The organism is Pseudaquabacterium pictum (assembly GCF_005403045.1).
In the GTDB taxonomy this organism is placed as follows: Bacteria; Pseudomonadota; Gammaproteobacteria; order Burkholderiales; family Burkholderiaceae_C; genus Pseudaquabacterium; species Pseudaquabacterium pictum.
In genome coordinates this window covers 789576-893577 of sequence record NZ_BJCL01000001.1, presented here as the reverse complement: position 1 = coordinate 893577, position 104002 = coordinate 789576, and the positions used below count along the sequence as shown (strand labels likewise).

Annotated in this window: 92 protein-coding genes and 1 tRNA gene (1 of these 93 running past the window's edge); 53 read left to right on the top strand and 40 right to left on the bottom strand. The window is 70.3% G+C overall.

Going from position 1 to position 104002, the window contains the following annotated elements; all coding sequences use genetic code 11:
- The first annotated feature begins 200 nt into the window (after positions 1 to 200).
- The 9 genes from FFT10_RS04015 to FFT10_RS03975 all read left to right on the top strand — a co-directional run bounded on the left by FFT10_RS04015 (position 201) and on the right by FFT10_RS03975 (position 6190).
- Positions 201 to 662 (top strand): DUF1579 domain-containing protein, encoded by a 462-nt coding sequence (locus FFT10_RS04015; RefSeq protein ID WP_228026935.1) that lies wholly within the window; start codon positions 201 to 203, stop codon positions 660 to 662.
- 146 nt (positions 663 to 808) lie between these two features.
- On the top strand, positions 809 to 1303 hold the full coding sequence (locus FFT10_RS04010; RefSeq protein WP_137731447.1) for a TlpA family protein disulfide reductase: 495 nt from the start codon (positions 809 to 811) through the stop codon (positions 1301 to 1303).
- Between the two features lie 5 nt (positions 1304 to 1308).
- Complete coding sequence (locus tag FFT10_RS04005) at positions 1309 to 1599, top strand: GNAT family N-acetyltransferase (protein WP_137731446.1); 291 nt, start codon at positions 1309 to 1311, stop codon at positions 1597 to 1599.
- A gap of 236 nt (positions 1600 to 1835) precedes the next feature.
- Positions 1836 to 2357 (top strand): GFA family protein, encoded by a 522-nt coding sequence (locus FFT10_RS04000; protein WP_137731445.1) that lies wholly within the window; start codon positions 1836 to 1838, stop codon positions 2355 to 2357.
- A gap of 62 nt (positions 2358 to 2419) precedes the next feature.
- Positions 2420 to 2827, top strand: coding sequence for a hypothetical protein (locus FFT10_RS03995; protein WP_137731444.1), 408 nt, complete (start codon positions 2420 to 2422; stop codon positions 2825 to 2827).
- A gap of 91 nt (positions 2828 to 2918) precedes the next feature.
- Positions 2919 to 3326, top strand: a complete 408-nt coding sequence (locus FFT10_RS03990; protein ID WP_137731443.1) for a hypothetical protein — start codon at positions 2919 to 2921, stop codon at positions 3324 to 3326.
- A gap of 88 nt (positions 3327 to 3414) precedes the next feature.
- Positions 3415 to 3852 (top strand): GFA family protein, encoded by a 438-nt coding sequence (locus FFT10_RS03985; RefSeq protein ID WP_137731442.1) that lies wholly within the window; start codon positions 3415 to 3417, stop codon positions 3850 to 3852.
- A gap of 40 nt (positions 3853 to 3892) precedes the next feature.
- The gene (locus FFT10_RS03980; RefSeq protein ID WP_137731441.1) at positions 3893 to 4279 is read left to right on the top strand and encodes a VOC family protein; all 387 of its coding nucleotides are present in this window, start codon (positions 3893 to 3895) and stop codon (positions 4277 to 4279) included.
- A gap of 201 nt (positions 4280 to 4480) precedes the next feature.
- Complete coding sequence (locus FFT10_RS03975) at positions 4481 to 6190, top strand: long-chain fatty acid--CoA ligase (RefSeq protein WP_373282459.1); 1710 nt, start codon at positions 4481 to 4483, stop codon at positions 6188 to 6190.
- 24 nt (positions 6191 to 6214) lie between these two features.
- Here FFT10_RS03975 and FFT10_RS03970 read toward each other — a convergent pair whose 3' ends face one another.
- From FFT10_RS03970 to FFT10_RS03955, 4 genes are all read right to left on the bottom strand, one after another.
- On the bottom strand, positions 6215 to 6580 hold the full coding sequence (locus FFT10_RS03970; RefSeq protein ID WP_137731439.1) for a DUF4148 domain-containing protein: 366 nt from the start codon (positions 6578 to 6580) through the stop codon (positions 6215 to 6217).
- A 115-nt stretch (positions 6581 to 6695) separates the two neighbouring features.
- Positions 6696 to 7139 (bottom strand): VOC family protein, encoded by a 444-nt coding sequence (locus tag FFT10_RS03965; RefSeq protein ID WP_137731438.1) that lies wholly within the window; start codon positions 7137 to 7139, stop codon positions 6696 to 6698.
- 100 nt (positions 7140 to 7239) lie between these two features.
- Positions 7240 to 8058, bottom strand: coding sequence for a helix-turn-helix domain-containing protein (locus tag FFT10_RS03960; protein WP_137731437.1), 819 nt, complete (start codon positions 8056 to 8058; stop codon positions 7240 to 7242).
- 5 nt (positions 8059 to 8063) lie between these two features.
- A complete protein-coding gene (locus FFT10_RS03955) occupies positions 8064 to 8654 on the bottom strand; it encodes a DUF924 family protein (RefSeq protein ID WP_137731436.1) in 591 nt (196 codons plus the stop codon).
- A gap of 246 nt (positions 8655 to 8900) precedes the next feature.
- Here FFT10_RS03955 and FFT10_RS03950 point away from each other — a divergent pair, with 246 nt between their 5' ends.
- Genes FFT10_RS03950 through FFT10_RS03940 form a run of 3 tightly spaced genes read left to right on the top strand, consistent with a single transcriptional unit; the run spans position 8901 to position 10537 of the window.
- The gene (locus tag FFT10_RS03950; protein WP_228026934.1) at positions 8901 to 9350 is read left to right on the top strand and encodes a hypothetical protein; all 450 of its coding nucleotides are present in this window, start codon (positions 8901 to 8903) and stop codon (positions 9348 to 9350) included.
- On the top strand, positions 9351 to 9935 hold the full coding sequence (locus FFT10_RS03945; RefSeq protein WP_228026933.1) for a hypothetical protein: 585 nt from the start codon (positions 9351 to 9353) through the stop codon (positions 9933 to 9935).
- A gap of 26 nt (positions 9936 to 9961) precedes the next feature.
- Positions 9962 to 10537, top strand: coding sequence for a hypothetical protein (locus tag FFT10_RS03940; RefSeq protein WP_137731434.1), 576 nt, complete (start codon positions 9962 to 9964; stop codon positions 10535 to 10537).
- A 37-nt stretch (positions 10538 to 10574) separates the two neighbouring features.
- On the opposite strand, the gene FFT10_RS03935 is transcribed toward FFT10_RS03940, so the two are convergent.
- Together FFT10_RS03935 and FFT10_RS03930 are read right to left on the bottom strand one after the other, a co-directional pair.
- Positions 10575 to 12659: a prolyl oligopeptidase family serine peptidase gene (locus FFT10_RS03935; RefSeq protein ID WP_137731433.1), complete on the bottom strand. Its 2085-nt coding sequence runs from the start codon at positions 12657 to 12659 to the stop codon at positions 10575 to 10577.
- Positions 12656 to 13216 (bottom strand): YaeQ family protein, encoded by a 561-nt coding sequence (locus FFT10_RS03930; RefSeq protein WP_137731432.1) that lies wholly within the window; start codon positions 13214 to 13216, stop codon positions 12656 to 12658. Before FFT10_RS03930 ends, FFT10_RS03935 begins: the two co-directional genes overlap by 4 nt.
- A 167-nt stretch (positions 13217 to 13383) precedes the next feature.
- On the opposite strand from FFT10_RS03930, the gene FFT10_RS28550 reads away from it, so the two are divergent.
- Positions 13384 to 16410 carry a PAS-domain containing protein gene (locus FFT10_RS28550; protein ID WP_137731431.1) on the top strand — a complete coding sequence of 1009 codons (3027 nt, stop codon included), beginning with the start codon at positions 13384 to 13386 and terminating at the stop codon, positions 16408 to 16410.
- On the opposite strand, the gene FFT10_RS03920 is transcribed toward FFT10_RS28550, so the two are convergent.
- Positions 16395 to 17249 (bottom strand): segregation and condensation protein A, encoded by an 855-nt coding sequence (locus tag FFT10_RS03920; RefSeq protein WP_137731502.1) that lies wholly within the window; start codon positions 17247 to 17249, stop codon positions 16395 to 16397. The genes FFT10_RS28550 and FFT10_RS03920 overlap by 16 nt on opposite strands.
- Before the next feature lie 98 nt (positions 17250 to 17347).
- Positions 17348 to 17557 (bottom strand): DUF3460 family protein, encoded by a 210-nt coding sequence (locus tag FFT10_RS03915; RefSeq protein ID WP_137731430.1) that lies wholly within the window; start codon positions 17555 to 17557, stop codon positions 17348 to 17350.
- A gap of 91 nt (positions 17558 to 17648) precedes the next feature.
- Here FFT10_RS03915 and FFT10_RS03910 point away from each other — a divergent pair, with 91 nt between their 5' ends.
- Complete coding sequence (locus FFT10_RS03910; protein ID WP_137731429.1) at positions 17649 to 19145, top strand: CYTH and CHAD domain-containing protein; 1497 nt, start codon at positions 17649 to 17651, stop codon at positions 19143 to 19145.
- Positions 19146 to 19163: 18 nt separating this feature from the next.
- Here FFT10_RS03910 and FFT10_RS03905 read toward each other — a convergent pair whose 3' ends face one another.
- The 4 genes from FFT10_RS03905 to metG form a co-directional block, all read right to left on the bottom strand.
- Positions 19164 to 20324, bottom strand: a complete 1161-nt coding sequence (locus FFT10_RS03905; protein WP_137731428.1) for an HDOD domain-containing protein — start codon at positions 20322 to 20324, stop codon at positions 19164 to 19166.
- Between the two features lie 99 nt (positions 20325 to 20423).
- Positions 20424 to 22118: a SulP family inorganic anion transporter gene (locus FFT10_RS03900; RefSeq protein WP_137731427.1), complete on the bottom strand. Its 1695-nt coding sequence runs from the start codon at positions 22116 to 22118 to the stop codon at positions 20424 to 20426.
- Positions 22119 to 22138: 20 nt separating this feature from the next.
- Positions 22139 to 23158, bottom strand: coding sequence for a hypothetical protein (locus FFT10_RS03895; RefSeq protein WP_137731426.1), 1020 nt, complete (start codon positions 23156 to 23158; stop codon positions 22139 to 22141).
- Between the two features lie 7 nt (positions 23159 to 23165).
- Positions 23166 to 25214 (bottom strand): methionine--tRNA ligase, encoded by a 2049-nt coding sequence (metG, locus tag FFT10_RS03890; RefSeq protein ID WP_137731425.1) that lies wholly within the window; start codon positions 25212 to 25214, stop codon positions 23166 to 23168.
- 101 nt (positions 25215 to 25315) lie between these two features.
- Between metG and apbC the strand changes: the two genes are divergently transcribed.
- A complete protein-coding gene (apbC, locus tag FFT10_RS03885; RefSeq protein WP_137731424.1) occupies positions 25316 to 26410 on the top strand; it encodes an iron-sulfur cluster carrier protein ApbC in 1095 nt (364 codons plus the stop codon).
- A 37-nt stretch (positions 26411 to 26447) separates the two neighbouring features.
- Positions 26448 to 27473 (top strand): SGNH/GDSL hydrolase family protein, encoded by a 1026-nt coding sequence (locus FFT10_RS03880; RefSeq protein ID WP_137731423.1) that lies wholly within the window; start codon positions 26448 to 26450, stop codon positions 27471 to 27473.
- Here the strand turns inward: FFT10_RS03880 and FFT10_RS03875 are convergent.
- The 4 genes from FFT10_RS03875 to ahpC all read right to left on the bottom strand — a co-directional run bounded on the left by FFT10_RS03875 (position 27470) and on the right by ahpC (position 31703).
- Positions 27470 to 28456 (bottom strand): recombination-associated protein RdgC, encoded by a 987-nt coding sequence (locus FFT10_RS03875; protein ID WP_137731422.1) that lies wholly within the window; start codon positions 28454 to 28456, stop codon positions 27470 to 27472. The genes FFT10_RS03880 and FFT10_RS03875 overlap by 4 nt on opposite strands.
- 83 nt (positions 28457 to 28539) lie before the next feature.
- Positions 28540 to 29295 (bottom strand): sulfite exporter TauE/SafE family protein, encoded by a 756-nt coding sequence (locus tag FFT10_RS03870; protein ID WP_137731421.1) that lies wholly within the window; start codon positions 29293 to 29295, stop codon positions 28540 to 28542.
- 87 nt (positions 29296 to 29382) lie between these two features.
- Positions 29383 to 30957, bottom strand: coding sequence for an alkyl hydroperoxide reductase subunit F (gene ahpF, locus FFT10_RS03865; RefSeq protein WP_137731420.1), 1575 nt, complete (start codon positions 30955 to 30957; stop codon positions 29383 to 29385).
- Between the two features lie 170 nt (positions 30958 to 31127).
- Positions 31128 to 31703: an alkyl hydroperoxide reductase subunit C gene (gene ahpC / locus FFT10_RS03860; protein ID WP_137731419.1), complete on the bottom strand. Its 576-nt coding sequence runs from the start codon at positions 31701 to 31703 to the stop codon at positions 31128 to 31130.
- Positions 31704 to 31905: 202 nt separating this feature from the next.
- On the opposite strand from ahpC, the gene FFT10_RS03855 reads away from it, so the two are divergent.
- Together FFT10_RS03855 and FFT10_RS03850 are read left to right on the top strand one after the other, a co-directional pair.
- Positions 31906 to 32937 (top strand): hypothetical protein, encoded by a 1032-nt coding sequence (locus FFT10_RS03855; protein WP_137731418.1) that lies wholly within the window; start codon positions 31906 to 31908, stop codon positions 32935 to 32937.
- Positions 32938 to 32939: 2 nt separating this feature from the next.
- Positions 32940 to 33428 (top strand): hypothetical protein, encoded by a 489-nt coding sequence (locus FFT10_RS03850; RefSeq protein ID WP_137731417.1) that lies wholly within the window; start codon positions 32940 to 32942, stop codon positions 33426 to 33428.
- A 6-nt stretch (positions 33429 to 33434) separates the two neighbouring features.
- Here the strand turns inward: FFT10_RS03850 and FFT10_RS03845 are convergent, their stop codons facing one another.
- On the bottom strand, positions 33435 to 34355 hold the full coding sequence (locus FFT10_RS03845) for a lactate/malate family dehydrogenase (protein WP_137731416.1): 921 nt from the start codon (positions 34353 to 34355) through the stop codon (positions 33435 to 33437).
- A gap of 159 nt (positions 34356 to 34514) precedes the next feature.
- Here FFT10_RS03845 and FFT10_RS03840 point away from each other — a divergent pair, with 159 nt between their 5' ends.
- Positions 34515 to 36026, top strand: coding sequence for a M81 family metallopeptidase (locus FFT10_RS03840; protein ID WP_137731415.1), 1512 nt, complete (start codon positions 34515 to 34517; stop codon positions 36024 to 36026).
- A 7-nt stretch (positions 36027 to 36033) separates the two neighbouring features.
- Here FFT10_RS03840 and FFT10_RS03835 read toward each other — a convergent pair whose 3' ends face one another.
- Positions 36034 to 37395 carry an MFS transporter gene (locus FFT10_RS03835; RefSeq protein WP_137731414.1) on the bottom strand — a complete coding sequence of 454 codons (1362 nt, stop codon included), beginning with the start codon at positions 37393 to 37395 and terminating at the stop codon, positions 36034 to 36036.
- 63 nt (positions 37396 to 37458) lie between these two features.
- Between FFT10_RS03835 and soxR the strand changes: the two genes are divergently transcribed.
- On the top strand, positions 37459 to 37956 hold the full coding sequence (gene soxR / locus FFT10_RS03830) for a redox-sensitive transcriptional activator SoxR (protein ID WP_137731413.1): 498 nt from the start codon (positions 37459 to 37461) through the stop codon (positions 37954 to 37956).
- A gap of 36 nt (positions 37957 to 37992) precedes the next feature.
- Here soxR and FFT10_RS03825 read toward each other — a convergent pair whose 3' ends face one another.
- From FFT10_RS03825 to FFT10_RS03815, 4 genes are all read right to left on the bottom strand, one after another.
- Complete coding sequence (locus tag FFT10_RS03825) at positions 37993 to 39681, bottom strand: cation acetate symporter (RefSeq protein WP_228026932.1); 1689 nt, start codon at positions 39679 to 39681, stop codon at positions 37993 to 37995.
- Between the two features lie 44 nt (positions 39682 to 39725).
- Positions 39726 to 40034 (bottom strand): DUF485 domain-containing protein, encoded by a 309-nt coding sequence (locus FFT10_RS03820; protein WP_137731411.1) that lies wholly within the window; start codon positions 40032 to 40034, stop codon positions 39726 to 39728.
- Between the two features lie 184 nt (positions 40035 to 40218).
- A complete protein-coding gene (locus tag FFT10_RS27940) occupies positions 40219 to 40389 on the bottom strand; it encodes a hypothetical protein (protein ID WP_162854845.1) in 171 nt (56 codons plus the stop codon).
- Between the two features lie 81 nt (positions 40390 to 40470).
- Complete coding sequence (locus FFT10_RS03815; protein ID WP_137731410.1) at positions 40471 to 42177, bottom strand: MFS transporter; 1707 nt, start codon at positions 42175 to 42177, stop codon at positions 40471 to 40473.
- A gap of 259 nt (positions 42178 to 42436) precedes the next feature.
- Here FFT10_RS03815 and FFT10_RS03810 point away from each other — a divergent pair, with 259 nt between their 5' ends.
- Genes FFT10_RS03810 through FFT10_RS03780 form a run of 7 tightly spaced genes read left to right on the top strand, consistent with a single transcriptional unit; the run spans position 42437 to position 51002 of the window.
- Positions 42437 to 42643 carry a hypothetical protein gene (locus FFT10_RS03810; RefSeq protein ID WP_137731409.1) on the top strand — a complete coding sequence of 69 codons (207 nt, stop codon included), beginning with the start codon at positions 42437 to 42439 and terminating at the stop codon, positions 42641 to 42643.
- A gap of 10 nt (positions 42644 to 42653) precedes the next feature.
- Positions 42654 to 45428: an ATP-binding protein gene (locus FFT10_RS03805; protein WP_137731408.1), complete on the top strand. Its 2775-nt coding sequence runs from the start codon at positions 42654 to 42656 to the stop codon at positions 45426 to 45428.
- On the top strand, positions 45425 to 45808 hold the full coding sequence (locus FFT10_RS03800) for a response regulator transcription factor (RefSeq protein ID WP_137731407.1): 384 nt from the start codon (positions 45425 to 45427) through the stop codon (positions 45806 to 45808). The genes FFT10_RS03805 and FFT10_RS03800 overlap by 4 nt, the downstream gene beginning before the upstream one ends.
- Positions 45805 to 48039, top strand: a complete 2235-nt coding sequence (locus FFT10_RS03795; protein WP_137731406.1) for a 3'-5' exonuclease — start codon at positions 45805 to 45807, stop codon at positions 48037 to 48039. The genes FFT10_RS03800 and FFT10_RS03795 overlap by 4 nt, the downstream gene beginning before the upstream one ends.
- A gap of 35 nt (positions 48040 to 48074) precedes the next feature.
- Complete coding sequence (locus FFT10_RS03790) at positions 48075 to 49076, top strand: ABC transporter substrate-binding protein (RefSeq protein WP_137731405.1); 1002 nt, start codon at positions 48075 to 48077, stop codon at positions 49074 to 49076.
- Complete coding sequence (locus FFT10_RS03785; protein ID WP_137731404.1) at positions 49073 to 49954, top strand: ABC transporter permease; 882 nt, start codon at positions 49073 to 49075, stop codon at positions 49952 to 49954. Before FFT10_RS03790 ends, FFT10_RS03785 begins: the two co-directional genes overlap by 4 nt.
- Positions 49947 to 51002 carry an ATP-binding cassette domain-containing protein gene (locus FFT10_RS03780; protein WP_137731403.1) on the top strand — a complete coding sequence of 352 codons (1056 nt, stop codon included), beginning with the start codon at positions 49947 to 49949 and terminating at the stop codon, positions 51000 to 51002. The genes FFT10_RS03785 and FFT10_RS03780 overlap by 8 nt, the downstream gene beginning before the upstream one ends.
- A 12-nt stretch (positions 51003 to 51014) precedes the next feature.
- Here FFT10_RS03780 and FFT10_RS03775 read toward each other — a convergent pair whose 3' ends face one another.
- Positions 51015 to 51698 (bottom strand): Crp/Fnr family transcriptional regulator, encoded by a 684-nt coding sequence (locus tag FFT10_RS03775; protein ID WP_137731402.1) that lies wholly within the window; start codon positions 51696 to 51698, stop codon positions 51015 to 51017.
- A gap of 144 nt (positions 51699 to 51842) precedes the next feature.
- On the opposite strand from FFT10_RS03775, the gene FFT10_RS03770 reads away from it, so the two are divergent.
- The 3 genes from FFT10_RS03770 to FFT10_RS03760 are packed head-to-tail and all read left to right on the top strand — an operon-like array spanning position 51843 to position 57078.
- On the top strand, positions 51843 to 54134 hold the full coding sequence (locus tag FFT10_RS03770) for an arylsulfatase (RefSeq protein WP_137731401.1): 2292 nt from the start codon (positions 51843 to 51845) through the stop codon (positions 54132 to 54134).
- 18 nt (positions 54135 to 54152) lie between these two features.
- On the top strand, positions 54153 to 56108 hold the full coding sequence (locus tag FFT10_RS03765) for an alkyl/aryl-sulfatase (protein WP_162520686.1): 1956 nt from the start codon (positions 54153 to 54155) through the stop codon (positions 56106 to 56108).
- 40 nt (positions 56109 to 56148) lie between these two features.
- On the top strand, positions 56149 to 57078 hold the full coding sequence (locus FFT10_RS03760) for a TauD/TfdA dioxygenase family protein (protein WP_137731399.1): 930 nt from the start codon (positions 56149 to 56151) through the stop codon (positions 57076 to 57078).
- Positions 57079 to 57319: 241 nt separating this feature from the next.
- On the opposite strand, the gene FFT10_RS03755 is transcribed toward FFT10_RS03760, so the two are convergent.
- The 12 genes from FFT10_RS03755 to FFT10_RS03700 form a co-directional block, all read right to left on the bottom strand.
- Entirely contained in the window at positions 57320 to 58609 is a 1290-nt protein-coding gene (locus FFT10_RS03755) for a cytochrome P450 (protein ID WP_137731398.1), read from the bottom strand.
- 41 nt (positions 58610 to 58650) lie between these two features.
- Positions 58651 to 58971: a 2Fe-2S iron-sulfur cluster-binding protein gene (locus tag FFT10_RS03750; RefSeq protein ID WP_137731397.1), complete on the bottom strand. Its 321-nt coding sequence runs from the start codon at positions 58969 to 58971 to the stop codon at positions 58651 to 58653.
- A gap of 20 nt (positions 58972 to 58991) precedes the next feature.
- Positions 58992 to 59885 carry an SDR family NAD(P)-dependent oxidoreductase gene (locus FFT10_RS03745; RefSeq protein ID WP_137731396.1) on the bottom strand — a complete coding sequence of 298 codons (894 nt, stop codon included), beginning with the start codon at positions 59883 to 59885 and terminating at the stop codon, positions 58992 to 58994.
- A gap of 7 nt (positions 59886 to 59892) precedes the next feature.
- Positions 59893 to 60978, bottom strand: coding sequence for a Zn-dependent alcohol dehydrogenase (locus FFT10_RS03740; protein WP_137731395.1), 1086 nt, complete (start codon positions 60976 to 60978; stop codon positions 59893 to 59895).
- 145 nt (positions 60979 to 61123) lie between these two features.
- The gene (locus tag FFT10_RS03735; protein WP_228026931.1) at positions 61124 to 62380 is read right to left on the bottom strand and encodes an anion transporter; all 1257 of its coding nucleotides are present in this window, start codon (positions 62378 to 62380) and stop codon (positions 61124 to 61126) included.
- Between the two features lie 2 nt (positions 62381 to 62382).
- A complete protein-coding gene (locus FFT10_RS03730; protein WP_137731394.1) occupies positions 62383 to 63138 on the bottom strand; it encodes an enoyl-CoA hydratase/isomerase family protein in 756 nt (251 codons plus the stop codon).
- A 90-nt stretch (positions 63139 to 63228) separates the two neighbouring features.
- Positions 63229 to 63714 (bottom strand): DUF3237 family protein, encoded by a 486-nt coding sequence (locus tag FFT10_RS03725; RefSeq protein WP_137731393.1) that lies wholly within the window; start codon positions 63712 to 63714, stop codon positions 63229 to 63231.
- A 7-nt stretch (positions 63715 to 63721) separates the two neighbouring features.
- Positions 63722 to 64708: a WD40/YVTN/BNR-like repeat-containing protein gene (locus FFT10_RS03720; protein ID WP_137731500.1), complete on the bottom strand. Its 987-nt coding sequence runs from the start codon at positions 64706 to 64708 to the stop codon at positions 63722 to 63724.
- A 20-nt stretch (positions 64709 to 64728) separates the two neighbouring features.
- Entirely contained in the window at positions 64729 to 67089 is a 2361-nt protein-coding gene (locus tag FFT10_RS03715) for an efflux RND transporter permease subunit (protein ID WP_137731392.1), read from the bottom strand.
- Between the two features lie 10 nt (positions 67090 to 67099).
- Entirely contained in the window at positions 67100 to 68791 is a 1692-nt protein-coding gene (locus FFT10_RS03710) for a DUF1302 domain-containing protein (protein ID WP_137731391.1), read from the bottom strand.
- A 26-nt stretch (positions 68792 to 68817) separates the two neighbouring features.
- Positions 68818 to 70221: a DUF1329 domain-containing protein gene (locus FFT10_RS03705; RefSeq protein ID WP_137731390.1), complete on the bottom strand. Its 1404-nt coding sequence runs from the start codon at positions 70219 to 70221 to the stop codon at positions 68818 to 68820.
- A 224-nt stretch (positions 70222 to 70445) separates the two neighbouring features.
- On the bottom strand, positions 70446 to 71102 hold the full coding sequence (locus FFT10_RS03700) for a TetR/AcrR family transcriptional regulator (protein ID WP_162520685.1): 657 nt from the start codon (positions 71100 to 71102) through the stop codon (positions 70446 to 70448).
- Positions 71103 to 71223: 121 nt separating this feature from the next.
- Between FFT10_RS03700 and FFT10_RS03695 the strand changes: the two genes are divergently transcribed.
- The 7 genes from FFT10_RS03695 to FFT10_RS03665 all read left to right on the top strand — a co-directional run bounded on the left by FFT10_RS03695 (position 71224) and on the right by FFT10_RS03665 (position 81232).
- A complete protein-coding gene (locus FFT10_RS03695; protein WP_137731388.1) occupies positions 71224 to 72666 on the top strand; it encodes an amidase in 1443 nt (480 codons plus the stop codon).
- Positions 72663 to 74021 (top strand): APC family permease, encoded by a 1359-nt coding sequence (locus tag FFT10_RS03690; RefSeq protein WP_137731387.1) that lies wholly within the window; start codon positions 72663 to 72665, stop codon positions 74019 to 74021. Before FFT10_RS03695 ends, FFT10_RS03690 begins: the two co-directional genes overlap by 4 nt.
- Before the next feature lie 138 nt (positions 74022 to 74159).
- A complete protein-coding gene (locus FFT10_RS03685; RefSeq protein WP_137731386.1) occupies positions 74160 to 75530 on the top strand; it encodes a glutamine synthetase family protein in 1371 nt (456 codons plus the stop codon).
- Between the two features lie 25 nt (positions 75531 to 75555).
- Positions 75556 to 76839, top strand: coding sequence for a 4-aminobutyrate--2-oxoglutarate transaminase (gene gabT / locus FFT10_RS03680; RefSeq protein ID WP_137731385.1), 1284 nt, complete (start codon positions 75556 to 75558; stop codon positions 76837 to 76839).
- Between the two features lie 18 nt (positions 76840 to 76857).
- Entirely contained in the window at positions 76858 to 78381 is a 1524-nt protein-coding gene (locus FFT10_RS03675) for an NAD-dependent succinate-semialdehyde dehydrogenase (protein WP_137731384.1), read from the top strand.
- Positions 78382 to 78398: 17 nt separating this feature from the next.
- Positions 78399 to 79685: an NAD(P)/FAD-dependent oxidoreductase gene (locus FFT10_RS03670; protein WP_137731383.1), complete on the top strand. Its 1287-nt coding sequence runs from the start codon at positions 78399 to 78401 to the stop codon at positions 79683 to 79685.
- A gap of 29 nt (positions 79686 to 79714) precedes the next feature.
- Positions 79715 to 81232 carry an aldehyde dehydrogenase gene (locus tag FFT10_RS03665; protein ID WP_137731382.1) on the top strand — a complete coding sequence of 506 codons (1518 nt, stop codon included), beginning with the start codon at positions 79715 to 79717 and terminating at the stop codon, positions 81230 to 81232.
- Between the two features lie 85 nt (positions 81233 to 81317).
- Here the strand turns inward: FFT10_RS03665 and FFT10_RS03660 are convergent, their stop codons facing one another.
- Positions 81318 to 82613, bottom strand: coding sequence for an NAD(P)/FAD-dependent oxidoreductase (locus FFT10_RS03660; protein ID WP_137731381.1), 1296 nt, complete (start codon positions 82611 to 82613; stop codon positions 81318 to 81320).
- Between the two features lie 26 nt (positions 82614 to 82639).
- On the bottom strand, positions 82640 to 84016 hold the full coding sequence (locus FFT10_RS03655; protein ID WP_162520684.1) for a type I glutamate--ammonia ligase: 1377 nt from the start codon (positions 84014 to 84016) through the stop codon (positions 82640 to 82642).
- Between the two features lie 154 nt (positions 84017 to 84170).
- Between FFT10_RS03655 and pdxR the strand changes: the two genes are divergently transcribed.
- The gene (gene pdxR / locus FFT10_RS03650; RefSeq protein ID WP_162520683.1) at positions 84171 to 85718 is read left to right on the top strand and encodes a MocR-like pyridoxine biosynthesis transcription factor PdxR; all 1548 of its coding nucleotides are present in this window, start codon (positions 84171 to 84173) and stop codon (positions 85716 to 85718) included.
- A 56-nt stretch (positions 85719 to 85774) separates the two neighbouring features.
- Here pdxR and FFT10_RS03645 read toward each other — a convergent pair.
- Together FFT10_RS03645 and FFT10_RS03640 are read right to left on the bottom strand one after the other, a co-directional pair.
- A tRNA-Ser gene (locus FFT10_RS03645) sits at positions 85775 to 85862 on the bottom strand.
- Positions 85863 to 85887: 25 nt separating this feature from the next.
- Positions 85888 to 86784: a LysR family transcriptional regulator ArgP gene (locus FFT10_RS03640; RefSeq protein ID WP_137731378.1), complete on the bottom strand. Its 897-nt coding sequence runs from the start codon at positions 86782 to 86784 to the stop codon at positions 85888 to 85890.
- A 73-nt stretch (positions 86785 to 86857) separates the two neighbouring features.
- Between FFT10_RS03640 and FFT10_RS03635 the strand changes: the two genes are divergently transcribed.
- A complete protein-coding gene (locus FFT10_RS03635) occupies positions 86858 to 87508 on the top strand; it encodes a LysE/ArgO family amino acid transporter (RefSeq protein WP_373282450.1) in 651 nt (216 codons plus the stop codon).
- Positions 87509 to 87541: 33 nt separating this feature from the next.
- Positions 87542 to 88741 carry a cation:proton antiporter gene (locus FFT10_RS03630; protein ID WP_137731376.1) on the top strand — a complete coding sequence of 400 codons (1200 nt, stop codon included), beginning with the start codon at positions 87542 to 87544 and terminating at the stop codon, positions 88739 to 88741.
- Here FFT10_RS03630 and FFT10_RS03625 read toward each other — a convergent pair whose 3' ends face one another.
- Positions 88742 to 89563, bottom strand: a complete 822-nt coding sequence (locus FFT10_RS03625; RefSeq protein WP_137731375.1) for a symmetrical bis(5'-nucleosyl)-tetraphosphatase — start codon at positions 89561 to 89563, stop codon at positions 88742 to 88744.
- A gap of 65 nt (positions 89564 to 89628) precedes the next feature.
- On the opposite strand from FFT10_RS03625, the gene FFT10_RS03620 reads away from it, so the two are divergent.
- The 13 genes from FFT10_RS03620 to FFT10_RS03560 all read left to right on the top strand — a co-directional run.
- Positions 89629 to 90945: a hemolysin family protein gene (locus tag FFT10_RS03620; RefSeq protein WP_137731374.1), complete on the top strand. Its 1317-nt coding sequence runs from the start codon at positions 89629 to 89631 to the stop codon at positions 90943 to 90945.
- A 6-nt stretch (positions 90946 to 90951) separates the two neighbouring features.
- The gene (locus tag FFT10_RS03615) at positions 90952 to 91704 is read left to right on the top strand and encodes a SapC family protein (RefSeq protein ID WP_137731373.1); all 753 of its coding nucleotides are present in this window, start codon (positions 90952 to 90954) and stop codon (positions 91702 to 91704) included.
- 11 nt (positions 91705 to 91715) lie between these two features.
- The gene (pcaCD, locus tag FFT10_RS03610; RefSeq protein WP_137731372.1) at positions 91716 to 92942 is read left to right on the top strand and encodes a bifunctional 4-carboxymuconolactone decarboxylase/3-oxoadipate enol-lactonase PcaCD; all 1227 of its coding nucleotides are present in this window, start codon (positions 91716 to 91718) and stop codon (positions 92940 to 92942) included.
- Positions 92943 to 93036: 94 nt separating this feature from the next.
- Positions 93037 to 94125, top strand: a complete 1089-nt coding sequence (locus tag FFT10_RS03605) for an aromatic ring-hydroxylating dioxygenase subunit alpha (RefSeq protein ID WP_373282449.1) — start codon at positions 93037 to 93039, stop codon at positions 94123 to 94125.
- On the top strand, positions 94122 to 94904 hold the full coding sequence (locus tag FFT10_RS03600; protein WP_137731370.1) for a GntR family transcriptional regulator: 783 nt from the start codon (positions 94122 to 94124) through the stop codon (positions 94902 to 94904). Before FFT10_RS03605 ends, FFT10_RS03600 begins: the two co-directional genes overlap by 4 nt.
- Positions 94905 to 94922: 18 nt before the next feature.
- Complete coding sequence (locus tag FFT10_RS03595; protein WP_137731369.1) at positions 94923 to 95906, top strand: PDR/VanB family oxidoreductase; 984 nt, start codon at positions 94923 to 94925, stop codon at positions 95904 to 95906.
- Between the two features lie 37 nt (positions 95907 to 95943).
- Entirely contained in the window at positions 95944 to 97062 is a 1119-nt protein-coding gene (locus tag FFT10_RS03590) for a 5-methyltetrahydropteroyltriglutamate--homocysteine S-methyltransferase (protein ID WP_137731368.1), read from the top strand.
- Positions 97063 to 97152: 90 nt separating this feature from the next.
- On the top strand, positions 97153 to 98181 hold the full coding sequence (locus FFT10_RS03585; protein WP_137731367.1) for a TRAP transporter substrate-binding protein: 1029 nt from the start codon (positions 97153 to 97155) through the stop codon (positions 98179 to 98181).
- A gap of 9 nt (positions 98182 to 98190) precedes the next feature.
- Complete coding sequence (locus FFT10_RS03580) at positions 98191 to 98700, top strand: TRAP transporter small permease (RefSeq protein WP_137731366.1); 510 nt, start codon at positions 98191 to 98193, stop codon at positions 98698 to 98700.
- Positions 98697 to 100022: a TRAP transporter large permease gene (locus FFT10_RS03575; RefSeq protein ID WP_137731365.1), complete on the top strand. Its 1326-nt coding sequence runs from the start codon at positions 98697 to 98699 to the stop codon at positions 100020 to 100022. The genes FFT10_RS03580 and FFT10_RS03575 overlap by 4 nt, the downstream gene beginning before the upstream one ends.
- A gap of 425 nt (positions 100023 to 100447) precedes the next feature.
- Positions 100448 to 101410 (top strand): hypothetical protein, encoded by a 963-nt coding sequence (locus FFT10_RS03570; protein WP_137731364.1) that lies wholly within the window; start codon positions 100448 to 100450, stop codon positions 101408 to 101410.
- Between the two features lie 413 nt (positions 101411 to 101823).
- Positions 101824 to 102234 (top strand): hypothetical protein, encoded by a 411-nt coding sequence (locus tag FFT10_RS03565; protein ID WP_137731363.1) that lies wholly within the window; start codon positions 101824 to 101826, stop codon positions 102232 to 102234.
- A gap of 424 nt (positions 102235 to 102658) precedes the next feature.
- Positions 102659 to 104002: the 5' portion of a type I restriction-modification system subunit M gene (locus tag FFT10_RS03560; protein ID WP_137731362.1), read on the top strand. It continues 492 nt past the right edge of the window; only the first 1344 of its 1836 coding nucleotides appear in the window; its start codon is at positions 102659 to 102661; its stop codon lies beyond the right edge, outside the window.

Below are 104002 nucleotides of genomic sequence, written 5' to 3'. Positions count from 1 at the left end.
CAAGCGGCACAACGCGTCGCGGGCACCTTGCGATCTCGTTGCAAGCGTCAACTCGGACCGCAATTGCCCGACCCCGATCAAATTGCAAGGCGCTGCCATATCGGTCGCCGTGTTGTGCAGAGCGTCCTTAGGCCGTCTATTCTCCGTACAGCCACGCACGTCTACAAGCAATGCAGCACCCAACTGACAAGCACACGCCGGTGGACTTTGATTTCATCATTGGAGACTGGACTGTCAACCATCGGCGGCTCAACGAACGTCTGTGTGGGTGTGATACCTGGACAGAGTTCAAAGGCAGATCCAGTACACGCAAGATTCTTGATGGCTTTGGCAACCTCGAAGACAATGTCTTGTATTTTCCCGGCGGTGAAGTGCGCGCAGCTGCAATCAGATCCTATGACTCGGCAAGCAGAACATGGGCGATCTGGTGGCTGGATGGAAGAGCCCCGCACAATCTTGATGCGCCCGTTGTCGGCAGCTTCTGCGAAGATGTTGGATCGTTCTACGCAGATGACTTTCTGGATGGCAAGCCGATCAAAGTCCGTTTCCTGTGGAAAAAGAAGTCGGTGAACGCTGCAACTTGGGAGCAAGCGTTTTCCGCTGACGGCGGCACCAGCTGGGAAACGAACTGGACCATGGAATTCACGCGCAGTGTGGCCTGATCATTCGTTCAATCGGACCCAAGGCGGCATGTGGCCACAGGTCCGCCATTTCATTCTTGGTCTTCGGCCACATACCGATCTGGTCTGGTTGGCTCCAACGCAAGGCGACACAGCCGGCGCTGTCGCGCGCAAGGGAGATTGATCACATGAGAATCCGCCCAGCACTGCTGGCTGCCGTTCTGGCGGCTGCGTCTGTCCAGTCAATTGCGCAGGTCGACATCGGAGCGCCCGCCCCAGACCTGCTGGGCAAGACCTATGAAGGGCAAGACTTCCTCGTCTCTGCACACCAAGGCAAGGTCGTCGTTGCAACGTTCTGGGCATCCTGGTGCGGCCCATGTCAGCTGGAACTGCCGCTTTTGGAGGGCATGCAGAAGGTGATTGGGCCTGACCGCGTCAAGGTGGTCGCCATCAGCATCGAGAGCAAGGATCGGTTCAAGCAGATTGGCAGTGCGGCCAAGAGCCTCGCGTTGACTTTCGTCCACGACACCACTGGCTCGATATCCCGTGCATATGGCGTGAAAGGTATTCCGCACCTGGTCGTCATCGGCAGGGATGGCAAGGTGCAGCGCAGGTTCGTGGGCTACTCCGAGAAGCAGGTCGAGAACATCATTGCGCAGGTTCATTCTGCGCTTAGCGAGTAACGCGCATGCCGAGATGTCGGGTGCTGCTACCGCCGTTGGCGCATTGCCTCGAAGGTTGGCGATCGAGGGAGAAGATGCGCATCGCCATCGCCGCAACAGGCCACACAGAGAACGGTCCGAAGCCCGAAGGGCGGAAGCCATGCGTCTTGACGGGACGCTGTGTCCGAAAGAACCACCGCGGTCGAAACACCGGAAGACACCTGATGCATTGGGTGGCCATGCACGCCCTCGAGAACGGATGCGGCAGCTTGGATTGGAGCGTCAAGGCGCCCAACATCAGGGGCATGGCCTTCTAAACCAAGCTCGGCGCACATCAGGTTGAAGCTCGCTTGAGCGACCGTTTGAATCACGCCGGCATCTAGGCACTTTCAAACAGCAGACCACAAGCCCAAATTGCCGCCTGACCATGCGCTCAAATTCACCCATCGGGGCATGCGGCCAAAGGCCCTCCATTTCCATCCTGGCCTTCAGCCACAGGCTGCAGGTCTGCAGTTGTTCTCATCGATAGACGCAGACGTCTGCGCCACCCACCATGCACAGTCCTGTTGAATACCCCTTGGAAGGCGGATGCGATTGCGGGACCATTCGTTACCGCATGGAAACGAGGCCCCTGTTCGTCCACTGCTGTCACTGCCGGTGGTGCCAGCGAGAAAGCGGCGCGGCCTTCGCGCTCAACGCCATGATCGAGAGCGACCGCGTCGTCAATCTCGGCGCGCCGCCGGAACTGGTCGACACGCCATCCGACAGTGGGCTGGGGCAGCAAATTGCGCGCTGCCCCCACTGCCGCGTCGCCGTCTGGAGCCACTATGCCGGTGCCGGGCCCGTCACCAAGTTTGTCCGTGTGGGCACGCTCGACAACCCGGATGCCTGTCCACCCGAGATCCACATCTTCACGCGGTCCAAGCAGCCTTGGGTCAACCTCCAGGGTGGCGCGCCGGCCGTGGATGAATACTATGAGCGCGACGACCACTGGCCGCCTGACAGCCTGAAACGACGCGAAGCCCTGCTGCCAGCCATTCAGGCCTACCAGGCCACACGCACAACCGGCCTCTGAACAGCACCCCTGCTGCACCATGGCGGCCCGGCTGTCATCCCCGCCCTACCCAACCCGCCGCCATGCTCCTCGACACCTACTTCTGGCTGATGCTGGTCTACGTGGTGGGCACGTTGCTCGCGTCGCTGTTCATGCGCACCAGGCGCACGCCGATGGCGCAGTTCACGCGTGGTGCCTGGGTCGAGCAGGTGGTGTCCTACCTGCTGCTCTGCGTGGGTTTGCTGGGCGTCTACGGTCACATCCACGCGGTGCCGATCCTGTTTGCGGGGTTCTGGCAACTCTTCGTCGTCGGCTTCGTCGTGTTTGCGGTCCTGCAGCACCGCATGCCCAAGACCCGCCAGCTTCGGGCATCGCATGGCGATCGGGCTGTGATCGTGGCCAGCGTGGTCGGCGTGCTGATGGTGGCGCCGATGTGGTTTGCCCTGGGGCTGTATGCCTTTGGAAGCGTTGGGCTCTGGGGTGCGGCGTGAACCCCGCGCGGGCCATCGGTCGGTGACCAGCCGACGGGCCCGGTCTGCGGGCCCCTGCGGGTGAGAATCCAGCCCTGACTCCAGCTCCGGCATGTCCATCAAACACCTTGCGATCGGTTTCCTGGTTCTGCTGGCGGCAGCCGTCGGCTGGAAGCTGCTGGCGCCCGCGCTGTCACGCGCCGGCGCCGATGCCCGGCCCGGGCCGAAGCCGATCGTCTTCGACAACGGCTCGATCCGCGACACCACCACGGTGGTGAAGGCGCCGCCCAAGGGCGCGCCCGCGCCGGTGGGGGTGCTGCGCAAGTGCACTGGCGGCGCCCAGATCACCTACACCAACACCCACTGCCCGCCCGGCACACGTGAGGCCAAGCTCGGCCAGGGCACGGTCAATGTGGTGTCTGGCACCAAGCCGACGCCGCTGCCGCCGGAGACCGGTGCCGCAGCGCCCGAGATGACGCTGCAGGACAAGATGATCGAGCGGGCCGTCACGCCCCGGTGACACTGCCGGCCTCCACCGCGGCGCTGTCTTGGTGTGGACAGGCGGGGGCCTCACAATCCCGCCGATCATCCCGATCCTGGAGAACTCCATGCACATCGACGGTTCCTGCCACTGCGGTGCGGTCCGCTTCACGGCATTGATCGATCCCGGCCGGGTGATGGTCTGCCACTGCGCCGATTGCCAGGTGCTGTCGGGCGCGCCGTTCCGCGCGGTGGCCGTCGCGCCGTACGACACCCTGCACGTCACGGGCACCACCAAAAGCTACGTGAAGCTGGCCGACAGCGGCAACCGCCGCGCCCAGGTGTTCTGCCCTGAATGCGCCACGCCGCTGTGGGCCACGGCGCCAGAGAACCCGACATCCGTCGTCATCCGGCTGGGCTGCGTCACGCAGCGGGCACAGCTCACGCCCGCCGTGCAGATCTGGCAGCACTCGGCCTTGCCGTGGGTGGCCGATCTGCTGCCGCTGCCCGGCTCGCCGGCGCAGCAGGCGTTTCTGCCGGCCGCGCCGCCCACCGGCGCGGCCTGACGGCGTTGGGCATCGGCCTTTCCTGACGACTGGAGCGAACATGAAACGTGTCACCGGCATCGGCGGCGTCTTCTTCAAGGCCAAGGATCCGGCAGCGCTGGGCGCCTGGTACCGCCAGCACCTGGGCATCGACGTCCAGCCTTGGGGTGGCGCGGCCTTCCGCTGGCAGGGCGACGACAATTCGGGCGGTGTCGGCACCACGGTGTGGAGCCCGTTCCCGGTCGACACCGGCTACTTCGCGCCCAGCACCGCGCCCTTCATGGTCAATTACCGCGTCGATGATCTGCAGGCGCTGCTGGCCACGCTGCGGGCCGAGGGCGTGCAGGTGGACGACAAGGTCGAGACATCCGAGCACGGCAGCTTCGGCTGGGTGATCGACCCGGAGGGCAACAAGCTGGAGCTGTGGCAGCCGCCGGCGGGGCAGTGACCGCGGCGGCGCCCAGGCCGTCCATGCGCGCCGAGCCGGCGTGGCTGCTGCCGCCGGCCCGGCCGTCGCCGCCGTGACAGCCCGCGGGTTCCCGCCCTTGCCGCAGTGCAGCATGCTGCGGTACACCCTCGGGTTTCCCCGCTTCCTGCGGCCAACTGCCGCCCTGTCCGCCCATCCGCCCGCGCCATGACCCAGACCGCCATCCGTCCGCCCCATCTCGCCATCTGGCCCAAGCGCCTGCCCCGCACGCTGCCGCTGCCCGACACCAGCCTGTGGTTCAACCTCGAGGTCAGCGCCCGCCGCTACCCCGACAAGCCGGCCTACATGTTCTTCGGCCAGCCGCTGCGCTTTGCCGAACTGCATGCCCAGGCCGAGGCGCTGGCCGGCTGGCTGCAGGCTCATGGCGTGAAGAAGGGCGACCGCGTCGCAGTGCTGATGCAGAACTGCCCGCAGTTCGTGGTGGCGGTGCATGCGGTGCTGCGGGCCGATGCGGTGGTGGTGCCGGTCAACCCGATGAACAAGGCCGACGAGCTGGGCCACTACATCACCGACCCCGGCACGGTGGTGTTCCTGACCACCGCCGACCTGGCCGGCGCGGTGGCCGAGGCCAATGCCCGCTTGCCGGCGGCGCAGCAGTTGCGCCACATCGTCGCCACCCGCTTCACCGACGCGATGCCGGCCACGCTGGACGCGGCCGAGACGCCGTCGCCAGCCATCCTGCAGTGGCTGCAGGCCGATCCCCTGCTGCCCGCGGCCACCGCCACCACCGGCGTCACCCGCTGGGCCGACGCGCTGGCCTTCGGGCGCCAACCGGCCCACCGCCCCGGCCCGCACACCGCCCAGCCCGATGACCTGGCCCTGCTGCCGTACACCAGCGGCACCACCGGTCTGCCCAAGGGCTGCATGCACACCCACCGCACGCTGATGCACAACGTGATGTGCGGCGGCATCTGGGGCTGCAGCACCACCGAGGCGGTGACGCTGGCCGTGGTGCCGATGTTCCACATCACCGGCTTCATCTACGGCTGCATGGGGCCGGTGGCCGGCGGCAACACCGCCGTCATCCTGCCGCGCTGGGACCGCGAGCTGGCGGGCCGGCTGATCGCCCGCCACCAGGTTACGCACTGGACCTGCATCCCCACGATGATCATCGACCTGTTCGGCAGCCCGAACTACGCCAGCTTCGACCTGCGCAGCCTGCGCTTCCTGTCGGGCGGCGGCGCGGCCATGCCGCAGGCGGTGGCGCAGCGGCTGATCGATGAATTCGGCATCACCTTCGCCGAAGGCTACGGCCTGACCGAGACCGCTGCGCCCACCCACAGCAATCCGCCGGAGCGGGCCAAGCTGCAGTGCCTGGGCATCCCGGTGATCGGCACCGACAGCCGCATCATCGACCCCGACACCCTGGCCGAGCTGCCCATCGGCGAGACCGGCGAGATCGTCAGCCACGGGCCGCAGGTGTTCATGGGCTACTGGGGCCACCCCGAGGCGACCCAAGCCGCCTTCATCGAGCTGGACGGCAAGCGCTTCTTCCGCACCGGCGACCTGGGCCGCATGGACGAGGAGGGCTACTTCTTCATCACCGACCGGCTCAAGCGCATGATCAACGCCAGCGGCTTCAAGGTGTGGCCCAGCGAGGTGGAGCTGATGCTCTTCAAGTGCCCGCTGGTGCAGGAGGCCTGCGTGATCAGCAGCCGCGATGCCTACCGCGGCGAGACGGTGAAGGCCGTGGTCGTGCTGCGGGCCGAGGCCCGCGCCACGGCGCAGCCCGAGGACATCATCGCCTGGGCCCGCGACCACATGGCGGCCTACAAGGTGCCGCGCATCGTGGAGTTTGCCGAGGCGCTGCCCAAGAGCGGCTCGGGCAAGGTGATGTGGCGGTTGCTGCAGGAGCAGCAGGCGGGCGCCTGAGGCGCACGCCGGCGGCCGCCGGCTTCACTTCTTGACGTCGGGGCCCTTGCCGATCTGGCCGCTCTTGACGGCCGAGGCGGCCTCGGCGCGCACCGCGGCGCGGCTGCCCTGGTTGGGGCGTGAGGCCGCAGCGCCGGGGCCTTCGCCCTTGACCAGGGTGCCGGCCTTCTCGGCTGCAGCCGCTTCACGCCGGACCTCGGCGCGGTTCTTCGTCGACTTCATCGGCGCCGCGGGCTTGGTGACCTCGCCGTTGTCGATGGTGCCGTCCTTCACCGCGGAGGCCGCTTCGGCCCGCACGGCGGCGCGGGTCTTGGGTGCTGCCTCTTGGGCCACGGCGGGCATGCCGCTGAACATGACCAGGGCGCCGAGTGCGAGCAGTGCTGTCTTCATGGGTTCTCCGGTGCAGTCCCGTCGGCTGCCGGCGGATGCCGGCGGCTCGGGGGACCATGGCGGAGTGTCGGCAGCTGGGTGCGGGCTTGTCCGTCCGCCAGCGCACACAGCCGGTTCAGGCCGGCGGGTCGAACAGCGCGGTGTAGCGGCGCTGCATCTCCTCGGGCGTCACCGTCTCGATGGCATGGCCCAGCAGCCACTGGTGGCCGAAGGGGTCGCGCAGCCGGCCACTGCGCTCACCATAGAACTGGTCGCTCATCGGTGACTCCAGCACCGCACCTGCGGCCACGGCGCGTGCCGCCCAGGTATCGGCATCGTCCACGTGCAGGTGGACGGACGCGCCCAGCGTGTGGTTGCCGCCGGGCGCCAACAGGCCGTACTCGGGAAACGCCTCGCTGAGCATCAGCACGACCGGACCCAGCTGCAGCTCGGCATGGCCGATGCGGCCCGAGGGCTCGACCAGGCGGAACTTCTCCACCGCGCCGAAGGCCCGGGTGTAGAAGTCGATGGCAGCGGCTGCGCCGTTCACGCGCAGGTAGGGAAAGGCTTCGTGGATCATCGCGGCAGGCTCCGTCAGGGGTCAGCGGTGGCGCCACCTTAGCGGCTGCGGCCGTGGCTGTCTGGAAGGAATTTCCAGGCTGACGTGGCGGCTGGCCTGCTCAGGTGCAGGCCAGGTGTGATGGCCAGGCCGTGCCCAGGCGGCGCACTTGGCCCGGCGTGTGGCCGGTCAGTCGACGGAACTCGCGGCCCAGATGGGCCTGGTCGGCATAGCCGCAGTCGGCCGCCACCTCCGCCCAGGCCAGGCCGGCATGGCCGGCGCACAGCGCCGCCTGCAGGCGCTGCAGGGCCCGCAATTCGGCCGGCGCCAGGCCGCAGGCCGCGCGCATGCGCCGGATGAAGGTGGTGGGCGAGAGGCCCGCCTGCCGCTGCAGCGCGCCCACCGCCGCGCCGGCCTGCAACCGCGGCAAGGCCCAGGCCACCAGCGGATCGGGCACGGCTGGCTGCAGGCAGGCGGCCAGCAGGGCCTGCTCCAGGCAGCGCAGCCGGGCCGCGGGGTCGTGCAGCGCGCCGGCCGCATCCACCCGCGTGCGCAGCGCAGCCGCCCAGCCGGGCCACAGGTCGTCCAGCGCCACCGTGCGGCCGGCCAGCGCATCGGCCGGCAAGCCCAGCAGCGCCGGCAGGCCGCCGGGTCGGAACTGCACGCCGACCACGATGGACGCGCTGGCGGTGTCGCGCAGCGTGGGCGCCAGCATCGGCCCTTGCAGCACGCCGCCGGCCAGCCAGTGGCCATGGACATCGTCGGCACCCTGGAAGCGGCGCAGGGCTGTCCGGTCCAGCGGCACCACCAGATCGGCCAGGCCGGTGGGCAGGTTCCACTCGCGGGCGTGGGGCAGGCCGGCGGGGCGGGCGCTGGTCCACAGCCGCGTCACGCAGGCATCCAGCGGCGGGGCCGGCGGGCGCTGCAGCCAGCCGGCCATCGCGGTCAGAAGCCCGACCCGGGCGTCAGCAGAAAGGCGGCTTCCTCGGCCGTGCTGGCGCGGCCCAGCGCCGCATTGCGGTGGGGAAAGCGGCCGAAGCGGGCCACGATGTCCAGGTGCTTCTGCGCCCACACCACCAGCTCGGCACGGGCAGGTTCGTCTGCGGCCAGCTGCTGGAACAGCTGCACGGCGGTGCGCTGGTGCGACAGGTCTTCCGCATGCTCGAAGGGCAAGTAGGCGAACTGGCGCTGCACGCCGGTCAGCGCCCGGTCGGCGCCGCTGGCCACCAGAGCGCGGGCCGTCTGCAGTGCCATGTCGTCGCCCGCAAAGGCCCGCGCCGTGCCGCGGAAGGTGTTGCGGGTGAACTGGTCGAGCACGATCACCCGCGCCAGCGCCGGCAGCGGGTCGACCGGGCGGGTCAGCCAGTCGTCGATGTCACCGACCAGGGCGCGCTCGATCAGCGGGCCGAAGCGCTGGCGGATCTGGTCGTCGAAGGCATCGTCCTTGGTGAACCACTGCGGCCGCGGCTGCGCATGGCCGGGGTCGTCGGGCGGGCCGAACCAGAAATCGAGCACGGCCAGGGCGTCGGTATGCATGGGTGAAATCCTCGCGCTGCGCGATCGGGGTGGACCGACGATAGCGCCAAAATCGGCTTTCCCGCGTATGGCATCAGACCGGCGCGCGCGGCGTCAGCGGGGCGGCCGGCAACGGCATGGGCGCCGACGCTTGCTGCCGAATCCGGCTGTTTCGGTTCGCTATCATCGTGGCCATAGGCGGAAGTTGACCGCCAGAAAGAGAAACAGGGGAGTGTCTTGTTGAGAGCCATCATCGCCAGCGCCACCGTGCTGGCCACCACCGGTTGCGCGACGTTCGTCAACGAGACGACTCACCCGGTCCGGTTGGAAACGCTGACCCAGCAGGGCCAGGCCATCGCTGGCGCGGAGTGCCGGCTGACCAACGACTACGGCAGCACGCTGGTGCGGTCGGGCGAGACCAGCCAGGTCCGCCGGTCCAACAAGGACCTGGACATCGTCTGCCGGCACCCGGACAACCCAGATGCCGTGGCACGGGCGATCTCGCGGGCCAATGCCGGCATGGCCGGCAACATCCTCATCGGTGGCGGCATCGGCGCCATCATCGACCACAGCAAGGGCACGGCCTACACCTATCCCACCTGGATGCAACTGGTGTTCGGCAAGACCCTGGTGATCGACCGCAACGATGAGCGACCAGGCCAACCCGTGCGCAGCACGGAGCCGTCCCCTGTCCCCACCACCACGGAGAAGAAGTAGATGAATTCCATGATCACGCGCTGGCAGCGCACCGCGACGCTGGCAGCCATGCTGGTCACTGCCGCACTCGCCAGCGGCTGTGCGATCCAGGCAGCGGTCTATCAGCCCTCGATCGCCAATGTCGAGCAGATCAAGAAGCTGAATCCGCAACCGATCAAGGTCGGCACGTTCCAGGTGAAGTCCGGCGCGGAAGGCGCCAGCAGCATCAGCCTGCGTGGCAACCCCATGCAGTCGCCGGTCGGTGGCGACTACGCCGCCTACCTGGCCGATGCCCTGCGCCAGGAACTGGTGCTGGCCGGCAAGTTCAAGCCGGATGCCGGCATCGACGTGCGCGGCGAATTGCTGAAGAACGACATCGCCGCTGGCGGCTTCTCGACCAACAGTGGCGAGATCGAAGTGCGCTTCATCGTGTTGCGCGGCAACGAGGAACGCTACAACAGCGTGCTGCGCGCCAGCGACAGCTGGGACTCTTCGTTCGTCGGTGCGGTTGCGATTCCGAAGGCGCAGCAGCAGTACCCGGTGCTGGTGCAGAAACTGCTGACCACGCTGTTTGCTGACGCCCGCTTCCAGGCAGCGATCCGTTGAGCAGGGGGCCTGACATGATCCGACAAATGCTTTGGGGTGCCGCAGTGCTGGCGGTGGCCGCACTCACCGGCTGTGCCCATCCGATCAGCCTGTCGACCGACGCCTCGCGCTTGATGGGCTCGGGCCAGGTCAAGGTCGACCGCAAGGTGGGCCTGGTGGTCACCGACGACCAGCGCAAGCAGGAAGTCGTGACGCCCGGCGGCGGCGGCGACAAGGTCAGCTACCTGCCGTACCGCGACCTGGAGGGCGGCCTGTACACGGTGCTGTCCGAAACCTTCGCCAACGTGGCACGCGTTAGCGGCCCGAGTGATCCGAAGATCGCTGCCGAAGGTGTCAACGTTCTGGTCGTCCCGGTCGTCAGCACGACATCGTTCTCCCCCAGCATCGTGACGTGGCCACCCACGGTGTTCACCGTCGAGCTGAACCTGAGCTTCAACGATCTGCAGAACAAGCCGGTGACGCAGGTGCGGGTGCAGGGCGAGGGCCGTGCCGAGTTCGACGAGTTCAAGTCGGACCACTCCCTGGCGGCCAAGCGGGCTGCCGAGGACGCGCTGAAGAAGCTGTTGAAGGCCGTGGCTGAGGCGGCCGCGCGCCTCAAATAGTCCGGGCTGACCGGGCCGCTGGCCTGGTCCCGCTGATTCAGGCGGCGTCGGCCTCGCCCAGCGCCTGCCACAGGAAGGCGAACTCCAGCGCCAGCATGTCGGCCTTCTGGGCGTTGTCGGCCGCGCCGGCATGGCCGCCTTCGGTGTTCTCGAAGTACAGCGGCTGGTAGCCCAGAGCCGCCATGCGCGCGGCCATCTTGCGGGCATGGCCGGGGTGCACGCGGTCATCACGCGTGCTGGTGGTGAACAGCAACTGGGGCAGCACCTGGCCGGGGCGCAGGTTCTGGTACGGGCTGTAGGCGCGGATCCAGGCCCATTCTTCCGGCACATCCGGGTTGCCGTACTCGGCCATCCACGAGGCGCCGGCCAGCAGCCTGTGGTAGCGGCGCATGTCCAGCAGCGGCACCTGGCACAGCACCGCGCCGAACAACTCGGGCCGCTGCAGCATCACCGCGCCCACCAGCAGGCCGCCGTTGCTGCCGCCCTGGATGGCCAGGCGCTGCGGACGGGTCACGCCACGGGCGATCAGGTCTTCAGCCACCGCGGCGAAGTCGTCGTAGCTCTTCTGCTTGTTGGCGCCGATCGCCGCCTGGTGCCAGGCGGGGCCGAACTCGCCGCCACCACGGATGTTGGCCACCGCCACCACGCCGCCATGGGCCAGCCAGGCCGTGCCCCAGCCGGCCGAATACACCGGTAGCTTGGCGATCTCGAAGCCGCCGTAGCCGTTCAACAGCGTGGGGTGGCGGCCGTCGAGCACCAGGCCCTGGCGGGCGACCAGGAAGTAGGGCACACGGGTGCCGTCCTTCGACGTGGCCCAGTGCTGCTGCACCTGCAGGCCCTTGGCATCGAAGAAGGCCGGGCGGGACTTCAGCGTCTGTAGGGGCCGGCCGTCGGTGTGGCCCAGCAGCAGGGCATCGGGCGTCAGGAAGTCGGTGTACCCCAGCAGGAACTGCTCGGCCAGCGGGTCGGCCTGCTCGTCGCTGCCCAGGCTGTCGTCGTGCAGGGTCTGCAGACCCAGGCTGCCCGGGTGGGGCGCGGCGATGGCGCGGCGCACCCAGCCGCCGGCCTGCGGCTGGCAGGCTGCCAGCACGCCGGCCACGTTGTCCAGCACCTGCAGCAGCACCTGGCTGGCGGTGGTGCCCCAACCTTGCAGCGAACGGCTGGCCGTGGGCGTGAACAGCGCCTGCAGTGGCGGCAGGTCGGCGTCGCCGCTGGCAGCCAGCACCGCGGCGGCATCCCCGGCCAGCAGGCTGCCGGCCGGCCACAGCGTGCCGTTCAGCGCCCAGTCGCTGCGCAGTTGCAGCAGGGCGCGGTCCTGCCAGAAGCCGATGTGGGCATCGCTGGGGATGGCGATGGGCTGCAGCCGGTCGCCCTCCAGCAACTGGAACTGCAGGCTGTTGTAGAAATCGGTGGCGCGGCTGACGATGGTGCGCCGACCGCCGGGCCGGTGGTCGATCCAGGCCGAGACCGACACATCCTGCGCCTGGCCTTCGAACACCAGCGTGGCTTCAGTCAGCGGCGTGCCGCGCCGCCAGCGCCGCACGGTGCGCGGGTAGCCCGAGTCGGTCAACGAGCCGGGGCCGGTGTCGGTGCCCACCAGCAGGTGGTCGGCATCTTCCCAGGTGACGTCGGTCTTGGCCTCGGGCAGCTGGAAGCCGCCGGTGACGAAGGCCTTGCCCACCAGGTCGAACTCGCGCACCACCGTGGCATCGGCGCCGCCGCGCGACAGCTGCACCAGGCAGTGGCGGTAGCTGGGGGGCAGGGCGGTGGCGCCGGCCCACACCCAGTTCTCGCCTTCGGCAGTGGCCAGGGCGTCGAGGTCCAGCACCGTCTCCCAATCCGGCGTGGCGGTCTGGAAGCTGGCCAGCGTGGTGCGCCGCCACAGGCCGCGGGGGTGCTTGGCATCGCGCCACAGGTTGTAGAACCAGTCGCCGCGGCGGCTGACCTGCGGGATCTTGTCGGCCGAATCCAGGATGGCGCGGAAGCCATCGCGCATCGCGCCGAAGCGCGGGTGCTGCTGCAGCACGGCGCGGCTCTCGGCATTGCGGGCGTGCACCCAGGCCAGGGCGCGTTCGCCCTGTACCTCTTCCAGCCACAGGAAGGGATCCTCGGCCTCGTTCATGCGCCCCCCTGCCACAGCCGCTGCGGCAGCACCTCGACCGAGGCATTGCCGTCGCTCACGTAGACATGGCCGTCCTGGATGCTGACCTGCAGCTGCATCGAGCGTTGGGCCATCGCCGCCAGGGCCTGGCTCTGGGTGTGTGGCAGCTGCCAGATGTCGAGGTTGCGCAGCCGGGTGATCTTGTTGGCGATGCCGGCGTACCAGATGGCCGCCGAGTGGCTGTAGCAGTACAGGCTGACCCGTCGCGCCTTGCCGCAGGCCTTGGCCAGGCGGCGGTCGTCGGGCTGGCCCACCTCGATCCAGTGCAGCAACTGGTCCGACAGGTCCTTGTGCCACAGGTCGGGCTCGTCCGCATCGGCCATGCCGCGGGCCAGTTGCAGCGTGCCGTGCAGATCGTCCATGGGAACGTTCAGCGCATAGGCCAGCAGCCGCACCATCAGCCGCTCTTCGGTCTCGCTGGGTTGCAGCGGCACGGTCAGGGCATGCTCACCGTAGAGGTTGCGGTCCATGTCGGCGATCTGCAGCGTCGCCTTGTAGATGGTGGCCTTGATCGCCATCAGCGGCGTCCCGGTCGGTGGGCAGGGCGGGGGCGGGTGGGGGTGTCGGGCGGCATGGTCGCGGTACTCGGGGGCAATCCGGCACTGTGCCACAGCGCACTGCCGGCGCGCACGGTCTTCGGGATGCTGCGGGGCCGGGGCGGCAGGCGCTGGCCGCAGAATGGGACATGCCATCACCGCAGCCCTCCAGCCTGCCCGCAGGCGTGGCCCTGCAGGCCGAGGTGGATGCGCTGCGCCTGCGGGCGCATGCCAGCGGCGCCCGCCTCGCCGCCGTGGCCAGCCTGGCGGTGGCGGGCCTGCTGCTGTGGACAGCCCAGGGCCAGATCCCGCTGCCACGGCTGTTGGCCTGGCTGGCCGCGCTGGCCGGCGTGCTGCTGGGGCGGGTGCTGCTGGCCGCCGCCCAGCGCCGTGCCCAGGCTCCCGCCGACGTGGCCGATGCCGCTGTGCCGCTGGCCGACCAGCCACGCTGGTTGCGGCGCTACCGGCTCAGTGCAGCGGCGCATGGCCTGGTCTGGGGGCTGGCGGCCTGGCTGCCGGTCTCGCTGGCCGATCCGACGCTGCAGTCCTCGCTGGTGTTCGTGATGGTCGGCCTGGTGATTGCCGCGCTGACCCTGACCATGTTCGACCAGCCCGCGGCGCTGCTGTTCGCCGGCCCGTCGCTGGTCCTGCTGCTGGCCCGCCTCGGCAGCAGCAGCGCTCCGCTGGCGCCCACGTCGGCCTTGGCGCTGGTCATGGGTGTGCTGCTGCTGGCGATCCTGACGCTGGCCGGCCGCCGTGCTGAACGTGAGCGCCGCCACCTGGCCCTGGCCCAGCGCGCCGGCCGCGCCAGCGCCCAGCATGTGCGCGACACCCAGGCCCTGCTGCAGCAGGTGTTCGACCATGCCGGCCTGGGCATCAGCGTGTTCGACCGCGACAAGCGCCTGCGCGCCTGGAACGACCAGGTGGCCGACCTGGCCGGGCTGCCGCCGGCCATGCTGCAGCCCGGCGTCACGCTGGACACCTGCGTGCGGCACCTGGCCGACCACGGCGCCTTCGGGCCCGACAGTGGCGCCGAAGGCATGGCCCAGCGGCTGCACGTGCTCGGCGCGGCCACGCCCGGCGTGCTGCGCCGGCGCCGGCCCGATGGCCGCCTGGTCGAGGTGCGGCGCAACCCCTTGCCCGATGGCGGCCTGGTGCTGTTCCATGTCGACATCACCGAGCGCGAGGCCACCCGGCGCGCCGCCGACGAGCAGCAGCGCATGCTGGCCCTGGTGCTGGAGCGCACCGAGCAGGGCTTCTGGTACATCGACAACGACCTGCGCACCACCGATGCCAACCCGGCGATGTGCCGCATGCTGGGGCTGGAGCGGTCGCAGTTGCTGGGGCGCAGCATCTATGAATTCGTCGACGCCGAGAACCGCGCCGTCTTCGACCGCGGGGTGGCCCTGCGCGCCGCCGGCCAGGCTGGCGGCTACGAGATCGCGCTGACCCGGGCCGACGGCCGCCTGGTGCACTGCTTCAACAATGCCACGCCAGTGTTCGATGCCGCCGGCCGCAAGACCGGCGCGCTGGGGCTGTTTTCCGACATCAGCGCACAGCGCGCCGCCGCCGAGCAGGTGCGGCAGGCCAGCGCAGCGCTGGCGCAGAAGTCGCGCGTGCTGGCGCTCACCCTCGACAGCCTGGTGCAGGGCGTGCTGAACGTCGACCCGGAAGGCCGCTGCACCGCCTGGAACCGCCGCTTCCTGGAACTGCTGCGGGTGCCTGCCGACCTGATGGACCGGCGGCCGCAGCTGGTCGAGGTGCTGGCCTGGCAGCGGTCTCAGGACGAGTTCGGCGCGCAGTTCGAGCGCATGGACGATGGTGGCCGCTTCAGCGTGACCAGCGCGCTGCGGGGCATGCCGGTCACCTCGGGCCACCGCTACCGCCGCACCCGGCCGGACGGCACGGTGCTGGACGTGGCCTCGTACTTTGCCGATGACGGCAGCCTGGTGCGCACCTTCACCGACGTGACTGCCAGCGTGGCCGCCGAACAGGCGCTGATCGCCGCCCGCGACGAGGCCGAGGCGGCCAACCGGGCCAAGTCCGAGTTCCTGTCGCGCATGTCGCACGAGCTGCGCACGCCGCTGAACGCCATCCTCGGCTTCGCCCAGCTGCTGCTGGCCGACCGCGACGAGCCGCCCGGCGCCGGCCAGCGCCAGCGGCTGGACGCGCTGGTGCGCGGTGGCCAGCATCTGCTGGCGCTGATCAACGACGTGCTGGACGTGGCCCGCATCGAGGGCGGCAACCTGCAGCTGACGCTGCAGCCGGTCAGCCTGGCCTGCCTGGTGCCCGATGCGCTGGCCCTGGTGCAGCCGATGGCCCAGGATCGTGGCGTGGTGCTGGCCGCGCCCGAGGGCCTGCAGCCCGGCGGCCCGGCGGTGGTGGCCGATGCCACCCGGTTGCGCCAGGTGCTGCTGAACCTGCTGTCCAACGCCATCAAGTTCAACCGCGAAGGCGGCGAGGTGCGGCTGCGCGTCATCGCGCTGGCCGAATCCGGCTGCGTGCGCCTGGAGGTGGCCGACCAGGGCGCCGGCATCGCGCCCGAACAGGTGCCGCGGCTGTTCCAGGCCTTCGAGCGGCTGGACATGGACGGCGCGGTCGAGGGCACCGGCATCGGCTTGGCGCTGAGCCGCAGCCTGGTGGCGCTGATGCACGGCACGATCGGCGTGGACAGCACGCCCGGCCAGGGCAGCGTGTTCTGGCTGCAGTTGCCGGCCTGTAGCCTGCTGGCCGGCGCGCCCGACAGCCCGCTGCCGGCCCTGCCGGCGCCGGCGCATGCCAGCCGCGCCCGCTCGGTGCTCTACATCGAGGACAACGACGTCAACCAGTTGCTGATGGAGGGCATGCTGGCCCACCGCCCGGGGATCAGCCTGCGCCTGGCCGATCTGCCCGAGACCGGTCTGGCCATGGCCGTGGCCGAGCCGCCCGACCTGGTGCTGCTGGACATCCAGCTGCCGGGCATCGACGGCTTCGAGGTGCTGCGCCGCCTGCGCCGGCACCCCGGGCTGGTGCAGGTGCCGGTGGTCGCGGTCAGCGCCAACGCCATGCCCGACGACCTGGCCCAGGCCCGCGACGCCGGCTTTGCCGACTACCTGACCAAGCCGGTCGACATGGCCCGGCTGCTGGCGCTGGTGGACCGGCTGCTCGCCGGTGGCGACGCTCAGGCCGGTCGGTAGGCCAGGCGCACGTAGATCGGCGCGAAGGCCTCGGCCTGGGTGATCTCGAGCAGGTGTTCGCGCGCCAGCTCCAGCATCGCGATGAAGGTCACCACCAGCACCGGCGTGCCGCGGGTGGTGTCGAACAGCTCGTGGAACTCGACGAAGCGGCGTCCGCTGAGGGTGCGCAGCACGATGGTCATGTGCTCGCGCACGCTCAGCTGCTCGCGGCTGATGCGGTGGTGCTGGTTCAGCCGGGCACGCTGCACGATGTCCATCCACGCGGCCTGCAGGTCGGCCACGTGGACATCGGGAAAGCGCGGCGCCAGCGCCTGCTCGATGTGCACCTGTGCGCGCAGGAAGTCGCGGCCCAGCACCGGCAGCTGGTCCAGCCGGGCGGCGGCCAGTTTCATCTGCTCGTACTCCAGCAGCCGGCGCACCAGCTCGGCGCGCGGGTCGGGCCCCTCGCTGCCGTCGTCGGTCTTCTTCGGCGGCAGCAGCATGCGGCTCTTGATCTCGATGAGCATCGCCGCCATCAGCAGGTACTCGCTGGCCAGCTCCAGGTTGTGGTTGCGGATCTGGTCGACATAAGCGAGGTACTGGCGCGTCACGTCGGCCAGCGGGATGTCGAGGATGTTGAAGTTCTGCTTGCGGATCAGGTACAGCAGCAGGTCCAGCGGGCCCTCGAAGGCTTCGAGAAACACCTCCAGCGCATCCGGCGGGATGTACAGGTCGGTGGGCATGCGGAACAGCGGCTCGCCATACAGGCGGGCCAGCGCCACGCGGTCGACCGGCAGGCGCTCGGCATCGGCCACGCCGGCGGCGCCCTCGTCTGCTGGCAGCGGCGCGGCCAGCGCCATCACCGGCGCTGGGGCCGGTGGCAGGGCGTGCAGGGGTTCACCTGCGGGGCCGGTGGCCGGGTCGGTCACGGCGCGGCTGGCGCTGGGTCAGCGCGCGCTCAGCGCTGCTTGGGGCGCGTGAAGTACACGTAGGGCGACTGCGGCACCTTGGCGGCGCTGTAGTCGGCCAGCGCACTGCGGTCGAGCTGCTTGTCCCACAGCAGGGCGCGGCCGGCGCGCTGCTCGGCTTCCAGCGTCGGCTTCTTGGCCTTGAGTTCACCGATGAAGTTGGTGACGTCGGAGGTGTAGGGCTTCCAGAAGAACGGCATGGCGGCGGGCCTCGGGCAGAGATCAGGGGTAACCCGGTAGTTTAAGGCGGCGCAGCAGGCAGCTGACGGCGGCCGTGGCAGCATCGGCCGCATGGCCACTGAAATCGAGCTCAAGTTCCGCATCCCCGCGCCGCGCCTGGCCGCGCTGCAGCGGGCCGTGGCCACGGCCCGCGCAGAGCAGCAGCCGCTGGCAGCCGCCTACTTCGACACCCCCGGGCAGCACCTGGCCCAGGCGCGCATGGCGCTGCGCCTGCGCCGCGAAGGCGATGCCTGGGTGCAGACGCTCAAGGCCGAGGGCAGCGGCCCGCTGCAGCGGTTGGAGCACAACGTGCCGGTGGCGGGCGCCGGGCGGCCGGCGCTCGACATAGCCCGCCACGATGGCAGTGCCGCCGGCAACGCGCTGCGCCGCCTGCTGGCCGACGCCGGCCAGCCGCCGCTGCAGGAGCGCTATGCCACCAGCGTGCTGCGCACCAGGCGTGTGCTGCGCAGCGGCGCGGCGGTGGTGGAGCTGGCGCTGGACGTGGGCGAGGTGCGCGCCGGCGACCGCCACGTGCCGCTGTGCGAGATCGAGTTCGAGCTGCTGTCCGGTCCACCGCAGGCGCTGCTGGCCCTGGCCGGCCGCTGGGTGGCGCGCCATGGCCTGCTGTTGGACATGCGCAGCAAGAGCGAGCTGGGCCACACCCTGGCCGCCGGCCTGCCCGGCAGCCCGCCGACCCTGGCGCGGCCGCTGCGGCTGGACCGCCAGGCCGACCTGGACCGTGCCCGCGCGGCGATGCTGTCCAACACCCTGCGCCAGGTGCTGGCCAATGCCAGCCAGATGGCCGCCGGCCCTTCAGAGTCCGAGCACCTGCACCAGCTGCGCGTGGGCCTGCGTCGGCTGCGCAGCGTGCTGGGCGCCGCCTGGCCCGCCGACGCCGACTGTGCAGCCGATGATCCGCTGCCGCCCATGCGCGCCGCGCTGGCCGCGCTGAGCCGGCCGCTGGGCGCCGCCCGCGATGCCGATGCCCTGGGCGAGGGGTTGTGGCCGGCCCTGCAGGCCGCCGGCGCACCGCCGCTGCCGGCCGCGCCGGTGTCGGGCAGCGCGCCACCCGACCCTGCCGCGCTGCTGCGGGCACCGGCCACGCAGCAGCTGTGGCTGGCGCTGATCGCGCTGGGACTGCCGTCCGACGGCGCCGTGCCCGCGGCCACCAGCCCGCCCGCGGCCAGTGCGCTGGCCGGTCCGCTGCAGCGGCTGTGGCGGCAGGTCCGCCGGGATGCGAGGCGTTTCGACAGCCTGGACGACGAGGCCTGCCACCGCCTGCGCCGGCGCATCAAGCGGCTGCGCTACCTCACCGAGCTGGGCAGCGGCCTGTGGCCTGACAAGCCGGCCGCCCGCCTGCTGCAGCGGCTGAAGCCGGCGCAGCAGGCGCTGGGCGAGCGCAACGACACCGCCGTGGCCCTGGCCCATGGCCGCAGCCTGGTGGCGCAGGACCCGCAGGCCTGGTTCGCGGTGGGCTGGCTCACCGCGCGGCAGGACGCTCTGCGCCCGGCTTGTGCCGCGGCACTGCGTCGGTTGGGGCGGGCAACGCCGCCCTGGAAGCGGCGCTGACCGGCGGCCGCACCGGGCTCAGCCGGGCGGCGCGCCCTCGGCCTGCAGCGCCGCCACCGCGTCCACCAGGCCGGGTGCGCGCAGCAGGCCCGGCAGCAGTGCCAGCGCCGGCAGCGCCAGGTAGCTGCCCAGGTGGGCAAAGTCGGGGTCGGCCGGATCGAGCACCGGACCACCGGACGGATCCGGCAGATCGGCCAGGCTGGCCAGGCTGCCCTGGGCCAGGCGCTCGCCCAGGCGGGTGGCCAGGTAGCACAGCGCCAGCCGCGGCGCGCGGCGCGGGTCCACCAGGTGGGCGGGTGTCAGCAGCAGGTTGTCGGTGTCGCGCACATCCTGCACGATGCTGGCCGGCAGGCCCCAGGTCTGCATCAGCAGCACGCCCAGCTCGCCGGCGCCCAGGCCCAGCGCCTGCTGCTCGGCCTGCAGCCGTGCCAGCAGGCTGGGCTGCGGGCTCCAGGCCGGGCTGTCGGTCGGCAGCAGCACGGTGCTGGCCAGCGGCCCCAGGTGGCCCAGCACCACCTGGGTGACCAGTGCGCCGGGCTCGGCCAGGCCCAGCGGCGTGGCCAGGCGCTCGCACAGTGCGCTGGACAGGGTGCTGGCGCGCAGCAGCCGGTCCAGCCGCTGCCGCTGGGCCGGGCCCGGGTGGCCCAGGCTGTGGTGCAGCAGGTGCTGCAGGCACAGCGCGCGCACGGTGTTCAGCCCAAGCAGGCTGATCGCCTGCACCACGCTGGCCACCGGCTTGCGCAGGCCGTAGCGCGGCGAATTGACGGTGGCCAGCAGCCGCGCGGCGATCTGCGCCTCCGCCATGACCAGATCGGCCAGCACGCTCGGGCGGGCTGCTTCCAGGAACTCGGGCGAGACCAACTTGTGCAGCGTCAGCGGCGGCGGCGGGATCTGCTGCAGCTGCTGCACCAGGGCGGCGGCCTGGTCGGGCGGCAGGCTGTCGTGCGCCACCAGGCGGAAGGCCCGCAGCGCGGCGGGCAGCGGCGCCGGTGGTGGCGCGGGCGCGATGGCAGGGACGGCCGGCGTCGGCGTGGCCGGTGCGGATGGCGGCGGTGCGGCCGGTCTGGATGGCGGAGGCGTCGCAACCGCCGTGCCGGCATCCGGCCCGCGCCGCAGCACGGCCACCAGACCCGCGGCCACGCCCAGCACCAGCAGCACGATGATCAGCAGGGTGGACACGGTGGGTGGCGGATGGCGGAAGAGCTGCCGATTCTGCGCAGCGCCGCCGGCCGGAAAGCCTGGAAGTGCCGGGCGAAACCGCGCCTGGCGCGCCAGCGCTCAGCCCGGTGCCGCCGGCACCCGCTGCAGTGCCGCGGCCAGGCTGGGCGCGATCGCGCCGTCGCCCAGCGCGGCGGCCAGCCCCGAGCGCTGCAGCAGCCCCAGCGGCTGCGGGTTCACCTCGGCCAGCACCAGCGCCACGCCCTGGCGCTGCAAAGTGCGGTGCAGCTGCTGCAGGGCGTCGATGCCCGAGGTGTCCATCGAGATCAGCCGGTGCATCTGCAGCACCAGGCAGCGGGTGCCGGGCGGCAGCTGTGCCGGCAGCGCCTCGATCTTGCCCACCGCGCCGAAGAACAGCGCGCCGAACAGCTCGAACACCGCCACGCCCGGCGCCAGGCCCTCGGCTGGTGGCAGCGGCCGCACCGCGAACAGCTGCCCCATGCGGTAGATGAAGAAGCCACAGGCCATCAGCAGGCCCACCTCCACCGCGACGGTGAGATCGAACACCACGGTGAGCAGGAAGGTGCCCAGCAGCGTGGCCCGGTAGGGCAGCAGGAAGTGCTTCAGCCGCGCGAACTCGCGCCACTCGCCCATGTTCCAGGCCACGAACAGCAGGATGCCGGCCAGTGCCGCCAGCGGCACATGCAGCGCCAGCGGCGCCGCCACCAGCACGATGGCCAGCAGCGTCAGCGCATGCACCACGCCGGCGATGGGCGTGGCCGCGCCGGCCCGCACATTGGTGACGGTGCGGGCAATGGTGCCGGTGGCCGGGATGCCGCCGAAGAACGGCGTCACCAGGTTGGCCACGCCCTGGGCCATCAGCTCCTGGTTGGGGTCATGCCGGGGGTGCTGCGGCGCCATGTTGTCGGCCACGCGGGCACACAGGAGGCTCTCGATGGCGCCCAGCAGCGCGATGGTGACAGTGGGAATGACCAGCAGCTTCGCCGTGGCCCAGCTGAGTTCGGGCAGCGCGAAGGCCGGCAGTGCCTGCGGAATGCCGCCGAAGCGCGAGCCGATGGTCTCGACCGGCAGGTGCAGCAGCAGCACCGCCCCCGTGGCGCCCGCCAGGGCGACGATGGTGCCCGGCAGGTGCGCCGCCCAGCGCCGCAGGTGCGGTGTGATGCCCTGCGGCGCCACCGGCATGGTGTAGCTCTTGGGCCACAGCACCACGGTGGCCAGGCAGGCCAGGCCCACCACCACGGCGGCCCAGTTGGTCTGGCCCAGGTGCTGCCACAGCACGGCGATCTGGCTGAAGAAGTCGCCGGGCATCTTGTCGATCGGCAGGCCCAGCAGGTCCTTCAGCTGGCTCAGGCCGATCAGCACCGCGATGCCGTTGGTGAAGCCGATGACGATGGACACCGGGATGTAGCGCACCAGCGCGCCCAATTTCAGCCAGCCCATCAGGAACAGCAGCACGCCAGCCATGCTGGTGGCGATCAGCAGGTTGGCTAGGCCGTAGCGCTCGACGATGCCGTAGACGATGACGATGAACGCGCCCGCCGGCCCGCCGATCTGCACCTGCGAGCCACCCAGCGCCGAGATCAGGAAGCCGGCGATGATCGCTGTGAACAGCCCCGCCTCGGGCTTGACGCCGCTGGCGATGGCAAAGGCCATGGCCAGCGGCAGGGCCACGATGCCCACGGTGATGCCGGCGCCCACATCGGCCAGCAGGCGGCCGCGGTCATAGCCTGACAGGGCCAGCAGCAGGCGCGGGCGGAACGGGTGCAGGCGAGTGGACAAGCGCAAGGGCAGCATGCGGCCTCCTGCCGTGCATGCTACGGCGCGCGGTGCACGCCCCGGCGCGGATCGGTGGACAGCGGGTTCCAGACCGGTGCGCAGGCGAAGGGCGCGCCCGCCACCGCCGGTTGCACCCGCACCCGCACTGCGTGCATCCGCGGATCACCAAACACCTGCAACCGCCACAGGTTGGCGATCCAGCGGCCCTGGGCGGTCTCGAAGGGCTGGTCGAAGGTGTAGACATGCGCATCGCCATGCACCAGCAGCACCGGGTGCGGTGCGGCAGCGGCCAGCGGCAGCAGGGTGCGGCCGATGGCGGTGAAGCCTGGCTGCAGGCTGCCGCGCCGCGGGCCGGCGGGGCGGTCATAGGCCAGCGGCTCGGCCTGGGTGGCCAGCACCAGGGCTCGGGCGCCGCTGCGCCGGGCCAGCGCGAAGCTGTCGGCCATCCAGGCGCTGTTGGCGGCTTCGCGGCGCTGCGCCTCGGCGCGCACCGCGGCACTGCTGGCGTCGAAGCCATTGGTGGGCCCCACGGTGTGGAACGTGGCGAACACCACACCCTGGTGCTGCCAGCGCTGGTTCTCGCGGTAGTCGGCATGGTCGGACATGCGCTCCGCCTGGCGCTCCAGCGCCAGCGGCCGCTGGCCCAGCGACTGCGGCCCGGCGAAGAAGCGCTGCCGCAGCGACTGCAGCCGTTCCAGCGGATCGTCGCCGCGGCGGTGGCAGTCCAGCCAGTCGTTGTCGCCGGGGGTGTAGACCAGGGCACCTGCAAAGCGCCGGAAGTGCTGCCACTGCAGCTGGTATTCGTCGTCGCTGCAGGCCGCCGTGCCGTCCTTGAAGTCGCCGACATGGATGGCAAAGCGCAGGCCGAGTGCGTTGATGCGGTCGATCAGCGCGCGGTAGGGCGGGCCGGCCAGCAGGTCGGGGCCGTAGGGCGCATCGCCCAGGGCGACAAAGTCGAATGCCCCGTCGTCGGCTGCGGCCGTGGCCCCGACCCGCCCGCCCACACCCGCCGCAGCCAGCGCAGCCAGCAGGGCGCGCCGGCCGGGCAGGGCGGTCAACGCGCCCTCACCGCACCCGCATGCCGGGCTGGGCGCCGGCGTGGGGCTCCAGCACGAAGATGCCCGGGTTGGCCTTCTCGTCGGCATGGCTGGCGGCCAGCACCATGCCCTCGCTGATGCCGAACTTCATCTTGCGCGGCGCCAGGTTGGCCACCATCACGGTGAGCTTGCCCACCAGCTGCTCCGGCGCGTAGGCGCTGCGGATGCCGGAGAAGACCTGCCGCGTGCGGCCTTCGCCCACGTCCAGCGTCAGCTTCAGCAGCTTGGTGCTGCCCTCCACCAGCTCGGCGTTGACGATCTTGGCCACCCGCAGGTCGACCGCGCCAAAGGCATCGATGCCGATCTCGGCGGCGATGGGCTCGCCACCCGGGTGCACCACCGGCGGCGCGGGTGGCGCCGGCGGGGTGATCAGCGCCTCGACCTTGGCTGCATCGACGCGCTGCATCAGGTGCTGGTAGTCGGCGATCTGATGGCGGCCCAGGGCGCGCGCTGCGTCGGCAAACTGCAGCGGGCCCACCTGCAGGAAGGCCTCGACCCGCGCCGCCAGCGCCGGCAGGATGGGCTTGAGGTAGATCGTCAGCAGTCGAAAGGCCTCGATGCACACGGTGCACACATCGTGCAGCGCGGCCTCGGCGCCTTCCTTCTTGGCCAGCTCCCAGGGCTTGTGCTGGTCGACGTACTCATTCACCCGGTCGGCCAGGGCCATGGTCTCGCGCACCGCCTTGGCGAATTCTCGGCTGTCGTACAGGCCGGCGATGGTGGCCTGGTGGGCACGCAGGCCGTCGAGCAGGGCGCGGCCCTCGACACCCACATCGGCCGACAGGGTGTTGCCGAAGCGCTTGCCGAGGAAGCCCGCCGCCCGGCTGGCGATGTTGATGTACTTGCCGACCAGGTCGCTGTTGACGCGGGCGATGAAGTCCTCGGGGTTGAAATCGATGTCCTCGACCCGGGCGCTGAGCTTGGCGGCCAGGTAGTAGCGCAGCCACTCGGGGTTCAGGCCCAGTTCCAGGTACCGCAGCGGGCTGATGCCGGTGCCGCGGCTCTTGCTCATCTTGTCGTTGTTGACGGTGAGGAAGCCGTGCACATGGATGTGGTCGGGCACCTTGCGGCCGGAGAAGTGCAGCGTGGCCGGCCAGAACAGGGTGTGGAAGGTGACGATGTCCTTGCCGATGAAGTGCACCTGCTCCAGGCCGGGCTGGGCCAGGTAGGCATCCATGTCCTCGCCCCGCTTTGCCAGCAGGGCCTGCAGCGAGGCCAGGTAGCCGATCGGCGCATCCAGCCAGACATAGAAATACTTGCCTGGCGCGTCGGGGATCTCGATGCCGAAGTAGGGCGCGTCGCGGCTGATGTCCCAGTCGCCGAGCGCGGGCTTGCCATGCTCGTCGCGCACGAACCACTCGCGCACCTTGTTGGCCACCTCGGGCTGCAGCTTGCCGTCCTGCGTCCATTGCTCCAGAAAGGCCACGCAGCGTGGGTCGCTCAGGCTGAAGAAGTAGTGCTCGCTGGTCTTGAGCACCGGCGTGGCGCCGCTGAGGGCCGAGTACGGGTTCTTCAGGTCGGTGGGCGCGTAGACCGTGCCGCAGACCTCGCAGTTGTCGCCGTACTGGTCCTTGGCGCCGCACTTGGGACATTCGCCCTTGATGAAGCGGTCGGGCAGGAACATACCCTTCTCGGGGTCGAAGAACTGCTCGATGGTTCGGCTGGCGATCAGGCCGTTGTCGCGCAGCTGGCGGTAGATCTGCTGCGCCAGCGCATGGTTCTCGGGTGCGTCGGTGCTATGCCAGTGGTCGAAGGCGATGTGGAAGCCGTCCAGGTACTGCTGGCGGCCGGCGGCGATCTGCGCGACGAACTGCTGCGGCGTCAGGCCAGCCTTCTCCGCGGCGATCATGATCGGCGCGCCATGGGCATCGTCGGCGCAGACGAAGTTCACCTCGGCCCCCATCATGCGCTGCGCCCGCACCCAGGTGTCGGCCTGGATGTACTCCATCATGTGGCCGATGTGGAAGGCCGCGTTGGCATAGGGCAGGGCGGTGGTGACGAAGAGCTTGCGGGGCATGGGACCGTCCGATCAGGAGAACCCGCAATTCTAGGTGGCGGGTGGCGGGCAGGCGGCTCCGCTAGACTCGCGCGCTCTGCGCCTGCTCCCTGCACACCACCATGACAAGCCCCTCTGAAGCCAGCCTGCTCGATGCCCTGAAGACCGTGGTCGATCCACACACCGGCAAGGACTTCGTCGCCGGCCGGCAGCTGAAGAACCTGAAGATCGATGGCGACGAGGTGGCCTTCGACGTGGAGCTGGGCTACCCGGCCAAGAGCCTGATCGCCGGCCTGCGGCGGCAGTTGATCGCCGCGGCGCGGTCGGTTCCGGGCGTGGGCAACGTCAGCGTCAATGTGACCAGCCGCATCACCGCCCATGCGGTGCAGCGCGGCGTGCAGCTGCTGCCGGGGGTGAAAAACATCATCGCCGTGGCCTCGGGCAAGGGCGGCGTGGGCAAGAGCACCACGGCCGTCAACCTGGCCCTGGCGCTGGCCGCCGAGGGCGCCACCGTGGGCGTGCTGGATGCCGACATCTACGGCCCCAGCCAGCCGATGATGCTGGGCATCAGCGGCCGGCCCGAGAGCCTGGACGGCCAGACCATGGAGCCGATGCAGGGCCACGGCCTGCAGGTGGCGTCGATCGGTTTCCTGGTCGATGCCGACCAGGCCATGATCTGGCGCGGCCCGATGGCCACGCAGGCGCTCGACCAGCTGCTGCGCCAGACCAACTGGAAGGACGTGGACTACCTGGTCGTCGACATGCCGCCGGGCACCGGCGACATCCAGCTGACATTGAGCCAGCGCGTGCCGATCACCGGCGCGGTGATCGTGACCACGCCGCAGGACATCGCCCTGCTCGACGCCAAGAAGGGCCTCTCGATGTTCGAGAAGGTGGGCGTGCCCATCCTGGGCCTGGTGGAGAACATGGCGGTGCATGTCTGCACCAACTGCGGCCACGTGGAACACATCTTCGGCGCGGACGGCGGCCGCAAGATGGCCGAGCAGTACCAGCTGGACTACCTGGGCGCGTTGCCGCTGACCATGGCCATCCGCGAGCAGGCCGACTCGGGCCGCCCCACCGTGGTGGCCGACCCCGACGGCGAGATCGCCGCGATCTACAAGGCGGTGGCGCGCCAGGTGGCGGTCAAGATCGCCGAGAAGGCCAAGGACTTCTCCAGCAAGTTCCCGTCGATCAAGGTGAGCAAGGACACCTGATTCGCGGGGTCGACCCCTGTTTGACGGGTCCGGCGTCTTGCCGGATCCACTGCCCTTGGCATACCCTGTGAATTTGGTCACAACTGCCCGGGGGTCATCCATGTCGCTCAAGTTCTCCAACCGATGGCTGATGGCTGCCATGTCGGCGTCGACGCTGTTCGCCGTCACGCTGCCGGCCTCTGCCGCATTCAGCGGTTTGCAGGTCTTCGGCGACAGCCTCAGCGACGACGGGAACCTCCAGGCGCTGGTCGGCGCCCCGGGCGCGCCCTACTTCTTCGGCCGCTTCTCGAACGGCCCGGTCGCCGCCGAGTACCTGGCGGCGGGCCTGGGCCTGGGTGCGTCGCAGTACGGCAACCACGCCTTTGGCGGCGCCACCACCGGCTCAGGCGGTCGGGTGCCCGGCACCGGTCTGCTGTCGCAGGTCAATGCCTTCACCGCATCGCTCGGCGCGAACACCGCCGACAGCGGGTCGTTGTTCCTGGTCTGGGCTGGCGCGAATGACTTCCTGCAGGCGCCGGCAGGACAGCCGGTTCCGACGACCATCGCCAATGCCGTCGGCAACCTCGCCACCGCCGTCGGCACGCTGCACGCCAAGGGGGCCAAGAACTTCCTCCTGCCACTGCTGCCGGACCTCGGCGCCACGCCGCGGGCGTTGGCAGCCGACAAGGTGCTGCCCGGCACGGCGGCTGGCCTCAGCTTCGTCTCCGGGCTATTCAATGCGTCCCTGATGGATGCCTACGGGACCTTGGCAGCGGCCTGGACCGATGAGAAGTTCTACTACTTCGACACCTTTGCAGCCCAGCAGCTGACGCTCGCCCAGGCCGCAGCGAACGGCGTGAACACCACCGACGCCTGCTACATCGAAGGTGTCAAGCCTGTGTGCAGCGGCTACGGCCTGAACCACTACTACTTCGACGACATCCATCCCAGCACCTTCACGCACCAGGCGCTGGCCGCCGGCATGCTGGCCGCCGTGCCCGAGCCGCAGACCATGCTGATGATGGGCGTGGGTGTGGTGGCGTTGCTCGGCTTGGGGCGCCGTCGCCAGCGCAAGTCGGCTTAGGCCGTTGCCTCCCAGGGAGGCACCTCGGATCCAGTCGGCGTTGCAGGCGCCTCGGCGGACTTGGCTGTGACGTCGGTGGCTGCAGCGGCGCCGAAGACCTGCTCGCCGCCCAGCGCATCGATCAGCTCGCCGATCATCGGCGCCAACTCGCCGGTGGCAATCGCCGCGTTGGCGTCGAAGCCTTCGTCGCCATCGGCCACCCGGCCCTCGAACACGCCATCGAGGAAGGCGATCTTCTTCAGTTGCAGGCTCTCGGTCAGCGTGAACGACACCCGGTCGTTCCAGGTCAGCGCCAGGCGGGTGGGGCGCTTGCCGGCGGCGATGTGCTCGCGGATCTCCGGCAGGTCCAGCGCATGGCGGGCATAGCGCACCACCGGCTTCTCACCATCGGCAGCCTTCAGCTCGCAGTCGCGGTCGATGGTGAAGGGTGCCGGCGGCTCGCCGCTGACCAGCCAGTCGGCCATCGCCGCCTCGGGCGACTGCGTGGTGTTGATCAGCTGGGCCGACAGGCCGGGCAGCACCTGGGTCAGCGCCGTCAGGGTCTCGTCGGCGCGGCTGGCGCTGCCGGCATCGATCACCAGCAGCCGGCTGGCCGGCGAGATCCACACCTTCACCGTGCCGCGCTTGGTGAAGGCCATCGGCAGCAGATCCAGCAGGGCCTGGTCCTTCAGCTCCCGGGTCTCCTTCTTGCCGGGCTTGCGGCCGGTGGTCTTCTCGATCTGCGCGGCCAGCGTCTCCACTTGGCGCTTGATGACCGACCCTGGCACCAGCTTGGATTCGACCATCAGCTGCAACAGCCACTGGCCGTCGATGGCCTCGACCAGCGCGCCGTGCTCATCGCCGCGCGGCGGCACCCAGCCGATCGTCCGGGGCTGGGTGGCGCCGCACTCGGCAAACGGCTGCGTGGCCAGGGCCGCTTCGATCGCCGCCACCGCGGGCTGCCAGTCCGGCGCCAGCCGGTACACCATCAGGTTCTTGAACACGCGCGGATCGTCCTCGGGTCAGTCGGGCAAAACCGCGCATTCTGCCTTGCCGGCCAGGCGCGGCCGGCCGCCATGCGGGGCCGTCACCCGGCGCGCAGGAAATGGCCGGCGGAGCCAGCCACCAGCACGCCGCCACTGGCGATCAGCAGCAGCAGCACCACGCGCCGGAAGGCCTGCGGGCTCAGGCCGCGGTAGACCCGCACGCCCAGCACCGACGGGATGATCAGCGCCGGCAGCACCACCGCCAGCGCCGGCAGCAGACGTGCGTCGGCGTTGCCGCTGGCGATGTGGCCGGCCATCGTCGCCGCCAGCGCCGCCAGGTTGAAGTTCTGCAGCACCCCGCGCTGCACATCCTTGTCGTAGCGGCGCAGCGTGGTCCACAGCGACGGCGCGATGCCGGTGAAGCCGCCGAGCCCGCCCATCACCCCGCCGACCATGCCGACCAGGCCGTCGGCACCGCGCCCACCCCGGGTGAAGGCCGGCAGCCGCTCGGCCAGCAGCATCAGCGGGCAGAACACCAGCAGCACCACGCCCAGGCCGAGCCGGAAGCCGTGCACATCGACCAGCGGCAGCAGCACCAGCCCCAGCGGGATGCCGACCAATGCACCGGCCAGGTAGGGCCACAGCGTGCCCAGCGAGAGCGCCCGCCGCACGGTGAAGGTCGACAGGATCTGCCCGCTGAGCCCACCGGCCACCGACAGCATCACCGCCAGCTTCGGGTCGATCCCCCAGGCCCAAATGGACATCGCGACCATGCCGAAAGCGAAGCCGGAGATGCCCTGCACAAAGCCGCCGAGTGCGGCGCCCAGCGCCAGCAGCAGAAGTTGGTCGGTCGACATGGTGGGCTGGCAGCGGCTCGAGAAATGACAAGGGGCGGCCGAAGCCGCCCCCATTCTCGCCGTGTCCCCGCCCGGCAACCGTGCCGGTCAGGCAGCCGCAGGCGCCGGCGTGCGGATCAGGTGGTCGAAGGCGCTGAGCGCCGCCTTCGAGCCCTCGCCGGCGGCGATGACGATCTGCTTGTACGGCACCGTGGTCACGTCACCGGCGGCAAAGATGCCCGGCACGCTGGTGTGGCACTTGGCATCGATGATGATCTCGCCGAAGCGGCTCAGCTCCACCGTGCCCTTCAGGAACTCGGTGTTGGGCACCAGGCCGATCTGCACGAACACGCCGGCAAGCGCCGGGCTGTGCTCGTCGCCGGTCACCCGGTCCTTCCACTTCAGGCCGTTCATCTTCTGGCCGTCGCCCACCACCTCGGTGGTCTGCGCATTCACATGGATGGTGACGTTGGGCATGCTCTTCAACTTGTCCACCAGCACCTGGTCGGCCTTGAGCTGGTCGGCAAATTCGAGCAGGGTGACGCTCTTGACCACGCCGGCCAGGTCGATGGCGGCTTCCACGCCCGAGTTGCCGCCACCGATCACCGCCACGTCCTTGCCCTTGAACAGCGGGCCATCGCAGTGCGGGCAGTAGGCCACGCCCTTGGTGCGGTACTCGGCCTCGCCGGGCACGTTCATGTTGCGCCAGCGGGCGCCGGTGGCCAGGATCACGCTGCGCGCCTTCAGCTGCGCGCCGTTCTCAAGCGTCACCGTGGCCTGGCCACCTGCCTCGCCGGCCGGGTCGATCTTGGCCACGCGCTGCAGGGTGATGATGTCGACGCCGTAGTGGCGCACCTGGGCTTCCAGGCCAGCGGCGAACTTCGGCCCTTCGGTCTCCAGCACCGACGGATAGTTCTCGATGCCCAGGGTGTCCATGGTCTGGCCGCCGAAGCGCTCGGCCACGATGCCGGTGCGGATGCCCTTGCGCGCCGCATACACCGCAGCCGCGGCGCCGGCCGGGCCGCCGCCGATGATCAGCACCTCGTAGGGCGCCCGCTCGTTGAGCTTGGCGGCCTCGCGCTTGGCCGCGCCGGTGTCGATCTTGGCCAGGATCTCGGCCACCTCCATGCGGCCGTTGCCGAACGGCGCGCCGTTCAGGAAGACGCTGGGCACGGCCATGATCTGGCGGTCTTCCACTTCCTGCTGGAAAAGCCCGCCGTCGATGGCCACGGCCCGCACCCGCGGGTTGAACACCGCCATCAGGTGCATGGCCTGCACCACGTCCGGGCAGTTGTGGCAGGTCAGGCTCATCCAGGTGTCGAAGGCGAAGTCGCCGTCCAGGCCCTTGATCTGTTCCAGCACCTCGGGCTCCACCTTGGGCGGGTGGCCGCCGGCCCACAGCAGGGCCAGCAGCAGCGAGGTGAATTCATGGCCCATCGGCACGGCGGCGAAGTGCACGCCCATGTCGTGGCCGACGCGGGTGATCTGGAACGACGGCCGGCGCTCGAAGCTGCCGTCGAAGCGGGCGCTGATCTTGGCCGGCGCCACCGCGGCCACCTCGGTGACCAGTTCGCGGATCTGCTGCGCGCCTTCGGAATCGTCCAGGCTGGCGATCAGCGTGATCGGTTGAGTGATGCGTTCGAAATAGGCAGCGAGTTGTGCCTTGATGCTGTCGTCCAACATGGCGGTGTCCTTTGTCGGCGGATTGGAGGAGGCGGAGTCGGTCGGACCCCGTTGACAGCCTCCGGCGCCAGGGTCGCGTTGGAGGCTGTCAGCGGGGCCTGAACAGGGTGTCAGGCCGGGGGAAGAGGGCAGGCCGGCGGCCCGCCCCGTTCTTCATCATGGAAACGGAATCAGATCTTGCCGACGAGGTCGATCGACGGTGCCAGGGTCTTGGCGCCTTCCTTCCACTTGGCCGGGCACACCTGGCCGGGGTTGGCGGCGGTGTACTGGGCGGCCTTCAGCTTGCGCAGGGTTTCCGACACGTCGCGGGCGATCTCGTTGCTGTGGACTTCGGCAGTCTTGATCTGACCTTCAGGGTTGATGATGAAGGTGCCGCGCAGCGCCAGGCCTTCTTCGGGAATCAGCACGTCGAAGGCCTTGCTCAGGGTGTGGGTCGGGTCGCCCACCAGCGGGAACTTGGCCTTGCGCACCGCGTCGCTGGTCTCGTGCCACACCTTGTGCGAGAAGTGGGTGTCGGTGGTGACGATGTAGACCTCGGCGCCGGCGGCCTGGAAGGCGGCGTAGTTGTCGGCGGCGTCCTCGATCTCGGTGGGGCAGTTGAAGGTGAAGGCAGCCGGCATGAAGATCAGGACCGACCACTTGCCCTTCAGGCTCTCGTCGGAGACTTCGATGAACTCGCCCTTGCCGGCGCGGTTGACGAAGGCGGTGGTCTTGAACGGCTGCACTTGGGTGTTGATGATCGACATCGTGGGCTCCTCGGGAGGGGTTGGGGAAAACTGCAATGACTGAACTGTAGTGGGCCGCCGGCATTGTGTGGTTTGATTGAATGAATTCCGGCGATTTGGATTTGCTATGACCCGCCTCTCCCTAAGCTGGCGGGTGCTGCCGCGCCCCTGGCCCGGTACAACCACCCACCGGCTGCCGATGGTGGCCCGAAGGAGACCCGCCATGCCCTCCATGCCACTTGCCCACCACTGGCGCAGCCTGTGCGCCTTGCCGGCCCTGTGCGCGGCCCTGCTGCTGGGCGGCTGCCAGACCATTCCCGATGTCTCCGGCTGGAACCTGGCCACGCAGGCGCTGGCGGGCTCGGTGGTGGGCGGCTTCGAGGCCGCCGCCGCGGTCCACCAGGACATCGGCCAGCGCCTGGACAGCCAGTCGGGCTTCAAGGAGCAGGCGAAGGGCTACCAGGATGCCGCGGCGGCGCTGACCCGGGGCGGCGAGGCCTATGGCCTGCTGTTTGCCGCCATGGCCGACTACAGCGCCTCGCTGGCGGCGGTGTCCAAGGCATCGGCCAACAGCAGTGCCACGGTCGACGCCGTGGCCGGCTCGGTCAACCAGCTGCTGGGGGCGGTGGGTGTGGCAGGCCTGGCGGGCGCCGGCTTCGAGCTTGGCAAGCTGGTGGCCAGCGAGGCGATCAAGATCAAGGCCGCGCGGGACTTTGCCGAGGCGGTGGACCGCGCCGACCCAACGGTGGCCCGGGTGGCCGACCTGCTGGTCAGTGACCTGGACGACCTGGCCAAGACCCTGTCCGGCACCAAGCGCGAGCCGATCATGGCCGCGTACAACCTGGCCGAACGCGATCGGCTGGACTACCGCCGTGCCCTGGTGGCCCGCCTGGCCGTGCTGCAGGCCGACGTGGGCAGCCAAGTGCAACCCGCAGCCCTGCCTGGTGCGCCGCGGCCCACGGCGGCATTGGCCGAGAAGGGCCCTGCGGAGGAGCTGCAGCGGGTCGAACGCTTGCTGCAGGCTGCCGACAGCTGGTACCTGCCGCTGCAGGCCGCCATCGACCGGGCGCAGAAGTCTCGCGCCGGCACCGCCGCCCTCGTGGCCCAGGCACGCAAGGCGGCGCTGGCCTGGAAGGCTTCACATGCCTCGCTGGCCACCGCCGCGCGCGAGAAGCGCCTGCCCGACACCGCCCACCTGCTGTCCGTGGTCACCCGGCTGCGCGAACTGGTGGCCGATCTGAAGAAGGAGAACTGAGCATGCCTGCCGACACCGACATCCAGCTGTGGGCCCAGGAACTGCAGCGCCTGCTGCAGCTGGCCCAGGAGGCCCGCCAATCGGGCGACACCGCCCGCATCGAGGATGTGCAGGCGCAGCTGCGCCGGTTCTGCGAAGACAGCCCCAAGGCCGCCCAGGCGCTGGATGACGTGGCGACCAAGGCCATCTTCGACCTGGACCTGGGCGTGACCGAGGCGGCTTTGGCCGGCATCCGCAGCCGCGCCGCCGAGGTGCAGGCGCTGACGAAGCTGATCGCCGGCGTGGCTGCCAGCACCCAGGCCAAGGCCAAGGTGCTCAGCGGCGAGACGGCGCGCCAGGCCATCGATGCCGCCACCTCGGCCATCGGCAGCTTCAAGCAGCTGCGTGACCAGCTCGACACCAGCGATGCCGACATGGCCACCGTGGCCGCCAGCATCGACAAGACGCTGGCGGCCGTGCAGGCCCTGCGCAACCGGCTGGAGAAGGCCTGAGGGCTGTCAGCCGGGCGGCAGCGTCGCCCGCGCCTGGCGCAGCACCTCGGCCGAGTGCTCCAGCGCCGCCAGCTCGGCCGCATCCAGGCCGGGCTCCAGCACTGTGCCACCGCCGCCGTGGCCCACCACCGTGGGCAGCGACAGCGCCACGCCGTGCAGGCCGAAGGCACCCTCCTGCACCCGGGAGACGGTGAGCACCCGTTGCTCGCCGCGCAGCATGCAGCGCAGCAGGTGCGCGGTCACCAGGCCGATGGCATGGTTGGTGGCGCCCTTGCGGGCGATCACCTCGTAGGCGGCGCGGCGCACCTCCAGTGCCAGCGCGGCCTCGTCGGCGGCGTCCCAGCCCGGCCACTGGCGCAGCGGTACGCCGCCCACCTGGGCGCCCGACCACAGCACCACCTCGGAATCGCCGTGCTCGCCCACCACCTGGGCATGGATGGAGGTGGTGGCCAGCTGCAGGCGCTGTGCCAGCATCTGCCGCAGGCGCGCCGTGTCCAGCAGCGTGCCGGTGCCCAGCACCCGCGCCGGTGGCAGGCCGCTGGCCTCGGTCATCACCTGGGTCAGCACGTCCACCGGGTTGCTGACCAGGACGATGGTGCCGTCGAAGCCGGCCAGCGTGCGGCCGATGTCGGCCACCACCCGGGCGTTGTCGCGCAGCAGGTCCAGCCGGCTCTCGCCCGGCTTGCCGTTGCGGCCGGCGGCCACCACCACCACCTGGCAGGCGCGCATGGCCTCCACTGTCGCCACTTTCACCTCGCAGGGCGGGTAGAAGGCGGCGCCGTGGGCCAGGTCCATGGCCTCGCCCTCGGCCACCGCGCCGCGCACATCGTGCAGCCACAGCGCATCGGCCGCGCCCGAGTGCAGGGTGGAGATGGCCACGCTGGTGCCCACCCAGCCAGTGCCGATGATGCCGACGGTCTGTTGCATGCGCTGCGTCCTGTTGGTTGGCGGCCCGGCCGGGCCGCGCAGGCCTGCAGCTTACGCGGGCGCGGTTGCAGCGGTCGGTGCGGCAGATCGCGGTGCCGCAGGGTTGCCGGCACAGGCCGCCATGCCCGACCATCGGGGATCCGCCAACCCCACACCACCATGACACGCCTGTTCACCGCCTGCCTCGGCACCGAGACCAACTCCTTCTCGCCCATCCCCACCGGCCTGTCGGTCTACCAGCAGAGCATGCTGGTGCGCGGCGGCCAGCATGGCGAGCGGTCCGGCCTGTTCGCCGTGCCGCTGCTGCGCTGGAAGCAGCAGGCCCAGGCCCTGGGCTGGACGGTGGTCGAAGGCCTGGCGGCGTTTGCCGCGCCGGCCGGCAACACCACCCGCGCCACCCACGCGGCCCTGCGTGACGAGATCCTGGCCGACCTGCAGCGCGCGCTGCCGGTGGATGCGGTGCTGCTGAACCTGCACGGCGCGATGATCGCCGACGGCGACCCGGATGCCGAGGGCGACCTGCTGGCCCGGGTGCGCGCCCTGGTCGGCCCCGGCGTGCCCATCGGCGCCGAGCTGGACCTGCACTGCCACCTCAGCCGCCAGAAGGTGGCCAGCGCCGACCTCCTGGTGATCTACAAGGAGTATCCGCATGTGGACGTGGCCGAGCGGGCCGACGAAGTGTTCAGCCTGCTGCGTCGCCGGCTGGCGGGCGAGATCCGACCGGTGATGGCGGTCTACGACTGCGCGATGCTGGGTGTCTACCCCACCACCGCCGAGCCCATGGCCGGCCTGGTGGCGCGCATGACCGCGCTGGAAGCCGAGTCCGGCGTGCTGTCGGTGTCGCTGGCCCACGGCTTTCCCTGGGGTGACACGCCCGAGGTCGGCACCCGGGTGCTGGTGGTGACCGATGGCGATGCGGCGCTGGCCGCACGCCTGGCCACGGCCCTGGGCGAATCGGTCTGGGCCGCCCGGGATGCCATCGTGCCGCCCTTCCTGTCGATCGACCAGGCCATCGACCGGCTGCTGGAACTGGCGCCCGACGGCCGGCCGGTGGTGCTGGCCGACACCGCCGACAACCCCGGCATCGGTGCCGCGGGCGACTCCACCTTCCTGCTGCAGCGGCTGATCGAGCGCCGCGTGGGCGGCGTGGCGCTGTCGCCGCTGTGGGATCCGGTGGCCACGGCGCTGGCCTTCGATGCCGGCGTGGGCGCGCAGCTGGCCATGCGCATCGGCGGCAAGCTGGGGCCGGCCTCGGGCCCGGCGCTCGATCTGCAGGTGGAGGTGAAGGCCCTGAACCCCGACGGCTGGCAGCCCTTCGGCGGTGCGCTGGCGCCGCTGGGCCGCATGGCTTGGCTGCGTGCCTTCGGCCCCGTCGACGCGACGGCCATCGACATCGTGGTCAACGACCACCGGGTGCAGAGCTTCCACCCTGATTGCTTCCGCGTGGCCGGCATCGATCCGCTGCGCCCGCGGGCGCTGGTGGCCAAGTCCACCCAGCACTTCCATGCCGGCTTTGCGCCGCTGGCGCGCGAGGTGCTGTACGTCTCGGCGCCCGGCGCCGGCTCGATGGACATGGCCGCGCTGCCGCACCACCAGGTGCAGCGCGCGCTGTGGCCGCGGGTGGCCGACCCGGCGCGTGGGCTGGTGGACCTGACCGGCCCCAGCCACTGAGACGGCGTCAGTCGAAGGCCCGGCGCGCCAGCGCCGCGCCCAGCAGGGCCAGCAGCAGGGCCAGCCCCAGCAGCAGGGCATAGGCCATGGCACCCTGGTGGCCGGCCAGGTTGAACAGCGCGCCGGCCAGCGCCAGCGCGGCGCTGCAGCCCAGCGCATCGGCCAGCTGCACGGCCGCGGCGTTGCGGCCCTGGGTGGCCGGTGTCGACAGCGCCAGCGTGCGCACCGACAGCATCGGAAAGCCCAGCCCGATGCCGAAGCCGGCCACCGCCCAGCCCACCACCACGCCCCAGGCAGGCCCGGCCAGCAGCAACTGCGCTGCCACCACGCCGATGCCCGCCGCCACCGCCAGCAGGCCAGCCTGCAGCGCCAGGCGGCGGTGCCGCGGCGCGCTGATGCGGGCCTGTGCCGCGCTGCCTGCGCTCCACAACACCGCGCCAGCGCTCAGCACACCGCCGGCCTGGCTCAGCGACCAGCCCTGCTCGCGGGTCAGCGCCAGCGGGATGAACACCTCGGCCGTGGCGAAGGCTGCCGCCAGCAGCGCCCGCAAAGCCACCACCGCGGGCAGGCCCGGCGCGGCCCGCAGGCTGCCGGCTGGCAGCAGGCGGGTGGCGGCCAGGCCGGCGCCCGCCAGGCCCAGCAGCAGCGCCGGGCCGCCCCAGGCGGCACCGCCGGCGGTGCCCGCGCCATGCAGCAGCAGGGCGCCGGCCACCGCCACCAGCGCCCAGACAACCGGGGCTTCGGCCGGCCCGGCCTGTGCAGCAGCGAAGTCGGCGTTGGCTGGCAGGCGCGCCAGGGCTGGCAGCAACAGCGCTGCGGCCAGCGGCACCGCCGCCAGCACCGCCAGGAACACCGCACGCCAGCCGGCCATGTCCACCAGCGCGGTGGCGGCCAGCGGGCCGAGCAGGCCCGGCAGCACCCAGGCCGCCGCCATTGCCGCAAACAGCTGCGGGTGCAGGCCGGATGGCACCACCCGGCCCAGGCCCACATACAGCGCCACGCCCAGCATGCCGCCACCCAGGCCCTGCAACACCCGGCCAGCCACCACCCAGCCCATCGCCGGTGCCAGGCCGGCCAGCAGCAGGCCGGCACCGAACAGCAGCAGTCCGGCCACGGTGGCCGGCAGCGGGCCGCGCCGGTCGCAGGCCCGGCCGGCCAGCACCATGCCCAGCACCGAGGTCGCCTGCATGCCGCCGAAGGCCAGGGCGTACAGCGGCAGGCCGTCCAGCGCGGCGGCGATGGCCGGCATGGCGGCGGCAACGGCCATCGCCTCGAAGGCCAGCAGCGACACCAGCACCAGGCCGCCACTGCAGGCCGCCAGGCGGCCGTGGCTGAACAGGGTGGGGGCGGGCAGGGTGTCGGCGTGCATGGGCGGGTGGTGGGGAGACGGATGCCCGCACAATAGGACCTCAAGTCAACTTGAGGTCAACCGATGGCTGCATCCCAGGCCCTGCTCAGCGTGGGGGATCTGGCCGCCCGCGCCGGGGTGGCCGTGTCGGCGCTGCACTACTACGAGTCGCTCGGCCTGATCCAGGCCGAGCGCAGCGGCGGCAACCAACGCCGCTACACCCGCGCCACCTTGCGGCGGGTGGCCTTCATCCGCGCCGCGCAGCAGCTGGGCATCGGCCTGGCCGAGATCGGCGCCGCGCTGGCCGGCCTGCCGCAGCAGCGCACGCCCACCAAGGCCGACTGGGCCCGGCTGTCGGCCGGCTGGCGGGCCGGGCTGGAGGCGCGCATCGCCGCGCTGCAGGCCCTGCGCGATCGGCTGGACGGCTGCATCGGCTGCGGCTGCCTGTCGCTGCGGGCCTGCGCGCTGTGGAACCCGTCTGACCAGTGCGGCGCGCTGGGCAGCGGTGCGCAGCGATTGATGCAAGCCCCAACGGCTGGCCGACGCGCGCCCAAGAAAAAGCCCGGGTCCGGCCCGGGCTGAAGGCAGGCGGCCGGCACCGGCCGCGTTCGGTCTCGGTCAGTGGCCCGAGGCGCCGGAGGCACCCAGGCCGGTCTCCGAGCGCACCTGCTGCGCCTCGAACAGGCCACGCTCCTTGGCGGCCTGGGCGCTGCGATCGAGCACGCTGAACAGCCAGATGCCGATGAAGCCGATGGCCATCGAGAACAGCGCCGGCGAGGTGTAGGGGAACCAGGCCGAGCCCTTGGGGTTGCCCAGCGTCACCTCCCACACCGACGGCGACACCACGGTGAGGCCCACCGACGAGATCAGGCCCAGGAAGCCGCCGATCACCGCGCCCTTGGTGGTGCAGTCCTTCCACAGCACGCTCATGAACAGCACCGGGAAGTTGGCCGACGCAGCGATGGCGAAAGCCAGGCTGACCATGAAGGCGATGTTCTGCTTCTCGAACACGATGCCCAGGGTGACGGCCAGCGCGCCCAGGCACAGCGTGGTGATGCGCGAGACCTTCAGCTCGGCCTTGCTGTCGGCGTTGCCCTTCTTGATCAGCGTGGCATACAGGTCATGCGACACCGCCGAGGCGCCCGACAGCGTGAGCCCGGCCACCACCGCCAGGATGGTGGCGAAGGCCACGGCCGAGATGAAGCCGTAGAACACGTCGCCACCCACCGCCTTGGCCACCAGCACCGCGGCCATGTTGGCCGTGCCGGCGCCGCCCTTGATCACGCCTTTCGCGGTGTCGGCGTACTCGGGGTTGGTCAGCACCAGGGTGATGGCGCCGAAGCCGATGATGAAGATCAGCACGTAGAAGTAGCCGATCCAGGTGGTGGCCCAGAACACGCTCTTGCGGGCTTCCTTGGCATCGGGCACGGTGAAGAAGCGCATCAGGATGTGCGGCAGGCCGGCGGTGCCGAACATCAGCGCCATGCCGAAGCTGATGGCCGAGATCGGGTCCTTGATGAAGCCGCCCGGTCCCATCAGCGCCAGGCCGATGGCATTGGCCTCCTCCGGCGTCTTGCCGCCGTTCTGCGCGATCTGCGCCTTCACCTGCACGCCCTTGGCGAACAGCGCCTCGGGCGAGAAGCCGAACTGCGCCATCACCATGATGGCCATGAAGGTGACACCGGCCAGCAGCAGGCAGGCCTTGATGATCTGCACCCAGGTGGTGGCCGTCATGCCGCCGAACAGCACGTAGATCATCATCAGCGCGCCGACGATGACCACCGCCATCCAGTATTCCAGCCCGAACAGCAGCTTGATCAGCTGGCCCGCGCCCACCATCTGCGCGATCAGGTAGAACGCCACCACCACCAGCGTGCCGCTGGCGGCAAAGGCGCGGATCGGGCCCTGCTGGAAGCGGTAGCCAGCCACGTCGGCAAAGGTGAACTTGCCCAGGTTGCGCAACCGCTCGGCCATCAGGAAGGTGATGACTGGCCAGCCCACCAGGAAGCCGATGGAGTAGATCAGGCCGTCGTAGCCCGAGGCCATCACCGCGGCGCTGATGCCCAGGAAGGACGCGGCCGACATGTAGTCGCCGGCGATGGCCAGGCCGTTCTGGAAGCCGGTGATGCCGCCGCCGCCGGTGTAAAAGTCGGCCGCGCTCTTGGTCTTGGCGGCCGCCCACTTGGTGATCCACAGCGTGCCGGCCACGAAGGCGCCGAACATCGCGATGGCCGTCCAGTTGGTGGCCTGCCTGGCGGCCTGGCCGACATCGGCGCCCGCTGCCCAGGCTGCACTGGCAGCAAGCATGGCTGCCAGGATGACAAGCTTGCCTGTCAGATTAGATGAGCGGCTCATTTGGCGACATCCTCGAGGATTTCACGCGTCAGCTGGTCGAACTCGCCGTTGGCGCGCCGCACATAGATGCCGGTGATGATGATGGTGAACACGATGACGCCCATGCCGATGGGCACGCCCAGGGTGGTGACGCCGTTGCCCAGCGGCTGCGCCAGGAAGGGCTTGTTCCAGGCGATCAGCGCGATGTAGCCGTAGTACACGACCATCATCAGCAGCGTGAGCCACCAGCCGAAGGAACTGCGCTTGCGCTTCAGCTCCTGGTACTTCGGATTCGCCCGGATGCGGGCCACCACGTTGTCGCTCATCGCGTTGCTCCTTCAGTTGTGGGGTGCAGTCTGCGCGGCGAGACTGACCAGGCTCTGACCCGGCACTGACGCGGCACTGACGGCGCTGCGTCGGCCAACTGCCGGGTTCCAGAAGCACCGAAGCCGGCGGCACCCAGGGGTGCGGCCGGCTTCGGCTGCGGGAGCGGCCGCGAGGCCGCAGGCATCACTGCGATGCGGCGGAGGCGGGCGCGGCGGGTGCTGCGGGCGCCGAGGCGGCATGGCCGCCGGTCACGTCATGGCTTTCGCCGCCCATGTTGACATCGCCGCCGGCCTGCTTGAGCACGTACAGGCCCAGGGCGGCGAAGATGATGAAGGCGACCAGAAGTTTCCACATGGTTGCTTGTCCTGTGTTGGGATCCATGGAGAACCGGGCGCCTGGGCGCCCGGTCGGAGTTCAGCGAGGCAGGGTTGGCGGTCAGTCGCGGGCGTAGATGTCCACGTCCTTGGTCTCGCGCACGAAGATCAGGCCGATCACGAAGCACACACCAGCGATCACGATCGGGTACCACAGGCCGTGGTACATGTTGCCGTTGGCGGCCACCATCGCGAAGGTGATCGAGGGCAGCAGGCCGCCGAACCAGCCGTTGCCGATGTGGTACGGCAGGCTCATCGAGGTGTAGCGGATGCGGGTCGGGAACAGCTCCACCAGCATGGCGGCGATCGGGCCGTAGACCATGGTCACGTAGATCACCAGGATGGTCAGGATGCCCACCACCTGCCACCACTGGCCGCCCATGAACTCGATGGGCTTGGCCTTGGGCGGGTAGCCGGCGGCCTTCAGCGCATCGGCCAGGTCCTTCTTGAAGCCGGCGATGGCCTTGGCCGAGGCCTCGTCGAACTTGTGGCCACCGGCCATCGTGGTCGCGTTCGGCGGCGTCAGCTCCTTGTCGCCGATCTTGATGATGGTCGGGCTGCCGGCGGGCAGGGCCTCGTTGGCATAGCTGGCCGAGCTCTGCGTCAGTGCACGCTTGGCGATGTCGCAGGCGCTGGTGAAGTCGACCTCACGGGCGACCGGGCTGCCCTGGAACGAGCAGCTCTTGGGGTCGGCCTTGACGCTGATCTGCGCCGTGGCCTGGGCCTTGGCCAGCTCGGGGTTGGCGGCGCTGGTCAGTGCGCTGAACAGCGGGAAGTAGGTCAGCACGGCCAGCAGCATGCCGGCCAGGATGATCGGCTTGCGGCCGATCTTGTCCGACAGGGTGCCGAAGACCACGAAGAACGGCGTGCCGATGATCAGCGACACCGCCACCATGATGTTGGCGGTGGCCGAGTCGACCTTCAGCACGTTGGCCAGGAAGAACAGCGCATAGAACTGGCCGGTGTACCAGACCACGCCCTGGCCCATCACCAGACCGAACAGCGCCAGTGCGACGATCTTCATGTTCTTCCATTGACCGAAGGCTTCGGTCAGCGGTGCCTTCGAGGTCTTGCCTTCTTCCTTCATCTTCTTGAAGGCGGGCGATTCATTCATCGACAGCCGGATCCACACGCTGATGGCCAGCAGGGCGATCGACAGGATGAACGGCACGCGCCATCCCCAATCGGCGAAGGCGGCGTCGCCCAGGAAGGTGCGGGTGCCCAGGATCACCATCAGCGACAGGAACAGGCCCAGCGTGGCGGTGGTCTGGATCCAGGCGGTGTAGGCACCGCGCTTGCCGTGCGGCGCATGCTCGGCCACGTAGGTGGCGGCGCCACCGTACTCGCCGCCCAGCGCCAGGCCCTGCAGGATGCGCAGGCCGACCAGGATGATCGGCGCAGCCACGCCGATGCTGGCGTAGCTGGGCAGGATGCCGACGATGAAGGTCGACAGGCCCATGATCAGGATGGTGACCAGGAAGGTGTACTTGCGGCCGATCATGTCGCCCAGGCGGCCGAACACCAGCGCGCCGAAGGGCCGCACGATGAAGCCGGCGGCAAAGGCCAGCAGCGAGGCGATGAACTGGGCCGTCGGGTCCAGCGCGGCGAAGAACTGCTTGCCGATGAAGACGGCGAGCGAGCCGTAGAGGTAGAAGTCGTACCACTCGAACACCGTGCCGAGGGACGAGGCGAAGATGACCTTCTTCTCCTCCTTGGTCATCGGCGCGTCATGCGCGGGGGCCTTTGCGGCCATGCTGGCGGTTGCCATGGGGTGTCTCCTGAAAAGCGTGGGGGAACGACGTCCAGGTCGTCGTGTGGGGTCATGATTTGCACGCGGACTGACCGATCTCTGACGCTGGGCCAACACCAGCTGACAAAATCAGGTGCAACCCTGAGTTGACGTTCCGTGATGCGGGATTTCGGCGCCAGATCAGCGTAATCCCTGAGGAACCTGGAACCCGGAACCCCGTGGGTCGGGGGCGGCGCGGCGTCAGCCTGGTGTCGGCGTGCGGGCGCCAGAATGTCCTGTGCCACCCGCCACTGCCCCGTCCACCGGTCCGCGCCTGGCCGCGCTGTTCGCGGCCGGCCTGCTGCTGCTGAACTGGCCGCTGCTGGCGCTGTGGGACCACCCGGCCACGGTCTGGGGCCTGCCGCTGCTGCCGCTGGCGCTGTTCAGCCTGTGGGCGCTGCTGATCGTGCTGCTGGCCTGGCTGCTCGAACGCGATCCGGACTGAGCCGCCCGCCATGCTGCCCCTGGCGCTGGTGCTCGGCGTGTCCATCGCCTACCTGCTGGCGTTGTTCGGCGTGGCCGCCTGGGCCGACCGGCGCGCAGCGGCCGGGCGCTCGGTGGTGGGCAGCGCCTGGGTGCATGCGCTGGCCCTGGGCGTGTACTGCAGCGCCTGGACCTACTTCGGCTCGGTGGGCCGGGCGGCGTCGGGCGGGGTGTGGTTCCTGCCGATCTACCTGGGCCCCACGCTGGCCATGGTGCTGGCCTGGCGGGTGCTGCGCAAGCTGGTGCGGGTGGCACGTGCGCAGCGCATCACCAGCGTGGCCGATTTCATCGCCAGCCGCCATGGCCAGAGCCGCGGGCTGGCCGCGCTGGTGAGCCTGCTCACCGTGGTGGGCATCCTGCCCTACATCGCGCTGCAGCTGAAGGCGGTGGCCGCCGGACTGCAACTGCTGACCGCGCCAGGTGGCGCCGCGGCCGCTGCCGCAGCGCCCTGGTGGGCCGATGGCACGCTGGGCGTGGCCCTGGTGCTGGCCGGCTTCACCATGGTCTTCGGCACCCGGCAGCTCGATGCCAGCGAGCGGCACGAGGGTCTGCTGGCCGCGGTGGCGGCCGAATCGCTGGTCAAGCTGCTGGCCTTCCTGGCGGTGGGCGCAGCGGTCACCTGGGGGATGTTCGACGGCCCGACCGACCTGTTCGGCCGGGCGCTGGCGCAGCCGGCGCTGGCGCCGCTGTTCCGCCTCGACCAGGGCCAGCCGTCGCCGGCGGCGCAGTGGCTGGCGCTCACCCTGCTGGCCATGCTGAGCGTGCTGCTGCTGCCGCGCCAGTTCCAGGTGCTGGTGGTCGAGAACGTCGACGAACGGCACCTGAAGCGGGCAGCCTGGGTGTTTCCGGCCTACCTGCTGCTGATCAACCTGTTCGTGCTGCCGCTGGCAGTGGGCGGGCTGCTGCATTTCCAGGGGCGCGATGCCGGTGCGCTGGCGGCGGCCGACCTGTTCGTGCTGTCGCTGCCGCTGGATGCCGGCTGGCACGGCCTGGCGCTGCTGGCCTTTCTCGGCGGGCTGTCGGCGGCCACCGGCATGGTGATCGTCGAGGCCACCGCGGTGGCCACGATGGTCTGCAACGACCTGCTGGTGCCGCTGCTGCTGCGCCTGCCGGCGCTGGCCCGGCGGCCGGCCCTGGGTGGCCTGCTGCTGGGGCTGCGGCGCGGCGCCATCCTGGTGCTCCTGCTGCTGGGCTATGCCTACTTCCGCCTGGCCGGCGAGGCCGAGGCCCTGGTGTCCATCGGCCTGATCAGTTTTGCCGCGGTGGCGCAGTGCGCGCCGGCCGTGCTGTTCGGCCTTTATTGGAAGGGCGGCACCCGCGCCGGCGCGCTGGCCGGCCTGCTGGCCGGCTTCGGCCTGTGGGCCCATGCGCTGGTGGCGCCGGCCATCGTCCGCTCGGGCTGGTGGTCCACCGGCTTGCTCACCGACGGTCCGTTCGGCATCACGCTGCTGCGGCCCGAACAGCTGGGCGGCCTGACTGGCCTGGACCCGCTGACCCAGGCGCTGTTCTGGAGCCTGCTGGCCAACGCCGGGCTGTACGTGGTGGTGTCGCTGCTGCGGCCACCGTCGCCACGGCAGGCCGCACGCGCGCTGCTGTTCGTTGATGGCGACCGGCACAGCGGCGCCGACCAGCCGCTGCTGTGGCGCGGCCAGGCCCAGCTGGCCGACCTGCAGGCGCTGGCGCTGCGCTTCCTGGGGCCGGCCGGCGCGCACCGGCTGCTGCAGGCGCAGGCCGATGCCCAGGGCGTGACCGGCGTGGCCGCGCTGCGTGCCGATGCCGGCCTGGTGCAGGCGGTGGAGATGGCGCTGGCCGGCGCCATCGGCAGCGCCTCGGCCCGGCTGGCGGTGGCCGGCGTGGTGCGCGAGCAACCGCTGGCGCTCGACGACGTGCTGGCGATGCTGGACGAGGCCTCGCAGGTGCGCCGCACCTCGCGGGCGCTGCAGGCGCAGACCACCCGCCTGGAAGAGGCCAGCGCCGCGCTGCGTGCCGCCAATGTCCGCCTGGCCGAGCTCGACCGGCTCAAGGACGACTTCATGGCCTCGGTCACCCATGAGCTGCGCACGCCGCTGACGGCCATCCGCAGCCTGGCAGAGCTGATGGCCCAGGAGCCCGGGATGGACAGCACGCAGCGCCAGCGTTTCCTGGCCATCGTGGTGGCCGAGTCCGAGCGCCTGAGCCGCCTGGTCAACCAGGTGCTGGACCTGGCCAAGATCGAGGCCGGCCATGCCGAGTGGCGCAGCGCCGATGTCGACCTGCCGGCGCTGGCCCGCCAGGCCGCCGACACCGCGCAGCCGCTGCTGGCCGCGCGCGGCGCCATGCTGGCGCTGGACCTGCCCGCCCAGCTGCCCACGCTGCGCGCCGACCCCGACCGGCTGCAGCAGGTGCTGCTGAACCTGCTGTCGAACGCCGCCAAGGTGGTGCCGTCGCCCGGGGGGCAGATCAGGTTGCGGCTGTGGGGCGACGCCGACGGCGCGCACCTCACGGTGCAGGACAACGGCCCCGGCGTGCCGGCCGAACAGCAGGCGCTGATCTTCGAGCGCTTCCGCCAGGGCGGCAGCGCCGACCACCGGCCGGCCGGCACCGGCCTGGGCCTGACCATCAGCCGGCAGATCGTGGCGCACTTCGGCGGCCAGCTGCGGCTGTTGCCCAGCGGGGGGGCTGACCTTGATCAAGGTGCCTGCTTCCAGATCGACCTACCCTGGACCGCAGCGGCCGCAGAGCCGCCCCCCGCAGGAGACACGCCATGACCGAGACGATCCTGATCGCCGACGACGAGCCGAACATCCTGGTGTCGCTGGAATACCTGATGCAGCGCGAAGGTTTCCAGGTGCTGCTGGCGCGCGACGGCCACGAGGCGCTGGCGCTGCTGCAGCGCGCACGGCCGCGCCTGGTCTTGCTGGATGTGATGATGCCCGGCAAGAGCGGCCACGAGGTCTGCCAGGCGATCCGCGCCGATCCCACGCTGCAGAACACCCTGGTGCTGATGCTCAGCGCCAAGGGCCGCGACACCGATGTGGCCAAGGGCCTGGGTCTGGGCGCCGATGCCTATGTGACCAAGCCGTTCTCCACCCAGGCGCTGGTGGCCCAGGTGCGGCAATTGCTGGCGGCCAGGCGGCGCACCGAATGACGGCACAGCAGGCACGGCTGCGCACGTCGGCCGGCCTGGCGCTGGCGGTGCTGCTGCTGCTGGCGCTGTTCGGCGCGGCAGGCGCAGCGCTGCTGGCCACGCTGCTGCCCGATGCGGCCCGGGCCGCGCTGGCCACGGCCCTGCGCGCCCAGGCCGCCGTGCTGGTGGTGGTGGCCGCCGCGCTGGCGCTGCTGGCCGTGGCGGCTGCGCAGCCGCTGCTGCGGCGGTGGCTGCTGGCGCCGGCCCGGCTGGACAGCGCTGCCCGCCTGCTGCTGCACCGCCCGCTGCAACAGCCGCTGTCGGCCGACGGCACCGCGCTGCAGGGTCTGGCCGACACCCTGCAGGGCCTGGCCAGCCAGCGCGACCAGCTGCAGGCCGACATCGACGGCGCCGTGGCCCGTGCCAGCCGCGGTGTGGCCGAGGAGCGCAACCGCCTGGCCGCGCTGATGCGCGAGCTGCGCCAGAGCGTGGTGGTCTGCAACCTCGATGGCCGGGTGCTGCTGTACAACCAGCGCGCCCTGCAGCAGGTGCAGGCGCTGTCCGATGGCCCGCTGCCGGGCGGTGCCGGCGCCTGGCTGGGCCTGGGCCGGTCCATCCATGCGGTGCTCGACCGCGCCCTGGTCGACCATGCGCTGGCCAGCGTGCAGCAGCGGCTGGCCCGCGGCGAGGCCGAGCCGTCGGCGCAGTTCGTCACCGTCACCCCCGGCGGCCAGTTGCTGCGGGTGCAGCTGGCGCCGGTGCATGCGGTGCCGCCGGCGGGTGACGCCGACAGCGCCGCCTCGGATGCCGTGCCGGCCCTGGCCGGCTATGTGCTGGTCTTCGACAACATCACCCGCAGCCATGCCCACGACGCCGCGCAAGACCAGCTGCTGCAGGACCTGACCGAAGGCAGCCGCGGCAGCCTGGCCAATCTGCAGGCCGCCGTCGAGATGCTGGGCGATGCCGACCTGCCGCCGGCGCTGCGCGAGCGCTTCATCGCGGTGATCCGCGACGAGACCCAGGCCATGGTCCGGCGCCTGCAGGCCACGGGTGGCGGTGGCGCCTGGCACCCGGCCAGCCGCTGGCCGCTGGACGAGCTGCGCGGCAGCGACTTCCTGCAGGCCGCCTGCCAGGCCATCGCGCAGGCGGTGCCGCCAGTGGCGGATGCGGACGCACCCCTGCGCTGCGGCATGCAGGAGGTCGATGCCGCCCTGTGGCTGCGCCTGGACAGCTTTGCCCTGTTGCAGGCCCTCTGCGGCCTGGCCCGCCGCCTGCACGGCGAGCTGGACATCCGCACCCTGCACCTGCGCCTGCAGCCGGCGGCGGCCGGTCGCGCCCACCTCGACCTGGTGTGGACCGGCCAGGCCATGAGCACCGAGACGGTGATGGGCTGGGAGCTGGACAGCCTCGACCTGCCGCCCGGCCTGTGCACCAGCGGCCCGCCGCCCAGCGTGCGCGACGTGGTGCAGCGCCACGGCGGTGCGTTCTGGTTCGAGCGCGACCGGGTGCGCCACCAGGCCTTCTTCCGATTCCTGCTGCCGCTGGCCGCGCCGGAGGAAACCACCACGCCGGCGGCGCCGGCCGCCGCCGGCCCGCCCGAGACCTACGACTTCAGCCTGCTCGGCCAGCAGGACAGCGGCCATGCGCTGGACAGCCGGCCGCTGGCCAGCCTGGCCTGCACCGTGTTCGACACCGAGACCACCGGCCTGCAGCCCGGCAGCGGCGACCGCATCCTGCAGATCGGCGCGGTGCGCATCGTCAACGGCCGGCTGCTGCGCGGCGAGACCTTCGACCAGCTGGTCGACCCGCGACGCGACATCCCGCCGGCCAGCACTGCCATCCACGGCATCAGCGCGGCGATGGTGGCCGGCCAGCCGGGCATCGCCCAGGTGCTGCCGGCCTTCCATGCGTTCGCCGCCGACACCGTGCTGGTGGCCCACAACGCGGCCTTCGACCTGGCCTTCCTGCAGGGCCCGGCGCGGGCGGCCGGCCTGCACTTCGATCAGCCGGTGGTCGACACGCTGCTGCTGTCGTCGGTGGTGCATCCGGACGCCGACAGCCATGCGCTGGAGGCGGTGGCCGCCCGCCTGGGCGTGGCCACGCAGGGCCGCCACACCGCGCTGGGCGATGCGCTGGTCACCGCCGAGGTGCTGCTGCGGCTGCTGCCGCTGGCCGCTGGCATGGGCCTGCACACGCTGGGCGCGGTGCGGGCGGCCTGCCACGCCAGTCCGCTGGCCACCACGCGGGTGTGACGCGCCGCCGGCGCCGGGCCGTTAAGCTGCGGTCCATGCACCATCTGCTGCGCCAACTCCTGTCCGCCCTGTGGCCTGTCCTGTTGCTGGCCTGGACCGGACAAGCCCAGGCCTGCGGCCGGCTCACGCTCGCCAACATGAACTGGTCCTCGGCCGAGCTGCTGGCCCAGGTCGACCGGCTGATCCTGCAGGCCGGCTACGGCTGCCAGGTCGACCTGGTGCCCGGCGACACCGTGCCCACGCTCACCAGCATGGTGGCCAAGGGCCAGCCCGATGTGGCACCCGAGGCCTGGATCAACGGCGTGCGTGAACCCATCGAGAAGGCCGTGGCCGCCGGCCGCCTGCACCTGGCCGGCACTGCGCTGAAGGACGGCGGCGTCGAGGGCTGGTGGATCCCGAAGTTCATCGCCGATGCCCACCCCGAGATCCGCAGCATCGCCGACGCCTTGAAGCGGCGCGATCTGTTCCCTGCGCCAGAGAACCGGCAGCAGGGCGCGGTGCACAGCTGCCCGTCGGGCTGGCAGTGCCAGATCGTCATGGCCAACCTGTTCAAGGCCCATGGCGCGGCTGGCAAGGGCTTCACCCTGGTCGACCCCGGCACTGCGGCCGCGCTGGACGGGACCGTGGCCCGTGCCCACCAGCGCCAGCAGGGCTGGCTGGGCTACTACTGGTCGCCCACTGCGCTGCTGGGCCAGTACCCGATGGTGCGGCTGGCCGAGGGCGCGCCGCACGACGCCGCCGAGTGGCAGCGCTGCACCAGTGTGGCCGGCTGCGCCGACCCCCGGCCCAATGCCTGGCCGCGCGCGGCCGTGCACACCCTGGTGACCGACCGCTTCCGCCAGGCTGGCGGCCCGGCCTATGCCTACCTGACCCGCCGCAGCTGGGACAGCGCCACGCTGAACGCCATGCTGGCCTGGATGCGCACGCAGCAGGCCACTGGCGAGCAGGGCGCGCGCCGTTTCCTGCAGACCCGGCCCGAGGTTTGGCAGCCCTGGGTGGACCCGGCGGTGGCCGCGCGGGTGCGCGCCGCGCTGTGACCGGCGGCTTTCCAGCGCTGCCGGCCGACACGCTGGCCACGCTGCAGCAGGCCATCGACCGGGGCTTCCAGGCCTTCAGCCAGCAGCACGGCGCGGCCATCGAGGCGGCCTTCGCGCCGCTGCAGACCCTGCTGATCGGCGCCGAGACGGCGCTGCTGGCGCTGCCCTGGCCGCTGCTGCTGGCAGCGGTGGCGGCGCTGGCCTGGATGGCATCGCGGCGCTGGACGCTGGCACTGGGCAGCGCCGCCGCGCTGGCGCTGCTGGGCCTGTTCGGCCTGTGGGACGACACCCTGCGCACCCTGGCCATGGTGCTGGTGGCCACGGCGCTGGCGGTGGCCATCGGCGTGCCGCTGGGCGTGGCCATGGCGCGGCTGCCATGGCTGCAGCGCTGGGGCGGCGGCCTGCTCGACCTGATGCAGACCCTGCCCAGCTTCGTCTACCTGATCCCCGCGGTGATGTTGCTGGGCATCGGCCGCGTGCCGGGCCTGCTGGCGGTGGTGGTGTATGCGCTGCCGCCGATGGTGCGGCTGACCAGCCTGGGCCTGCGCGAGGTGGACCGCGACCTGCTGGAAGCTGCCGATGCCTTCGGCGCCAGCGCCTGGCAGCGCCTCTGGCGGGTGCAGCTGCCGCTGGCCCTGCCCACGCTGATGGCCGGCATCAACCAGACCATCATGATGGCCCTGGCCATGGTGGTGGTGGCGGCGATGATCGGCGTGCAGGGTTTGGGCCAGCCGGTGCTGCGCGCCATCAACAACCAGCATGTCGCGCTGGGCCTGTTCAATGGCCTGGCCATCGTGGCCATCGCGATCGCCTTCGACCGCATCACCCAGTCCTGGGGCTGGCGGCTGCAGCGCCACCGGCCCACCGGCGATGCCTGAGCGGCCCGTGGCACCGGCGTTGCGGCTGCAGGCCGTCAGCCACCTGTTCGGCCCCGCGCCGCTGCGGCACCTGGCGGCCGTGCAGGCCGGTGCGCTGGACCGCGCCGCGCTGCTGGCCGGCCACGGCCACCTGCTGGCGCTGCAGGGCATCGACCTGGTGCTGCCCGGCGGTGGACTGACGGTGCTGATGGGCCCGTCGGGCTCGGGCAAGAGCACGCTGCTGCGCTGCCTCAACCGCCTGGTGTCGCCCACGGCCGGGCAGGTGTGGTGCGGCGACGCGGTGGTGACGGGCCTGGCGCCGGCCGCGCTGCAGGCCTGGCGCCGCCGCCAGGTGGCCATGGTGTTCCAGCGGCCGACGCTGCTGCCGCACCTGACGGTGCTGGCCAACGTGCGCTTCGGGCTCGACCTGGCCGGCGTGCCGCGCGCCGCCGCCGACGCCCGCGCGCGTGCCTGGGTGCAGCGGGTGGGGCTGGCCGGTTTCGAGGAGGCCTACCCGGCTGCGCTGTCCGGTGGCATGGGCCAGCGGGTGGGTCTGGCGCGTGCATTGGCCACCGACGCGCCGGTGCTGCTGATGGACGAGCCGTTCTCGGCGCTGGATCCGCTGCAGCGCACCGCCATGCAGGATCTGCTGCTGGGCCTGCACCAGGAACTGCGCAAGACCGTGGTCTTCGTCACCCATGCGCTCGACGAGGCGCTGCGGCTGGCCGACCACCTGGTGGTGCTGCGCGATGGCGTGCTGGTGCAGCAGGGCAGCGCGGCCGACATCCTGCAGCGGCCGGCCGACGCCTGGCTGCGCAGCGTGGTGCAGGGGGCCGACCGCGGGCGTTGGCTGGGCCTGGCCGCGCTGGCCCAGCCCGGCCCGCGCCTGTCGCTGCCCGACTTGCCCGGCAGCCTCGGCCTGGCGCAGGCGGTGCGCCAGCTGCGGGCGGCCGGCGCCACCGCCGCCAACGTCACCGGTCCGCAGGGCCAGCACCTGGGTGGGGTGACCTTGTCCGGCCTGCTGGACGTGCTGCTCGGCGACGCCGCCGATGCCCCGGCGCCTGGCTGAGGTCCGGGCGGTTCAGCCTGCTGGCGGCAGCAGGCGCACCCAGCCGTAGCCCAGCTCCAGCCGGCCCTGGGCCTGCAGTGCCTTCAGCGCCAGGTGCACCCGCTGTCGCGAGGCGCCGGCGGCATGGGCCAGCTCGGCCTGGGTGGCCTTCAGGCGCACACCGCCGGCACCGTCGGGCTGGCCCTGCGAGCGTGCCAGCCGCTGCAGCGCATGGTCCAGCCGCTCGTCCAGGCTGGGGCTGCCGTGGTGCTCGGCAAAGCGGAACAGCGCGCCCAGGCGCCGGCTCAGCAGCACGGCGATGCTGATCGCGCCCTCGGGGTGGCTGCGCAGCAGGGCAACGAAGGTGGCGCGGGGCACATGCAGCGTGCGTGCCGGTCCCTGGGCCTCGACCGAGACCGTGGCCCGCATGCCGCCCAGCACCGCCGGCAGGGCCAGCAGTTCACCGGGGTCCAGCCAGCGCAGCAGGGTGTCGTGCCCGTCGCTGCGGCCCAGGGTGGCGGCCAGCCGGCCTTCCAGCGCGACCACCAGCGCGTCGCAGGGGGCGCCCTGGCGCATCACCATCTGCCCACGCCGCCAGCTGCGCTGCTGGCCGCACTGCAACAGCGCATCGGCCAGCGCGTCGGGCAGGTCGCGCAGGCTTTCCTGGTAGCCGATGCCGGCGGTGCCGTCGGCGCGGGCGCTGGGTGCAGGGGGCATGGATGGGGGCGCGCCTCGCCAGGGCCGCCGGGCGAGGGATAGCGAGCATCAGGTTTGTCCCGGGATTGTCACCTGGGTGGAAATTCAGGCGACGGTGGCTGCCTAGGATGGCCCAACGTCGCTGGAGAGTCCTGGAGAGCCCGCTTGCGCACACCACCCTTTCCCGGCCGCATCGGCCCCACGGTGGCCGAATCCACCCCCTGGTGGCCCGAACGCGCCGATGCCGGGCCGCGGCGGCCGAACGTGCTGGTGGTGCTGTTCGACGACGTCGGCTTTGCCGACCTGGGCTGCTACGGCTCGACCATCCCCACACCGGCCATCGATGCCCTGGCCGCGCGCGGCGTGCGCCTGACCGGCTTCCACACCACCGCGATGTGCAGCACCACCCGCGCGGCATTGCTGACCGGCTGCAACCACCACCGCGTGGGCATGGGCTGCCTGGCCAACTTCGACAGCGGCTACCCCGGCTACCGCGGCAAGATCGCGCCCGAGGCGGCCACGTTGCCGGAGATGCTGCGCCCGCACGGCTATGTGAACTACATGGTCGGCAAGTGGCATGTCACGCCGCTGAACGAGACCGGCCCCACCGGTCCGTTCGACGGCTGGCCGCTGGGCCGCGGCTATGACCGCTTCTACGGCTTCATGGATGCCGAGACCGACCAGTACGCGCCCGAGCTGGTGCGCGACAACACGCCGATCCCCGCGCCCGGTTCCTACGAGACCGGCTACCACCTCACCGCCGATCTCGTCGACCAGAGCATCCGCTACCTGGCCGATCACCAGGGCGACCAACCCGGCCGCCCCTGGCACCTGTGGCTGGCGCTGGGCGCCTGCCACGCGCCGCACCAGGCGCCCGCGGCGTTGATCCGCCAGCATGATGCGCAGTTTGGCCATGGCTGGGATGCCGAGCGCGCGCGCCGGCTGGCGCGGCAGAAGGCCCTGGGCATCGTGCCGCCGGACACCGAGTTGCCGCCGCGCAATGCCGGCGTCAAGCCCTGGGCCGAGCATCCGCCCGAGCAGCAGGCGGTGATGACCCGCCTGCAGGCCGCCTATGCCGCGATGCTGGACCATGCTGACCAGCAGCTGGCGCGCCTGTTCGACCACCTGCAGGCCAGCGGCCAGCTGGACGACACCATCGTGCTGCTGCTGTCGGACAACGGCGCCAGCCAGGAGGGCGGGCCCTTGGGTTTCGTCAATGCGATGGGCCCGTACAACCAGGTGCCCGAGCCGCCACCAGCCAAGCTGGCCCGCATCGACGCCATCGGCGGCCCCGACACCCACAGCAACTTCCCCTGGGGCTGGGCGATGTGCAGCAACACGCCGCTCAAGCGCTACAAGCAGAACACCCACGGCGGCGGCATCCGCGACCCGTTCATCCTCAGCTGGCCGGCCGGCCTGCCGGCGCGCGGCGACCTGCGCCACGGCTTCGCCCATGCCAGCGACGTGGTGCCCACGCTGCTGGACCTGCTGGGCCTGCAGCCGCCGGCGCAGCGCCAGGGGCTGGCTTGCCTGCCGCTCGATGGCGAGAGCTTCGCACCGATGCTGCGCGACACCGCGCCGACGCAGCGCAGCAAGCCGCAGATCTTCGAGATGTTCGGCCACCGCGGCCTGTGGCATGGCGGCTGGAAGGCGGTGGCCTTCCACCCATCCGGCCAGCCCTTCGATGCCGACACCTGGGAGCTGTACCACCTGGATGCCGACTTCGCAGAGAACCACGACCTGGCCGCTGCCCATCCCGACAGGCTGGCCGCGCTGCAGGCGCTGTGGTGGCAAGAGGCCGCACGCTGCCAGGTGCTGCCGCTGGACGACCGCTTCGGCCCGCGCTTTGCCGAGAACGGCCGCCGCGTGCAGGGCCAGCGCCGGCAGTTCATCTTCCATGCCGGCATGGGCCACCTGCCCACCGACGTGGCACCCGACGTGCGCGGGCGCCACTACCGCATCGAGGCCGAGGTGCAGCTGCATGGGCCGCAGGACGAAGGCGTGCTGATTGCCCATGGGGATGCCACCTCCGGCTACAGCCTGTACCTGCAGGACGGCCACCTGGTGCATGACCTGAACGTGGGTGGCCTGCACCAGCTGCTGCGCTCGGCGCAGCCGGTGCCGCCGCACGCCCGCCGCCTGGGTGTGCTGGTGGAGCAGGGCCCGCTGACCACGGTGCAGCTGCCGGTGGGCCCGCCGGTGCAGGTGCCGGCCTGGCGCCGCGCCACCCTGCTGATCGACGGCCAGCCTGCAGGCAGCGCACAGCATGCGCACGGCTTCAACAGCCTGATCAGCTGGTCGGGCCTGGACATCGGGCTGGACCGCGGCTCACCGGTGTCGCACTATGCCGCGCCGTTCGCCTTCACCGGCCGTCTGCACCGGGTGACGGTGACGCTGGACGCCCACGGCGGCCCCGACGGCGAGGCCGTGGGCCAGGCCGAAATGGCCAGGCAGTGACCCCCGAACTGGATGGCCATGACCGCAACCACTGACCACGACACCCCGCTCCCCGGCCCGCCTGGCGCCCGGCCCGCCACCGCCATCACCCGGGCCTGCCAGCATGCGGCACGGCGCTGGCTGCCGCTGACCGACACCCGCAGCTTCGACGACGCCCGCCGCGGCCATGTGGCCGACCTGCCCAAGGGCGCCGTCACCCGCGCCAACGGCGGCCCGGTGTGGAACCTGGCGGCCTACGGCTTCCTGGCCGAGGAGGAGGCACCCGACAGCGTGCACCCCGGCCTGTGGCGGCATGCCCGCGTCAACATGGTCACCGGCCTGTTCCAGGTGGTCGACCGGGTGTGGCAGGTGCGCGGGCTGGACATTGCCAACATGACGATCATCGAGGGCGACACCGGCCTGATCGTGATCGACCCGCTGATCAGCACCGAGGTGGCGGCCGCCGGCATGGCGCTGTACTTTGAGCACCGGCCGACGAAGCCGGTGGTGGCCATGGTCTACAGCCACAGCCATGTCGACCACTTCGGCGGCGTGCGCGGCGTCATCGACGAGGCCGATGTGCGGGCGGGCCGGGTGCAGGTGATCGCACCGGCGGGCTTCCTGGAAGAGGCTGTCAGCGAGAACCTGCTGGCCGGCAATGCGATGAGCCGGCGCGCGCTGTTCCAGTTCGGCCCGTTGCTGCCCAAGGGCGTGCGCGGCCAGGTGGATGCCGGCCTGGGCAAGACCACCAGCACTGGCACGGTGACGCTGATCGCACCCACCGTGGTGATCACCCAGCCGGTGGAGCGGCATGTGATCGACGGCGTGGAGTGCGTCTTCGAGCTGACGCCCGGCGCCGAGGCACCGGCCGAACTCATCATCCACCACCCCGGCCTGCGGGTGCTGAACATGACCGAGATCGCCAGCCAGAACTTCCACAACCTGCTGCCGCTGCGCGGTGCCCAGGCGCGTGATGCGCTGGCCTGGAGCCGTTACCTGGACGGCGCGCTGCAGCGCTACGGCGCGGCCAGCGATGTGCTGATCGCCCAGCACCACTGGCCGGTGTGGGGCGGCGCCGACATCGACGGCTTCCTGCGCCGCCAGCGCGACCTGTACCGCTATGTGCACGACCAGACCCTGCGCCTGATGAACCACGGCCTGCTGGCCAGCGAGATCGCCGAGCGGCTGCAGCTGCCGCAGGCGCTGCTGGACGACTGGGCCTGCCACGGCTTCTACGGCACGGTGAAGCACAACGTGAAGGCCATCGTGCAGCGCTACCTGGGCGCCTACGACGGCAACCCGGCCCACCTCGATCCGCTGCCGCCGGCCGATGCGGCCCGCAAGACCTTGCAGTACATGGGTGGTGCCGATGCGGTGCTGCAGCGTGCCCAGGCCGACTTCGATGCCGGCGAGTACCGCTGGGTGGCCCAGGTCTGCGCCATGGTCTGCCATGCCGGCGCGCCGGGCGATGCGCCGGTGCAGCGCGCCCAGGCCCTGGGCGCCGATGCGCTGGAGCAGCTGGGCTACCAGGCCGAATCGGCCACCTGGCGCAATGCCTACCTGCAGGCGGTGATGGAGCTGCGGCACGGCGTGCCGCAGCTGCCGCCCACCAGCGTGGCGGTGCGTGACATCGTGCGGGCGCTGCCGCTGGGCCAGTTCCTCGACATGCTGGCGATGCGGCTGGACGGCGCCAAGGCCGCCGGCCTGCACCTGCGCCTGAACTGGCGCATCACCGACACCGGTGACTGCGCGCTGCTGAACCTGGAGCACAGCGCGCTGACCCACCGCATCGGCGTGCAGGCCGACGATGTGGATGCCAGCGTGGCGATGGACCGGGCCACGCTGGACGACATCGCGCTGCAGAAGCTGAGCCTGGCCGATGGCTTGCAGGGTGGCCGGGTGCAGGTGCAGGGCAGGGCGCAGGCCCTGGTGCAGCTGATGTCCATGCTCGACCAGTTCAGCCGCATGTTCCCTGTCGTCGGACCGCGGCCTTGAGTGCCGCCAACGCTTCGCCGCCAACCTTTGGATTTGAACCATGGCCAACACCAAGCCCCTGAAGCTGATCAACATCGCCAAGCGCTACAAGCACATCCGCCCGGTGCCGCGCATGCCCAACTTCGCGGCGTGGATCGAGGGCGTGGACCTGACGAAGCCGCTGAGCGACGCCGTGGCCGCCGAGCTGCGCCAGGCGCTGTGGGATTTCGAGGTGATCTTCTTCCGGCCGCAGGCCATCACGCCGGCGCAGCATGTGGCGCTGGCCAAGGTGTTCGGGCCGGTGTCGGCGGGCTCGTACTTCGAGCGCAAGCCGGGCGCGCCGGAGCTGGAGATGATCGTCAGCGACAAGGACCGGCCGCCGTCCATCGACAACTGGCACACCGACATCAGCTGGAAGCCCAGCCCGCCATTGGGCACGGCGATCCAGATCACGGTGACGCCGCCGGCTGGCGGCAACACCTGCTGGATGAGCACCAGCAAGGCCTACGACTGGCTGTCGCCAGGCATGCAAAAGTACCTGCAGGGCCTGACGGCGGTGCACAGCTGGGAGGTGTCGGGCTTCCGCGAGGCGCTGGGGCAGCGGGGTGACGACGCACTGATCGCCGCGATCAAGGCCTTCAAGCCGGTGGTGCATCCGGTGGTGCGGGTGAATCCAGACTCAGGCCGCAAGTGCATCTTCGTCAACGCCGATTTCACCCGCAACATCCAGGGCGTGGACCGGCACGAGGCACGCGGCATCCTGAACTTCCTGCTCGAATGGCTGAAAAAGCCGGAGTTCATGGTGCACCACCAGTGGGAGGCTGGCGGCATCGCGGTGTGGGACAACCGCAGCACCCAGCACTACGCTCTGGCCGACTACTGGCCGCACCACCGTGTGAACCAGCGCGTGACCTTCGATGTGCCCGGCACCGCGCCTGCGGCTGCGAATGTCAACCAGGTGGTGTTGAAGGGCAAGAAGCTGCGGGCTTGATAGGCGAGTTCGGGCTCTTTTCGGGCATTGTTTTCCGCGCGATCGCGCCGGTCCGGGAGGGCCTGCTTTGCTCCATGTCCCCCGTCCTACGCGCCGCTAGCGGCGCATAGGACTCCGCCTTCACTGCCGCAAAGCAGGCCCTCCCTGCCCGGCGCTCAGGCACTACCGAGGCCTTCACCCTCGCGCTGAAGATGGCGAACCGGCAAGTTCCGCTTTGAGCCCAAACCGGGCAACAAAACACTCAACCCGGGATGTTCACCATCAGCTTGCTGTAGCCGCGGACGAAGGACGAGCGCACGCGGGTGGGTTCGCCCAGCACCTCGATCACCGGGAAGCGCTCGAGGATCTCTTCCCAGAGGATCTTCAGCTGCAGCTCCGCCAGGCGGTTGCCCACGCAGCGGTGGATGCCGAAGCCGAAGCTCAGGTGCTGGCGCGGGCGGGCGCGGTCGATGATGAACTGGTCGGGCCGGTCGATGGCGGTCTCGTCACGGTTGCCCGAGAGATACCACATCGCCACCTTGTCGCCCTTGGCGATGCGCTGGCCGCCCAGTTCGGTGTCCTGCACGGCGGTGCGGCGCATGTAGGCCAGCGGCGTCTGCCAGCGGATGATCTCGGGCACCAGGCTGTCCACCAGCGCGGGATTGGCGCGCAGCTTGGCGAATTCGGCCGGGTTGTCGTTCAGCGCCAGCAGGCCGCCGGTCATGCTGTTGCGGGTGGTGTCGTTGCCGCCCACGATCAGCAGGACCAGGTTGCCCATGTACTCCAGCGGCGGCATGTTGCGGGTGGCCGCGCCATGGGCCAGCATGCTTACCAGATCGGTCTTGGGCGGAGCATTGACCCGCTCGTTCCACAGCTTGGTGAAGTAGCCCAGCATCTTGCCCAGCTCGGCCATGCGCTCGGCCGGCTCCAGCGCCTCGGGGTTGGTGGCCTTGTTCATCGTCGCCACGTCCGACCACCAGGTCAGCAGCCGGCGGTCCTCGAACGGGAAGTCGAACAGCGTGGCCAGCATGCAGGTGGTCAGCTCGATCGAGACCTTGTCCACCCAGTCGAAGGGCTCGTTGCGCGGCAGGCTGTCGAGCAGGCGGCCAGTGCGCTCGCGGATCTCGGCCTGCCAGTTGTTCAGGTTGGCCGGCGCCACGATGGTGCTGACCGCCTTGCGCTGGTCATCGTGCTTGGGCGGATCCATCGCGATGAACATCGGCAGCTTCTCGCCATCCGGCGCATTGAACAGCGTGATGCCGCCCTTGGACCAGTCCGACGAGAACAGCTCGGGGTGCGTGTCCACATGCATGATGTCCTGGTAGCGGGTGACGCTCCAGTAGCTGCCCACCTCGGGCACCGGGCTGTGGCCAAAGTGCACCGGTGCCTGCGCCCGCAGGCGGTCGAAGATGTGCAGCTCGACGTTGTCGACGAAATGCTGCGGGTCGGCCGGGTGCAGGTCCGCCAGCGGCATGGCCCAGATCTTGTCGCGCGCGGCGGCCTGGGCCGGGGACAGGGCGGCAGGGGCAGGGGGCTTCAGGACAGCGCTCATGGCAAGGCTCCTTGGCGGTTGGCGGGTGGTTTGGCGGCAGGTTAGTGCTGGCCTTCGGGCATGGTGACTTCCAGCCCGTCGAGGTCATCGGTCACGGTGATCTGGCAGGCCAGGCGCGAGCTGTCGCGCAGCTCGGCGGCGAAGTTCAGCATGTCGTTCTCCTGCTGGGTGCGCACGCCGGTCTTGGCGGCCCAGGCACCCTCGACGAACACATGGCAGGTGGCGCAGGCGCAGGCACCGCCACAGTCGCCGTCGATGCCGGGCACGTTGTGGTCGATGGCAGCGCGCATCAGCGACAGGCCGGCTTCGGCCTCGACCGTGTGGCGCTGGCCGCTGTGGGCGATGAAGGTGATCTTGGGCATGGTGGACAGGGGCAGGGGGGTCAGGAAGGCTGAACGGGATGCTGGGCGCGCTGTGCACGCAGCGCACGCAGTTGCTCGGGGCTGAGGCCCAGGGCGTCGGTCATCGGGCCGGCGACGTTCGGATCCCAGCTGTGGCGCGGGCCGATGGTGAGGCCACCGTCGACGGTGAGGTGGGTGCCGGTGATGAAGCCGGCGGCGTCGCTGGCCAGGAACAGCGCCGCTTCGGCGATGTCCTGCGGCAGGCCGGAGCGGCCGATCGGGTTGGCCGTGCCGCTGCGCTGGGCGATCTGCGCGGCCAGGGCGCCGGACTGGTCGTGGTCCATCTGCATCAGCCCGCCGAAGATGCGGGTGGCGATGAAGCCGGGCACGATGGCATTGATGCGGATGCGCAGCGCCGACAGCTCGGTGGCCGCCACCTTGGTGTAGTGCAGCACGCCAGCCTTGGCCACCGAGTAGCACAGCGGCGCATAGCCCGCCTGCAGTGCCGAGACGGACGAGGTGTTGACCATGGCGCCACCGCCGCGGCGCCGCATGTGCGGCACGGCATAGGCCGTGCCCGCAGCCACAGAACGCAGCAGCAGCGCCTGGGTGAAGTCCCAGCTGGCGGGATCGAAGGCCTCCACGCCCGCCGCCGTGCCACCGGCACCGGCGTTGGAGAACAGGATGTCCAGCCCGCCGAAGTGCGCCGCGGCGCCGTCGATCGCGGCCTTCAGCTGGGCGCAATCGGTCACGTCGCAGGGCATGAAGTGCACCGCGGGGCCCAGCCGGTCGGCCAGCGCAGCGCCCGCCTCGGCGTTCTTGTCGGCCGCCAGCACCTGCGCGCCTTCGGCGACGAACAATTCGACCGCGGCCTCGCCGATGCCCGAAGCGGCACCGGTGATGACCGCCACCTTGCCTTGCAGGCGCTGCGCCATGCCGGGCTCAGTGGTCGAACATGATGACGTTGCGCGCGACGCCGCCGGTCTTCAAGGTCGCGAAGCCCTCGTTGATCTGCTCCAGCTTGATGCGCGAGGACACCATCTCCTTCAGGTGCAGCTTGCCCTGCATGTGGAAGTCGATCAGCCGCGGCATGTCGGTGCGGAACTGGTTGCTGCCCATCATGCTGCCCTGGATCTTGCGCTCGGCCAGGAAGTCGACGCCGTGCAGCTCGATCTTGGTGCCGACCGGGATCATGCCGATGATGGTGGCCGCGCCGCCGGGGCGCAGGCAGCTGAAGCTCTGCTCTGCGGTGGCCTTGAGGCCGATGCACTCGAACGAGTAGTGCACGCCCCCGTTGGTCATGTCGCGGATCCGCTTGACGGTGTCGCCCAGGTTGGCGTCGACGATGTCGGTGGCACCGAAGGCGCGGGCCAGGTCGAACTTGAACGGGTCCTTGTCGACCACGATGATGCGGCCCGCGCCGGCAATGGCCGCCGCGTTGATGGTCGACAGCCCGATGCCGCCGGCGCCGAACACCGCCACCGTGCTGCCGGGCTCCACCTTGGCGGTGCGGGCCACGGCGCCGTAGCCTGTGATCACGCCGCAGCCGATCAGTGCGGCCAGGTCCAGCGGCATGTCCTCGCGCACCTTCACCAGGGCGTTCTCATGCACCACCATCTGCTCGGCAAACGCCGACAGGTTCAGGAACTGGTTCATGTGCTGGCCCTTCCAGCCCAGGCGCTTGGCCTTGCCGGCGGGCGGCTTCACCTCGGGGTCGCCGCACAGAGACAGGTGGCCCGACAGGCAGAAGCTGCAATGGCCGCAGAACATCGACAGGCAGCTGATGACATGGTCGCCGGGCTTGAGGTAAGTCACGTCCTCGCCGACGGCCTCCACCACGCCGGCAGCCTCGTGACCCAGCACGGCGGGCAGCGGATAAGGGTACAGGCCGTCGATGAAGTGCAGGTCGCTGTGGCACAGGCCGGCGGCGGCGGTGCGCACCAGCACTTCGCGGCGCTTGGGCTTCTCGAGGACCACGTCCTCGATCGTCATCGGCTGGTTGGGTGCGTGCAGGACGGCAGCTTTCATCGGGATGCTCCAGTGGGCAGGGCCGACCAGCCTGATGCCGGCGGCGATCCGATGATTCTGCGCCGCGCCGCTGCAGCCGCAGGCCGGTGTTTGTCCGGTGTGCCGGCGGTGCCGGGTTGTCGCCTGGACGACTGCGCTGGCGCCCTCAGCGGACGTTCCAGGCCATCCAGGACCACAGCAGCACCAGGCTGCCCAGGGTGACCGGCACGCCGGTGGCGGCATGGCGGCGCCAGTCGAGGGTGATGCCGGCCTGGCGGGCCAGGTCGGCGACGATCAGGTTGGCGATCGAGCCCACCAGCAGCAGGTTGCCGGCGAAGGTGCTGACCAGCGCCAGCATCACGCCGGCCTGCGTGCCGCCATCGCCCTGCAGGTGGGGCAGCAGCAGCATCACCGCCGGCACGTTGCTGACCAGGTTGGACAGCGCCACGCCCACCACCAGCAGCGGGCCAGGTTCGGCCAGCTGCACGCCGTGGCCGGCCAGCCAGGCCACCGCCTGGCCGGCCAGGCCGGTGGCGGCGAAGGCATCATTGACCACGAACAGGCCGATGAACAGCAGCAGCAGCAGCCAGTCGACATCGCCCATCACCTGGCCCGAGTGCAGCCGGCGGCTGAGCAGCAGCACCGCCGCGCCCACCAGCGCGGCCACGTCGCGCGGCCAGTCGGTGGCCAGGAACACGGCCACCAGCGCGCCGGCCACGGCCAGGCCCTTGGTGGTCTGCCAACGGTCCAGCGGCGGGTCGGCCGCGGGTGCGGTCGCCGGGCCGGGGGCACCGGCGACGCTGTCACCACGCGCCCCCGGCCCCCAGGCCAGCCAGGCCCACAGCAGCACCAGGCTGGCCAGCACCGGCGGCAGCGCCAGCCGCAGGTAGCCGCTGAAGGGCAGCTGCAGCACCGAGCCGATCAGCATGTTCTGCGGGTTGCCGATCAGCGTGGCGGCCGAGCCGATGTTGGCGGCGCAGGCCAGCCCCAGCAGGAAGGGCACCGGTGGCAAGCCGCGCTGCAGGCACAGCCGGGCCACTACCGGCGTCATCGCCAGGCAGACCACGTCGTTGGAGAACACCGCGGACAGCGCCGCCGCCACTGCGATCAGCGCACCCAGCAGGCCGGTGCGCGACAGCGGCATCGCGCCCACCCGCTGCGCCACCGCGGCATAGAAGCCGCTCATGCGCAGCTGGGCCGATACCACCATGAAGGCGAACAGCAGCACGATGGTGGGCAGGTCGACCGCGCGGGCGGCGGACTCCACCGTTTCGCCGGTGATGGCGATCACCGCGATGGCGCCCAGCAGGGCCACGCCAGCGCGGTCGAGCTTGAGCATCGGCAGGCCGCCGAGGAACATGCCCAGGTAGACGGTGGCGAACACCGCCACCACCGCGGCGGTGTGCAGCTCGGCGGCCAGCACCGTCAGGCGAGCTTGCTGGTCTTGTTCATGAAGGCGGCAATGCGCTCGGCCATGTCGGGGCCGCGGCCCTCGCTGCGGTGGATCTCGTGCGACAGGCCGGCGCGCAGCGGCAGGCCTTCGGTCTCGCGGTACAGGCGCTTGTTGGCGCGCAGGCTGAACCAGGAGTTGGTCAGGATGGAGCGCGCCGTCCGGTCCAGCGCGGCGTCGAACTCGGCATCGGGCACGCACCAGTTCACCAGGCCCATGGCCTCGGCCTCGCGGCCGCTGAAGGTGCGGGCGGTGTAGGTCATCTCCTGGGCCTTGGCCAGGCCCACGCGGCGCGGCAAACGCTGGCTCATGCCCCACACCGGCACCAGGGCCCAGCGGGCATGGGTGTCGGCGAACTTGGCGGATTCGGCGGCCACGATCAGGTCGCCGGCCAGCGCCAGCTCCAGCGCGCCGGTGTAGCAGTGGCCGTGCACCGCGGTGATAACCGGTTGCGGCAGGTTGGCCAGCAGCTCGATGGTGTCGGCCTGGAAGTGCGGCTGCGGCGGGTGTTCGCCATGGGCGATGTCGGCCAGGTCATGGCCGGCCGAGAAGCACTTGCCGGCGCCGCGCAGCAGCACCAGGCCGATGCGGTCGGTCTCCTGGGCCAGCTGTTGCACATGGGCGCGCAGCTCGGCGAACAGGGCCACGGTCAGCGCGTTGAGCTTCTCCGGGCGGTGCAGGGTGAGGGTGGCGAGGCCGTCGGTGTCCTCGCGCAGGACCAGGGGTTGCATGCAGGCTCCAGATCGGGGTTGGGGCCGGGCCAGCATAGCCCACGCCTGCACGCCGCCGCCGAAGCCTGTGGCGCGGCCGCTGTGCGCCGATCAGCCCGGCAGGACCTGGAAGAAGCGCAGGTGCACCGAGGTGGCGGGCACCGGCCCGGGGCCGACCGTGGCCAGGAACTGGTAGCGGTTGAGCCAGCCGTGCGGGCCCTCTGGCGCCTCGAAGCGCGGCTGGCTCATCGCGTAGCTGGCGGGCCAGTCGCCGGTCGGGCTGGTCCACAGGCCGCGGTTGCGCACATGGATCAGCGTGCCGTCGTCGGCCTGCAGGTCGTAGATGGCCTCCAGCTCCAGCATGCCGTCGTTGCGCAGCACCTGCCAGTCGGCACCGCCCGGCAGCACCTGCGCCTGCAACCCGGGCCCCCACACCCGGCCGCCGACGATGCGCACATGCAGCCGGCGCCCCGCGGGCGTCAGGCCATGGTCGCGCTCGGGGTCGAGCATCACGTCGGCCATGAAGCAGGCGGCCAGTTGCGGCGTGCCGGGCACGGCAGCATGCCGGCCAGGCGGGAGGCGGAAGGTCGGGTCCATGCGCCAGTCAGGGCAGGGCGCTGCGTACGCCCGCGCGCGTGGTCAGCACCATCTGGCCCTGCGGATTGACCAGCACGCCGGTGTGGCTCAGGCGGTCGGCACTGCGGCGGGCCTGGAAGGCCTGGCCATCGCGGCTGGTCAGCACCAGACCGTCGAGCGCCGATGCGGTGATGCTGCCGTCCGGCCCCTGCGCCAGGCCGGTGATGGAGCTGGTCTGGCCGGTCGCCACCGGCTGCCAACTGTCGCCGGCGTTGGTGCTGCGCAGCAGCGTGCCGCGCAGCCCGCCCACCAGCAAGGACCCGTCACGCAGCGCCAGCCCGGCCCACAGCGAGCCGCGGTAGCCGGTGTCCAGCGTCTGCCAGGCCAGGCCGCCGTCGGTGGAGCGCAGCAGCTTGCCTTGTTCTGCAGTGGCATAGAGGGCGCCGGCCGGGCCGGCGAACAGGCTGTAGAGGTTCAGGTCGGCCTTGCGGGCACCGGGCTGCACCGGCAGGGTGACGGTCCGCCAGGTCTGCCCGCCGTCCTGGGTGACCAGCACCAGCGACCACAGCCCCACAGCCACCGCGCGCTGGGCGTCCAGGGCCTTGACGGCCAGCAGGGGTTGGTCCTGCTGCAGATCGCTGCGCTGCAGGGTCCAGGTGTTGCCGCCATCGTCGGTGCGCAGGATGGCGCCCCAGTGGCCCACTGCCCAGCCGCGGCGGTCATCGGCGAAATCCACCGCGGTGAGCTGGGCCGCCACCGGCACCTGGCCGGCCTGGCGCAGGCTGGCACCGCCGTCGTCGGACAGCAGCACGGTGCCGCGCTCGCCGACGGCCACCAGCCGCTTTCCGGCATGCGCAGCCGCCAGCAGGCTGGCGTTGGCAGCACCGGGGCGCTGTTCGGCTGCGCGGATGCGCAGGTCGGCCACGGCGGCAGGTGCATCGGCCGCCCCGGCGCTGCCGGCGGCGGCCAGCGAGAGGGCGAGCACCGCCGTGGCGATGATGGAGGGGCAGGGCATGGGCTGCATCGCGAAGGACCTCAGTGGGCGAAGACACCGCTGCTGCGCACCGGGCCGCGGCGCGGGAACCAGCGTTCCAGCAGGGCGGCGAGCGCCGGCAGCGAGACCAGGGCCGTCACCAGGTTGGCCAGGAACATGAAGGCCAGCAGCTTGCCCATGTCGGCCTGGAACTTCAGCGGCGAGAAGGCCCAGGTGGCCACGCCGATGGCCAGGGTGATGGCGGTGAAGATGGTGGCCATGCCGACCTCGCGGATTGCCGCCTCCAGCGCCGCCTGCATGGCCTGGCCGCGCGCCAGGTGCTGCTGCAGCCGGCTGTAGATGTAGAGCGCGTAGTCCACGCCGATGCCGGCGGCCAGCACCATCACCGGCAGCGTGGCCACGGTCAGGCCGATGTCCTGCGCCTTCATGAACCAGTAGCCGACGAAGGTGCCCACCGTCAGCGGCAGGCAGCAGCTGAGCACGGCGCGCCAGTCGCGGAAGGCCGCCAGCACGAACAGCGCGATGGCGCCGTACACGTACAGCAGCATCGGCAGCTCGGTACGCTGCACGGTCTCGTTGATCGCCGCCTGCACGCCGGCGTTGCCAGCGGCCAGGCGCAGCGTGACGCCCGGTACCGGCGCGGTGGCCGCGAAGCCGCGCGCAGCGTCCAGCACCCGCTGCAGGGTCTCGGCCTTGTGGTCCGTCAGGTACAGGTGCAGCGCCGCCATGCTGCAGTCCTTGTTGACGAAGCCACGGATGCGGCCGATTTCGGTGGCCAGGCCGGCGAGGTTGGCACTGTCCAACGGCACCGTGCCCATCTTCGGATGGCCTTCGTTGTAGCCCTCGTTGTAGGTGCGCAGCATGCTGGCATACGACAGCGCCGACACCACCCCGGGCACATCACGCAGGGCCACGGTGGCGCGGTCCACCTGATCGGCCAGCGCCGCCGACCCGCAGGAACCGGGCGGTGCTTCGAAGACCAGGCTCAGCCAGTCCAGGCCCATGTCGAAGCCCTGGACGACCGCCACCGCATCGCGGTTGAAGCGGGCATCGGCGCGCAGCTCGGGCGCGCCGGGCTGCACGCTGCCGACCACGCGGTCTCGGCTGAACCAGGCCGCCGCCGCCAGCACACCCACCGTCAGCAGGCTCACGATCACCGCGTTGCGGCCGACGGCGATGCGCGCCAGCGGCGCCAGCCACTGCGCGCGGCGCTGCTGCAGGGCCACGGCGCGGCGGCCATAGTCGGCCGGGAAGTGGCAGTACGAGGCAGCCACCGGCAGCATCACCAGGTTGGTGGCCACCTTGAAGCCCACGCCCAGCGCGGCCGTCACGGCCAGCTCGCGGATCATCGGGATCGGAATCAGCAGCAGGGTGATGAAGGACACCAGGGCGATGGCCAGGGCCAGCACGCCCGGCACGAACAGCCCGCTGAAGCTCTCGCGCGCGGCGCTGATGCTGTCCTGCCCGCGGGCCAGGCCGCCGACGATGGTGTTGATCTGCTGCACGCCGTGCGACACGCCGATGGCAAACACCAGAAAGGGCACCAGCACGCCCAGCGGATCCAGCCCGTAGCCCAGCAGCCGCAGCGCACCGAACTGCCAGACCAGCGAGGTGAGCGAGCACACGATGGGCAGCAGCATCAGGCGCCAGGAGCGGCAGTACCAGTACACCGCCAGGGCGGTCAGCACCAGCGCGATGGCGCAGAACTCCAGCACGCCGGCGGCGCCGTCGGCGATGTCGCCAGTCTGCTTGGCGAAGCCGATGATCTGGATCTCGAAGTCGGCATCCTCGAACTTGCTGCGCAGCTGCGCTTCCAGCAGGCGGTTGTAGTCCAAGTAGTCGATGCGCCGGCCGTCGGCGCCCACCTCCAGGATCTCGGCGGTGACCATGGCCGAGCGCTGGTCCCGCGAGACCAGCGAGCCCACATGCCCGCCGGCGCTGGTGGAGCGCTGGATCTGCGCGATGACCTCGGGCGTCAGCGAGGCCGGCGTCACCGTCGCGGCGATCACCGATTCGGCCCGGAAGCCTTCCTCGGTGATCTCGTTGACGAAGCTGTTGGGCGTCCACAGCGATTGCACGCCCACCCGGTCGATGTTGGGCAGGTACTGCACCGCCTCGGTCACCTGCAGCAGCCGGGTCAGGCCGGCGGTGGTCCAGATGTCGCCTTGCCGGGCCTGCACCACCACCGTCAGGCGGTTGGCGCCGAACAGGTCAGGCGCGTGGCGCTTGACCGTGTCCATGTACGGGTGGCCGATGGGCATCTGCTTCTCGAAGCCCGCCTCCATGCGCAGCTGCAGCGCGAAGACCGCCATCACGGCGGTGAACGCCGCGAAGGCCGCCAGCGTCAGGCGGCGGTAGGTGAAGAAGAAGCGCTCCAGGGCGCGAACCACCCGATCCAGCATGCCCGGAACCTCAGAAGTTGAAGGTGGCGTAGCCGCCGACGAAGTCGCGGTCGCGCAGCACCTGGTCGAACACCGAGCTGCCGCCACGGAACATCGAGTAGTTCAGACCGAACTGCCAGGTCGACGGGTTCTTGGTGAAGTTCAGATACAGGTTGGCGGTGGTGGCGCCTTTCATCCAGGTGCCCTGGATGTTCGGCGTGCGGCCGCTGAGCGCGCGCGAGATGAAGATGCCCGGCGTCACCTGCCAGCCCGGCAGCAGGCTGCCGTCATAGGTGAGGCTCAGGTCGGCATTCAGGCCGGATGAGGTCTTGGTTCCCACGGCCACGGTGTTGATGGCCGCTGCCACCGGGTCATACACCGGGCCCTGGGCATTGCCCCAGCCCCAGCCGCCGGCAGCGATCACATCCGGCCCATAGGCCTTCTTCAGACCCGGGTAGTGGATGACCACCAGCTCGGTGAGGATGGTGCCGTTGCTGGCGCCCAGGGCGCGCATCAGGCCGCCGGCGTTGGCAGGCGACAGCTGCAGCAGCCCGGTGAGGTGCCACTGCAGCTTGCGGGCATCCACCCAGCAGTTGCCTCCCTGCGAGGCACAGGCACTGGTGTTGGTGTTGAGGAAGACGGCATCCTTGGACCGGTACGACAGCTCGGTGCCCACCGCCCAGTCGCCCACCGGCAGGTTGGCGCTCAGGCCGATCAGGCGGCGGTCCTCCGGATACTCCAACGACGCGGCGAAGGTGGTCTGGTCGATGCGCAGTTGCGGTGACTTGTCGTGGTAGTGCACCACATAGGCACCCAGGTCCAGCGACGTGTCCTTGGGCTTCCAGCGCAGCGCCGCGCCCCATTGGCCGCTGTTGCGGGCCTTGCCTTCGCTCAGGCCATAGGCGGCAGCGCCCTTACCCAGGCCGTTGACCACCGACCAGTAGCTGCCGGTGGGCGGCAGGTAGGTGGACCGCCAGCGGGTTTGCAGGTAGACCTCGGCATTCAGCCCATCGGCCAGGCCACCGGCCAGGCTGATGGTCGGCGTCGGCAGGATGCCTTCCTTCAGCTGGGTGCCGGGCTGCGACAGGCGCATGGCGTCCACCGGGTTGGTGGCATTGATGCCGCCAGGGGTGATCACGCTCTCGCCCCAGTTGATGACCTGGTTGCCCACGCGCAGGCGCGCCTGCTGGTCGCCGATGGCAAAGCTCTTGCTGACCCACAGGTCCAGCACGCGGGCCTTGAAGCGCAGGTCGTCGCGGGCCGCGTCGCTCAGGCCGTCGCGCTGCACCTCGGGGTTCAGCGAGCCGGAGCTCAGCCAGCCCGTGGTGCGGGTGGCGCTGTAGTCGCGGATCCAGTTCACCCGGCCGAGGAAGCGCACATCGCCCGGCAGCTGCATCAGCAGCTCATGGCTGCCCTTGAGGTAGGTGGTGAACGGATCGCCCTTGCCGTAGTTCAGCGTGCCCTGGTCGCCCAGGCCCGAGGCCACCGGCGCAGCGATGCCGGCCGGCCCGCCGGTGTTGCCGCTGAGGATCAGCGCCGGGCTGGGGCTGAGCGTGCGCATGCCGAAGCCGACGCTGATGTTGGAGTCGAAGTTGCCGGAGACCAATTCGTTGGAGAAGCTCAGGGCATGGCTGCTGCTGGCGCACACCAGCAGCGTGGCGCTGGCCAGGCGGGTCAGGGGCTGCCGGCGCAGGCCGCGCAGCGAAAGGCGATGGGTGGTCATGGAGGGCTCCTGGGTCGTGGTTGTGCTCAGCGCTCGCTCACCGCGCGCAGGTTCTCGGCCGTGTAGAAGTTGGACTTCATCTTCGGGCCCACCGGTTCGGGGAACCAGCGCACATCGGTGCCAGTGCCTGCGGCGTGGAAGTCGAACAGGTAGCGGCCGTCGGTCAGGTTGTATTGGGAGAAGGCCACCACATCGCAGCTGCCCAGTTCGAACACCGGGATCAGGTAGCCCTCACGCACCTTCCACAGCTTGCCCTGGCCGTCGTGGTCCTCGGCCAGTACCGCGTTCCAGCTGTCCTCGTCGAGGTAGAACGTGCGCTTGGGGGCGAGATGGCGCACACCGGCCTTCACCGTGGCCTCGATCACCCAGACGCGGTGCAGTTCATAGCGGCGGTTCTTCGGGTTGATGAAGTCGTTCTGGGCGATCTCCATCATGTTCCCGGCGAAGTCAAAGGCCCCGAATGCGTTGTAGGGCACCAGCAGTTCCTTCTTGCCGGCCAGCTTCCAGTCGAAGCGGTCCAGCGCACCCTGGAAGACCTGCACCTCGTCCATCGCATACTGGTTCTCGAAGCCCAGCTGCGGCGCGTCGTAGGCGTAGCTGGGCAGGCGCCGCACGCGGCGCTGGCCCGGGAAGTAGTAGTGGGCTTCCGTGCCAGCCTGGTCGATGAAGTCGCTGATCACGCCGGCCTGGCCGGCCAGGGCGGGCGGCGACACATAGCCGAAGGTGGTGTGCGAGCGGTTGGTGCCGGTGTCGCTGAGCTTGCGCGCGCCCTTGGCGGCCCAGGGCAGGAAGATCGTCTGGTCATAGCGGTAGCTGATCCAGTCGGTGCTGCCCTTGCGCGGCGAGACCAGCGTGGCGGAGTTCTTGAACTCGGTGGCCACGCCGCGGTAGCGCATGGCCATGTTCCACATCGCCTCGGTGCCGTTGGCCGGCATCGGGAACAGCACGCTGGGCACCACCGCGTCCTGCAGCGCCCAGCCGTTGGCGGCCAGCTTGGCCACACCCAGGTTCTTGCGGGTGTTCTCGGCCACGAAGTCGGGCACGTTGCAGCTGCGGCGGGTGGGGTACACGTCCATCCGGTAGCCCTTGGTCTGCTTGATCAGGGCGATCTGACCGGGCGACAGGCGGCTGGCGTATTGGTCGACGTTGCTGGCATCGATGCTGTAGAGCGGCTTGTCGGCCTTGTGCTTCCAGCTCTCCAGTCGCGGCTTGCCCCAGGACCAGCCCGGCAGATCCTGCTTCTCGGGCTGCCAGGCGGGGATGCTGCCGTCCTTGTTGGCGGCGCGTTCGCCACCCACTGGCGTCAGGCGGGTGGTGAGGTCCTCGGCGTTCTGGGCCTGCAGCGGCAGGCTGGCCAGACCGGACACGAGACTGGCGATCGCCAGCGCGGCGGGTCGCAGCGACAAGCGGGTCGAGAGGATGCGGGGCATGTGGAAGGGCTCCTGGTGGCGGAAATCCGGTGGGCGGTCCGCGACCGCTGGAACAGCGGTTGCAAGCGGATGGCGTCGTCTGAAACTGAACTATGGTTCGGCTTACGAGACCAGCCCATCAGCAAAAACCCTGCCTGGATTCGAGCGACACCCACCTGCGTGGTGTCCAGGGCGCTGCCGGGTGCCCATCTTCCAGGGCACCGCCACGCAGGAGAAAGGAAAGGTCAGCGGCCGAGGATCAGCTGCGAGGCGATGGCCACCAGGCAGGTGCGCAGGTGGCCCAGCAGCAGCTCGGCCGGCGCCACGCGGTGCACCACGGCGGCGCACAGCATGTTGTGGCAGATGACGCCGATGCACCGTGCTGCAGCATCCACCGAAGCGGCGCTGGCAAGCGGTGCATAGTGCTGCAGCGCGGAGGCCACGCTCTCGGTGACCAGGTCATCGTGCAGCCGGGTCAGGTTGTCCAGCGCCGGGATCGCCTGCAGCATCTGGATCAGCGCGCCCAGGCCCGGTTCTCCCTCGTACAGCGCGGCCACTGTCGTGAGCTGCTCGTTGAGGTAGGTGATGATGTCGCGCTGCCCGCCATGGCGCGGATGCACCGAATCCACCGCCGCGTGCACACGCTGGAACCACTGTTCCACCAAGGCGTGGACGATGGCTTCCTTGCTCGGGAAGTATTCATACAGCGCCCCGACCGAGATGCCCGCCGCCGCCGCGATGCGCTTGGTCGTGAGCTTGTCCAGGCCCTCGGTCTCGATCTCTGCGGCCGCGGCGCGCAGCACCAGTTCAACAGTCTGCTGCGCACGCACCTGCGTGGGCAGGCGGCGCAGTGCCAGGCGCCGGCGTGCAGCGTCCTTGGCGTCGGGGATGGCTTCGGTCATGGCGCGCACTGTAGAGCAAACCCTGATCAGAAATCTGCGCGGATCCCCTTGTATCCGAATCTTTGTTCGGTTTACGATGCGGCCACGCAGCCCTTGCGGCACCGACAACCTGACGCCATCCATGTCCGAACTCGATCTCTGTTACCTGCCGGCCACCGACGCGCTGCACCAGTTCCGCAGCGGCGCCCTGTCGCCGCTGGAGTTGCTGCAGGCGCAATTGCGCCGCGCCGACGCCCTGGAGCCCACGGTGAATGCGCTGGCGGCCCGGCGCACCGACGCTGCACTGGCCGCCGCGCGGGCAGCCGAGCAGACCTACCTGCGCCACCCCGACTGCGCCGGTGCACTGGAAGGCCTGCCCACGGTGCTGAAGAACGAGCACACGCTGGTCGGTGAGCACACCGACCAGGGATCCTGGCTGCTGGGCGAGACCGCCGACACCGAGAACGCGCCGATCACGCAGCGCCTGCTGGACGCGGGCGCCGTGGTCCATGGCCGCACCAACGTGCCGGAGTTCTTCGTCGCCATGTTCACCCGCAGCCTGCGCTACGGCGTCACCCGCAACCCCTGGAATCCCACCTACACCTGCGGCGGCTCGTCCGGCGGCAGTGGGGCGGCGCTGGCCGCGGGCATCACCACCCTGGCCACGGGCTCCGACATCGGCGGCTCGATCCGGGTGCCCGCGGCCTACTGTGGTGTCGTCGGCCTCAAGCCCAGCTATGGCCGGGTGCCCGAGGCCATGATGTTCTTCGCGATGAACACCCACAACCACAACGGCCTGTTGGCACGCACCGTGGGCGATTGCGCGCTGATGTTCAACGTCATCAATGGCCCGCACCGCGCCGACCCGGCGACGATCAAGCCGCGTCTCCAGGTGCCGCTGCAGCCGGCGCCGGTGCGCGGCCTGCGCGTGGCCGTGTCGATGAACCTGGGCTACTTCGACGTCAGCGCCGAGGTGGTGCGCAACACCCGTGCGGCCGCCCAGCACCTGCGTGACCAGGGCGCCATCGTCGAGGAGGTCGACCTGCGCTGGACCGCCCAGGTGCGCGAGGCCTTCACCAACGGTCTGGTCTACACGTTGGGCCATTCGCTCGCCCGCATGATCGCGGGGCGGGAAGACCAGGTGAACGACTATGTGGCCGCGATGGCGCGCATGTCGGCACAGATCACGCTGGACGACTATCTGGCGTCGTTCGATGTGATGGCACAGATGCACGCCGCGCTGCAGGATGTGCTGGCTGTGCACGATGTGATGCTGTGCCCCACCCTCGCCGACAACCGCTGGCTTGCCGAAGGCAGCGACACCCCCCACGACGATCTGATGCAGCGCGGCATGACCTACCCCTTCAACATGCTCAGCCGCCATCCGGTGCTGGCCGTGCCGTCCGGGCACGCCAGCCACGGTGTGCCCACCGGCCTGCAGATCGTCGGCCGCACCTACGAGGACGCGCGGGTGCTGCAGGTGGGTGCGGCGCTGGAGGCCGCCATCGGCTGGCCGGCCTGGCGGCCTCCGATCGGTGCGGCCGCGGCCAGCGTCGAGCGGCTGCATGACGAGGCGGCCACATGAGCTCGACCTTCGAGGCCGGCGCACCCACCGGCGGCCCGCAGGCCAAGCCGGCCACCCTGAAGCGCTCCCTGGGCTTGTTCGACCTGGTCGCCTTCGGCCTGGTGTACATGGCCGTGGTGGCGCCGCTCACCACGCTGGGCTTCATCTGGGAGGCTTCCGGCGGCCTGATGGCCGCGTCCTACCTGGCCGCCGCGCTGTGCATGTACTTCACCGCGCGCAGCTACGCCACCATGAGCGAGGTGGACGGCAGCTGCGGTTCGGTCTACAGCTACACCCGCACCGGCCTGGGTGATCTGGCCGGTTTCATGGCGGGCTGGATGATCCTGCTGGATTACGTGCTGACGCCGGCCCTGGTGTTTGCGCTGATGTCGGTGGGCATGAGCACCTTGGTGCCCTCGGTGGACCGGGCCACCTGGATCGTGCTGGTGCTGGTGGTCACCCTGGGCTTGAACTGGGTGGGCACGCAGGTGGCCGCCAAGGTCAGCGTGGCCTCGGTGATCGCGCAGATCGTGATGGTCTTCGGCGTGCTGGCGCTGGCGGTGGTGGCGCTCGACCGCGGCCTGGGCACCGGCCACCTCAGTGCCCAGCCCTTCGTCGGCACCACGGGGTGGCCTGATCTGCACCTGGTGCTGGGCGGTGCGGCGCTGGCGGTGATGACCTTCCTCGGCTTCGATGCCGTCAGCACGCTGTCCGAAGAAGTGCGCAGCGAGGACAAGCGCCTGGTCGGCCGGGCCACGATGTGGGTGCTGGCCCTGGCCAGCGGCCTGTATGTGCTCACCGCCTGGGTCATCGGCAACCTGATGCCGGCCATCCAGGTGCAGGATCCGGCGGCCGCCATCTTCGAGCTGCTGGGCCAGACGGTGGGGCCCTGGGCGCCGCTGCTGTTCGGCTGGCTGCTGGCCATGGTGGTGGGCTTCACCAATGCCTTGCCGATGCTGGCGGGGGTGTCGCGGGTGCTGTTCGCGATGGCGCGCAACGGCCAGCTGCCGGCGCCGCTGGGCCGCATCCACGCCGGCACCGGCGTGCCGCGGACCGCATTGCTGGTGTCGAGCGGGGTGTCGCTGGTGGTGGCCCTGCTGCTGCGCGACCGGGTCGACCTGCTGGCCTCGCTGGTGAGCTTCGGCGCATTGGCCGGCTTCAGCTTCCTGCACCTGTCGGTGCTGGCGCACTTTGCGCGCCGTGGTGGGCCACGGCGCTGGTTTGCCCATGTCATTGCGCCAGGCATCGGGCTGGTGCTGGTGGTGGGCCTGTTCATCGGCATGCACCGCGAGGCCCTGTGGCTGGGTGCGGCCTGGTTTTTGGCGGGCCTGGTCTACGGCCTCTGGCTGCGCCAGCGGCCCCGGCCCCGGCGCTGACAGCGTTTCAGCACCCAGCCGCCACACCCACCGCCCGCGCTGCTGCGGCCTGTGGCCAGACCGACCGGTCCGGCCGCATGGCAGCGCACATCCCCGCCCCCATCCACCGGCCCCACGGCCGACAAGCGAGCAACATCCATGGTTGACCAGAAGCAACTCACCGCCTTCAACGAACTCGAGGACTGGCTGAACCAGCGCGGCGTCACCGAGATCGAATGCCTGGTGCCCGACCTCACCGGCGTGGCCCGCGGCAAGATCCTGCCGCGCGAGAAGTTCACCGAAGACCGCGGCATGCGCCTGCCCGAGGTGGTGGTGGCCATGGGCGTGACCGGCGAGTTCCCGGAAGAGGGTCCGTACTACGAGGTGATCCCACCCACCGACCGCGACATGCACCTGCGGCCCGACCCCAGCACCGTGCGCATCGTGCCCTGGGCCACCGACCCGACGGCCCAGGTCATCCACGACTGCTACGACCGCGAGGGCCGGCTGGTGCCGTTTGCGCCGCGCAGCGTGCTGCGCCGGGTGTGCGATCTGTATGCGGCCGAGGGCTGGTCGCCGGTGGTGGCGCCGGAGCTGGAGTTCTACCTGGTGGCCCGCAACACCGACCCGGACATTCCGCTGAAGCCACCGGTGGGCCGCAGCGGCCGCAGCGAGACCAGCCGCCAGGCCTACAGCATCGACGCGGTCAACGAGTTCGACCCGCTGTTCGAGGACGTCTACGCCTACTGCGAGAAGATGGACCTGAACGTCGACACGCTGATCCACGAGATCGGCGCAGGCCAGATGGAGATCAACTTCTTCCATGCCCATCCGCTGGGCCTGGCCGACGAGGTGTTCTTCTTCAAGCGCACGCTGCGCGAGGCCGCGATGCGCCACGACATGTACGCCACCTTCATGGCCAAGCCCATCGCCGGCGAGCCGGGCAGCGCCATGCATGTGCACCAGAGCATGGTCAACACCGCCACCGGCCAGAACATCTTCAGCAATCCCGACGGCACGCCATCGAAGGAGTTCTACTGGTACATCGGCGGGCTTCAGAAATACATCCCGGCGGCCATGTCGCTGTTCGCGCCCTACGTCAACAGCTACCGCCGGCTGGTGCGGTCCACCGCTGCGCCGATCAACATCCAGTGGGGCACCGACAACCGCACCGTGGGCATCCGCAGCCCGGTGGCCGAGGCGGCGTCGCGCCGGGTCGAGAACCGCGTCATCGGCTCCGATGCCAACCCCTATGTCGCCATCGCGGCCACGCTGGCCTGCGGCTGGCTGGGCATCAAGAACCGCATCGAGCCGTCACCCGAATGCAAGGGCGACGCCTACCTGGGCGACTACCAGCTGCCGCGCAGCCTGGGCGAGGCGCTGGACCTGCTGCGCCGCAGCGATGAACTGCGCCAGGCGTTGGGCAGCGACTTCGTCACCGTGTACTCCGAGATCAAGGAAGTCGAGTACGCCGAATTCATGAAGGTGATCTCGCCCTGGGAGCGCGAGCACCTGCTGCTGCACGTCTGATCTCCCCACCGAGATGCCGAACACCATGCACACCAACGCAGACCTGGTGGCCCGCAAGGCCGCCGCCACGCCGCGCGGCGTGGCCGTGATGGGGAACTTCTTCGTCGAGCGCGCAGAAGGCGCGCTGCTGTTCGACGTGGAGGGGCGCCGCTACATCGACTTCGCCGGCGGCATCGCCGTGATGAACGTGGGCCATGGCCACCCCAAGGTGGTGGCCGCTGTGCAGGCACAGATGGCGAAGTTCAGCCACACCTGCTGGCAGGTGGCGCCGTATGAAGGCTATGTGGCGCTGGCCGAGAAGCTCAATGCGCTGACGCCCGGCAGCCATGCCAAGAAGACCGCCTTCTTCTCCACCGGCGCCGAGGCGGTGGAGAACACCATCAAGATCGCCCGCGCCCACACCAGGCGCAGCGGCGTCATCGCCTTCGGCGGCGCCTTCCACGGCCGCAGCCTGTTCGCGGTGTCGCTCACCGGCAAGGTGCAGCCGTACAAGGCGGGCTTCGGGCCCTTTGCGCCCGAGGTGTACCACGCGCCGTTCCCCTGCCACTGCGCGTCGCTGGACGAGGTGAAGAAGGCGGTGCAGCACATCTTCCGCACCGAGATCGAGCCGGCCCGCGTGGCCGCGATCATCTTCGAGCCGGTGCAGGGCGAGGGTGGCTTCAACCCGATTCAGCCGGCCGCCGTGCGCTGGCTGCGCGAGCTGTGCGACGAACACGGCATCGTGCTGATTGCCGACGAGATCCAGACCGGCTTCGGCCGCAGCGGCACGCTGTTCGCGATGGAGCGCTACTTCGAGCAGACCGGCGTGGTGCCCGACCTGATGACCATCGCCAAGAGCCTGGGTGCCGGGCTGCCGCTGTCGGCCGTGACCGGCCGCGCCGAGATCATGGATGCGGCCAGCCCCGGCGGCCTCGGCGGCACCTATGCGGGCAACCCGGTGGCCATCGCCGCGGCGCATGCTGTGATCGACATCATGCGCGACGAAGGCCTGCCAGCGCGCGGCGAGCGCCTGGGCCAGCAGCTGAAGGCGGTGCTCGACGGCCTGCGCCAGGCCGTGCCCGAGATCAGCGACGTGCGCGGACCGGGCGCGATGGTGGCCGCGGAACTGCGTGATCCGCGCACCGGCGCGCCGTTGGCCGACATGGTCAAGCGGGTGCAGGCCGCCGCGCTGGCCAGGGGCCTGGTGCTGCTGAGCTGCGGCGTCGATGGCAACGTGCTGCGCTTCCTGTTCCCGCTGACCATCGACGACAGCCTGTTCACCGAAGCGCTGGCCATCCTGCAGGATGCGCTGCGCGAGGCGCGCGGCTGAAGACGGAGCACCTCCCCCATGCAGACCATCCCCGCCCAGTCGGCCGAGGCGCCGCACCCGCTGCATGCCCGCCTGGCAGACCCGCAGCTGCTGAAGAACGGATCGTTGATCGACGGCCGCTGGCTGACCAGCAGCGATTGCTTTGCCGTCTGCGATCCCGCCACCGGCCAGCCCTTTGCCGAGGTGGCCAACCACGGTGCGGCCGAAGCCGCGGCCGCCGTGGCGGCTGCCGGGCGGGCCCTGCCGGCGTGGCGTGCCACCACCGCCAAGGAGCGCGCGGCCGTGCTGCAGCGCTGGTTTGCCCTGGTCAACGCCCACCAGGACGACCTGGCGCTGATCCTCACCAGCGAGCAGGGCAAGCCGCTGGCCGAGGCCCGTGGCGAGGTGGGCTATGGCGCCAGCTTCATCCAGTGGTATGCCGAGGAGGCGCGCCGACTGTACGGCGAGACCGTGCCCACCACCGATGGCGACAAGCGCTACCTGGTGATCCCCCAGGCCATCGGCGTGTGCGCGGCGATCACGCCCTGGAACTTCCCCATCGCGATGATCACCCGCAAGCTGGCGCCGGCGCTGGCCGCTGGCTGCACCGTGGTGCTGAAGCCGGCAGAGGCCACGCCGCTGTCGGCCCTGGCCCTGGCCGAGCTGGCCCTGCGCGCCGGCCTGCCGGCGGGCGTGCTCAATGTCGTCACGGCCGATGCCGATGCGTCCATCGATGTCGGCCGCATCTGGTGCGACAGCCCGGTGGTGCGCCACCTGTCGTTCACCGGCAGCACCGAGGTCGGCCGCATCCTGATGCGGCAATGCGCGTCCACCGTCAAGCAGCTCAGCCTGGAGCTGGGCGGCAACGCGCCGTTCATCGTCTTCGACGACGCCGACCTGGAATCGGCGGTGGAGGGCGCGCTGGCGGCCAAGTTCCGCAATGCCGGGCAGACCTGCGTCTGCGTCAACCGCTTCTACGTGCAGGCCGGCATCCACGATGCCTTCGTCGCCAGGCTGGCCACGCGGGCTGCCGAACTGCGGCTGGGCCCGGGCCTGGTCGAGGGCAGCCAGCAGGGCCCGCTGATCGACGCCGCGGCGCTGGCCAAGGTGGAGCAGCATGTGGCCGATGCCCTGGCCCGCGGCGCCCAGCTGCACTGCGGCGGCCAGCGTGTGGGCGAGCGCTTCTACGCGCCCACGGTGCTGTCGGGCGCGCAGGCCGGCATGCTGTGCGCCCGCGAGGAAACCTTCGGCCCGGTGGCCCCGGTGTTCCGCTTCGACACCGAGGCCGAGGTGATCGCCGCGGCCAACGCCAGCGAATCCGGATTGGCCAGCTACCTGTACACCCGCGACATCGGCCGCATCTTCCGTGTCGGCGAGGCGCTGGAGTACGGCATGGTCGGCATCAACACCGGGCTGATCAGCACCGCCGAGGTGCCGTTCGGCGGCGTCAAGCAGTCCGGCCTGGGCCGGGAAGGCTCACGCCACGGCATCGCCGACTATGTGGAACTGAAGTACCTCTGCCTGGGCGGCCTGGCGCACACGCCGCCCGCGCGGACCCCCTGACCCTGAAAGCCCGCGCCATGACCGCCCAGCCGATCCCCCATGCCAACAGCTACTACGCCGCCAGCGGCCTGCCGCAGCCCGAACGCCCGCCGCTGCAGGGCCGCACCACGGCCGATGTCTGCATCGTCGGCGCGGGCTACACCGGCCTGAACACCGCGCTGCACCTGGCCGAGCAGGGCTACAGCGTGGTGGTGCTGGAAGCCGCGCGGGTGGGCTGGGGCGCGTCCGGGCGCAACGGCGGCCAGATCGTGCACAGCTACTCGCGCGACATCGACGTGATCGAGTCCCGCTTCGGCCCGGCCGTGGCGCGCCCGCTGGCCGCCATGGCCTTCGAAGGCGCGGCTGCACTGCGCGAGCGCGTGGCCCGCTACAGCATCGACTGCCATCTGAAGGACGGCGGCGTGTTCGCGGCCAACACCCGCCGCCAGATCGGCCACCTGCGCGCCCAGAAAGCCCTGTGGGAAGCCAACGGCCACCCGGGGCTGCAGCTGGTGGAAGGCCCGCAGATGCAGGCCATCGTGCGCAGCGCGCGTTACCAGGCCTTGCTGGTCGACCCCACCGGCGGCCACTTCCATCCGCTGCGCCTGGCCCAGGGTGAGGCGGCGGCGCTGGAATCCCTGGGCGGCCGGGTGCATGAGCAGAGCGCCGTCACCCGCATCGACCGGGGCGACACGGCGGTGGTGCACACCGCCCAGGGCGCCGTGCATGCGCGCTTCGTGGTGGTGGCCTGCAATGCCTACATCGGCAACCTGGAGCCCCAGCTGACCCAGCGCTCCATGCCCTGCGGCACCCAGGTCATCGCCACCGAGCCGCTGGGCGCGCTGGCCCCCCAGCTGATCCCGTCGGACTTCTGCGTCGAGGATGCGAATTTCCTGCTCGACTACTTCCGCCTGTCCGGCGATGGCCGGCTGCTCTACGGCGGCGGGGTGATCTACGGCGCCCGGGATCCGGCGCACATCGAGTCGATCATCCGGCCCAAGATGCTCAAGACCTTCCCGCTGCTGCGCGACGTGAAGATCGACCACGCCTGGACCGGCAACTTCCAGCTGACGCTGTCGCGCCTGCCGGACGTTGGGCGGCTGTCGCCCAACATCTACTACTCGCATGGCTGCTCGGGCCATGGCGTCACCTTCACCCACCTGATCGGCCGGGTGCTGGGCCAGGCCATCGCCGGCCAGGCCGAGCGCTTCGATGTGTTCGCCAAGCTGCCGCATTACCCCTTCCCGGGCGGGCGCCTGCTGCGGGTGCCCTTCACCGCGCTGGGCGCCTTGTACTACAGCCTGCGCGACACGCTGGGCGTGTAGGGCGCCAGGCCCCACCACAGGAGACCACGATGTCCGACACCACCCCCCAGGCCGCGCCCACCCGCGCCGACTGGCACGCCCGCGCCGCCGCACTGCAACTCGACGGCCGCCTGTGGATCGACGGCCGGCGCTGCGACGCCGCCGATGGCCGCAGCTTCACCAAGCGATCACCCGGCGCCGACCACCCACTGCCGCCGATTGCACGCGGTGCCGAGGCCGACATCGACCGCGCGGTGCGCAGCGCGCGTGCTGCGTTCGACGACGGCCGCTGGCGGCTGCAATCGCCCGCCCGGCGCAAGGCGGTGCTGGTGGAATGGTCGCGCCGGGTGCTGGCTGCGGCCGAGGAACTGGCGCTGATCGAGACCATCGACATGGGCAAGCCCATCGCGCGCTCACTGGCGGCCGATGTGCCCGGCACCGCGCGCACCCTGGCCTGGTACGGCGAGGCGGTGGACAAGATCTACGACGAAGTGGCCCCCACGGCCGCCGACGCGCTGGCGCTAATCACCCGTGAACCGCTGGGCGTGGTGGGCGCCATCGTGCCCTGGAACTACCCGCTGCTGATGAGCGCGTGGAAGCTGGGACCGGCCCTGGCCGCGGGCAACAGCGTGGTGCTCAAGCCCAGTGAACGCTCGCCGTTCTCGGCGATGCGGCTGGCCGAGCTGGCGCTGGAGGCAGGCTTGCCGCCGGGTGTGTTGAACGTGGTGCCCGGCTACGGCCATGAAGCCGGCGAAGCCCTGGCCCTGCACATGGACGTGGACGGCATCGGCTTCACCGGGTCCACCCGCATCGGCAAGCGCATGTTCGGCTATGCCGGACAGTCCAACCTGAAGCGCATGTTCACCGAACTGGGCGGCAAGTCGGCGGTGCTGGTGTTCCCCGGCAGCGATGTGGAAGGCGCGGCGGCGGCCGTGGCCGGCACGCTGTTCTACAACCAGGGCGAATCCTGCAATGCGCCGTCACGCGTGCTGGTGCACCGCAGCCTGGCCGACCAGTTCGTGCAAGCGCTGGTGGCGCAGACCGCGCACTACCAGCCGGGCGATCCGCTGGACCCGCAGGCCGGCATGGGCGCCCTGGTGGATGCCGCGCATGCCGACAGCGTGCTGGCCTTCATCGACGGTGCGCGGGCTGCCGGCGCCCGCTGTGCCGTCGGCGGCCAGCGCGTGGCCGATGCGCCCAGCGCCTGCTATGTGGCACCCACGGTCTTCGACCAGGTGGAGCCGGGCATGGGCATCGCCACCGAGGAAGTCTTCGGCCCGGTGGCCAGCGTCCTGCGCTTCGACACCGAGGCGCAGGCCCTGGCCCTGGCCAACGACAGCCCCTACGGCCTGCAGGCCGGCGTTTGGAGCCGTGACTTGAGCCAGGCCCACCGCGTGGCGCGCGGCCTGCGCGCCGGCACGGTGCATGTGAACCAGTACAACGACGACGACATCACCGTGCCCTTCGGCGGCATGAAGCAGAGTGGCAATGGCCGCGACAAGAGCCTGCATGCCTTCGACAAGTACACCGAGCTGAAGACCACCTGGTTGCGCATCGATCCGGCTTGAGCACGCGCCAGGCCTCCGCCGCTGCGGATGCGGTGCTGCACCGGCCGCCTGCAGGCGGCGCCCGAAGTGGTCATCAGCAGCTGGCTCACACCATGTCCCGCAGCCGGTACCAGCCCATGCCCACGGCCTGCTGCAGGCCACCCAGCCACTCGCCGCCCAGGAATGGCGGGTTGACGATGCCGTTGAAGGCGTCGAGCCGGTCGGGCCGGCCCTGCATGGCCTCGGTGACCAGGGTGGCCGCCACGCGGGTGGGCACCAGGCCGTGGCCGCAGAAGCCCTGGGCCCAGAACACCCGGTCGCCGCGGCGCCCCCAGTCGGGCATGCGGCGCAGCGTGATGTCGATGTGCCCACCCCAGGCAAAGTCCATCTTCACCGCGGCGAGATGCGGAAACACCCGGCCGATGTGGCCCTGCATCACCCGCGGCAGATCGGCCGGCGTGCCGCCCATGTAGGTGCAGCCGCCGCCGAACAGCAGCCGGTGGTCGGCCGTGGTGCGGAAGTATTCCAGGATGAACTGGTTGTCGTAGACGGCGGTGTTCTTCGGCATCAGCCGGCGGCAGGCCGCCTCGCCCAGCACCTCGGTCACGCCGATGAAGCTGCCCACCGGCAGCACCCGCGCCTGCAGCCGGCGGTCGACCTTGTCGATGTAGGCATTGCCGGCCAGCACCAGCTGGTGGCAGCGCACCCGGGCTCCGCCGGCGGTGTCGACGCGGATGCCGTCGGCCAATTCTTCGTAGCCGGTCACCCGGGTCAGCTCGTGGATGGTGGCGCCGCTGCGCTCCACCACCTCGGCCAGGCCCAGCACGTACTTCAGCGGATGGAGGTGGGCCGCCTCGGCATCCAGCATGCCGGCCAGGAAGCGCGGTGAATCGACATAGGCCGGCAGGTCGACCTTCGGGATGAAGCGGAACTGGTCGTAGCCCCATTCGCGCGCGGCTTCCTCGATGCCATCGGTCAACAGCTTGACGCGGCGCGGCAGCACCGCCACCTCGATGTGGCCGGGGGCCAGGTCACAGTCGATGCCCTCCTGGCCGATGAAGGCCTTGATCAGCTGCACCGAGCGCAGTGACTCCTGGAACATGTCCTTGGCGCGGGACTGGCCGATCACCGCTTTCAGTCGCTGCATGCCGCAGGCGAAGCCTGCCACCAGCTGGCCACCGTTGCGGCCCGAGGCGCCCCAGCCCACGCGGCTGGCCTCCAGCACCGCCACGCGGCGCCCGGCGCGGGCCATCTCCAGCGCGCAGTACAGGCCGAAGAAGCCGCCGCCGACCACGCACACGTCGACATCGAGATCGTCGCCCAGGCTGGGGCGCAGCCGCAGGCGGTCGGCGCTGGTGGCGGCGTAGTAGGTGGGCAGGTGGTCAGAGCCGCTGTGGAACATCGGGATCCTCGGGGTGGCACTGGCCGTCAGGCCAGTTCGGTCAGGTGCTTCAAGTCCCAGTCGGCGCGGGGATCGGCCAGGGCCTGGCGTTCGGCGTGCTCATGCCGCTTGAGTGCCTGGAAGAGATCGAGCAGCGGCGCGCCCAGCCAGCGGCGCAAGCTGCAGCTGTCGGCCAGCGCATCCAGTGCCTGCGGCAGGCTGCGGGGCAGGGCCATGGCGGGCGTCTTGCCGGCGCTGGCGGGCACGCCGGCCTGCAGGCCGTCCAGTCCCAGGGCCAGCGTGGCCGCCACCACCAGGTAGGGATTGGCATCGCCGCCGGGCAGGCGGTTCTCGACGCGCCGGGCCGCCGGGCCGGAGGCCGGGATGCGGAAGGCGGCGTGGCGGTCGTCCTCTCCCCAGTCGGCATGGGTGGGCGATGAATCGCTGAGGCGGATGCGCTCGTAGGACATGTCGTGCGGCGCGAAGAAGGCCATGGCCGCCGCGCCCCCGGCCTGCAGGCCGGCGAGGAAATGCGACAGCGCCGGTGTCGACCGCCCCTGCGGGTCGGCAAACACAGGCGGCCAGGCATCGGCTTGGCGTTGCAGGCTGAAATGCCAGTGCATGCCGGTGCCCGGCTGGTCCAGGAAGGGCTTGGCCGCAAAGCTGGCCAGGAAGCCGTGGCGGGCCGCCAGTTCCCGCGCCAGGCGCTTGAAGCGGAACACCGCATCGGCCTGGGCCAGCGGCTCGCCGGGCTCGAAGTTCACTTCGAACTGGCTGTAGGCGGCCTCGTGCAGATGGCCCGACAGCGAGATGCCCAGGCTGCCGGCCCCGGCATACAGCGCGTCGAAGTAGGCCTCGAAGTGCGTGCTGCGCTCCAGCGAATAGGGCTCGCAGGCCGATTCGCGCACCGGCGCGCCCGGCCAGGGCGTGGCGGCGGTCAGACCCGCCTCGCTGCGCTGCAGCAGGTACAGCTCCAGCTCGGGCGCGGCCACCACGGTGAGGCCGGCAGCGCCGTAGGCGCGCAGCACCCGGCGCAGTGCGGCGCGCGGCGAGAACTCGGCGGCGTCGACCAGGCGGCCATGGCGCGGTGACAGCCACTGGCCAGCGGGTTCGCACAGCACCGTGGCTTCGCCTGGGCGGCCGGGGCGGGGGCGCAGCGTCTGCAGGTCGGGCACCAACTGCATGTCGGCATAGGCCTGGGGCAGCAGGCTGCCGAAGACCTCGGCCGGTGACCCGCCGGTGATGCCCATGCCCAGCGTGACCGTGGGCAGGGCGCAGCCACCGGCGGCGCAGAAGTCACCGCGGCTGACCCGCTTGCCGCGTGCGCGTGAGCCGAAGTCGGCCATCGCGCATTCCACGCTGCGGGCGTCGGCCGCATCGAGCGCCGCCGCCAGTGCAGCAGCTTCAGGGGCAACAAGTCGCATGGCAGGTGATCGCGCTGTGGGGCCCGGGACGGGGCGTGGAGGGGAGGGCAGGCTGGATGCTAGGGACCACCACACGGCGGAACTGGACCACTGTGCCGGGCTAGCATGGGTCCACTTTCCTTGCGCTGTCTTGCCTGCCCGTCTGCCGCCACCGATGCCCTTGCTTCCCATCACCGACAGCCTGGCCGAATGGGTGCTGCGCCACCGCGCAGACGCAGGCGGGCAGGCACGCGGCGCGCAGCTGACCCAGGCCCTGCGCGGTGCGATCCAGCAGGGCGTGCTGCAGCCCACCAGCCGCCTGCCCAGCACCCGGGCGCTGGCCGATCGCATCGGCGTGGCACGCAACACCGTGGTGGCGGCCTATGCCCAGCTGGGTGCCGAAGGCTTCGTGGTGGCCGGGCATGGATCGGGCACCTTTGTGCGGCCGCTGGTCCAGGACGGCGTGCAGCTGCCGGCAGCGGTGCCAGCCGCGCCCGCCGCCGCGCCGCCGCCGGAACTGTCTCAGCGCGGCCGGCGCTACCGCGGTGATCCGCTGCACCGCTTCTGGGTGGAGCGGCCGTTCTGCCCCGGTCTTTTCGACGCCACGCTGTTTCCCCAGGCGCTGTGGAACCGCCTCATGGCCGAGGGCCTGCGGCACACTGATGCGGCGCAGCTGGGCCGCGGCCATTCGGGCGGCGCGCCGCAGCTGAGGGCTGCCATCGCCGCCCATGTGCATGCCACACGCGGCGTGCGCTGCACCCCCGGGCAGGTGGTGCTGACCGATGGCACGGCGCAGTCCATCGCCCTGGTCGCCCGGCTGCTGTGCGATGCGGGCGACCGGGCCTGGATCGAGGACCCGTGCTACTGGGCCGCCCACCGCGCCCTGGAGGACCTGGGCCTGGTGCTGCAACCGCTGCCGCTGGATGCGGACGGCGCGGTGGTGCCGCCCGCACCAGGCGGCCCGGGCGCCAAGCTGGCCTACCTGACCCCTTCGCACCAGTTCCCCACCGGGGTGACCATGTCACCGGCGCGCCGGCAGGCCTGGCTGGACCATGCCCGCGCCCACGGCACGGTGCTGCTGGAAGACGACTACGACAGCGAGTTCCGCTACAGCGGCGCGCCTCACCCGTCACTGCAGGGGTTGGACGCCACCACCGGCGCCGGCAACCGGGTGATCTACCTGGGCAGCTTCAGCAAGACGATGTTCCCCGGCATCCGCCTGGCCTTCGCCATCGTGCCGGCTGTGCTGGCCGAGGTGTTTGCATCTGCGGCCACCGACTACGACCGCGATGGCGACCAGCTGCTGCAGCTGACGATGGCGCGCTTCATGGCCGAGGGCCACTACGCCGCGCATGTGCGCCGCCTGCGGGAGGCGTTTGCAGCCCGCCGGGAGATCCTGGTGCAGACCCTGTTGCAGCAGGTGCCCGCGCTGGTGGCGGCGCGTCCGCCAATGCGGCTGCTGGGTGGCCCGCGTGGCGTGCACCTCGCCCTGTCGCTGCCGGCGGGATGCGATGACCGGGCCGTGGCCGCCGATGCCGCGTCCCGCGGCGTCACGGTGATTCCGCTGTCGAGCTATGCGGTGACTGCACCACAGCCGGGGCTGCTGCTGTCGTTCGCCGGTGTGCCCGCGCAGCAGATCGTGGCGCGCGCCGAGTCGCTGGCGCAGGTGCTGCGGGGCGTGGTGCCGCAAGCGCGGACAAAACCAGGGCGGTCGTCAACCTGACGCCAATGTGCCTGTCGACATGCGCCGCGCGCCGGCAGGCGGCAAACATCGGATCCTGGCGGAAGCGGTGAGATTCGAACTCACGGACGGTTGCCCGTCGCCGGTTTTCAAGACCGGTGCAATCGACCACTCTGCCACGCTTCCAGACCGCAGATTCTAGGCGTGGCGCTCAGGCCGGCCGCAGCGCGGCTGCAGCGGCGGCCACCACGGCGCGGGTCAGGCCGTCGAGCACCTGACCGGTGGCGCGTGCCTGCTGCCAGTACAGCGGCACATCCAGTGGCGTGTCGGGCACCAGGGCCACCAGTGTGCCGTCGCGCAGATGGTGGTCCACCAGCGCCAGCGGATGCAGGCCCCAGCCCATGCCGGCCAGCCCCGCCGCCACGAAGGCCTGCGGCGACGGCACACGGTGGCCCGGCAGGTCCACCGGCCGGTGGCACAGGCGCTGCACCCAGCGGGCCTGCAATGCATCCTTGCTGTTGAACACCAGGCTGGGCGCCTGCGCCAGGCTGGCGGCACCCACGCCGGCCGGAAAGTAGCGCGCCACGAAGCCCGGGCTGGCGGCTGCGATGTAGCGCATCGCGCCCAGCGGCCGGCTGTTGCAGCCGGCGGCGGGCCGGGCCGTGCCGGTCACCGCGGCCAGCACGGTGCCGCGGCGCAGCCAGTCGGCGGTGTGGTCCTGGTCGTCGACGGCCAGGTCCAGCAGCACCGGCGCGTCGGCCGCGAATCCCGCGACGGCCGGCGCGAACCAGGTGGCCAGGCTGTCGGCATTGACGGCCACCGGCAGGGTGACCCGCACGCCGCCGCCCGGCGCCAGCGCGGGCAGGGCGCCCTGCAGGTCCTGCTCCAGCAGGCGCACCTGGTCGACATGCCGGCACAGCCGCTGGCCGGTGTCGGTGGGCCGGCAGGGCAGGCCGCGCACCACCAGGGCGCAGCCCACCCGCTCCTCCAGCAGGCGCACCCGCTGGGAGACGGCCGAGGGCGTCACATGCAGCGCCGCGGCGGCGCGCTCGAAGCTGCCCTCGCGGACCACGGCGGCCAGGGCGCTGAGGGCGGCATAGTCCAGCATCGATTCAGTTTCTCTTCAGCAGATTCAGTCGATTCAGTTTGTCTTCATCCGCTGCGGCTGGCAAGCTGAGCGGATGATGGTGTCGCATCCGATGTCGGCCGCCGGGATGGCGGTGTTCTCCCAGGGCCTGGCCCTGGGCCTGGGGCTGATCGTGGCCATCGGCGCGCAGAACGCGTTCGTGCTGCGCCAGGGGCTGCAGCGCGCCCATGTCGGCAGCGTGGTGCTGTTCTGCGCGGCGGCCGACGCGCTGCTGATCGCCGCCGGCGTGCTGGGCATGGGCCAGGCACTGGGCGTGCGTCCCGACCTGGCCCGGGCGCTGGCGGCCGCCGGTGCGGTGTTCCTGGCGGTCTATGGCTGGCGGGCCCTTCGCCGCGCGCGGCAGGCCCAGAGCCTGCAGGCGGCCGGCGGCAGCGCGGGCCAGGGGCGCGGCATGGTGCTGGCCCAGGCCGCGGCCTTCACCCTGCTGAATCCGCACGTCTACCTGGACACGGTGCTGCTGGTCGGCAGCATCGGCGCCCAGCAGCCGGCCGCGCTGCGTGGCTGGTTCATCGCCGGCGCCTGCAGTGCCAGCCTGGGCTGGTTCAGCCTGCTGGGCTTCGGTGCGCGCTGGCTGGCGCCCTGGTTCGCGCGGCCGCGGGCCTGGCAGCTGCTGGATGGCGTGATCGGCGTGACGATGTGGAGCCTGGCCGGCCTGCTGCTGCGGCATGCCTGGGCTGGCGGCTGAGCCCACGCCGCGCGTGCCACACTGCGCGCCGCCATGAATACCGCCGAGCTGTTCCTGATCGCGATGGTCGTCATCTTCAGCCTGCCTTACCTCGTGTGGCGGCTTGGGCGCACCGATGCCTTCGCGCCCCTGGTGGTGGTGCAGATCCTCACCGGCATCGCCCTGGGCCCGGGCGCCCTGGGGGCGCTGTTTCCGCAGGCCTTCGCGTTGGTCTTCACCCCTGCGGTGGTGCAGGCGCTGCAGGGCGTGGCCTGGTGGGGGGTGATGCTGTTCGTCTTCATCGCCGGCATCGAGCTGGACCTGCGCGAGGCTTGGCAGGACCGGCGTGAGAGCAGCATCACCGCGGGCCTGGCGCTGGGCCTGCCGATGATCGCCGGTGCCCTGGCGGCCCTGGCGCTGCTGGCCGTCAGCAACGGCTGGATCGGTCCGGCCGGCACACGCTGGCAGTTCGTGCTGGGCATCGGCATGGCCTGCGCGGTCACCGCGCTGCCCATCCTGATCCTGTTCCTGGAGAAGCTGCAATTGCTGCGCCAGCCGCTGGGCCAGCGCATCCTGCGCTATGCCAGCCTGGACGACCTGGCGATCTGGGCGGTGCTGGCGCTGATCCTGCTGGACTGGACCCGCGTCGGCCGTCAGCTGGCGTTCCTGCTGGCCTTCGCCTTGGCCAGCCTGGCGCTGCGCCGGTTGATGCAACGGGTGCCCGAGCCCGACCGCTGGGCCATCGCCCTGGTGTGGCTGGCCGTGTGCGCGCTGGGGGCCGACTGGTCGGGCCTGCACTACATGGTCGGCGCCTTCCTGGCCGGTGTGGTGATCGATGCCCACTGGTTCGACCAGCACCACCGCGACCAACTGCGCCACCATGTGCTGCTGGTGCTGATGCCGGTGTTCTTCCTGTCCACCGGCCTGCGCACGCAGTGGGGCGTGGGCGGGGCGCTGGTGCTGGCCGCCGCGGCGCTGCTGCTGGTGGCTGCGGTGGCCGGCAAGCTGCTGGGCCTGCGGCTGGCCGGCCGCCTCCTGGGCTGGCCGCCGGGCGAGGCGGCGCTGATCGGTTGGCTTCTGCAGACCAAGGCGCTGATCATGATCATCTTTGCCAATGTGCTGCTGGACAAGCAGGTGATCAGCAGCGACGCCTTCACCGCCCTGCTGCTGATGGCGGTGGGCAGCACCATGCTGACGATGCCGCGGGTGCGGCGGCTGCTGGCGCGGCAACCGGGCCTGCGCGGCCCGGGCTGATCAGAACGGCGTGCGGCCCTCGGGGCAGCGCACCTGGGTCACCTCGCGGCGGCCGCCGTCCACCCGCACGGCGGTCAGCGCACCGCCCCAGACGCAGCCGGTGTCCAGCGACAGCAGGTCGGGCCGGTTGCGCAGCCCCAGCGTCGACCAGTGGCCGAAGGCGATCGGCTGCTCGGCAGTGCGCCGGCCCGGCACGTCGAACCAGGCCAGGTGCCCGGGCGGTGCCACGCCGCTGCCATCCTTGGTGTCGAACTCCAGCGTGCCGTCGGGTGTGCAGTAGCGGATGCGTGTCAGCGCATTGAGCACCATGCGCCAGCGGTCATGGCCGGCGAGGCTGTCGTCCCAGCGCGCCGGCTGGTTGCCGTACATCACGTTCATGAAATCGCCCAGGCCGGGGCCGGTCAGCACCGCCTGCACCTCAGCGGCCAGTGCCAGGGTCTGCGCCGCCGTCCACTGCGGCACCACGCCGGCATGCACCAGCAGCCAGCCATGCGCCATGTCGGCCAGCTTGCCGTGGCGCAGCCAGTCCAGCAGCGCCGGGCGGTCGGGGCTGTCCAGGATGTCGTCCAGCGTGTCGTGGCGGTGCGGCCGCTGGCCGCCGGTGGCCACCGCCAGCAGGTGCAGGTCGTGGTTGCCCAACAGGCAGGTGGCGGCCGCGCCCAGGCCGCGCAGGCGCTGCAGCGTGGCCAGCGAGGCCGGCCCGCGGTTGACCAGGTCTCCGAGCACATGCAGGCTGTCGCGGCTGGGCGAGAAGCCGAGTTCGGCGAGCAGGCGGTCCAGCGCGTCGCAGCAGCCCTGCAGGTCGCCGATCAAGTAGTGCATGGCTTGATTCTGCTACGCTCCTGGCCCTGTTGAACCGACGGGGCATCCACGCTCGATGCCGCTGCATGGACGTTGCCCTTCTGCTCTTCCTGATCCTGCTGAATGCGCTGTTCGCGATGTCGGAGATGGCGCTCACCGCCTCCCGCAAGGCGCGGCTGGCGGTGCTGGTGGAAGCCGGCGACCCCGGCGCACCGGCAGCCCAGGAACTGCACGACGACCCGAACAAGTTCCTGTCGACCGTGCAGATCGGCATCACCTCGATCGGCGTGCTCAACGGCATCGTTGGCGAGGCGGCGTTCTCCAGGCCACTGGCCGACTGGCTGATGGGTGTGCTGCCGATGATGAGCGAGCGGGTGGCCGACATCACCGGCACCGCCCTGGTGGTGATCATCATCACCTTCCTGACCATCATCTTCGGCGAGCTGGTGCCCAAGCGCCTGGGCCAGATGTACCCCGAGCGGGTGGCGGTGCTGGTGGCCCGGCCGATGAACTGGCTGTCGGCGGCCACGCGGCCGTTCGTGTGGCTGCTGTCGGCGGCCACCGAGGCCACGCTGAAACTGCTGGGCATCCGCCACGCGCCGAACCGCAGCGTGACGGAAGAGGAGATCGCCGCCAGCCTGGAGGAAGGCCTGGACGCCGGCGTGATCGAGGCGCAGGAGCACCAGATGGTGCGCAACGTGTTCCGGCTCGATGACCGTCAGATCGGCTCGATGATGATTCCCCGGGCCGAGATCACCTGGCTGGACCAGCACGCGCCGCTGCCCGAGCTGCTGGCGCAGATGACCGAGCACGGCCACTCGCGCTACCCGGTGTGCCGCAACGGCCTGGACGACGTGGTCGGCGTGATCCAGGCGCAGGACCTGCTGGTGCCGCTGTCGCGCGGCGAGATGCCGGACCTGGGCGCGCTGATGCAGTCGCCGGTGTTCGTGCCCGAGACGCTCTCGGGCATGGAGCTGCTGGACCACTTCCGTGGCACGGGCGCCGAGCTGGTGTTCGTCGTCGACGAATACGGCGCGGTGCAGGGCGTGATCACCGTGCGCGATGTGCTGGAGGCCATCACCGGCGAGTTCTCGCCGCCCAGCGCCGACGACGCCTGGGCGGTGCGCCGCGCCGATGGCAGCTGGCTGATGGACGGCCTGATCCCGGTGCCTGAGCTGAAGGACCGGCTCGAGCTCCGCGAGCTGCCGGAAGAAGACCGCGGCCGCTACAACACGCTGGCGGGCATGGTGATGCTGCTGCTGGGCCGGCTGCCGCAAACGGCCGATGTGGTGGAATGGGATGGCTGGCGTTTCGAGGTCGTGGACCTCGACGGCAAGCGTGTCGACAAGGTGCTGGTCAGCGCCCTGGCGAACCCGGACCCCGAGACCAAGACCAAGGATTGATGCCCGATGATCAACGAGAACCTGCACAAGAAAGTCGTCGCCCTCGACCGGGTGAAGCACCGTGACCTGAAGCTCGACCTGGCCGCGCGTGACCTGGGCACCGTCAGTGGCCTGAACGCATTCTTTGTCGCCGGCACCGAGTTCAGCGATGCCTGCAAGGAGTTCCCGGTGGTCTGGGTGGCAGCCGGCCAGGACGACACCGGCAAGCCGCAGGTGGCGCCGATCGCGGTGTTCGGCCTGCAGCAGGGCAAGAACCTTTGCGTTGATGCCAACGGCTGGCGCACCCGCTATGTGCCGGCCGTGTTGCGGTTGTACCCGTTTGCGCTGGCCCGCGTGGCGCCCACCGAGATGGTGGTCTGCTTCGACGAATCCTGGCCCGGCTTCGGCAGCCAGGGCGAGGTGCTGTTCGACAGCGCCACCGAGCCCAGCGCGTTCACCAAGAACGTGCAGCAGCAGCTCGAGTCGTTCGAGACCGAGGTGGAGCGCACCCGCATGGCGGGCGCGGTGCTGGTGGAGAAGGGCCTGCTGCGCGACATGCGCTTCGACGCCACCCTGCCCGACGGCAGCAAGCTCACGGTCGACGGCTTCCTCACCGTCGACGAAGACAAGCTGAACAAGCTCAGCGATGCCGATGTGGTGGCGCTCACCCGCAACGGCCTGATGGGCCTGATCCATGCCCACCAGATCTCGCTGGGCAACATGGCCCGGCTGGTGGAGTGGCATGTGGAGCGCCTGGCCGCCGACAAGCCGGCCGCCTGAGGGACCGCAGCATGAGCGCCGAGCGCCCTGACGATCTGGACCGGGGCGCAATCAACCGGCGTGCCATGTTGGGCGACGCCTGGGTTGAGCGCTCGCTGGGCCAGGCCAACAGTTTCAACGCCGAGTTCCAGAGCCAGGTCACCCGTCATGCCTGGCACGACATCTGGGGCCGCCCCGGCCTGGATGCCCAGACCCGGCGCCTGCTGGTGCTGGGCATGACCATGGGCCTGGCGCGCTGGGAAGAGTTCGAGCTGCACTGCCGTGCCGCCCTGCGCGGCGGCGTGCCGCTGGCGGTGATCAAGGAGGCGCTGATGCAGGGCGCCATCTACTGCGGCGTGCCCGCGGCCAACACCGCCTTCAAGATCACCGTGGGCATCTGCCAGGCCGAGGGCATCGCGCTCGACCCGGCGCCGCTGCTGCCCGGCCACCGGGTGGAGACCCACCACACCTTCAGCCTGCCGCAGCTGCGGGTGGCGCTGCAGGGCCCCGTGGATGCCGCCAAGCCGGGCGTGCCGGTGGTGCTGAGCCATGCGCTGGGCATGCGGCTGGAGATGTGGGACGGTCTGGCGGCCGCACTGGCGCCGCAGCACCCGGTGCTGCGCTATGACCACCGGGGGCAGGGCGCTTCGGCGGCCGTGCAGACGGTCTACAGCCTGGACGACCTGGTCGACGATGCCGCCCGGCTGATCACCGAATGGGGCCGCGGGCCGGTGGTGTTCGTCGGCCTGTCGATGGGCGGCCTGGTGGGGCAGGGCCTGGGCATCCGCTACCCGCATCTGGTGCGCGGCCTGCTGCTGGCCAACACCGCCGCCACCTATCCCGAGTCCGGTCGCGCCAACCTGGCCCAGCGCGCGGCCGCGGTGCGGGCCGGCGGCATGGCGGCGGTGGCGGATGCGGTGCTGGAGCGCTTCCTGTCGGATGCCACGCGCGCCAGCCAGCCGGCGCTGGCGGCCGATGTGCGGGGCAGCCTGCTGCGTGCCGATGCCGAAAGCTATGCGCTGGCGGCGCTGGCGATCCAGAGCGCCGACTGGCGGCCGGCGCTGGCGTCGATCCGCTGCCCGGTGCAGGTGGTGGCCGGTGCGCAGGACGCCGGATCGACCGTCGCCATGGCCCAGGCGGTTGCCGACGGCATCCCCGGTGCGCAGCTCAGCGTGCTGGAGGCGGCGCACCTGTCGGTGCTGGAGCAGCCGGCCGGCTTCTGGCAGGCGCTGCAGCAACTGCTGGCCCGCGTGGGATGAGCTCGGCCCCGAGTAGCCCGGGAAAACCCTAGATCCAGCGCCCTGGCGCCGCGACAGAATTCAGGCTGTATACAAAGCCTGGATGGAGTCGCCCATGGCCCACTTTCCGCTGAACGCCTGGTACGCCGCTGCCTACGACGTGGAGCTCAAGCGCGTGCTGCTGCCGCGCACCATCTGCAACCGCAAGATGGTGTTCTACCGCCTGCAGGACGGCAGCCCCGCCGCGCTGGAGGATGCCTGCTGGCACCGCCTGCTGCCGCTGTCCATGGGCCGGCTGGACGGCGACGAGGTGGTCTGCGGTTACCACGGTCTTGTATTCAATGCCGAGGGTCGCTGCACACACATGCCGTCGCAAGAGACGCTGAACCCGTCGGCCTGCGTGCGCAGCTACCCGGTGGTGGAGCGCCACCGCTTCATCTGGGTGTGGCCGGGTGATGCATCCCTGGCCGACCCGGCGCTGATCCCCGATCTGCACTGGAACGACAGCCCGGGCTGGACCGGCGACGGCAAGATGATCCGGGTGGCATGCGACTACCGCCTGGTGGTCGACAACCTGATGGACCTGACGCACGAGACCTTCGTGCACGGCAGCAGCATCGGCGACCGCGCAGTGGCCGAGGCGCCGTTCGTCGCCACCCATGGCGACCGCTTCGCCACCGTCACCCGCTGGATGGAAGGCATCACGCCGCCGCCGTTCTGGGCCGGGCAGATCCGCCATGCACGCGGCTACGCCGGGCCGGTGGACCGCTGGCAGATCATCCGCTTCGAGGCACCCTGCACCGTGACGATCGACGTGGGTGTGGCGGTGGCCGGCACCGGTGCACCACCCTCTGGCGACAACCCGGGTGACCGCAGCCAGGGCGTCAACGGCTTCGTGCTGAACACCATCACGCCCGAGACCGACCGCAGCTGCCACTACTTCTGGGCCTTCGCCCGCAACTACTGCCTGAACGAGCAGCGCATCACCCATGAGCTGCGCGAGGGCGTGGCCGGCATCTTCCGCGAGGACGAGGCGGTGCTGGAAGCGCAGCAGCGCGCCATCGACGAGCACCCCGACCACCAGTTCTACAACCTCAACATCGACGCCGGGTCGATGTGGGCCCGCAAGCTGATCGACCGCCTGGTGGCGGCCGAGGCGCCCGCGCCCGGGCCGCGCACCATCCCGCTGCGGCCGGCGGCATGACGGCGCAGGCCCCGGCCAAGGCCGCTGCTGCGGTCGATGGCGACGACGGCGCCGGCTCGCAGACGGTGCGCGCCCAGCTGCGCCTGCGCGAGCTGATCCTCGGCGGTGAACTGGCGCCCGGCGCCCGCATCCCCGAGCTGGCGCTGGTGGAGCGGCTGGGCGTGTCGCGCACGCCGGTGCGCGCAGCCCTGGTGCGGCTGGCCGAAGAAGGGTTGCTCGAAGCCCTGCAAGGGGGCGGCTTCGCGGTGCGGGATTTCTCCGAGACCGACATCTGCGACGCCATCGAGCTGCGCGGCACGCTGGAAGGCCTGGCCGCCCGGCTGGCGGCCGAGCGCGGCGCCAGCACCGTGGTGCTGGCCGGTCTGCGTGATGCGGTGGCCCGCATCGACGACATCCTGGCGCCGCCCGAGCTGAGCGATGCCGCCTTCGTCACCTACGGCGAGCAGAACGCGCGTTTCCATGCGCTGTTGGCCGAGGCCGCCGGCAGCATCCTGGTGCAGCGCCAGATCGAGCGCGTCGCCACGCTGCCGTTTGCGTCGCCCAATGGCTTCGTGATGCTGCGGGCCTCGGGCGCCCATGCACGCGATGCGCTGGTGGTGGCGCAGTCCCAGCACCGTGCGGTGCTGGACGCCATTGCCCGCCGCGAGGCAGCCCGGGCCGATGCGGTGATGCAGGAGCATGCCCGCCTGGCCCATGCCAACCTGCGCGAGGCCCTGCAGAACCAGCAAAGCCTGCAGCAACTGCCCGGCGCGCGGCTGATCCGCCACGCCGGCCGCTGAACCCACCCCCGTCCGACCATGCGCATCTCCCAAGACTGGCAGACCGCCACCGTGCGCCGCAGCACGCCATTGAGCCCCACCGTGCGGGAACTGGAACTGCTGCCCGATGCCGGCTGCAGCCGCCCGGCACCGGGCAGCCATCTGCCCATCCGGCTGACCACGGCCGACGGCCGCAGGCTGACGCGGCAGTATTCGCTGCTGGGCCGCAGCGACGACGGCCTGGCCTGGCGCATCGCCGTCAAGCGCTGCCAGCCCAGCCGGGGTGGCTCGGCCGCCGTGCATGCGCTGGTGGCGGGCGACGTGTTGCAGGTGCTGCCGCCGCAGAACCACTTCGAGTTGAGCGTGCGGGCGCCGCAGCACCTGCTGGTGGCCGGCGGCATCGGCATCACGCCGATCCTGGGCATGGCCCAGGCGCTGGTGGCGCGCGGCGCCGACGTGCGCCTGCTGTATGCGGTGCGCAGCGCTGACGACCTGGTCTATGCCGACCTGCTGCGCGCCCTGCTGGGGGAGCGGCTGCAGACCTTCGTCAGCAGCCAGGGCCAGCGGCTGGACATCGCCGCCGAGGTGGCGCGCCTGCAGCCCGATGCGCAACTGCTGCTGTGCGGCCCGGCCGGGCTGACCCGCGCGGCCCAGGCCGCCTGGCATGCCGGTGGCCGACCGGCGCACCGGCTGCGCTTCGAGACCTTTGGCGCCGTGGCCACCGAGGCCGAGCCGTTCTGGGTCGACCTGCCGCGCCACAACCTGCGCTTCCAGGTGGCCACCGACCAGACCCTGCTGCAGGCACTCGACGCCAACGGCATCGCCACCCTCAGCGACTGCCAGCGCGGCGAATGCGGCCTGTGCGCGATGGATGTGCTGGAGGTGCAGGGCCGCGTCGACCACCATGATGTCTTCCTGAGCCCGGCCGAGCGCGATGCCAACCGCCGCCTGTGCGCCTGCGTCTCGCGGGTGCGTGGCGGCGGTATCGTGCTGGACACCGCCTACCGCCCCGACCCGGCCTGACCCACCCCGATCCCGCCCCACACCACTGGAGACAACCATGAGCCACCGCGCCACGCCCCCGTTCCGCGCCGACCATGTCGGCAGCTTTCTGCGCCCGAAGTACCTGCTCGACGCCCGTGAAGAGTTCTTCGTCAAGAAGACCATCAACGCCGAGCAGCTGCGCGCGGTGGAAGACAAGGCCATCGCCGAGATCGTCCAGTTCCAGCAGGACGTGGGCCTGCAGAGCATCACCGACGGCGAGTTCCGCCGCACCTACTTCCACATCGATTTCCTGGAGCAGCTGGGCGGCGTGAAGACCGACATCCCTGTGACGGTCAAGCGCGCCGACGGCACCGAGGAACTGGCGCCGCCGGTGATCCGGGTGGTCGACAAGGTGCAGCACGTGAAGGACATCCAGCGCGCCGACTTCGAGTACCTCAAGAGCCAGGTGGCGGCCGGTCTGACGCCCAAGGTCACCATCCCCAGCCCGACGATGCTGCACTTCCGCGGCGGCCGCGCCGGCATCAGCAAGACGGCCTATCCCGAGCTGGACCCGGCGTTCTACGACGACGTGGCCAAGGCCTACGGCGACGAACTGCAGAGCCTGTACGACGCCGGCTGCCGCTATGTGCAGATGGACGACACCAACCTGGCCTACCTGTGCGACGAGAAGATGCGCGAGGCCGCCCGCCTGCGCGGTGACGACCCCAACGAGCTGCCGCACCGCTATGCAGGCTTCATCAACAAGGTGGTGGCCCACAAGCCGGCCGGCATGACGTTGGCCATGCACCTGTGCCGCGGCAACTTCAAGAGCACCCATGCCGCGGCCGGCAACTACGAGCCGGTGGCCGAGGCCCTGCTGTCGGAGATGAACCTCGACGCCTTCTTCCTGGAGTACGACGACGACCGCTCGGGCGATTTCCGTCCGCTGCGCTTCCTGGGCAAGGGCAAGATCGTGGTGCTGGGCCTGGTGACCACCAAGTTCGGCGAGATGGAGAGCAAGGACCTGCTCAAGCGCCGCATCGACGAGGCCGCCAAGTACGCCCCGCTGGACCAGCTGTGCCTGAGCCCGCAGTGCGGCTTCAGCAGCACGGTGCACGGCAACAACATCGCGGTGGAAGCCCAGCGCGCCAAGCTGCGCCTGGTGGTGGAGACGGCGCAGGAAGTCTGGGCCTGACCACTGCAGCTTGCGCGTTTGTCCGCTAGGCAGCCTGCCGGCGGGCACGCATCATCCTCCCCCCACCCAAGACCGCTCCGGAGACACTCCATGCAGAAGACGATTCGCACCGCGCTGGCCGCGGCTGCCCTGGCCACCGCCGGCCTGGCCCAGGCCCAGGAGGTGACACTGAAGTTCCACCACATCTGGAACACCCAGGCCATGGCCTCGGTGAACGTGATCGCCCCCTGGTGCGACAAGATCGCCAAGGAATCGACCAACAAGCTGAAGTGCCAGGTGTTTCCGGCCATGAGCATGGGCGGCACGCCGCCCCAGCTGGTCGACCAGGTGAAGGACGGCGTGGCCGACGTGGTCATCACGTTGCCGGGCTACACCGCCGGCCGCTTCCCGGCGCTGGAGGTGTTCGAGCTGCCGTTCATGACCAACTCGGCCGAGGTCGGCGCCCGCGCCGCCTGGGACTACCTGCAGAAGTACGCGCTGAAGGAATTCCCGGGCACCAAGATCCTGGCGATCTGGGTGCATGACGAAGGCTATGTGCACACCCGCGAGAAGCCGGTCAAGACCCTGGCTGACTTCAAGGGCCTGAAGATGCGCGCGCCCACCCGGCAGACCAACAAGCTGCTGGCCTCGCTGGGCGCGTCGCCGGTGGGCATGCCGCTGCCGGCGGTGGTGGACGCGGTGAGCAAGGGCACGATTGACGGTTTCCTGCTGCCCTGGGAGGTGATGCCCAGCCTGAAGCTGCACGAGATGGTCAAGTACCACAGCGAGACCGATCCCAGCCGCCCGGCGCTGTACAGCGCGGTGTTCGTCTTCGCGATGAACCAGGCCAAGTACGACAGCCTGCCGGCCGACCTGAAGAAGGTGATCGACGGCAACTCGGGTGCTGCCTACAGCCAGGCCATCGGCAAGATCTGGGACGGCAGCCAGGCCGCCGGCCGCAAGCTGGCCCAGGAGCGTGGCAACACCTTCACCATGATCCCCGCCAGCGAGCTGGACAACTGGGTGAAGGCCGCCGCGCCGCTGTACGACGACTTCACCGCCGACATGGACAAGAAGGGCCTGCCCGGCAAACAGATGCTGCAGGACGCCCGCGACCTGCTGGTGAAATACAAGAAGTAATCCGCCGACATGTTTGCCGTCTTCCGGCGCATCGCGCTGTGGTTCGCGCTCGCCGGAGGCGCTGCCGCCTGCGGGCTGGCCCTGCTCACCGTGGTCAGCATCGCGATGCGGGCCACGGTGTCCAAGCCCATCCCGGGTGATGTGGAGCTGATGCAGATGGGCATCGCCCTGTGCATCTCGCTGTACCTGCCCTGGTGCCAGCTGCAGCGTGCCAACATCATCGTCGACTTCTTCACCCAGAAGCTGCCACAGCGGCCGCAGCGCGCGCTCGACGGCATCGGCAGCGTGCTGCTGGCGGTGATGTGCGTGCTGCTGTCGTTGCGGACCGGCGCCGGCGCGCTGGCGGTGTCGGGTGCCGGCGAGACCACGATGATCATCGGCCTGCCGATGTGGTGGGCCTACGCGATGCTGGCCCCCGGCCTGGCGCTGACGGCGCTGATCGCGCTGTGGCAGGGCCTGCGGCAGCTGCGTGGTCTGGACGCCGGCACGCCGGCGCCGGCCGACGGGGTGCCCTCATGAGCCCCGGAACCATCGGTCTGCTGATCTTCGCCGGCATGCTGGCGCTGATGGCGCTGCGCACACCCATCGCGGTGGCGATGTTCATCCCCGGCGCCCTGGGCTACTGGGCGATGACCAATGACATGGCGCTGCTGAACCTGCTCAAGGGCAGCGCCGTGGCCCGGTTGACGGTGTACGACCTGAGCGTGATCCCGCTGTTCCTGCTGATGGGCCAGTTCGCCACCCAGGGTGGCCTGAGCCGGGCACTGTTCCAGGCGGCGGCGGCCTTCGTCGGCCACATCCGCGGCGGGCTGGCGATGGCGGCCATCCTGTCGGCGGCGGCCTTCGGCGCGGTGTGCGGCAGCAGTGTGGCCACCTCGGCCACCATCACCCAGGTGGCCTACCCGGAGATGAAGGCCCATGGCTACCACGGGCGGCTGACCACCGCCGCCCTGGCCTGCGGCGGCACGCTGGGCATCCTGATCCCGCCGTCGGTGCCGCTGGTGGTCTACGCCATCCTCACCGAGCAGAACATCGGCAAGCTGTTCGCCGCGGCCATGGTGCCGGGCATCCTGGCGGTGATCGGCTACATCGCGGTGATCATGCTGGTGTGCCGCTTCAAGCCCGAGCTGGCCCAGCCCAGCCAGGCCACGCCCTGGCCGCAGCGCTGGCGCGCCCTGGCGGCCGTGTGGCCGATCGCGGTGATCTTCATCGTGGTGTTCGGCGGCATCTACGGCGGCATCTTCTCGCCCACCGAAGGCGCGGCCGTGGGCGCCGTGGGCACCTTCGTGGCGGCGCTGGCACGGCGTGAACTGGGCTGGGGCGGCATCCAGCGCAGCTTTCTCGGCACGGCCGAGACCTCGGCGATGGTGTTCCTGATCTTCCTGGGCGCCGACATGATGAACTCGGCCCTGGCGCTGACCCAGATGCCCACCCGCGTGGCCGACTGGGTGGGACACCTGCAGATCGCGCCGCTGTGGATCATCGCGGCCATCCTGGCGATCTACATCGTGCTGGGATGCGTGATGGACGAACTGTCGATGATGCTGCTGACCATCCCGGTGATCTTTCCGGCGGTGATGGCGCTCGACCTGTTCGGCCTGGCGCCCGAGGCCAAGGCCATCTGGTTCGGCATCCTGGTGCTGATGACCGTGGGCATCGGCATGACGATGCCGCCGGTGGGGCTGAACGTCTACGTCGTCAACAGCATCGCGCGCGACGTGCCGATGGCCGAGACCTACAGGGGCGTGTGGCCCTTCCTGGCCAGCGACGTGCTGCGCATGCTGCTGCTGCTGTTCTTCCCGTCGCTGACGCTGGGCTTCGTGTCGCTGTTCTTCAAGTAGCGCGCGGCCCCAACCCAAAGCAAAACGCAGCCCATGGGCTGCGTTTCTTGCATCTGGAGCGGGTGATGGGAACCCGCTCCATGTCTATGGCCCCTGGGCCAGCGCGTGAGACACACCCACGTTGTACCACCCATTCGTAGGAGCGCGGCGAGATCAGCCGCGGCCGGGTGTCTACCCGTCGGGAAGTGGGGCTGTGCTGGCGGGCTAGGCTTGTGCCGTACCGGAGGTAGCCCGTACTGGCAGCGCAGCGGGGGCCGTGTGTGTAGTGGGTGGCGGCGGTGATCGCCTGAACTGGCGCGGCTGCTCCCCCATCCCCGCAAACTTTTAGGTGCACCGCTCTAAAGTGCCACTTCAACCTGTCACGCTCCCAATAATCAAGTCGCGAGTGCCGGATTCCCTGGCACCAGTGACAAGGTACTGCAGAGGTGCTCGTGACAGGCGGCCCACCGGATTTTGATTTCGACCGACTGAAGATTCGTGCCAAGATTGACTTCGTCACGATCGTGACTGAGGCCAAGCTAGGTCAAGCGTTTGCAGGTGGTCAGCAAGCCCAGTGGGTGCCCAACAAGGGCGTCTCAACTTTACATGATCCAACCGAGGACGATCTCTATAATCTAAGCAAGACGGTGCCGATGGCTGCGTTAATGGAGTATGAGCTAGCCGTCGACTTCTTTTCTGTGGATGGCCTTTCGGCATATGACAGGGAAACTGTCTTGCGCCGGACATTCGCCGCGATTGCAGGTCGGTATCGGCCTGAGGATGTAGCGCTGTACGGTTATCGACGACGTGGGGGAGTGAAGAGTCGGGGTGTGGCACCAGTGCCATTTCACGACAGATTCCCCGACGCTGAAGAGCAGTTGCTCTGGGGTGGCCGTGGAGACTGGATGCAGGCCAAGGTCTACTTGAAGCGGACGGACAACAACAAGGAACTACCGATCGAGGCGCACTGCGTCCGCATTGAGTTGGCAGTGCGCCGAGGTGCCTTGCTGGAGATGGGTGTGGTCAGTGTGGGTGACATGCTCACGCAGAACTACCGAAAGACCTTCTGCAAGCACTTCCGGATGATCCACGGTGTGCGGGAGCGCCTTCGGCGCGAGAGACCCGCCACTGCCGCCTTGAAGAGGCGGATCGCCAGGGGATGGGCCCGCGCTGGCGTTGGGGCATTCGCGTTGGGCAAGGGCTTGCCAGTGGAAGCCGGCAAGCTCACAGAGGCGGCGGTCCGTAACAGGGCCCGCCGTCAGGTACCCGTGGATATGGTGAAGTTGGATCGGCACGTGAAGGCGAACGCCCGGATTGGCAACGCCCTGCAGCAACTCGACCGTCGCATGTCGGCACGAGTTTCGAGCGGTGCGATGGCCCCGGGCGCAGCGTCACTCATAGGTGACTGACCGCGAATCCGGCTCACGAAGGCTGTTGCCTATAACAGCGCTCTTTAACAAGTCAGTTCTAGCAAGAGCCTGTAGCAAAAAATAGATCTGCACCTCGTACATTGTACGGTTGTATAGCACGACCGAGAAATTCAATGTGCGTGCACGGGGGCAACAGGAATGCGTGAGTTTTGTCGTTGATGTTGTATTCAGCGAGACTGACGGGAACCTTGTACCCCTTATGCTGATCCGTGATTGTTTCAGGCCCTTGCTGAAGTTTTTTCAGAAAATTGAATGAAAGTCTTATAGGGCCAGGTGGTGGCATTCGGACGGGTTGAATTTGCCAGCACGATTGCCAGCGTTGATGCGATTCTCAGCTTCAATAATGGTTTCAGACCAGCTGCATGGTGCTGCTGACTGAACCGGAGATTCCCATGAACACCACCCCCACTTCTTCAAATTCGCAGCCCGCCAAGACCATTGGCGAGCTCATCACCGCATTCCAAGCCGAGAGCGGCCTGTCTGACGACGAGATCGCCGCGCACCTCGGCTACACCCGGGGAAACATCATCGCGATGTTCAGGCTCGGCGCCATGTGCGTGCCCTGGTCCAAGTTCGAGCCCCTGGCCGAGCTGATGGACGTTGATCCCCAAGTGGTGCTGGAGCTGTCGCTCCGGGACCGCAATCCCGACTTGCTGGCGTTCATCAAGTCCGTGCAGGCCCGTTTCCAGATCACGCCAGCCGAGCGCCGGCTGATCGATCACTGCCGTACCCTGGCAGGCGGCCGAGCCGTGTCCCCGTTCATCATCGACGGGCGCTCGGTTGTTGCCCTGGTGGTGAAGTAGTAGGAATTGAGTCAGGTCCCCGGGCGCTGCCAGGCACTCGCAAGCCGCAGCCGGGTCGCCGCCCTCGCAGGTCGACGCCGGCATCCACTGGCTTGCTGGTGTCAGCGCTGACGCCACCACGTGGATCCCGGGCAAAACACATGCAACCATCTGATTGCATGATGGCTGCCTCAGCCCGTGCGGCGCAACAAACCACTGCAAGACCGCACCAAGAATTCGGCGGATTTGGCACCGCCGGCCAAACCGCAAGCAAAGCGCGCCTCAAAGCGCTGCTGCTGTCGCCATCAATACCCGGCTCGGTTCGTCGACCCATGTCTCCGGCCCACCGGCAGCGGTGGCTCCAGCCCGCATACCATGGTGCCTGACCGTGTCGCTATGCTGGCGGCGCACCGACAACTAGCTGTAGGCCGAGCGCCCGCTCATGATGAACCAACAGGCCCTGTCTTCCCTCATATGGTCCGTGGCAGACCTTCTGCGCGGTGACTTCAGGCAAAGCGAGTACGGGCGTGTGATCCTGCCCTTCACGGTGCTGCGGCGCCTGGACTGTGTGCTGGCCTCCACCAAGGCCGCCGTGCTCAAGGAGCACGCCAGCAAGCTGCAGGCGGGCATCCCGTTCGAGCCCTTCGTCAAGCGAACTGCCGGCCTCGACTTCTACAACATCTCGTCGCTGGACATGCCCAAGCTCATGGGCGACCAGGACAACATCCGCGCCAACCTCGACAGCTACATCCAGGGCTTCGCGCCCGATGTGCGGTCGATCTTCGAGCACTTCGACTTCGCCGCCACCGTCGAGCGGTTGCACAAGGCGAAGCTGCTCTACCTGGTCACCGAAAAGTTCGCCGCCTTCGATCTGCACCCTGCTGCGGTCGACAACGCGCAGATGGGCCTGGTCTTCGAGGAGCTGATCCGCAAGTTTGCGGAGATCTCGAACGAGACCGCCGGCGAGCACTTCACGCCCCGGGAGGTGATCCGCCTGATGGTGAACCTGCTGTTCATCGAGGACAACGACGGCCTCACCAAGCCCGGCGTGGTGCGCACCATGTACGACCCCACCGCAGGCACCGGCGGCATGCTCTCCGTCGCCGGCGAGTACCTGGCCGAGCTCAACCCCAAGGCCAGGCTCACGCTGTTCGGGCAGGAGCTGAACGCCGAGTCGCACGCGATCTGCAAGGCCGACATGCTGATCCGAGGCCAGGACATCAGCAACATCGTGCTCGGCAACACCCTCAGCGATGACGGCCTGCTTGGCAAGCTGTTCGACTACATGCTGTCCAACCCGCCCTTCGGCGTGGAGTGGAAGAAGATCGAGAAGGCCATCCGTGAAGAGCACGAGCGCCAGGGCTTCAACGGCCGCTTCGGGCCCGGCCTGCCGCGGGTGTCTGACGGCTCGCTGCTGTTCCTGCTGCACCTGCTGAGCAAGATGCGCCCGGCAGTGCAGGGCGGCAGCCGCATCGGCATCGTGCTCAACGGCTCGCCCCTGTTCACCGGCGGTGCCGGCTCGGGCGAGTCTGAGATCCGGCGCCACGTACTGGAGAACGACCTGGTCGAGGCCATCGTCGCGCTGCCCACCGACATGTTCTACAACACCGGCATCAGCACCTATGTGTGGGTGCTGAGCAACCGCAAGCCGGAAGACCGCCGGGGCTTCGTGCAGCTGATCGACGCCTCGGGCTTCTGGCAGAAGATGCGCAAAAGCCTAGGCTCCAAGCGCAAGGAGATGAGCGACGAGCACATCGCCCTGGTCACCCGCCTGTTCGGCGACTTCTAC

What these genes read in the sequence shown, in the direction of transcription:
- FFT10_RS04010 (WP_137731447.1), top strand. Translation starts at nt 809, where the DNA reads ATGAGAATCCGCCCAGCACTGCTGGCTGCCGTTCTGGCGGCTGCGTCT.
- FFT10_RS04005 (WP_137731446.1), top strand. Translation starts at nt 1,309, where the DNA reads ATGCCGAGATGTCGGGTGCTGCTACCGCCGTTGGCGCATTGCCTCGAA.
- FFT10_RS04000 (WP_137731445.1), top strand. Translation starts at nt 1,836, where the DNA reads ATGCACAGTCCTGTTGAATACCCCTTGGAAGGCGGATGCGATTGCGGG.
- FFT10_RS03995 (WP_137731444.1), top strand. Translation starts at nt 2,420, where the DNA reads ATGCTCCTCGACACCTACTTCTGGCTGATGCTGGTCTACGTGGTGGGC.
- FFT10_RS03990 (WP_137731443.1), top strand. Translation starts at nt 2,919, where the DNA reads ATGTCCATCAAACACCTTGCGATCGGTTTCCTGGTTCTGCTGGCGGCA.
- FFT10_RS03985 (WP_137731442.1), top strand. Translation starts at nt 3,415, where the DNA reads ATGCACATCGACGGTTCCTGCCACTGCGGTGCGGTCCGCTTCACGGCA.
- FFT10_RS03980 (WP_137731441.1), top strand. Translation starts at nt 3,893, where the DNA reads ATGAAACGTGTCACCGGCATCGGCGGCGTCTTCTTCAAGGCCAAGGAT.
- FFT10_RS03970 (WP_137731439.1), bottom strand. Translation starts at nt 6,580, where the DNA reads ATGAAGACAGCACTGCTCGCACTCGGCGCCCTGGTCATGTTCAGCGGC.
- FFT10_RS03965 (WP_137731438.1), bottom strand. Translation starts at nt 7,139, where the DNA reads ATGATCCACGAAGCCTTTCCCTACCTGCGCGTGAACGGCGCAGCCGCT.
- FFT10_RS03960 (WP_137731437.1), bottom strand. Translation starts at nt 8,058, where the DNA reads ATGGCCGGCTGGCTGCAGCGCCCGCCGGCCCCGCCGCTGGATGCCTGC.
- FFT10_RS03955 (WP_137731436.1), bottom strand. Translation starts at nt 8,654, where the DNA reads ATGCATACCGACGCCCTGGCCGTGCTCGATTTCTGGTTCGGCCCGCCC.
- FFT10_RS03945 (WP_228026933.1), top strand. Translation starts at nt 9,351, where the DNA reads ATGAATTCCATGATCACGCGCTGGCAGCGCACCGCGACGCTGGCAGCC.
- FFT10_RS03940 (WP_137731434.1), top strand. Translation starts at nt 9,962, where the DNA reads ATGCTTTGGGGTGCCGCAGTGCTGGCGGTGGCCGCACTCACCGGCTGT.
- FFT10_RS03935 (WP_137731433.1), bottom strand. Translation starts at nt 12,659, where the DNA reads ATGAACGAGGCCGAGGATCCCTTCCTGTGGCTGGAAGAGGTACAGGGC.
- FFT10_RS03930 (WP_137731432.1), bottom strand. Translation starts at nt 13,216, where the DNA reads ATGGCGATCAAGGCCACCATCTACAAGGCGACGCTGCAGATCGCCGAC.
- FFT10_RS28550 (WP_137731431.1), top strand. Translation starts at nt 13,384, where the DNA reads ATGCCATCACCGCAGCCCTCCAGCCTGCCCGCAGGCGTGGCCCTGCAG.
- FFT10_RS03920 (WP_137731502.1), bottom strand. Translation starts at nt 17,249, where the DNA reads ATGGCGCTGGCCGCGCCGCTGCCAGCAGACGAGGGCGCCGCCGGCGTG.
- FFT10_RS03915 (WP_137731430.1), bottom strand. Translation starts at nt 17,557, where the DNA reads ATGCCGTTCTTCTGGAAGCCCTACACCTCCGACGTCACCAACTTCATC.
- FFT10_RS03910 (WP_137731429.1), top strand. Translation starts at nt 17,649, where the DNA reads ATGGCCACTGAAATCGAGCTCAAGTTCCGCATCCCCGCGCCGCGCCTG.
- FFT10_RS03900 (WP_137731427.1), bottom strand. Translation starts at nt 22,118, where the DNA reads ATGCTGCCCTTGCGCTTGTCCACTCGCCTGCACCCGTTCCGCCCGCGC.
- metG (WP_137731425.1), bottom strand. Translation starts at nt 25,214, where the DNA reads ATGCCCCGCAAGCTCTTCGTCACCACCGCCCTGCCCTATGCCAACGCG.
- apbC (WP_137731424.1), top strand. Translation starts at nt 25,316, where the DNA reads ATGACAAGCCCCTCTGAAGCCAGCCTGCTCGATGCCCTGAAGACCGTG.
- FFT10_RS03870 (WP_137731421.1), bottom strand. Translation starts at nt 29,295, where the DNA reads ATGTCGACCGACCAACTTCTGCTGCTGGCGCTGGGCGCCGCACTCGGC.
- ahpF (WP_137731420.1), bottom strand. Translation starts at nt 30,957, where the DNA reads ATGTTGGACGACAGCATCAAGGCACAACTCGCTGCCTATTTCGAACGC.
- ahpC (WP_137731419.1), bottom strand. Translation starts at nt 31,703, where the DNA reads ATGTCGATCATCAACACCCAAGTGCAGCCGTTCAAGACCACCGCCTTC.
- FFT10_RS03855 (WP_137731418.1), top strand. Translation starts at nt 31,906, where the DNA reads ATGCCCTCCATGCCACTTGCCCACCACTGGCGCAGCCTGTGCGCCTTG.
- FFT10_RS03850 (WP_137731417.1), top strand. Translation starts at nt 32,940, where the DNA reads ATGCCTGCCGACACCGACATCCAGCTGTGGGCCCAGGAACTGCAGCGC.
- FFT10_RS03845 (WP_137731416.1), bottom strand. Translation starts at nt 34,355, where the DNA reads ATGCAACAGACCGTCGGCATCATCGGCACTGGCTGGGTGGGCACCAGC.
- FFT10_RS03840 (WP_137731415.1), top strand. Translation starts at nt 34,515, where the DNA reads ATGACACGCCTGTTCACCGCCTGCCTCGGCACCGAGACCAACTCCTTC.
- FFT10_RS03835 (WP_137731414.1), bottom strand. Translation starts at nt 37,395, where the DNA reads ATGCACGCCGACACCCTGCCCGCCCCCACCCTGTTCAGCCACGGCCGC.
- soxR (WP_137731413.1), top strand. Translation starts at nt 37,459, where the DNA reads ATGGCTGCATCCCAGGCCCTGCTCAGCGTGGGGGATCTGGCCGCCCGC.
- FFT10_RS03825 (WP_228026932.1), bottom strand. Translation starts at nt 39,681, where the DNA reads ATGCTTGCTGCCAGTGCAGCCTGGGCAGCGGGCGCCGATGTCGGCCAG.
- FFT10_RS03820 (WP_137731411.1), bottom strand. Translation starts at nt 40,034, where the DNA reads ATGAGCGACAACGTGGTGGCCCGCATCCGGGCGAATCCGAAGTACCAG.
- FFT10_RS27940 (WP_162854845.1), bottom strand. Translation starts at nt 40,389, where the DNA reads ATGTGGAAACTTCTGGTCGCCTTCATCATCTTCGCCGCCCTGGGCCTG.
- FFT10_RS03815 (WP_137731410.1), bottom strand. Translation starts at nt 42,177, where the DNA reads ATGGCAACCGCCAGCATGGCCGCAAAGGCCCCCGCGCATGACGCGCCG.
- FFT10_RS03805 (WP_137731408.1), top strand. Translation starts at nt 42,654, where the DNA reads ATGCTGCCCCTGGCGCTGGTGCTCGGCGTGTCCATCGCCTACCTGCTG.
- FFT10_RS03800 (WP_137731407.1), top strand. Translation starts at nt 45,425, where the DNA reads ATGACCGAGACGATCCTGATCGCCGACGACGAGCCGAACATCCTGGTG.
- FFT10_RS03795 (WP_137731406.1), top strand. Translation starts at nt 45,805, where the DNA reads ATGACGGCACAGCAGGCACGGCTGCGCACGTCGGCCGGCCTGGCGCTG.
- FFT10_RS03790 (WP_137731405.1), top strand. Translation starts at nt 48,075, where the DNA reads ATGCACCATCTGCTGCGCCAACTCCTGTCCGCCCTGTGGCCTGTCCTG.
- FFT10_RS03780 (WP_137731403.1), top strand. Translation starts at nt 49,947, where the DNA reads ATGCCTGAGCGGCCCGTGGCACCGGCGTTGCGGCTGCAGGCCGTCAGC.
- FFT10_RS03775 (WP_137731402.1), bottom strand. Translation starts at nt 51,698, where the DNA reads ATGCCCCCTGCACCCAGCGCCCGCGCCGACGGCACCGCCGGCATCGGC.
- FFT10_RS03765 (WP_162520686.1), top strand. Translation starts at nt 54,153, where the DNA reads ATGACCGCAACCACTGACCACGACACCCCGCTCCCCGGCCCGCCTGGC.
- FFT10_RS03760 (WP_137731399.1), top strand. Translation starts at nt 56,149, where the DNA reads ATGGCCAACACCAAGCCCCTGAAGCTGATCAACATCGCCAAGCGCTAC.
- FFT10_RS03755 (WP_137731398.1), bottom strand. Translation starts at nt 58,609, where the DNA reads ATGAGCGCTGTCCTGAAGCCCCCTGCCCCTGCCGCCCTGTCCCCGGCC.
- FFT10_RS03750 (WP_137731397.1), bottom strand. Translation starts at nt 58,971, where the DNA reads ATGCCCAAGATCACCTTCATCGCCCACAGCGGCCAGCGCCACACGGTC.
- FFT10_RS03745 (WP_137731396.1), bottom strand. Translation starts at nt 59,885, where the DNA reads ATGGCGCAGCGCCTGCAAGGCAAGGTGGCGGTCATCACCGGTGCCGCT.
- FFT10_RS03740 (WP_137731395.1), bottom strand. Translation starts at nt 60,978, where the DNA reads ATGAAAGCTGCCGTCCTGCACGCACCCAACCAGCCGATGACGATCGAG.
- FFT10_RS03730 (WP_137731394.1), bottom strand. Translation starts at nt 63,138, where the DNA reads ATGCAACCCCTGGTCCTGCGCGAGGACACCGACGGCCTCGCCACCCTC.
- FFT10_RS03725 (WP_137731393.1), bottom strand. Translation starts at nt 63,714, where the DNA reads ATGGACCCGACCTTCCGCCTCCCGCCTGGCCGGCATGCTGCCGTGCCC.
- FFT10_RS03720 (WP_137731500.1), bottom strand. Translation starts at nt 64,708, where the DNA reads ATGCCCTGCCCCTCCATCATCGCCACGGCGGTGCTCGCCCTCTCGCTG.
- FFT10_RS03715 (WP_137731392.1), bottom strand. Translation starts at nt 67,089, where the DNA reads ATGCTGGATCGGGTGGTTCGCGCCCTGGAGCGCTTCTTCTTCACCTAC.
- FFT10_RS03710 (WP_137731391.1), bottom strand. Translation starts at nt 68,791, where the DNA reads ATGACCACCCATCGCCTTTCGCTGCGCGGCCTGCGCCGGCAGCCCCTG.
- FFT10_RS03705 (WP_137731390.1), bottom strand. Translation starts at nt 70,221, where the DNA reads ATGCCCCGCATCCTCTCGACCCGCTTGTCGCTGCGACCCGCCGCGCTG.
- FFT10_RS03700 (WP_162520685.1), bottom strand. Translation starts at nt 71,102, where the DNA reads ATGACCGAAGCCATCCCCGACGCCAAGGACGCTGCACGCCGGCGCCTG.
- FFT10_RS03695 (WP_137731388.1), top strand. Translation starts at nt 71,224, where the DNA reads ATGTCCGAACTCGATCTCTGTTACCTGCCGGCCACCGACGCGCTGCAC.
- FFT10_RS03690 (WP_137731387.1), top strand. Translation starts at nt 72,663, where the DNA reads ATGAGCTCGACCTTCGAGGCCGGCGCACCCACCGGCGGCCCGCAGGCC.
- FFT10_RS03685 (WP_137731386.1), top strand. Translation starts at nt 74,160, where the DNA reads ATGGTTGACCAGAAGCAACTCACCGCCTTCAACGAACTCGAGGACTGG.
- gabT (WP_137731385.1), top strand. Translation starts at nt 75,556, where the DNA reads ATGCACACCAACGCAGACCTGGTGGCCCGCAAGGCCGCCGCCACGCCG.
- FFT10_RS03675 (WP_137731384.1), top strand. Translation starts at nt 76,858, where the DNA reads ATGCAGACCATCCCCGCCCAGTCGGCCGAGGCGCCGCACCCGCTGCAT.
- FFT10_RS03670 (WP_137731383.1), top strand. Translation starts at nt 78,399, where the DNA reads ATGACCGCCCAGCCGATCCCCCATGCCAACAGCTACTACGCCGCCAGC.
- FFT10_RS03665 (WP_137731382.1), top strand. Translation starts at nt 79,715, where the DNA reads ATGTCCGACACCACCCCCCAGGCCGCGCCCACCCGCGCCGACTGGCAC.
- FFT10_RS03660 (WP_137731381.1), bottom strand. Translation starts at nt 82,613, where the DNA reads ATGTTCCACAGCGGCTCTGACCACCTGCCCACCTACTACGCCGCCACC.
- FFT10_RS03655 (WP_162520684.1), bottom strand. Translation starts at nt 84,016, where the DNA reads ATGCGACTTGTTGCCCCTGAAGCTGCTGCACTGGCGGCGGCGCTCGAT.
- pdxR (WP_162520683.1), top strand. Translation starts at nt 84,171, where the DNA reads ATGCCCTTGCTTCCCATCACCGACAGCCTGGCCGAATGGGTGCTGCGC.
- FFT10_RS03640 (WP_137731378.1), bottom strand. Translation starts at nt 86,784, where the DNA reads ATGCTGGACTATGCCGCCCTCAGCGCCCTGGCCGCCGTGGTCCGCGAG.
- FFT10_RS03635 (WP_373282450.1), top strand. Translation starts at nt 86,858, where the DNA reads ATGATGGTGTCGCATCCGATGTCGGCCGCCGGGATGGCGGTGTTCTCC.
- FFT10_RS03630 (WP_137731376.1), top strand. Translation starts at nt 87,542, where the DNA reads ATGAATACCGCCGAGCTGTTCCTGATCGCGATGGTCGTCATCTTCAGC.
- FFT10_RS03625 (WP_137731375.1), bottom strand. Translation starts at nt 89,563, where the DNA reads ATGCACTACTTGATCGGCGACCTGCAGGGCTGCTGCGACGCGCTGGAC.
- FFT10_RS03620 (WP_137731374.1), top strand. Translation starts at nt 89,629, where the DNA reads ATGGACGTTGCCCTTCTGCTCTTCCTGATCCTGCTGAATGCGCTGTTC.
- FFT10_RS03615 (WP_137731373.1), top strand. Translation starts at nt 90,952, where the DNA reads ATGATCAACGAGAACCTGCACAAGAAAGTCGTCGCCCTCGACCGGGTG.
- pcaCD (WP_137731372.1), top strand. Translation starts at nt 91,716, where the DNA reads ATGAGCGCCGAGCGCCCTGACGATCTGGACCGGGGCGCAATCAACCGG.
- FFT10_RS03605 (WP_373282449.1), top strand. Translation starts at nt 93,037, where the DNA reads ATGGCCCACTTTCCGCTGAACGCCTGGTACGCCGCTGCCTACGACGTG.
- FFT10_RS03600 (WP_137731370.1), top strand. Translation starts at nt 94,122, where the DNA reads ATGACGGCGCAGGCCCCGGCCAAGGCCGCTGCTGCGGTCGATGGCGAC.
- FFT10_RS03595 (WP_137731369.1), top strand. Translation starts at nt 94,923, where the DNA reads ATGCGCATCTCCCAAGACTGGCAGACCGCCACCGTGCGCCGCAGCACG.
- FFT10_RS03590 (WP_137731368.1), top strand. Translation starts at nt 95,944, where the DNA reads ATGAGCCACCGCGCCACGCCCCCGTTCCGCGCCGACCATGTCGGCAGC.
- FFT10_RS03585 (WP_137731367.1), top strand. Translation starts at nt 97,153, where the DNA reads ATGCAGAAGACGATTCGCACCGCGCTGGCCGCGGCTGCCCTGGCCACC.
- FFT10_RS03580 (WP_137731366.1), top strand. Translation starts at nt 98,191, where the DNA reads ATGTTTGCCGTCTTCCGGCGCATCGCGCTGTGGTTCGCGCTCGCCGGA.
- FFT10_RS03575 (WP_137731365.1), top strand. Translation starts at nt 98,697, where the DNA reads ATGAGCCCCGGAACCATCGGTCTGCTGATCTTCGCCGGCATGCTGGCG.
- FFT10_RS03565 (WP_137731363.1), top strand. Translation starts at nt 101,824, where the DNA reads ATGAACACCACCCCCACTTCTTCAAATTCGCAGCCCGCCAAGACCATT.